This is a genomic window from Shewanella sedimentimangrovi, from assembly GCF_017354965.1.
In the GTDB taxonomy this organism is placed as follows: domain Bacteria; phylum Pseudomonadota; class Gammaproteobacteria; order Enterobacterales; family Shewanellaceae; genus Shewanella; species Shewanella cyperi.
In genome coordinates this window covers 448,015-563,357 of record NZ_CP071502.1, presented here as the reverse complement: position 1 = coordinate 563,357, position 115,343 = coordinate 448,015, and the positions used below count along the sequence as shown (strand labels likewise).

Here is a 115,343-nt window from a genome sequence, read left to right as displayed (position 1 = left end):
GCATCAGGAGGCACCTGCGCAACCCCAAAGCCAATGCGTGGCCGGTGACATTCGCTGCGCCGAGACTGTCACCGCAGCCTTCGGCCCGGATGGCAGATTGTGGCGTGCCTGGGTCAGCGAGCAGCAGCTGTACCTCGACAGTTCCACCAATGTCGGTGTCAACTTCGGTGCCCCACTTAAGGTCAATGCCGAGCCCGAGGCCATCTCCACCCGCGGTGAAAATCGCCCCAAACTGGGCTTTGATGGCCATGGCGGCCTCTACCTGTCCTGGGCCATGGCCCGGGAGCAGAAGTACAGCGCCGATATTCGCCTCAGCTACTCGGCCGATGGCGGCAGCCACTTCAGCAGGCCCCAAACCATCAACGATGACCAACTCGTTGCCGGCCACTCCTTCAATGAAATGCTGGTGAGCCCCGATGGCGAGGTCAGCCTGGTGTGGCTCGACAGCCGCGCCAAGGCATTGGATCCGAGCGCCGCCGCGGGCTCGGCCATCTATTTTGCCAAGGGCAATCCTCGCCGGGATGACAACCAATTTGCCAACCGCGAGCTGGTGCGCGGCACCTGCCAATGCTGCCGCCTGGCCTTCGCCCGGGAGCCCGATGGCACCCAGGCCCTGCTGTGGCGCCATCTGTATCCGGACAATGTGCGCGAGTTTGCCCTGATGCAGCTCAAAAACAACGCCACGCCGCAGCAGGTATCCTTCGATGACTGGCAGCTCGACGGCTGCCCACACCAGGGCGGCGCCCTCGCCATCTCGGACTCGGGCCGCTACCACCTGGCCTGGTTTAACGCCGGGCGCAAGGGCCAGGGAATTTTTTACGCTTATTCCGACGATGGCGGAGTTCAATTGAGTGCGCCGCTCAAGGTCGGCAATAACCAGCAACTGGCATCCCACCCACATCTGGCGGTGCAGGGGCAGAGAGTGGATCTGGTGTGGACAGAATATAACGGCAGCGAACAACAGCTCTGGTGGCAAGGCTCAACCGATGGCGGCGCCCTCTTCGGTCCCGCCCGTCAATTGGCCGCTTCGCAGCTCGGCAGCGACCGGCCCTTTGTGCTGACCCACGACGGCAAGGTCTATGTCTCCTGGCACAGACCCGGACTGGGCCACTTTTTCCGGGAGCTGCCATGATCCGCCGCGGCCTGATGCTTGGACTCTGGCTGTTCGCCGGCTCCCTGACCGCTGCCCCCTTGCTGACGGCCCAAAGCCTGGATGCCAGGGCCGCCCTTATGGCGGGCCAGCGCTGGGTGAGCATTTGCTGGAGCCTGGACTGCCCGGCCTGTATCAGGGAGCTGGGCGAGCTTAAGCTGTTGCTGCCACAGATTAACGGCGAGCAGCTGTTGCTGATCAACACAGATGCCGACGCCGACCGTGAGCAGGAGCAAGAGCAACTGCTGGCGCAACTGGGACTGACTGCCCTGCCACAGCTCAGTTTTGCCGATGGCCAGGAGCAACAGGGGCGCTTCCTGCTCGACCCTTCCTGGTACGGCGAGCTGCCGCGCACCTTTTTTATCGATGAAAGCGGTAACTGGAAAGGCAAGAGCGGCCTGGTAGAAAGGGAATGGCTGCGGCAATGGCTGGCGCAGGATGAAGCGTCAAAGCAGACAGCCCAGCAGGCCCCCCTGATTCATCAGCAGTGAACAACCGGCCCATGGGGTGAGCATCAAGGCCTAAGCCAATAAAAAACGGGTCCCTCAGGACCCGTTTTATCTTGCGTTAACCGCAACTCATGAAGCTTGCATTAAACCAAGCATTGCAGCTCAGTGCAGGCGGCGGCGACGCACCATGGCAGCAGGAGCCAACAGCAGTGCCAGCCAGCCCAGGGCACCACCGCTGGAGGTATCCTTGGCAGGTTCAGCGGCAGGCGGCGCCGGGAAGGTGCAGCTGCCGTCATCCTGATTGGCGTTGGCATCATAGTTGGTGGCGGCGCTGTCGGTACAACCGGGCTCGATACCGTCCGAAGTCACGGTCAGCATAAAGCTCTGGGTCGTGGCATCAGTGGGGTTGACGCTGTCGGCCACTGTTACGCTGACTTGTGTTTCACCATGCCAGTTGGCATCGGGGGTGATGGTCACGGTAGCACCGGCGCTGTTGCCGTGCACCAGGGCACTGATGTGCTCACCGCTGACGGAAATCAGGTTCGGATTGGCATCAACGTCGGCGTAGGCCACTGTCACATCGGCACTGGTGTTCTCGGCGATCGTCATGGCGTTGAACGGTGCCAGGGTGATGTTACCGGCCACCTGGATGGCATTGGCTATCACCTTCTGTCCCATACCGCTGACGTCGCTGACCACGTCCATGTTCAGGGTCTGACCAGCGGCGGTTTCGGCCACACGCACCTGGAAGCTCAGGTCGAACTGGGTCGCTTCCGGACCTGTGTAGTCAAAGCAGATCACCTTGTTGGCCGTGGTCACGTCCTTCAGACCGTTAAAGGCGGCACTGACACCGGCTTCATAGCCATAGGGATAGCCAAAGATATCCAGCGGGCCATAGTTGCCGTGCACACCTATGGAACCGTAGTCATCCTGGTCGGCAAAGTCCATGTCTCCATAGGCCATCACCAACTCGAACTCACCGCCGCCGTAGCGATAAGCCTTGTTCATGATCAGATCAAAGGTATAGCGGTCGTTCTGCTCCACACCCGTTGGATAGGTGCCAAACCAGCTGGCTTGCACGCCTTGGGTACGGGCGTTGACCCACTCTATGATGAAGTCATCACCGGCATACGCCAGGGCAATACCCGAGCCTTTCCAGGGCTCAAACAGGTTTTGTTCCAGCGGCGCACCCAGCACATCGACAGTCGCAAAGATGCCGATGTTTGTGGGGTCCACATAACCACGCCAGAAGGGTGCCACGAATGGGCCATAGGGGCTCATAAAGTAAGGGAACTTTTGGCTGATGTAGTGGCTGGCCGCAGCCCAATCAGGACCGAAGGTCACAAAGCCCTGGGGCGAAACGATGAAGCGGTCATAGCTCATATAATCCTGGTTATGGAACAGGTTCATATGGCCATCGGCGCCCCAATAGTCCGCCATGTGTATCTCGAACGGATTGGTGTAGACCCAGTCTCCGAGGGTGGCATCATAATCCCAGTTGCCGCTGGCATCGGCCATGGTGCCACCTATGACCGGCACGAAACCGTAGTTCTTCGCCAGACCGACGAAGCCGCTGTCATTACGACCATAGTCAGGCACCCGGCACAGGGCGTCGGTTTCATTGGTGGTCACCTTGTAGCTGCGGTCCCAGTTACCGGAATCCTGCTGCACCCCGGCAACGCGCACTGTATTGCCGTCGACGCTCAGGTTTGCTTGCTGCTCAGGGCTGCTGACCTTAACTGAACCCGGTACCAGGGTCAGTCCTGCGGGAATCACAGTGCTGAGGTCGAAGTCGCGATCGGCACCCGTGTTGTTTTCCACCACGTGTACGGTCACATCGACAATATCGCCACCGCGAACCCTCTGGTTGTTGCTGACGGTCACGTCATCCATGCCACGCTTAAGGCGCACAGGGATAAAGCCTATGCTGCCGGGGGCTGCGCTGCTACCGATGTCGACACCGGCATAGGCCACATCGCCTTCGGCCAGGTTATCCAGGTTCCAGTTCAGATCCAGGTCAACCAAGCTGCCATCTGAGGTGGCCGGGCCTTCGACCACCAGACCATTGGCACCGCTTGGCACCAAGGCCGTGGCAACCCTGTAGCTGTCCACCAGATCTTCGGCCTTGAGCCCGTAACCCGGCCCCTGTTCCAGGTCCCAGTCACTCATATTGAAACTGGTGTTGGACAACAAGACCCAGTACTGACCTGCATCCGGATTGGTCAGGCTGCAGCGGTTCAGCTCGATCTGGGTGGTGGAGGAACAGATCCATTCCTCATCGAAATCAGCCTCGCCGTTGCCATTGCTGTCGCGGCCTATGTGAATCGCCAGTGAGCCGCCCAAATCGCCCACGTATTGGAAGAAACCCGGACCCTTGGTGTGCTCAAGCACTTCCACCACAAAGCGGGCCGTACCTTCGGGTACATTGAACAGGGTCACCTGGTTATGTCCCGGGGCATAATCACCGTCCGTGTAGATAGGCCTGTGGTTATTGTCCTGGGGCAGGGTCACTTCCGTGATATCGGCCTTGACCGGACCGTGGCCACGGTAGACCAGGTCATTGCTGGCACCCAGAGGCAGATCGGCAATGCGATAGCTGCCGTTGTCCCTGTGGACCTCAACATTCACCGCTTCCGGCAGACCGCCACGGTCGAAGTTGATAGATACGGGCCAATGTGACTTGGGTATGCTGCTGTCGGAGGCAGTGAGGTTAACACTGGTCCACAGCTCCACCCCTTCAAGGCTATCACCCGAGCCCAACAGCAGCGAATTGTGCTGGGACTGGACGTCGGTAATATCGGCCTTGATCACTATGCTCTGGCTCTCACCGGCCTTGAGACTGAAGCTCGCCGGGAAGAATTCCATCTTGGCATTGTGCATGTCGATCTCACCCTCATAGGTAGAGACCCAACGATCATAGACCCACTGATCGGCACTCAAAGTCCAGCTGCCATCGCGGGTGGCGGTCACGGTACGCACCCAGGAGCAAACGCCGCCGCGGCAGTTGCTGTTCACCAGCTGCGGCAGGTTGAGTTGGCGCACATCACCGCCCATGCGGGGGTTGGCCAGACGGAAGTTTTCCACCGTCTCATTCATGATAAGACCGGCATTGACCGCCGCCTGAGCATCCACGCGACCGGAACCGGCTCTGTGCTGGGTGGCGGGGAAACCGTCGGGATTGTACTGATCCACATCACGGCGCACCGTCTGGGAGGCGGTCATCTCCATCGCCGACTGCACCTCGGCAGCGCTCCAGTCCGGATGGGCCTGACGCACCAGGGCCATGACACCGGCCACGTGTGGGCTGGCCATGGAGGTACCACTGATGATGGCCCAGTCCTGGGATTGAGCTGAGCCAGGCGCCAGTGGATGCTCATCGGCATAGGGCGCGAGAATGTCCACCCCGGGGGCAGCAATGTTTGGCGCCATATGGTGCTTGTAAGTGATGGAAGGACCGAGGGACGAGAAGTCCGCCAGTATGTCACCCGTGGCGGGATCCAGGCTACGGTCCACGGAGCCGCCGGTAATGTTGATGAAGTGGTCGGCGGCGCCGTCATTCATCCAACTAATGATACGGTTACCGGTATAGTTGGACACATGGATGCCCGGCAGCGGATAGGCATCGTCATACAGCCTCTGCTCTTCCTGGGTCATGCCCGAGTACCAGGCCTGATTGTAGAGGATAAAACCACCGGCTCCGCCGGCCTTGACGTTGTGCGCCTTGGCGACCCTGGCATTGGTTCCGCGCTCACAGATCACCACCTGATCGGCACTGAAGGTGCCGGGGGCAAAGGCGTTTAGACACTGAGGATCGCCGTAATCAGCCGCACTCACGGGAATACCCAGGCTGATGCTGTCCACCGAGTAACCGGCGATATCATCGCCCCAACTGGAGTTGGGATCTATGTAGAGATAAGGGGTGGAGTTGCCACCGCTGAAGGAGAGCAGGTTGTTGGTCTTGTGCAACACCCTGTCGTGGGTGCTGGCGGCCACCACCATTTCCCAGGGCGCACTGTGGCCCAGGCTGCCAAAGAAAGTGTTGTAGGCATCACCACCCGAGTTACCGGCGGCCACCGCCACGGAAATACCGGCCTCACGGGCCGAGAGTATGGCCAGCTCGGTACTGTTTTCCCATGGGAATGGCTCGCCACCACCGATGGAGAAGTTAATCACATCCACGTCGTCGGCGATGGCCTGTTCATAGGCCTTGAGGATCGCCTCAGTGGGACAACCCGCTTCCGGGAGACACACCTGGTAGGAAATGATGTTGGCATGTGGCGCCACGCCCGAGGTGGACTCGAAGGTGAAGCCCAGGGGCTCGCCGTCACCATCCCCCAGGGAGGGGGCCTGCAGGGGCACGTTTTCCACGTAGTTACCGGCGGCGGTACCTGCGGTGTGGCTGCCGTGGCCCTGGATGTCCTCACCCGTGGCCGGGGCTTGGCCCTGGTAGGTGTCGGTAATCACAGGCCAGCTGTATATACCAATAAGCTTATCGTTACAGACCAGCTTACCGGTGGCGCAGTCGCCCAGGTAATTGCCGTCGCCCAGGGGGTTGCTGTGATCGTAGCCGTCACCACCAATATCGGCGAACGCCACATGATCCGAGTTGATGCCGGTATCTATGATACCCATCACCATGCCCTCACCCTTCCAGGGCAGGCCGGTGACAGTGTTGCCGCTCCACACCTGATCGGCACCGATAAAGGTCGGGCCGCGGTCGGTCTGGATCTGCTGCATGGTGGAGCGTTCGATGAACTGTACCTGAGGCAGGGCCGCCAGTGCCTTGGCCTGGGCCTGGGTCATCTTGATGGAGAAACCGTTAACCGCGTTGGTGTAATTGGCGCGCACCGGGTTTTGTATGCCCTGGCTGCGGGCCATCTGCAGCACGTCATTTTGCTTGGCGCTCAGGTATTGACGATAGCTTTCCACTCTGGATTGTTGCACCGCCTGCACCTGGGCCTGGTCGACGACAGCCGCCTTTTGCATCCTTTGCTTGCCCTGTTGCATCACAGGCGTTTGGGAAGCCATCTCGTTGCGGATCACCTGCTTGGCGGTGGCGGCATAACCTTTAACCCGACCGTCGTAGGTGGCCAGCGGCAAGTCCCGCAGCCGTACTATGTACACATCCTCGCCATTGCGATTAGGCTCTTCAACGAACTTGGCCTTGGCCGATGCGGGTTGATGCTGCTGGTTCAATCCGCCGGGCATGGGACGGATAGTGTTATTGGATTGGGGCGCTTTATCGGAAACGCGCTTGGGCCGGCTTAGTTCTTCTTTGGTGATGGCTTGCAGTACAACGCCACCCTTGCTGCCAGTGGCAGACACGTTTGTCGACGACGTGGGCATGGCCGATGCCATACCGGCGCCATACAGCGCCGCAAGTGTCGCCACAGTAAGGGACTTCAGTTTCATTCTAGTTCTCCTGGAGGAGTGGATTCGGGTTTTTGGGTTTGCCTCCCCAGGCGATACCCTAAGGCAGAAGTAGCAGCGAAACTGTCCAAAAGTGTACTTTTGGTGACAATTGTTAAACATTTGCTGCCAAATTCATTTACTTGGCGCGACAAAAAATAACCGGACCCGATGGCCCGGTTTGCGGTCTGCCCCAAGGGCGGAAAAGCGAGGAAAAAGGAATGTGTCCCAACGGAAGGCCCGGGAAGAAGACCCGGAAAGAAGGCCCAGGGAATGGGGCTACTGTGTTATCAAGGGAAGTAAAATCAAAACCTTGGCCCCACCAAGGCTGGAGGGCTGCAGTTGCAGCTGGCCCTGGTGTTTCTCTACCACCCGCCGCACTATCGACAGGCCCAGCTTGTGGTGTGCCCGCTGGCCATCACCGCCGTTTCCTTCCGCCGCGTCCCAGCCGGGGCCATCGTCCTCCACCGTCAGCAGCAGGGTATCACCCTGTTGCTGACAGCAGATGAGTACCCGGCTCCTGGCAAAACGCAGCGCATTACCGAGCAGGTTATTCACCAGGCGTTTCATCAAGTTGCTATAAAGCCAGGCGGAAATTGGCTGTGGCAATTGCAGCTCGATGGCGATGTCGTTGTCTGCCGGCACCTGCGCCAGCAGATCCTTGATAAAGGCACCAAGTTCCAGCTCGGTGCGCTCGTTGCCCACCTCGCTGTACTCGTTTTCCGCCAACGACAGGTAATCGTAAATATTGTCTTCGATGTCGGCAATGTTGTTGTTCAGCTGCCGGCGCGAAGCATCCAGGTTGTCCGCCGTCATCAAATGGCTGAGAAACTTTATCCGCGCCAGGGGCGTCTTGATGTCATGGCATACTGTCTCGGCCACCTCGGCCTGGAACTGATTCAACTGCTCGATGTTGGCCGTCATGTTGCGCAGTGACTGGGCCAGCGGCGCCAGGTAGGACTTGGGGCTGAGGGAGAAGGCCGGAAACTTGCCGAACTTGATTTCGGAAATCGCCGAGCGACGCAGTATTTCTATGTCGCGGAACAGATTGCGACTGAGCAGAAAAATCACCAGAAACAGTGCCAAGTAGAATACATAGGCCAGATCCAGCCCGTGCTCCAGCTTATCCGGCGACTTGAGGTTGTTGATGCAAAGAATTTTGTCCGACTCGGAATGACGGCACAGCATCTGCCGCCCCTGTTTGTCGCGCATGGCAAACACCTGGGCCTCGTCCAGCGTGCCGCCCCAGTAACCGGCGGGGTACTCCACAAACAGGGCGTCACCACAGCCAATGCCGTTATCCATCTGGCATTGCAGCGATCTGTGGCTGTGCTGTAATTGCTCCACCGCCTGCAACACGTATTCCGCATCCACCACGGGTGCAGATTCACTGCCGTACCAGCGATACACCTGGCCCAAACTCAGGGCCAACAGCAGTACCGTGGCTATCAGTACGGCGTTGAAACGCAGCAAGGGACTCATCACAACTCCGGTTCACCATAGGACAGGTAATAGCCCTCACCCCAGGAGGTCTGCACGTTCCATTTGTCATCTATGGCCTGTAATTTCTTGCGCAATCTCGAGGCGCGACCATCCATGGTGCGGGCCATGCCGTCATAGCTGCGGCCCAGCAGGCGCTGGAACAGGAACTCCCGACTGACCACAGTGCCAAAGTGGGCCAACAGGGCCTCCAGCAACTGAAATTCCGCCGTGGTCAGCTCCAGCAACTGGCCGTTAAGCTCTGCCCTGCGGGTCAGGGCGTTCAAAGAGAGGTTGAACTGGCTGTAGTGGCTCTGGGGCGTTTCTGTCTGTTGTGGCCGCCCGAGAAACACCTTGATCTTTGCCAGCAGCAACCTGGGATCTATGGGTTTGAGCAGATAGTCCTGGGCCCCCAGCGACAGACCATGGAGCTGATTTTGCAGCGAGGTCTTGGCGGTCATAAACAGGATTGGGCATTGGGTCTGGCTGCGGATCTCGCTGACAAAATCAAAGCCACTGCGGCCCGGCAACATCACATCGCAGATCAGCAGATCCACCTGTTGCTGCTGCAAAATAAACTCGGCGCGATTGGCGTTGGCACAGGTGCTGACCATGTAGCCTTCGTTTTCCAGGCACAGTTTGATCAGTCGGGTCAGTTCGGGATCATCTTCAAGCAGCAGTATATGGGCAGACATCAGAACAGGCTCCAACTGAGGCGTCGCTCCTGCAGCGGCGGCTTCTCCTTGATTAATAAATCGATACGCTGCTTGGCCAGCACCTGATGGGTATCCGGGTCCACCAGACTGAACTCGGCATCCTGACTGAGATCCAGCTCCAGCGGGAAATCATCCAGATTATCAGCGCAATGAATATATTCTTCCGGCCGCGTCGCATCGACCAGGCAGGCCAGCTGTGGTGCCTGCCAACTGACGCTGACATTCATGCGACAGGGGCTGTCGGGGGCGGTAATGCAGACCCTGGGCAAAATCTCAAACGACAGCGGCTCGGCGGCCAAAGGGCCTCCAAACAACAGCGTCAGCGAGATTAGCCAGGTCTTTACCATGTCTTCATCACTCCGATAAACCAGATATCGTGGGTCTTGCTGGCCAGGAAATAGCTGTTGTCGAAAGCCGAGGACAGCCATTCGCGGCGCCAACTGCCAATCAGACGCAGATCCTCATCCAAAGGCCAGGACAGCTCCAGTTTGAGCGACGGCAGCCACTGGGCATCGGGCCTGCTGCTCCATACCCTGCTGGTTTCCAGCCTGGTGATGCCGAAGTGATAGTTGCTGTAGTGGCTGTCGAGCCAGCGTCCACCCACTGTGGTGGCCACGTCCAGAGGCCCGAGTTTGGTCAGGTAGCGCAGCTGGTTGTTCCACTCCAAACCGCCGTGAACATTGCTGACATCGGCGTGCAGCGCCGAACTGAACTGCCAATCACCGTGGCGCCAAAACAGGGTACTGCCGGCGAGGTAGCTGAAATGGCGCTCCTTGAGGTGAAACAGTGCCTTGGGATCCGATTCCCAGGATGGCAGGGCCAACAGCACATTGCCGGCGGTCAGGCCGGCCAGCAGGGAATCATTGAGGGAGTTATCCTGGCGGAACATCAGGGCATCGAAACTTTGCTTGGTGGTCAAATCCCAGGAAAAGGAATCGCTTTCAAGCAAATTAAAGCCAAGATTGAGATCTTCTATATAGAAGCGCTCGCCGTAATAGGACCAACGTGGCAACAGATAAAGGGGCACGTCCTGGCCCTGGTACATCAAAGAGTTGTAGCGCCCCACGCCGAGGGCGAGCGACAGCTTGCCGCTGCTTGCAGCGGCCTCTTGGGCCTGGGTACCAAACAGGGGTAAACACAACAGCAGTGCCGGTACCAGGCGCCGCCAGAAGGAAAAACAGCAATTGAACATCAAATATTCCTAATGAATCTCCGAGCTTTGTATCAATTGTTCACCCACCGCACCAGCGTTTAACCGCCTCCGGGTACACTTTTGTACAAATTCCATCGCATAAGCGGCTTGATTGTTTTCACATTATAGGAGATGCCGTGCAGCTTGCCGTTGGCCAAGCCACTGTCATTGCAATAAAAAAGGCACCACTGGGTGCCTTGTATCTGTTGCCTTGCCCCTTAGCGGGGGAAGCGCTACAGCATGTCGTGCCTGATGTCCTCGAAGCGATACACCTGACCACCAAAACGCTCGACAAAACTGTGGGCGGCTGCTTCGGTGCCAAAGCTGGCCAGTGTGTGGCCCATGGCGCCGTTTCGGGTAGAGCCCAGCACAAACCAGGCGCTGCGGGCATCGATGAAACTGTCATCGGCCGGACTCTCCCAGGGAGACTTGCCCATGTCGTGCACATACACCTCTTTAACCTGATGCAGGTATTCGGGATCGAGCAGGAAGCTGAACAGATCCCGGGTGGAGCAGAATTTCTTCACCCGATCCGAATCCTTGGTATAAAGCTCCCCTTTGGGGCCTGGAAGGGTGTCGATCAACATGCCGCACAGATGGCATTCATCACCTCGTTCCAACGCCACCGGCAAACGCTGGGATTGAGACTGGGGCTCACCACCACAGCCGGCCAGCAGGGCGCCGCTCAACAGCGCGGCCAGCCAGGGGCGCAGACGAAAGAGGTTAGCGGTTGTTTTCATGTTTCTTTCCCTTGAAGTGTCACAACTATAAGCTTTTGCGGTTGAAAATCAGCGCGGCCAGTCCCAGGGGCACCAAGACCCAGGCCAGCATCAGCGCCAGCAGGGACGGCACCGACCAACTGCTGTTGATAGCGACGGCTAGCACCCCATTCACATCACTGGTGTCCAGGGCCGCCATATTGATCAGCCGGAACAGGTCCGCCGGATTGAGCAGCATGATCTGGATCAGCCACTGTTGATCAAGGCCATCCTTCACCCCCACCAGCAGGGCCAGCAGCGCCAGATCGAATACCAATACAAAGGCAAACCAGAGGCTCAGGGCCAATCCGGCGGCCTTGGATTTTTCGCTCACAGACAGGCTGATCACATAGGCCAGGGCAATAAAACACAGCCCCAGCAGGGCCGCGGTCAGAATAAAGAGGCCAAAGGCCGGCAGCAGTCCCTCAACCTGGGTTTGCAGCGCCAGCAGCAGTGCCGAACTGCCAAAACCCAGGGCCGTCGCCAGGCTGATAATGGCCCCCTGACCGATGAATTTGCCCAGCAGCAACTGGTTGTGGCTCAGGGGATAGGTCAGCAGCAACAGCAAGGTGCCGGACTCCTGCTCACCCACAAAACTGTCGTAAGCGAGCAGCAGGGCTATCAGCGGTATGAGGAACACCGCCAGACTCGCCAAGCTGGCGATGGTGGACGACAGCGACAGGGTACCAACAGTGCCCGATGCCGCGGCGCCATAGTAGCTGAGGCCGAGGGACAGCACGGCGAAAATAAGGGTAATGGACAACAGCCAGCGGTTACGCAGCCCATCTTGAAATTCCTTGATGGCGACCGCCAATACCGGACTCTGAGTCATAGTGCCTCCCGGGCAGCCGCGCCCAAATAATGCTGATATAACTGCCCAAGATCCGCAGGCTCCAGTTGCAGATCTTCCAGGGCCTCAAATTCCAGCAGCGCCCGTACCGTTGCCAGCTTCTGCTCTTCGGTCACCAACAACCTGTTGCTGTCGACCATGAAAGGCTGGAAACGACTGTCTTTTCCAAGTGTACCGTTGAGCCCCTTGGTGCGAATTGCCACCGGCAAGCTGGCCTGACGGCGCAGCTCCTCCAGGGTGCCCAGGGCCAGGGCCCGGCCACCGGAGAGGATCATGGCCCTGTCGATATGTTGCTCCACGCCCGGCAGCACATGGGAGCAGAGTATGATACTGGCGCCATCCTGCTTGAGCTTGTCCACCGCCTGATAGAACTCGGCGGTGGCCAAGGGGTCCAGGCCCACGGTAGGTTCATCGAGCAGCAACAGCTTGGGATCGCCGAGAAAGGCCTGAGCCAGCCCCAGCCGTTGCCGCATCCCCTTGGAATAGGTTTTGACCTGGCGGTCCATGGCCTTGTCCAGACCCACCTGCTGCAATAGCCGCAGCACCTCGGGCTTGGCCACCCCCTTGAGGCGGGCAAAATAACTCAGCACCTGTCGGCCGCTGAGCTGATCGTAAAAACTGACGTTTTCCGGCAGATAACCTATCTGCCGCCGCCCCTGCCACGCCTGTTTGGACTGGGGATCGACATCGAATACCCTGACCTCGCCCTCACTGGGTGCCAGTACCCCGAGGATAATCTTCATCATGGTGGTCTTGCCGGCACCATTATGGCCGAACAGACCCAATACCTCACCGGGGGCCAGCTGCAGCCCTATGCCGCTGAGCGCCTGCAGGGGGCCGTAGCGCTTGCCAATGCCTGTGAGTGACACTATCGCTTTGCTCATGGTTTCATTCCTGATGGCCGGCCAAGGTCAGGCCTGCCTCTGTATTGGATGCATTGATTGGGCCCATGGCCGGAAAACTGTCCTTCACTCCGGCGGGCTTAAGCACGGGAAACTGCTTCTGGATCCAGCGCAGCAACAGCAGCGCCGGGCTGTCCAGCAGCACCTTGGCCTGGGGATATTGCCAGACAATCTTGTCGATTCCGTCATTGGGTTCGAAGGGCGTATCACCGTGGCCGTCGTTGTTGAGATCCCAGCCCAGGTAATTGCTCCAGAAGTTACCCTGACCATCCAGGCTCCATTCCTGGGGGGTGTTGGACACGTACTTTACCTGCAACTGGTTATTGATGAAGTCGTTGCCGTACACCTGGGTATTTTCCGACCCTGCGGTCAGGTGAATGCCTATCTCGGCGGTGTCGACCCGGTTGAAACTGATATTGTTGTAACCCGAGTTATAGACAAACAGACCCTTGCCCTCACGGCCAAGGGCCTTGTGCTCCGGTTTGGTCCACACCTGTTTAATGCGGTTGTGACTGATGGTGGATGAGGTGATGAAGTTCATCAGGAAGCCATAGTCCTCACTTTCCTCGGTGAGGTTTCCGCTGACGGTCAACAGCCGGGAACTCATCAGGGCATAACCGGCCCGGGTGTGGTGGGCATAGTTATTCAGCACCTGATTGCTGTGGGAATACATGTAGTGGATACCATAACGTAGGTCGTGCATGGTGTTATTGCGTATCACGTTGTTCTGGCTGGAAATAATGTAGATACCATCGCGGGTCTCGGCCACATCGTTGTCGGCCACCTCCACCTGTTGCACTATCGACAGTTGGATGCCGTTGCCGCGATCGGATGATCTGAGTTCGGTATTGCCACGCACATGGTTGCCCAGCACCTTGATCTGCTGACCCTTTTGCAGCCAGATCCCGAAACCGTCGCCCTTGAGGCGGTTGTTGCGGATGACCAGGTTACTCGCCCCCTGATCCGAATAAATGCCGGCATTCTGGGCGGTCAGATCCCGGCCCCAGTGCTCTATGGCAAGGTCGGCAATTTCAACGTCCGAGTGGGTTAACAGCAGACCATGCCCCTGGCCACCGGCATCGATAATGGCCTGGTGAGGGTGTTCGGCCCTGAGGCTGATGGCGTGTTTTATCACAAAGTTGCCGCGGTATATGCCGTCGGCAAGTATTAAGGTGTCGCCGTCGGCGGCGGAATCCAGGCGAGCCTGAAGCTCGTCGTCCGGGGTAAGGTGCCAGGTCTCGGCCGATGCACCCAAGGTGCAACCGAGCAGGCACAGGAAAATCAGGATCCGGTTCAGCATTGGCGAATGGCGTTGCCTCAGTCTGGAGAAAAAGAAATCGGCGGCGTGGACCAGACACGCCGCCGCTATCGCTTACGCTTCTACCAACATACGACCGCGCATTTCCATGTGCAGTGCGTGGCAGAACCAGTTGCAGTAGTACCACTGCACGCCGGGCTTGTCAGCGATGAAGGTGATGGATGAGGTGGCCTGGGGACCAATTTCCATCTGCACCCCGTGGTTGGTCATACAGAAGCCGTGGGTCACGTCTTCCACCTGATCCAGGTTGGTCACCACCACAGTCACTTCATCACCCAGTTTAACCTTGAACTCGGTCAGACCGAATGTCGGAGCGATGGAGGTCATGTACACCCGCACCTTGTTTCCGTCACGGATCACCTTGTTATCGGCCATCAGGTTAACACCATCCTTCTCGGCCATGGCAACAGTGTCGGCGAAGATGGAATCATCGCGGGTCCACAGCTTCTTCGGCTTCAGTTTGCTGCGGTGCACTATGATGCAGTCGTGTGGCTCGGCATAGGTTGGGCCGTCGTGTACCAGCTTCATCTCATCACCAGAGATATCGATCAGCTGATCGTTCTCTGGGCGCAGCGGTCCCACCGGCAGGAATCTGTCCTTGGAGAACTTACACAGGGACACCAGCCACTTGCCATCGGCATCCCGGGTTTCACCCTGGGAGGTGTGGTTGTGACCGGGTTGATAGTGCACGTCCAGTTTCTGCTTGATGTAGTTAACCTTTTCGCCCTGATAGGCGCGGATAGCCTCTTCCACATTCCACTTTACAATCTGGCTGTCGAGGAACAGCGTGGTGTAAGCATGGCCACGGTTATCAAAGGCGGTGTGCAAGGGACCCAGGCCCAGCTCGGGTTCGGCCACTATGGCATCACGGGGTTGGATCTTGTCGTTGAACAGGTCATCAAGCTTCTTGATGGAGATCACTGACACTGTGGGAGACAGCTTACCGTTGGCCACAAAGTACTCACCATTTGGCGACGTGTTCATCCCGTGTGGAGACTTGGGTACAGGGATATAGCGGGTCAGCTTGGAACCCTTGCGGCCATCGAGCACGGGTACCTTGTTGCCATTGTAGGTCTTGAAATCACCGGCCTTGAGTGCCGCCAGACAGCGTTCCAGGCTGAACACTACCACATGGTCACGCTCGGAGGCGATCATGTCCGACAGTGTCATGCCCATTTCGGAGTTGTAGCAGGTGGACGCAAAGTACTTGCCGTCGTAGTCGGCATCCGTGTTGTCCAGGTTACCATCAACCATCACCTGGAAGGCCACTTCCATGCTCTCGGCATCGATCACGTTGAACAGCGAGCGGTAGGTGCTGACATCTTCCATGGACGACTTGCCGTCGTTATTCATGGGGATCTCAAACTCACCGTTACAGATCACGTACTTGGTGTGTGGCACTTTCTGCACCCGCAGACCGTGAATGGCCTGGACGTTGGGAATAGTGATCATCTTGTCGACTTTCATCACGTCGCAGCGAATACGGGCCACGCGGGAGTTGGCCTTGTCGTTGATAAACACGTATTTGCCGTCATAGCGACCGTCGGTCATGCTCATGTGCGGATGGTGAGAGTCACCGGCCATCAGGTGGGCGCTGTCGCCCTTGATGCGCTTACTCTCATTGGTCAGGCCCCAACCGGTGGCGCTATCCATGTTGAACACAGGAATGCGCATCAGCTCGCGCATTGAGGGCAAGCCCAGGATACGCACTTCGCCCGAGTGACCACCACTCCAGAAACCGTAGTATTCGTCCAGCTCGCCGGGGTGACGAAACGGACTATTGGCGGCTTCGGCAGCATTGGCCTTGGCCATGGAGGCAAACATGGCCGCCGTCATCGGCGCCGTTACCGCACCGGCCCCAAGCAGGGCGGTTTTGCTCATAAAGCTGCGGCGGCCGGCGTTTTCAAGGCCCTGCGTCTGCTGTTCATCATCGCTTCTATGCATCTTGGTGTCTCCGTCTGGTTCGATAATCTGCTATCGATGGCTTTGTTGTCGCTGTCAGGCCTCGGTCACCCGGGTGGGGATCGGATTCTCTTCAAAGCGACGGTTTTTATAAGCTTGCTTTTTCAATGGCGGGCATTTCTCGTCATTGAAGTAGGTGATCTGGCAATCCAGGCAGTAATGGCATTCGCGCATATTGATCACCCCATCGGGGGCAATAGCCTGAATTTCGCATTCCTTGGCACAGGTCTTACAGGGTGAGCCGCACTCGGGACGACGCTTGAGCCAGCTGAACAGACGCACATTGCTGCCCACCGACAGGGCGGCCCCCAGGGGACACAGGTAGCGGCAGAAGGTCTTGCGATTGAACAGGTTCAGCAGAATCAGGAAGCTGGCCCAGAGCACGAAGGGCCATTCGCGATCAAATTTGAGCAGGAAGGTGGTCTTGAAGGGCTCCACCTCGGCAAATTGCTCCGCCATGGCCAGTGAGTCCAATGACAGACCAAACAGACCGAGTAAGATCAAATACTTGATTGCCCATAACCGCTCATGCACAGCGTAGGGCAGCTCGAATTGGGGCAACTTGATGTAGCGGGCGAAGGTATTGACCAGCTCCTGCAGGGCGCCGAAGGGACAAAGCCAGCCGCAATACACGGCGCGCCCCCAGAGCAACATGGTGACTGCGGCGCCACACCAGAGCACAAAGATCACCGGATCCATCAGGAACAGATCCCAGGAGAAATCGCGCATCAGGGCATGGAGGAAGGTGAATACGTTGACCACGGACAGCTGACCACCCCAGGCCCAGCCGATAAACACCACAGTGACCACCAGGAAACCGTGGCGCAGGTTATGGATAAAGGTGGGATGGCGCACCAGCACATCCTGGAAAAAGAGGATCAGCAGCAGCACCAGCATCAGGGCCACCAGGATCCACACCTCGTAGCGTTTGTCGTGCCAAATCTGCTGGGTCAGGGTAAGTTCCGGCTCGGGTTCCGCCAGCTGGGGAATGTCGACATAGCGCTCGGGAATGTCATACCCGGCCTTGAAGCTGCTGAAGATGCTGTCAACCGCGCCCAGCTGCCGCCTGACCAGCAGTTCCAGTTCCCAGCTGCTGCCGGGGTCGAACTCCTGCTGGGCACCGATTTTGAATACCGACATCTCATTGAAGCTTGGCGCCCCGGCAATATAGATATCACTGATGCGGTTATGATCGAGATCCCGGAAGGAAATGGCATTGTCATTCTGATGCAGCTGGATGCGATCAAAGATGCCACCGCGGACATAGCCCGAACCCTTGAAGGAATAGCCGTTACCCAGCAGCACCAGATAGTGTTCACCTGGCGCAAGCATGGACATCAACCATTGATAATCGGCATCACCAAACAGGTTACGACCTATGGAGGGCACATCGGCCAGGGCATAATAAATCTCGGCAAAGCTGTCGGCCTTGTGGGCCCCATCGGCCTCATCCACATGCTCGGCTTCGGTGCCGACAAAGGCCTGGTCGACTGCGCCACGGTCGAGATATAACTTGCGAATGGAACCGTCACCGGTCAGCTGCTGCCAATTGGCGACCTCATACAGATCCTGTTTGATGCTGGCCTTGGGCCGGGACGCAGCCACATCTTTGGTCAGGATCCCGAGGGACTGGGCCACCTTGGTGGCGGCCTTGGTAATGGCCTGGTTCATCACCATCACGGTCACAGTGGCGCCGGAAAGACCATCTATGCTCAGATGTTCATCCCGGGTGGCAGCGCCGATTTTTATCTGATCCTTTACACTCAGCCCCTTGTATTGGCTGATAAAGTCCCACAGTTTGCTTTCGGGAATACCGGCGAGAATGATGGGCTCATGATGCTCCAGCACCCTGGCGTCGAGGAATTTTCCCTGGGGGTCCATGGCCACCAGCATGTTGACCGGCTCGCCGGAATAGGCTGGAATCTTGGCAATATCATTGGTTTCAAAGGCATAGCCCAATACCTGCTGATCCCTGAGTATGGTCCATACCGGCACCTCGCCCTGCTTTTCGGATACCGATGTGGCGGACGGAAAAATCTCGGCGATGAGGGGCTTGGGGTCCTTGGCCTGGCTGACAAACAAGGCATGGCTGGGCACAGCCAAAAGACTGAGCAGGAAAAAAATCAAGCATTGCAGCGTCAGACCAACACGCCTGTAACCTTGGTTCACATTGAAATCCTTTCAAGCTGACCCGGACTCCAATCTGAACTTGAAAAGAGTCATCTTAAATACACTAAAACTTGAAGCCTTATCTGGCAGTGACACAGATCAACTTACTGACAATTCAGAAACAATAAATTAACCGGCGGGTATCACTGATGCCCGCCGGTTGGACTTATTTCAGGCCGGCGTAAAATGCCGCCAAATTGCTGATGTCCTCATCGGACAAAGGACCGGCCATGGGGCCCATCACAGGATCGGTACGACTGCCATCCTTGAAAGCATGCAATTGCTTTTCCAGGTAAGCCGCTTTCTGACCCTTGAGGTTGGGGTATAAAGGCGTGAAAGAAATGCCGTCGGCGCCATGGCAGCCGGCACAAACAGCGGCCTTAGCCTTGCCTGCTTCGGCATCGGCCGCCACTGCGGGCAGGGATAAGAGGGCTGCCAGGATAATCATCGCGGTATTTTTCATGTGTGATCCTCATCGTTTCATGGCCACAGCTCGAATAGCCCTGACCAAATTAACCAACATTTTCAATGCATCTTATGTGATAATTTAAAAGATGTATCTGACATGGATCATAAAAACAAAAAAAGACAATGGAACCATTCGGCCTGTTATTGCAATGACTTAATCGACCGCCCTGTTGTCTGGCTCTGGCTTTTCTCTCCGGCCAGATGCTGCTCCAACATGGGGAACAGCTCTTCAAAACCCTGGCAAATTCGGCTAAACAACCCATTGATATCTTCGCGGCTACCCTGCTTGCTGGCCTGTTCCAACTCGGCCAGCAACCGGTGCAACTGACTGGCGCCTATATCGCCGGACAGGCCCTTGAGCTTGTGGGCTAACTCCCTGATGGCATTGAGTTCCATGGTTTCTACCACCAACCTGAGGTGGTCGATTTTCTCAGGCACAGTGTCGACATACATACGGGTGATCTTGTCCACCAGCGTGTGGTTGTCCAACATGCGCGCCAGGGCAGCCTTTCTGTCCCACACTGGCAAGGTATTTGACGGCAATTGGGGAGCGGCGATGGCTGGGGTTCCGGCGCCGGACGTGACCCATTGCAGTACATGGCTCAGCAACTGATCGTAGGATATGGGCTTGGTAATGTAGTCGGACATCCCCGCCGCCAGGCATTTTTCACGTTCTCCCGACATGGCGTTGGCCGTCATGGCTATGATTGGCACCTGCCGGAATGCCTCTCCGCCCTCCCCCAATCGGATCAGTTTGGTGCACACATAACCGTCCATCTCCGGCATCTGACAATCCATCAGCACGCAGTTAAGCCGGGTCCCCTGCTGGCTGAGGCGCACCATAATGTCCAGCGCCTGCTTGCCGGTGGAGGCAAACCACAGCTCCGCCTGTTGCGGCGCCAAAAAGCCTTTCACCACTTCCTGATTGATATGGTTATCGTCGACCACCAGGATGCCGGCCCCCTCCAGGGCGGCCACAGGGAAATGGTTGCCAAGCTGGGGCTGACTGACATTGACCTCCTGCACCTGTCCGGTAATGGCCGCCAGCAACTCGGCCCGGTTTACCGGCTTGCCAAGTTCATGGTCCACCTTACAGGGCCACTCCTTGATTGCGGATCCAAAACGGAGAATTTTCAGCTCCGCCTCTCGGCTCAGCCACTGGGCGGTGCCACTGCCCACAGGGTAGAGATTGTCCACCAGCAGCACCAACTCCCCCGCTGGCAGCGTCCTTTGCTCGTTGAGTTGCATCACCGTGGCGCCATAGCGGGCCAACATGCGCTCCAAGACCTCCTTGGATCTGGGGTTGGGGCTCAGTACCGCCGCATTGACCCCGGCGAGGGGCTGTTGATGTTGCTCCTTCTTGGCGCCTTCCTGGCCGAAGTAAACATGGAAGTAAAAATGACTGCCCCTGTCTTTTTCCGATTCAAAACCTATATTGCCCTTCATCAACTGGCACAATTGGCGACTGATGGACAACCCCAACCCAGTACCGCCATATTCACTGGATATGCTGCCATGCTCCTGACTGAAGGCCTGGAACAGCTTCTGTTGGTTTTCTTCGGCTATGCCAATGCCGGTATCAAAGACATCCACATCCAGGCGTATCTGGTTATCCGCACTGACCTGGGTTCGGGCACGGATCAGTATTTCGCCTTTATGGGTAAACTTGATGGCATTGCTGAGCAGATTATTGAGTACTTGTTTAAGACGGCTGGCATCCCCCATCAGGCACACATAATCCAACTCGCTGATGTCGAGAATGATTTCCAGATCCTTTTCCATGGCCCGGATAGCAGCGGAGCACACCAGGGTTTCCATCACCCGCACCGGGTTAAAGGGTTGGCTGTCAAACTCCAGTTTGCCGGCTTCAATCTTGGACAGGTCGAGAATGTCGTTAATCAGGCTCGACAGGGCCGCCGCGCTGGACTCCGCCATATCGACATACTTCATCTGTGACGGACTCAGGGGCTCACGCTTAATCAGGTTCAAGGTGCCCATGATGCCATTGAGCGGTGTACGCATCTCATGACTGACGTTGGAAACAAAGGCACTTTTGATCTCGCTGGCCTGCAATGCCTTCTTGTGCGCGTCGGCCAACTCCTCGGTGCGGCTTGCGACCTGACTCTCGAGATCCTGGTTTATCATCCGGATCTTCGATTGGGCCTCATATTGCGCCGTCACATCACGTGCTATCAGCGCAGTCCCGCAGACCTTTTGTCCCTGCAATTGAATGGGAGACAGGGTCAACTCCAGTTGTAGCTCCCTGTCGCCTTCATTGGAGCTGATGGTGGCGGTCAGACTGCCCCCAGCGTGGGCCCGCGCCATCAGCTCGGAAAAACCAAAATCCCGAAACAGCCCCAAAGAGTCAATATCGCTGCCCATTGCGGTTTGGGCACTGTAGCCAAACAATTGCTCGGCTGCGCGGTTCCAACTGGTGACCCGGTTAAACAAGTCCAGACCGATAATGGCATCCGCCGAACCACTGATGATGGCTTCCTGCTCGGCCCGGGTTTCCGCCAATTTGTGGCTGTTGCGGTAATTTCGGTTCAGCAACACCAACAACAGCGAAGCCACCAGCAATATGGTCAGCACGAAACCATAGCTGTCTATCCGCTTGTCCAGCAACATGGAGTCCAACTGGTTCTTTGAGCGGGTCAGCAGCAACTGGAACTGCTCGTCGGGCTGACCGCCATAACGCACAGTGCGCCTGAGGAAAAAGGCTTCAGCGCTGTCGCTTTGCTCCTGCATCAGACCGAAATAGCCGTTAACCTGTTTCACCCTGTAGTCCGCTTGCCAGCTGTGGCCCGAGTCCAGGTCACGGCTGAATTGGAATTCGGGTTTGGGATGGACAATAAAGTTTCCCTGGTTGTCGGCCAATATCAGTTCTTCCCCCGGCCCTGTAGCCTGACGCATCTGTGCCAGCAGGCTGCCGGTATTGAGATTCAAGATAATGAAACCGTATTTTTGCCCCTCTGCGGTAAAGATGGGCAGGGCAAAACGGGTGGTCGGCCGATAGGGAAACTCAATCTGACCATATTCCCGATTAAGATCCAGTGAAGAGATGTACATTTGGCCAGGAGCCAAGGCCATTGCTGCCGTGAAGTAATAGGCCTGGGCCTTGGATTGCAGCTGCTGTGCTGTAATCACCCTGATATCGCCGGATAACCTGTCGACCCGGACTATCTCCTTGCCCCCGGAATCCCCCCGGATAACCCGTAACTGATCTATTTCCGGATTGTTGAGCAGCATGGCACTGAAAATCGTCTCCAGCCGCCGTTGCCATTGGGAAAAATGAGTGCCATCCAAAGGGTCCACACCGCCATGGAGTTCGGCCCGGGCCAGGCCGGCGATGGGTGGAGTCGCATGCAAAAAACGCAGGTTCTTCTGCTGCTGGTCATAAAGCGTCGATAATTTGGTCGTCAGAAAGGCGACACTGCGGGACATGGATTGCTGCAATTCCAGTTCAGCCTGGGACTCAAGCCGTTGCTCCTGGTAACTGACACCGGCAATACACACGGCCACCAGCAACAGGGCCCCCATGGGCAAGATCCCAAAACGCCTGAACGCCTTAACCGCTGCTCCCGGAGCCCATGCCATATGCTGCCTTCCCTGTTATTTTTCAGTGCACCCGCCTATGCCTTTAGAAAAATAGCAGATATTCCACGAATTACTGCCTTTCACAAAGCTTTGTATATTCTTGGCTACCTGAGCAGCATTTGTTCTAGACTAATTAAGTCGGCAAAAAATGTGTTTGATTTGTCAGGAATAGACTCGGCTCACTCCCTGGGCCCGGAACACTTTTCAACTTGGCAAGGAGCTGAGATTGATGAAACTGGAGTTGACGTCACTGCTTAAGGATAAGTGGGTTCTGCTGACCTTGGTGCTGGGTATTGGTTTGAGCCTGTTGGTGACGGAACACATCTCCCGTCGCAACGAAGACAGGATCAGGGATGCGGTACGCGAATCCGCCGACCAAGCCATCCATTCAGCACTAACCCGCATCGAGCTGTATCAATATGGCCTGCGGGGTGCAAGAGGCGCGGTACTCACGGCAGGAGAGGATGGCATCAGCCGGGAGTTATTCCGGCGCTACAGCTACACCCGCAACGTGGATACCGAGTTCCCGGGCGCCCGTGGTTTTGGTTTCATTCGTCGGGTACCGGAAGCCAAAGAGGCGGAATTTATCCACCAGGCCAGGGCCGATGATTGGCCCGATTTCAACACCCGCCAGTTGGCAAGACACCCGGACGAACGTTACATCATCCAATATATTGAACCTGTGGATCGCAACATTCAGGCCGTGGGCCTGGACATAGCCTCGGAGCTCAACAGGCGCACCGCCGCCGATGATGCCATTGACAGCGGCGAAGTCAGGCTCACAGGGCCCATCACCCTGGTGCAGGCCACGGGATTGCCACAACAATCCTTTCTGATCCTCATGCCCATTTATCGCGGCGGCAAGGTGCCGCCAACGCGGGAACAGCGACGCGAGGCCGCCTTCGGCTGGAGTTATGCACCGCTGATCATGTCCGAAGTGCTGGCGGACCAACGTCTGGATCCCAAACGCATGCGCTTGCAGCTATTCGATGTCACCGCCGAACAGGAGGAGGTGTTCTTCGACAGTGGCCAGACCGACACGGACGATCTCTATCCCTATGAGGAAATACATCCGGTATTTGGCCGCACCTGGAAGGCCCGTTACTCGGTAACGCCACTGTTTGTGTCCCAATTACACCTGCCCACCAGCAGCGCCCTCGCCATACTGGGGATCAGCGCCAGTCTGCTGTTGTCGGCCCTGGTGGGGGTCATCAATATCAATCACAGGAATAAAGCCCGGCTGCAACAGGAGCAGGCCAAACTGGCCGCCATAGTGGAGAGTTCTGCCGATGGCATCATAGGCAAGACACTGGCGGGGGTCATCACCAGTTGGAACGGAGGCGCCCGCAAGATATTCGGTTACCACGCGGACGAGGCCCTGGGCCAGACGGTCGAAAAACTGCTGCTGCCGGATGACCTGAAGCATGAAGAGGCACAGATACTGGCACGTCTCGCCCAGGGTGAGTCTATCCCCCACTTCGAGTCCCAAAGGCGCAGAAAGGACGGCAGCATGGTCTACGTCTCGGTAACCGCGTCGCCCATTTACGATGACCACAACAAGGTCATAGGGGCTTCCACTACGGTGAGGGACATCACGGAGCAGAAACGCTCCGAGCTCAAAATTCAACAGCTCAACAGCAATCTGGAACGCCAGGTACAGGAGCGCACCTCCGAACTGGCCAAGGTGAATGTGCTGCTCAGCAACGTGCTGCGGGCGGCCTCCGAAGTGGCCATCATAGCCACAGACATCCATGGCCAGATACGCTTGTTCAACCATGGCGCCGAATGTTTGCTGGGATACAAGAGTAATGAGGTTCAGGGCCACTGCACTCCGGTGCGCTTCCATCTGGAGAGCGAGCTGGATTCCAGGGCCCAGTTGTTAAGTCGCGAGTATGGTTATCAGGTAACAGGTTTTAAAACCCTCACCATACGTTCTGAGTTATTGGGAGCCGAGACCCGCGAATGGACCTATGTTCGCAAGGACGGCAACACCCTACCCGTGTCCCTGAGCGTCACCCCAATGCGGGACGCCGACAACAAGATCATAGGATACCTGCAGATTGCCACGGATATCAGTCAACAGCGTAACCACCAGCAGGAACTGGAAGCGGCTCGGGATGAACTGATTTCGGTCAGGGACCAGTTGCTGATGGCTGCCAAGGTGGCGCAGCTGGGGATCTGGAGCTGGAACCTGAGCAGCAACAGCCTGGAGTGGAACGACAAGATGTATGAGCTGTACGAACAGCCCACGGAGCTGCGGCAAACGGGGCTTAAGCTGAGTCACTGGCAGGAGCGACTGCACCCACAGGACAAGGACAGGATACAAGCCCAGTTACAGGCGACAGTCGAAGGCATCAGCCGTTTTGACCCCATCTTCAGGCTACAACTGCCCAGTGGCCAGGTGCGCTACATTCAGGCGGGTGCCTATGTGGAATATGACGGTCAGGGCAATGCGCTCAAGGTCATGGGCATCAACCGGGATATCACCTCGGAACGGGAGCTGGAATCCTGGTTGCGCCAGGCCAAGGAGCAATCGGACGCCGCCAGCGCTGCCAAGTCCATCTTCCTGGCCAATATGAGCCATGAAATCCGCACCCCCATGAATGCCGCCCTGGGTATGCTGCAACTGCTGCACAAGACAGAGCTGTCAGCCAAGCAACAGGAATATGTGTCCAAGGCCCAGATTGCCGCCACGTCGCTGCTGAATCTGCTTAACGACATTCTGGATTACTCCAAAATCGATGCCGGTAAACTGGAGCTGGAACTGCATCCATTCAGCCTGAATGAGCTGATGCAGGATCTGGCGGTGATCCTGCTTGGTAACCTCAAGGACAAGAATCTGGAGCTGATGTACGACATAGATCTGGCTCTGCCCGATCTGGTTCGCGGTGACAGGCTGAGACTGCAGCAAGTGCTGATCAATCTGGCCAGCAATGCCATCAAGTTTACCGAACATGGGGAGGTCGTTATCGGCGTTCACCTGTTGGAAAGGGATGAAGATCAAACCCTTATTCGCATCAGCGTCAAAGATACGGGAATAGGTATCAACAAGGATCAACAGCAAAAGATTTTTGAAGGCTTTACCCAAGCCGAGGCTTCTATATCCAGACGTTTTGGCGGCACCGGGCTGGGATTGGGAATATCCCGCTGCCTGATAGATCTGATGGGCAGCGAGTTACATCTGGACAGCGAACCCGGTGTCGGCAGCCATTTTTGGTTCGACCTGCGTCTGCCTGCCGAAGACTCACCCATTGCCCTGCCACAGCAGTGCCGGGGACGGGTGCTGGTGGTGGACGACAATGCACTGTCCCTGACCGTCATGTGCCGTACCCTTGCCGAGCTTGGCTTTGAATACCAGGCGGCATCTGGCGGCAGTGAGGCCTTGAGCCTGCTGGCGCAGTCAGATGAGTTCGATACTGTGCTGCTGGACTGTTATATGCCTGATATGACGGGTTTCGAGGTCGCCCGGGAAATTAAAGGCCGGCAGGGGAAAGCACTATGCCCCACCATAGTCATGGTCACGGCTTATTCGCCAATCGAATTGGACCGGGCATTGGATAGTGGCTCATCCCTGTTTGAAGCTTACATCTGCAAACCCTTCACCCCCAGCCAGTTGCTTAATACCCTGGAAAGTGCCAAGACAGGCTCAGTGTCTTTGCCTCCCGTACGGCCGGAACCCAGCCAACGCCTGGAAGGCTTGCGGATATTATTGGTGGAAGACAATGAATTCAATCGCTTGGTGGCACTGGAACTGCTGGAGGGAGAAGGAGCCGAGGTACAAATTGCCGAAGACGGGGAGCAGGGCGTCAAATTGGCCACGGATCCGCGAAACCACTTTGATCTGGTGCTGATGGATATGCAAATGCCGGGCATTGATGGCCTGGAGGCCACCCGTCGTATCCGCAGCCATGGAGAACTCAAACAACTCCCCATCATAGCTATGACCGCCAATGTCAGTGCCGAGGACCAGAGAGCCTGCCTGCTGGCGGGCATGAACGCCCATTTGGGAAAGCCATTGGATTTCAGCGAAGTGGTGCAACTCATACTGTCTTACGTCAGCCCCAAAACCGCCATGGCAGAGGCCTCAATACCAAGGAAAACCGCTCACGAAGAGAGCGTCGAAGCCATACTCAAGCGCTTTGGCAACGACATCAGCCTGTACCGCAAACTGCTGGACAACTATCGGAGTGACCTGCGCCAACTCACAGATAAACTGCAACAACAGCTTGATGCCGGAGATATTTCAGCTATCGGGCAAACCCTGCACACCCTGAAGGGCACCAGCGCCACCATAGGTGTCAGTGCCGTCAGGGACAAGGCCGCCAATCTGGAAATCGCATTGCGCACGGCCAAGGATCCTGAAGCACTGACACTGAAGTTTGCCAGGGAGCTGGTTCCCGCCCTGAATGAGCTGGCGGCCAAAAACCTGGATTTGATCCACGGTGCCTTACCAGAGCTGGTTCGGCAACAAGCTCCCGACGAAGTTTCCATCAGCAATGAGGAACTGATGAAAATGGCCGATGAGCTGGCCGCCCACTTACACACTGGCAACCTCAAGGCATTGGATTTGGTGGGAGAACTGCACCAAGCCCTCATGGGCCTGTCATCCCTGAATTCCGACTCCCATAGGTTGGTGAAACTGACCGAATCGCTGAAATTCAAGGATGCCCTAAACCTGCTCAGTAAATTAAGGGAGCAATTATGATCCTGGAGCGAGTCCGCCATACTCTGTCACTGTCAAACGAGCGGGCCAAGATACTGGTGGTCGATGACCAGACCATCAACATCATGGCACTCAACGAAGTGTTCAAAAGCGACTTCGATGTGTTGATGGCCCTTGATGGTGTCAGTGCCCTGGAGCAGGCTCGCAACCAATCTCCCGACATCATATTGCTGGATGTAGTGATGCCGGGCATGGACGGACACGAGGTGTGCCGACGCCTCAAGAGCGATCCCCTTACCGAGGATATTCCGGTGATCTTTGTGACGTCCAGGACAGATGGCGAAGATGAGGCATCGGGATTTGCTCTCGGGGCAGTGGACTACATCAATAAACCCATTAACCCCGTCACGGTTCAGGCCAGGGTACGCACCCAATTGGCTGTCAAACTGCAATATCAGATTATTAAAAACATGGCCCTTACCGACGGCGTCACCGGCATTGGCAACCGCCGACGCTTTGATGAAGCGCTACAAACCTTGTGGCGCCAGTGCATGCGGGATGAACAACCTCTAACCCTGATGCTGCTGGATGTGGATCACTTTAAGGCATTCAACGATCACTATGGCCATCTGGCGGGGGATGAATGTCTGGCGCAGGTAGCCCAATGCATCAGGCAAGTGCTGAAGCGGCCATCTGATTTATTGTGCCGCTATGGCGGTGACGAGTTGGCGGCCCTGCTTCCCAATACCGATCTGGCAGGAGCCGAGCATTTGGCACGCCTGATACAGGAGCAATTGATACAGCAGGCCATTCCCCACGAACACTCAACCGCGGCCGCAAGTGTCAGTCTCAGCATAGGCCTGGCATCACAAGTCCCCGCCGCCGAATTGGATGCCGACAAACTTCTGGTCCTTGCCGATCAGGCACTGTACCGGGCCAAACATGAAGGCCGCAACTGCTTTCGAAGTTGGGATCTGCAGCCGGCGCAATGCGAAGCAAGCCTGTAGCCGTTTATCAAGCAGCAACAAGCCTAATCAACCAACAAGCGCTCAAATTCATCTGCAGGCAGTGGCCTGGCAAACAGGAAGCCCTGACCGAGATCGCAGCCCAATTCCAGCAAGGTCTGTTTCTGGGGTTCCTGTTCTACCCCCTCCCCCACCAAGGTCAGATTCAGCGACTTGGCCAAATGCACTATGGTCCTGACAATATCCAGACTTTGGCCGTCATCCAGCATATCCCTGACAAAAGACTGGTCAATCTTCAGTACATCCACGGGGAACAACTTGAGATAAGACAGGCTGGAATAGCCGGTGCCGAAATCATCTATCGCGATAGACAAACCCAGGGCAGACAATTTAACCAGGGTACTTTGCGCCTGGTCAAAATCCAGCATCAGGGCACTTTCGGTGACTTCCAGCTCCAGCAAATGACTGCGCAGCTCCGACTCTTCCAGTGCCGCCGCCACCTCATCGATAAAGGCAGGATTGGAAAACTGTTTGGCGGCAATATTGACCGCGACCCTCAGTTCCTTGCCATAACGCTGCCAGCCCTTGGCAGCCAGGCAACTTTTTCTTAATACCTGCCGGCCCAACTGATTGATAAGGCCGGTTTCTTCCGCCAAAGGAATAAAATCTGCCGGCGAAATGAAATTGCCATCCTTGTCCCGCAAGCGCACCAGGGCCTCGGCGCCAATCAAGGACATGTTGCACAATGCAAACTGGGGCTGGAAAAACACCTCGAAACCATCCTGATCTATCGCCTGACGCAGTAACATTTCAATGTCATGGCGGCGCATTAATTCGGCTTCCAGATCCTCGGAGAAGAAGCAGTAGCGGTTCCGCCCCTGCTGCTTGGCACGGTACATGGCCACATCGGCATAGCGCATCATGCTCTCTTCAGACTCAGAATCGGTCGGGTTGACGCTGATGCCGACGCTGACACTCAGCTGGTACTCCTTGCCTTCGAGCCTGAAGGGCTCTTCCATGCAACGGATAATGGCCTGGGCCATGGAATCTATCACCCCGGGGCTGTCTATTTCGGGGATTACCAACACAAACTCATCACCGCCTATCCTGGCCAGGGTGGAGTCTGTGTCAATCAACGACTCCAGCCGCTTGGCCACCTGTTTTATCAGCACATCACCATGATGGTGCCCCAGGGAATCATTGAGGTATTTGAAATGATCTATATCGATTAGGAACAGTGCCACCAGCCGTCCCTTGTTTTTGGCTGTCTTGCAGGCCTGGCTGAGTCTGTCATGGAGCAGAATACGATTGGGCAAGTCCGTCAGTTGATCGTGATTGGCCAGGTAACTCATCTTTACCGCCATGGCAATCGATTCGCTGATGTCATGGAATACCATGATGGCGCCTATAACCTGGCCCAGTTCATCCTTGATGGGGGCGGCCGAATCTTCGACCCGGTACACTGTACCATCGCGGCTGGTCAGCTGACTGTTCAGCGCCATGGCGACGATTCGTTTCTCGTTCAGCGCCAGGATAGCCGGATTCAGGCCACGCATCTGGGTGTCGGCATCCCTCAGATTCATCACGGTTTCTATATGCTCTCCCTCGGCCTCCCGCAGCAACCAGCCGGTCATGCGCTCGGCAATGGGATTCATAAAACTGATGCATCCCTCCAGGTCTGTGGCTATGACGGCATCACCTATGGAACTCAAGGTGACCTTGAGGCGTTCCTTTTCTGCCGATAGTTCGCGTTTGGCCCGCTTGATATCAGTCACGTCCACCAGGGTCAGCAGGTAGCCACAGACATCTTCTTTTTCAAAACGGGGCGAAATATAGGCCTGAAGATCCTCGGCGCCCTGAATGGGTGAGTCCAGATGCACGGAAACCAGGCTGGTGGTTTCGGAATGGACCCCATGCAAGGGCAACTGGCGCCACAACTCAGGCGGCAGGACCTCTATGGCCTCTTTACCCTTCATGCTTTGGGCGCCTTGCTCAAACCACTGGCCGGCAAAGTCATTGCTGTACAGGTTGCGCCAGTCGGGCGACCAATAGGAAATAAATACCGGCAGATGGGTCACCAAATCGTGTAACTCTTCCTTGGCGGTACGCAGCGCATTGGCCTGTTGCACCAGAGTCAGCTGACTCCTGACCCGCAATTGGCACAGTCTGAAATCTATCGGTTTACTGAGAAAGTCGACACCGCCGTAGCTCAATGACTGATATTCAAACTCGGAGGCGGAATGGGAGGTGACAAAAATAACGGCGCTGTTACAGGTATTGGGGCTGCGCTTCAGCCGCTTGCAGACTTCAAAGCCGCCCATGCCCGGCATTTCGATATCCAGCAATATTACTTCGGGCCTGTGTTGCTCAGCCAACAGCAGCGCTTCTTCACCATCCTGGGTGGTGATAATGCTGCCAAGCTCCTTCAGAGCCTCCTCCAGCAACAACAGGTTGGCCAATTCATCATCAACAATGAGTATGGTTGCCGGTGGCGTAGACTGGGATGAAAATAGCATTCGAGGCTTCCTTTCCATTCGCTTCTTCACTGTTACTTATAGTTGCAAGGTCCAAAAATTGCGAACGCACTTTTCATTGAATCTTTTTGTAAATACAGAGAATTTTGTCAACTTTTGCCCTACAAAGGGGCAAAACCAACAAACCGGAAAATCGGCTGCGATCAAAAAATCACAATAAACTTGATGAAACTCAAACTTTTAACACTGGAAATGTGTCAGGAGACCGGGATGGGGGATTTATTGATCAGGATCAGTAATTCGGGAGCGTCATCGAGATAGGTTAATCACGACCGCACAAGAAAGAGGATTTCAATCATGGCGTTTTGGCTCGATTTAATGTTTGGTAACCCTATCGGTTTACTCTCTATGATAGTTATCTTCAGCACGATTGGGATTATTTCCTATTTATCGTGGATGTTCTTTGTGAAGTCTGCCAAACCTTAGGGTTTTTGCTTTCTGTTGTTCTGATCTGTGCAAGTTGCAAGTATTGAGTGATTTATTTTGGGGGCCATTGGCCCCCGTTTTTATTGTTGGCATCTGTAAATCAGGCTCAGGCTGCGCGTTGTGAGCCTGGCTTGCGGGCCTGTACCAAACCGGTGACAAAGCTTGGACGGGTGCGGATGAGCTGCTGCAACTCCTCCTGACTGGGCTCGCCCGCCGGCAGTCGCAGCACATCACGGTTCAGGTAAATCCTGGCTTTCATGGAAATTTTATACTCTGCCGTGGAACCCTGAATTGCATAATGACGCTCATTGCCCAGACATTCGAGGATATTGGTGGCCACCAGACTCTTCACCGCCAGTTCATCCTTCGGCAAGGTTAAAATAGTGGCCCCCTGCAGAAAGAACTCCCTCAGCAGGGCGCGCTCGGCCGGATCCATCAAGCGCACCTTTTTCTCAATAGTTTCCACCGCTCGTCTGTCACCCAAATAACAGATGGCTTCGTCCAACAGAAAGTTCAGCAGTCGACTGACAAAGTAAGCGGCACCGATAATCAGTCCCAATCCCAACAGCTGGGGCTGACTCTCTACCACAGAGTTCAAGTTCAGGGCTTCCAGCAGCGCCTGGGGCCCAAACAGCAAGCCGCCACAGGCGACCACCAACCACAACATGGCCTTGGTCAACCAATGTTTACCATTAAGACCACCCAATGATGTCAGATCCAGTTTGTTCATAGCTCATCCCATGCGTCAGAAAATTGAACAGCAACCAACTAAAGCAAAATGAATGCCAGCATTGGCTTATTGGGTATAGCCTGTTCAATCTGATAGATTTTCTGTGTGATTTGGACAAGGGGGCTATGCTTATACATAATCAAACCCCGGGCCCTTAGGATACCTGTCCCCCTATGCTGACTTTCTCCCGTCAATTGGTGCAAAGCCCCATCGGCAGAAAATTGATGATCTCCATAGTACTGTTCAGCTCGCTGATCACCCTGGTGACCACGGGCTACCAGCTGGTGATGGATTACCGCAGCGACCTGGGCCGTATTGACCGGGCATTTACCACCATAGAGACGGTCAACCTCGACGTGCTGGCCGCCAGCATCTGGGTCATAGACGAGCGACTGATCAACACCCAGCTCAATGGCCTGATCCAACTGCCCGACATCACCTACATATTGATCAATGATGACAGCGGTCAGCACTGGGCCATAGGTGAGCGCCTGGACGATAACGTGCTGGAGCGGGAATTTCCGCTGCAATATAACTCCGGCAGCGAATCCATCGCCGTTGGCAAGCTGCTGGTGCAGGCGGATCTGAATGCCATTTACCAACGCCTCTACGACAGGGCAATCCTGATCTTGCTGTCAAACGCCATCAAGACCTTTCTGGTGGCGGGCATGATCCTGTTTCTGGTGTGGATCAACATCACCCGCCACCTTCACAGCCTCAGCGAATACTGTCAACGCATTGATCTTGAAGGTGAGTTCTCGCCACTGGCCTTTCACCAGAAAGGCAAACAAAACGAGTTTGACCTGGTGGCATTGGCGATTAATGAAATGCAGGAGCAACTGCGGCGCTCCTTCAGTGCCATCAAAAAATCCCGTACCGAGCTGCAGATAGCCCTGGAAGACAGGGAAAGGTTGCTGGAACTGGAACGCTCCTACAAGGATGAACTGGCCAAACAGGTCAAGGAACGGACCCAGGAGTTGGAACACTCACTGCAAATCCTTAAGCGGGCGCAACAGGTGCTGGTGGAACAGGAAAAAATGGCGGCTCTGGGGGGCCTGGTGTCCGGCGTCGCCCACGAGATCAACACCCCCATAGGCATCTGCCTGACCGCGGCCAGCGCCCAACTGGCCCATATCGACGAGCTGGTCAAACTGATCCACAGCCCCGATGCCACCCTGGAGGAAATCAACGCCATACTGGATGAGTATCAGCAAAGCTGTGAACTTATCGTCAGCAACATCACCCGCGCCAGCAACCTGATCCAGAAATTCAAAACCGTGGCCGCTGAGCAAAGCCACGAGGAACACCGTAATATCAACCTTAAGCAGGTGCTGGGTGAAATCTGCGAGTCCACCTCGTTAATCTTCGCCCCCATGAAGGTGGACCTCGACATAGAAGCAGACGAAAACCTCTATATCACCACCAATCAAAGTCTGTTGAGTCAGATAGTCAGCAATATCCTGTCCAATGCCTATACCCATGCCTTCAGCCGGGACAGGGAAAACAAGCTGCAAATCAGTGCCGAAGTGAAGAATCACCATCTGGAAATACTGATTGAGGACAATGGCAAGGGCATTGCGGCCGAGGTGGCCGAGCACATGTTTGAGCCCTTCTTTACCACCAGCCGCAGTCGCGGTGGCACAGGTCTTGGACTGTCCGCGGCATTCAATGCCGCCACCCTGCTCAAGGGCAATGTCCGCTATGTGCCGAAATCCAGCCTGGGCGGTGCCGCCTTCGCCATCCGCTTCCCGGTCAATGCCCACTTCGAAGCGCCCATGTCCCTGACTCAACCCAATAATCTCCATGGCTGAGTGCAGTGCCTCACCCGCCCGTCGGCAGCGGATTTGCCATAACCGTCTTTCCCAAGCCAACAAGATGACGACTTACCCGGGAAAACGTCCTCAAATCAGGGCAAAAAAATCCCCCCAGAGATAGCATTCACTCACCTTGAAGCGCTAGAATGTGCGGTTATTCCGTATTAACCAACTGCAGTCAGTGTTGATAAACGCCAATGAAATCACATATTCAATCTTTGCTGGAACAAACCGTCGAATCCTTCAAGCAACAGGGCATATTGCCGGCCGATTTTGAGGCCCGCATTCAGGTCGACCGCACCAAGGACAAGAGCCATGGTGATCTGGCGACCAACCTGGCCATGATGCTGACCAAGGTAGCCGGCAAGAATCCCCGTGAACTGGCGCAATTGATCATCGACAACCTGCCTGCCTCCAGTCATGTAGCCAAGGTGGAGATCGCCGGCCCCGGCTTTATCAACTTTTTTATTGACGACAATGCCCTGGCGAACCAGCTGCAGGCGGCCCTGGCCGATGAGCATCTGGGTATAGCGCTGCCCAAGCCACAAATCATAGTGGCGGACTACTCGTCCCCCAACCTGGCCAAAGAGATGCACGTGGGCCACCTGCGCTCCACCATCATTGGTGACAGCGTGGTGCGGGCACTGGAATTCCTCGGTCACAAGGTGATCCGTCAGAACCACGTCGGCGACTGGGGCACCCAGTTCGGCATGCTGCTGGCCTACATGGAAGAGCTGCGCGCCAATAACGGCGAGCAGGCCAACCTGGAACTGTCAGATCTGGAAAGCTTTTACCGCGCCGCCAAACTGCGTTTTGACGAGTCGGCCGAGTTTGCCACCCGCGCCCGCCAACTGGTGGTCGAACTGCAATCCGGCGATGCCTACTGCAACAAGCTGTGGCGTGAATTCAACGACATTTCCCTGAGCCACTGTCACGATGTCTATGCCCGTCTCGGTGTCAGCCTGACCCGTGCCGATGTCCACGGCGAGAGCGCCTATAACGACGATCTGGCCCAGGTGGTCAAAGATCTCGACGCCCAGGGACTGCTGTCCGAGAGCGAAGGCGCCAAGGTGGTATTCCAGGAAGAATTCCGCAACAAGGAAGGCGAGCCACTGCCGGTGATCATCCAGAAGGCCGACGGCGGTTTCCTCTATGCCACCACGGATCTGGCGGCCATGCGCTTCCGCTCCAACGTGCTCAAGGCTGACCGCGCTTTATATTTCGTTGACCTGCGCCAGGCGCTGCACTTCCAGCAGGTGTTCAGCCTGGGACGCCTGGCCGGTTTTGTCCGTCCGGAAATGACCCTGGAGCACATGGGCTTTGGTACCATGAACGGCGAAGACGGCCGTCCGTTCAAGACCCGCTCCGGTGGCGTGGTGAAACTGGTGGATCTGTTGGATGAAGCGGTGGAGCGCGCCGAGCAACTGGTGCGCAGCAAGAATCCGGACATGAGCGACGCCGAAGTCAAGGAAATCGCCCGCGTGGTGGGCATTGCCTCGGTGAAGTATGCCGATCTGTCGAAGAACCGCGCCAGCGATTACATCTTCAGCTTCGAGCAGATGCTGAGCTTCGAAGGCAATACCGCCCCTTACCTGCTGTATGCCTACACCCGGGTGGCCGGCATCTTCAAGCGCGCCGAGAACATTGACCTGAGCCAGGCCAAAATCCAGCTTGAGCACGACAAGGAAAAAGAGCTGGGCAACAAGCTGGCCCAGTTTGGCGAGATCCTTAATCGCATGGTCGACAAGGGCCAGCCACATATACTCTGCGGCTACCTCTACGAGTTGGCCGGAGCCTTCTCCAGCTTCTACGAGGCCTGCCCCGTGCTGAACGCCGACAACGACAGCGCCCGCGACAGCCGCCTGTTGCTGGCCCGTCTGACCGCCGGCACCCTTAAACAGGGTCTGTCACTGCTGGGCATTGAGACACTGGAGCGCATGTAAGTCATGAGTCGCGACTACGCCAACCGCAAGCCCCGCGGCCCGGCGTCACGTGGAAGCCGCAAAAAGGCGGCCCCACCGGCGCGCAAGCCCTGGTTGCTGATCGCCATAGTGATGGCCGCCGTGGCGGCCTTCGGTTACTTTCTCTGGTCCATCAAGGGCAGCGCCGAGGCACCTCAGGCCAAGCAAACCGCGCCCAAGACCCAGGCCGCCAGCCCGGCGAAGAAGGATCCCAACGCCCTGCCGCCCAAGCCCAAGGAAGAGTGGACCTATCTGGAAGAGCTGGAGAACAAGCAGGTTGAGGTGGACGTGCCCGACGATGCCATGAAGTCCGCCGGCCCCTACCAGATGCAGTGTGGTTCCTTCCGCAAGCAGGAACAGGCCGAGGAAATGAAGGCCGTGATCGCCTTCCAGGGATTGGAAGCCCAGGTGCGCCGGGTCGAAGGTTCCAGCGGCGTTTGGTTTAAGGTGGTGCTCGGTCCCTTCGAACGCCGACGTGACGGCGAAAAGGCCAAGCACAAACTGCAAAACGCCGGTATGAACGGTTGCCGCATCTGGCTCTGGCAAAACTGAGCCATGGTTCGACGGGGGCTGCCTTAGGGCGGCCCCCGCTGTTTTTGTGACCTTGCTCAAGCCATCAAGCTTGATATCCGCGACAGCGTCCCCATATCAGGAGTCATAGTCCCCCGCAGGCCAATGCCTTCGGCATCACAAAGAGGATCCACTGTGACTACTATCGTATCCGTACGCCGCAACAACCAGGTGGTTATCGCCGGTGATGGCCAGGTTTCCCTTGGCAACACCGTTATGAAGGGCAACGCCAAGAAGGTGCGTCGCCTGTACCACGGCAAGGTGCTGGCCGGTTTCGCCGGCGGTACTGCCGACGCCTTCACCTTGTTCGAACGCTTTGAGGCCAAGCTGGAAATGCATCAGGGCCATCTGATGCGGGCCGCCGTTGAGCTGGCCAAAGACTGGCGTACCGACCGCATGCTGCGCAAGCTGGAAGCCCTGCTGGCTGTAGCCGATGCCGAAAGCTCGCTTATCATTACAGGTAACGGTGATGTGGTGCAGCCGGAAAACGATCTTATCGCCATAGGTTCTGGTGGCAACTTCGCCCAGGCCGCGGCCATAGCCCTGCTGGAAAATACCGAGTTGGATGCACGCACCATAGCCGAGAAGGCCCTCACCATAGCCGGTGACATCTGTGTGTTTACCAACCAGTTTAAGACCATTGAAGAGCTCAACTACTGAGAGCGCGCAAGGAATTCCCATGTCTGAAATGACCCCACGCGAGATAGTCCACGAGCTGGACGCCCACATCATAGGTCAGCAGAAGGCCAAGCGCAGTGTGGCCATCGCCCTGCGCAACCGCTGGCGCCGCATGCAGCTCGACGCCGCCCTGCGCCACGAAGTGACCCCGAAAAATATCCTGATGATAGGCCCCACGGGTGTCGGTAAAACCGAGATCGCCCGTCGCCTGGCCAAGCTGGCCAACGCCCCCTTTATCAAGGTGGAAGCCACCAAGTTCACCGAGGTGGGCTATGTGGGTAAGGAAGTGGAGCAGATTATCCGCGACCTGACCGACGTGGCGATCAAGCTGACCCGTGAGCAGCAGATGAAGAAATGCCGCACCCGCGCCGAGGAAGCCGCCGAGGAGCGCATCCTCGATGCCCTGCTGCCCAAGCCGAAAAGCGACTGGGACTCTTCCAGCGAAGACAGCTCCAACACCCGTCAGGTGTTCCGCAAAAAACTGCGTGAAGGTCAGCTGGATGACAAGGAAATCGACATTGAGATGGCCGCGCCCCAGATAGGCGTGGAAATCATGTCGCCACCGGGCATGGAAGAGATGACCAACCAGCTGCAGAGCCTGTTCCAGAACATGGGCCAGGCGCCGGCCAAGCGCAAAAAGCTCAAGATCAAGGACGCCCTGAAGCAGCTCACCGAAGAGGAAGCTGCCAAGCTGGTGAACCAGGAAGATCTCAAGGAGCAGGCCATTGAACTGGTGGAGCAGCACGGCATAGTCTTCCTCGACGAGATAGACAAGATTTGCAAACGCGGTGAAACCTCGGGCCCCGACGTATCCCGTGAAGGGGTGCAGAGAGATCTGCTGCCACTGGTGGAAGGCTGCACGGTCAACACCAAGCACGGCATGGTAAAGACGGACCACATACTCTTTATCGCCTCCGGTGCCTTCCAAATGTCCAAGCCCTCGGATCTGATCCCCGAGCTGCAGGGGCGTCTGCCCATCCGGGTCGAGCTGGATGCCCTGTCGGCCGATGACTTCAAGCGTATCCTCACCGAACCCCACGCCTCGCTGACCGAGCAATATACGGCACTGATGGCCACCGAAGGGGTGAAGGTTGAATTTACCGCCTCCGGCATTGAGCGTATCGCCCAGGCTGCCTGGCAGGTTAACGAGCGCACCGAGAACATCGGTGCCCGCCGCCTGCACACAGTCATGGAAAAGCTGATGGAAGAGATCTCCTTCGAGGCCTCGGACAAGTCGGGTTTCAGCTTCACCATAGACGCCGACTATGTGAACGCCCATTTGGATAACCTGGTGCAGGACGAAGACCTGAGCCGCTTTATCCTGTAAAGCCATTCCCAATAAAAAACCGGGCCTGGGCCCGGTTTTTTTATGTGCCCACGCAAGGGACAAAAAAGCCGCCTTCCAAGGAAGGCGGCTGTGTCTTTTCACAAAGACTTACTGCTTATTGCGTCCTTTGGTGCTGGTTTCAGGCGTGAAATTAACCACTTCTGAACAGGCATTGTTGCCCTGCTCACACACCTGGTAGCTGAAGTTGCCGGCAACGCTTCTGAAACGGTCGGTATAGCTGCCGTCATTGCGGGTGCTGGCAATCAGCTGGCCATCACGGTAAATATCCACCAGGTTGCTCTTGGAACCGGACCAGGCCAGATCCACAACCACCCGGTCACCGCTTACCACACCTGAGCCTATCAGACTCACAGGGGCTGCCACTGAGACTGTGTGGGTCACGCTTTGGCTGTCACCGCTGTTATCGGTAACGGTCAGGGTGACCTGGTAGCTGCCACCTGTGGCATAGCTGTGGCTTGGGTTGGCCAGGCTGGATATCTCACCATCACCGAAGTCCCAGAGCCAGGTCACAACCGCACCATCAGTGTCTCCGGACTGGTCACTGAAGTTCACATCCAGACCGGCGGCCGTGAAGCTGAACTCAGCGGTCGGCAACTGGTTGACGGGCGCAGGGTTAACGGTCAGAGAAACTACCGCTTCACCGGACGCATTGGCGCTGTCGGACGCGCTGGCGGTTACAGTGTGGCTTCCCACGCTCAGTGCCGTGGTACTGAAGTTGGCACCGTTGCCGATAACGCCGTCAAGGTTGGAAGACCACACCAGGGTGTTGGTGACATCACCATCTTCGGCATCGTTGGCAGAGGCCACGAAGGTCACCAGATCACCTTCGGTAAAGCTGCTGCCACCAACAGGGTCGCTGATGCTGACCACAGGCGCGGCGTTAACCGGGTTGCTGCCGCTGCCGTCATGGGTAAAGCTCAGTTCCCAACGGTTCAGCCAACCGGAGTTGTTGCTCCATTCATCCTTGATGATCAACTGCCAGATGCCTGTGGCAACTTCACCGTTGAATTCAACCGGGAAGAAGGTCTTCACCAGATCACGGTAGTACTCACCGCTTGCTTTGCGATCAAAAATCTCAACCCGGGTACCGTTTGGAGACACCAGATGGATCAGCATGTCGTTGGCAAAACTGTGTTGAATATCAACGAACAAGCTCATGTCGCGGATCTTGACCCCCAAGGGCACTTCGATTTCGGCGATTACTGTAGCCATATCAGGGAGTGGTTGACGCGTAGTGTCCTCGTAGGAAACAACGGTGCCGTCACTAACAACATACAGAAAGAACTCACGGCTGCTGGTCACACCCTGACTGTCAGTGGCAGTCACAGTGATCTGGTGGCTACCCTGGCTCAGATCTGCGCGGGTGAAGCTGCCACCAGTGCCAATCTGACCGTCCAGGCTGGAAATCCACACCAAAGAGGCACGCACATCGCCGTCTTCAGAGTCCTGGGCGTCGGCCACAAAGTGAATGGCATCGCCGGGCAGGTACAGGGCATTTGCCAGGTTCTGGCCCAGGGTCACAGTGGGAGGCAGGTTGGTACCTGGCTGCGAGCCACCGGTCACATCCATACTCCAGCTGTTAAGGGTGCCCACATCCTGACCGGCTGTATCGGCAACCTTGAGGATCCAGTCACCGAAAGCGTCTTCCAGGTCGAAATCCTCCAGCGGGAAGCTGGCCACCAGGTTGTCGGCACTGCCACCGGTATGGTTGTGCAGGGTGACTGTACGGCCACTTGGTGAGGTCAGGGTCACGATCAGATCGGCAATGTAAGAGTGGGTGATATCCACATTCACAACCAGATCCGTCAGGGTCAGGTTCATCGGCACATTGATGATACTACTGATACCGTTGGCATCATTGTCCGGAATGGATACCTGAGTGGTGTTGCTGTAGGTAGTGCTGAAGGTACCGGCAGGATATACCAGCAGGCTGACATCAATACTCTTGGTGATATCACCGTCCACCGCATTGATGGTGATCACGTGGTTGCCCAGCGCAGTGTTTGAGTCTGTGGTTACCGTCATGGTCGTCATACCATCGGCAGGAACCGTGGTATTGGAGAAGCTGACCGCGGCATTAAGGCCAGCCGGCACTTCAGCGCTGAAGGTCGCGTTGCCGTTATAACCACCCACGGCATTCATATCAATATCGAAGAAGGTGGGTGAACCCTGGTTAACGGTACGGCTGGCTGGACTCACCAGCAGGTAGTAACCCGGACCACCGGCACCGGCCATGTTCAGGGCGCTTTCCACGTTCAGGCGTTTACCGGAAACCGTCTTGCCTTCGAGGGCGGCGTTGGGATCCCCTGAGGCCATCAGAATGTTTTTCACATCGGCTGTGGTCAAAGATGGATCGGCTGCCAGTACCAGCGCCGCGGCACCGGCCACGTGTGGTGTTGCCATAGAGGTACCGCTCAGACTGCCGTAGGTACCTTGAGCAGCAGGTACAGTGGACAGAATGCCCGAACCGGGAGCGCCCATGTCAACGGTATTCAGACCCCATTGGGAAAAACTGGACATGGCATCGGTACTGGTGGTTGAGGCCACCGCCAGTACGTTGGGTACATCATAATTCGATGGCCAGTTCTCATTGACATCGTTATCAACGGCGTCGTTACCGGCGGCGGCAACGAACAGCATGCCGGCATTGTCGGCGGCAGCAATGGCATCTTTCAGTGCCTGACTGAAGGCACCGCCACCCCAGGAGTTGTTCAGTACGCGGATGTTCACGCCGCGGTTTTTCATGTCGACCATGTAATCGAGACACTGGATAGCGTCAGCCGTGGTGCCCCCCTGACCGCCCAGGAAAGAACAACCAATCATGGAAGTGTTCCAGTTCACCCCTGCCACACCGGCACCATTGTTTCCGGTGGCACCAATGGTCCCGGCCACGTGGGTACCGTGGTAATGGGTATCCATGGGATTGCCGTTATCATTGATGGCGGAGATACCATGGATATCGTCGATGTAGCCGTTGCCGTCGTCATCGATACCGTTATCCGCAACTTCGTTGGGGTTGGTCCAGATATTGTCACGCAGGTCCGGATGAGTGTAATCAAAGCCGGTGTCAATCACGCCAACCACCACGTCCTTGGTACCCATGTTCATTTCCCAGGCCTTTTCGGCGCTGATCATGGGCATACCCCACAGCTGACCGTACAGCGGGTCGTTGGGCACCACGGAAGGATGGAATCGCAAGTTCAGCTCGGCAAACTCCACATGGGGGTTGTGCTTAAGGCGCTCAATCACCGCCTTGGGATCAACGCCAATAGGCAACTTCAGTTCTGCGAGGCGTCCCTTGGCGATATTGCGGAAGCGATCGTCAACGCCGTCGTCATTCTTGTCCTTGAACGAGGCACCCAGCAGGTTGGCGAGTTGCTTGCGCTCGGCCTTCTTGGCGCTTTCCTTGAATTTGACAATTACGGAGGATGGCTCGAAATCATCTTTGGCTTCGAGCTTTTTGGCCGCGAGTGTTGGTGCAGACACCGCCATCAGCGATGTTGACAGCATCGCCAGCGTTAAGCGGCTTAAGCGGATGTGTGGCTTTCTCATTTGTGTTCTCCTGAGGTTCAGAGCGCACTATATGTAATGTTTGTGTATGCGCTCAGACACAATTTAGTCACACAAAAAACAAAATGCAAACAAAAAGTCACTTTTTGAACAGTGAAACTGCAACAAAAGACTGAATGGGTGGCGTTCAAGAGGACGTGATTGCGGTCAAACCACTGATTTGTATGTTTTCACACACTTTGCGGAAAGGGGGCTATATGTGGTCAGCGGGGCCAAATTAATTTAAAGCGAGCACCACCCAAGGGGCTGTCACTGACTTCGATATGGCCGCGGCCATTTTCGGCCAGCCGGCGGGCGATGGCCAGACCCAGGCCGACGCCGCCGGTGGCTCGGGTACGACTGGGATCGAGGCGGACAAAAGGTTCAAAGATCCTTTCCCGCTCCTCCTCTGGCACCCCGGGGCCATCATCATCAACCACTATGCTGATATGCCCGGGCTCAACGGAGCAGGCTATTTGCACCTGCTCACGACTGTATCTGAGCGCATTGGAAAGCAGGTTATTGATAAGCCACTCAAAGTGCTTCTTGCTGGCCATGATCTGCAGCTCGGGGCCGACATTGCTCAAGCCCACCTGTTTATCCGGAAACAAGGGTTGCAGCCTGGCCACCAGGGTTTCCAGCAAGGGGGCCAACTCAATGGCCTCCGCCGGCGCCCTTCTGGGGCTGCCTTCGGCCTTGATGAGTTTCACTATCTCACGGATAAGCTCATCCAATTCTTCCAGCCCTTTGAGGATCCTGTCTTCAAGCTGAGGCCTTTCGCCGGCATCGGCCTCAAGCAACATATCAAAGGCCAATTGCACCCTGGCCAGGGGGGCCCTGAACTCATGTGCTACCGCCTGCATTAAGTTACGTTGCATCAGGATGGCACGCTGCAGGGCGTGATTCACTCTGGCTTGGCTGTGGCGCCCGTAAAGCAGCAACAAAATAGCTGCCAGGGCCACCAGAGCCACAATCCAGATATTGCGGGTGAAGCGCTGCTGCCGGATCACCTCATCCTGCAGTGCTTTATCCCGCTCCAACTGAGCTATCTGCCGCTGCCGCTTTTCATCTTCGAACGAACTGCGCAGCCAAGCCAGTCGCTCCTGGGACGCGCTGTTGAACAGGGCGTCATTGATGCTTTTAAATTCCTTGTGACTGGCCAGTGCCTGGCGAAAATCCCCTTTGCGTTCATAAATTTGTGCCAGTAACGCATTGGCATCCCTGAGCTGGGTTCGATCGCCGCTGGCCAATGCCTGCTGCAAGGCCTGATTGGCTCGCTCCAGGGCAAGATCCCCAAGCCCCACCGCAAGAAAATAGTCGGCCAGGCGCAAGCGCCCCTCCGCCTGCAGTGCCACCAGACCAAGACGATCGGCTATGGCCAGGCCACGCTCCAGGTAGCGCCTGGCTTTTTGGGGGTCGCCCTGAGCAAGATGTAATTTGCCCAGACTGAGCAAGGCTTCGCCGGTGATATTGCCGTCATTCAGTTCTTCGCCATAGGCGAGCGCCCGCTCCATATTGGTCTTGGCGGCGTCGTATTGCTGTTGTTTTTGATTGACCGTGCCCAAGGCATTCAGTGCCTGGGCCATGCCTGTCTTGTCACCCAGAGCTTCGAATCCCGCCAGGCCGGTTTGCAGTTGTACCTTGGCGGCCTTGAGATCGCCTATATGTTCATAGGTAATGCCGATGTTGTGATGCAGCTCGGCAATGCCGGGTCTGTCATCCAGTTGCTCCCGGATCCTGAGCGCCTGTTGCTGATTTGCCAGTGCCTCGCCAAAATCGCCCAGGGCAGCATAGATACCAGCGATATTATTCAGCGCCGTGGCCAGGGGCCGCTCCTCTCCCAAACCACTGTGAATATCCCTGGCCTTACTGAAACATTCCAGAGCTTGCTGATACTCGGCCTTGTCACTGTATATCAGGCCCATGTTGATGTAGGTGGTCGCTTCGAAAGACGGCTTGCCAAGCTCCTTCGCCAGCGTCAGAGCTCTCTGGTAATAGGTCAGGGCCTTATCCAGTTGACTCTGGCGCCAATAAATCAGCCCGGTCACATTGAGGGGGACCACCAGCAGGGTCTGATCTGTTTGCGTCTCGGCCACAGACAATGCCTGCTCCCCCAGGCGGGCCGCATCGGTAAACTGACCCAGCATCATCTTCGCCCAGGCGAGATTACTGAGCGCCATCACTTCCGCTTCAGCATCCGGCGACTGCGCCAGTAAGGCCAATGCCTGCTCACCGTATTCCAGGGTCTTTTGCGGTTCTTCGTTTCTGGACGAGGCGGCCAACGCCAGCAGGGCTTCAATCTTCTGACTCTGGGGTGTGGGGGGCGCAACCTGGGTCTGGCTTTTGTCCGAGGGCAGTAGCAATAACAGCAAAATCAGCGTGATCCCTATCCCCAGCAGGAGCCATTGGTGGCGGGACATTGCTGATTTCATTGCAATCACTTCACTGTCAAAACGTAGCCTTGGCCACGCATGGTTTTAATGAGCACCGGCTCCCTGGGATCGTCCCCCATTTTACGCCTCAGATGCGATACCCTGAGATCTATGGTGCGGTGAGTACTGTCGTATCCCAACTCCCTGAAGTGATCACAAATCGCATCCCTGTCCAGGGTCCGTCCCGCGTGCTTGGCCAGCAACCACAGCAACTCAAATTCGGCTATGGTCAGTTCCAAAGCGGTTCCGTGCAGACTGGCGCTGCGGGCAAGCTTGTCCAGGCGCAGTCCATTGACCACTAGTTGCACCTCGGTGTTGACTACCGCCGGCTCCTGTTTCAGGTTCTCCAGCAGCTCGTAGCGTCGCAACAGACTGCGGATCCTGGCCAGCAGCACCCGCGAACGCACCGGCTTGGCGATATAGTCATCGGCCCCGGTTTCGAGCCCGGCCACTTCGTCGATATCATCCCCCAGACCGGTGAGCATAAGTATCGGACCCGGATAGCTGGCCCGCACTTTGCGACAAATAGACAGGCCATCAAGCTCGGGCAACATCACATCCAATACCACCAGGCGCGGACGCTCCTCAATGATCCGCCTCGCGGCTGCCGCACCGTTGGTCTCGGTTCTGACCTCAAAGCCATTCTTGCCGAGGAAGTCGCTCAACAGTTCTGTCAATTCCTGATCGTCGTCGACCAGAAGGATAAATTCATTTAAGTCCATGATTTCAAGCTCGCAGCTTCCATAAACTTGATTGTATGTAATTATTTACAAAATTCAAATGGTGTATGTTGCCGGTGACCAATGAGTCACGAATAATCAAGACACCCTGTCCGGAATTCGCAGCAACAGCCAAGCCACATGCCATTGGCCAACATTCAACAACCATCATCTGCCTTCAAGGCTGTATCAGGTAAACGGCTTTTGCCATTGCTTTTATGCCGCCTTTCCCAGCCTATTTGATCAAGGCTTCAGGATTCAGTCGCAGCGGAAGAAGCCATTTAAATTGGTTTATTGTTTGATATGACATGTATAAACAAGCAAAGAAATATAGCAGCCTTTATCCAATATATTTGCTCCCTGAATGTGTTATATAACTGGTAAAGGTCAGCAGGATAATGCCGCGAATCGAAATGAACATCTTGTCCTCAACAGATACAGCGCTATTGCGAAAGTCCACCGAAGATGCGGGAATGCGCCGATTGGCCATCGTCTATCATCTGAAAATCAGTGATACCCCTGCCTATGAATCATGGTTAAGAGAGAGTCAGGGCAAATTTGGCTGTAAAAGGTTATTTCGAGTTAAGGCGGATCCTGTTGCCCGTGAAGGCATGTTGCTGGATGAAATTATCATTGACGAGTTTTCATCGCCCCGGTCGGCTTTAATGTTTTTGTCGGTATATTCAGAAGCCCTGCAAAAGGCTTGCTCTGAACATGCAATACTTGTAGTTAAGCCGGAACCTTGGATCAAGTTTCGTTTGGTCAAATTTATCTCATGGCTTATTCGATTATTCAAAGCAGTCAGTGATAAGGGTATACCTACTGCAACCTGGAAGGCCGAGAATACTTCAATATGGCCTGATGAAGACCAAATGAAGGTTGCAAGGGAGCAAGCACTTGACGAGCCACTCTACGTCTACAACCTCAATAAATATAAACCTGAGGCGGAGTACAAGGATTTTACCGATGGCGACACAAAGATAAGCGGCAAAGCAGCATATGAGCGTTATGCCAAGATTGCCGGTTTTGAATTACTTCGCAGAGGGGCATACCCGGTCTATGGTGGCGAACCCATTTGTCTGTTTGCCAATAGTGAAACCTGCATGCTAACCGACGACTGGGACCATTTTATATTTGTGCAATATCCCCAGCGCAGAAATCTCCTGGCTATGATTGAAAGTGCTCAATTCCAGAATGGCGAGGCCCATCGCGATGCAGGACTGGAACGAGTTGCTGTTTTTATGACAAAAATGTCTGACACGACAAATTAGCCCAATGCCACTCCCTGTGAGCTATATTTCAGCGGCTATTTGCTACTCCATGCTCTTTAGTGATTGCGAAGCATCGAACATTGCAGCAATCCCAAGACGCAGTGGAGGTAAGATAAGCATTCATTAACCAGGGAACAGGCCATGAACAAAGACAAGCAAGAACAGCAATTCGCTGCCAGGGAAAAAGCCATAGGTGTCGGTATTAGCCTGGGTGTGGTGGTGGGTGTCGTCATAGGGCAGTTCGCCGATGATCTCGGGTTGTGGATCGCCATCTGCCTGGCGGTCGGTGCCGGCATCGGCGCCGTGATTGCCGAGCGCCTGGGCGGCAACTGACTGACGAGCCGCTTACATCAGCTGATAGATCTGATAGCCGTCCGCGGCGGAACTCTTGGCCTCATACATGGCCTGATCGGCGGCACGGATAAGTCCGCTGGCATTGTGGCCGTGGTCGGGATACAGGCTTATACCCACGCTGCAACTGACATGGATCTGCCGACCTTCGATGTGGAAAGGCTTCTGCACATTGTCGATGATCTTGCGGGCTATCATGGCCGCGTTTTCTTTGGATCCCACATCTTCGACTATGATGGAAAACTCATCGCCGCCATGGCGCGAGACTATGTCATGGCTGCGGACCGTGGTGGTCAACCGCTCGGCTACGGCGGCCAAAAGTTGATCACCCACATGATGACCATAGCTGTCGTTCACCGGTTTGAACTTGTCCAAATCGATAAAGAAGAAGGCGCAGCGGTTGCCGCTGGCCTTGGCCCTCTCCAGTGCCTTGGTCACCAATTCCGAATAGAAGTGTTTGTTCACCAGACCGGTTAAATGATCGTAACGGGCCAGATCCCAGAGCTTGCGCTCCTGCACCACCCGCTCACTGATGTCGACAAAAATCGCGACGTAGTACAACAAATCACCGGCATCACTGGCCACCGAATTGATGCTGCCGAGCACGGGAACGCTTTGCTCCTGCCGCTTCAGTAACTCAGCATCCCCCTGCCAATAACCCTTTGTCTGCAACAGTTCACTGATGGTGGCACCATTGGCGGTAAACAGGCTATCCAGCCGTCGCCCAAGTAAAGACTCCTTTGCCAAGCCGGTCAGCTCGCAATAGGCCTGGTTCACCCGGATCACTTGCCCGTGACCATCGGTGATCACTATGGCGTCGCGGCTGCCTTCCAGGACGCTGGCCGACAGGCGCAGTTGCTGCTCCACCTCTTTCTTCAGCGTCTGATCCAGCACAAAGGCTATGCCCTGGTCACTGTGACCATCAAACAGGGCGCCGCCCACATAGACCGGCACCCTGTGGCCCTCTTTATGAATAAACTCCTTTTCAAAGGGGGTGCAATAACCCTCCCGTTCAATCTGCATCATGGCGGCCGCATCAGCATCGTGAAATTCCTCCGGCGTGATGTCCCGCCAATTGAGACACCCGGCGTTCATCTCCTCACGGCTATAGCCGAGCATATTGAGAAACACATCATTGGCATCAAGAACACCACCATTGGCATCCCAGTCGAGGATCCCCAGCAGATCCGATTGCAACAGGCTGTTAAGCCGGTTCTGGCTGAAACGCAACTGCACCTCTGTGTCATTGAGCCTTTGGGTGATGCGCCGCGAAATATACAGGGCGATACCTATAAGGAAGACCAGTGAGAAAACAGAAACATACAAGGTGACCTGCTTGACCCAACGGGAACCGTCGCTGAGCACCCCGGAGAAATCTATTTCCAGCCGATTGAGTTTGCTGTTCAGTTCGTTCACCCGCTGCTGTAACAGCTGCAACATGTCGTCATCGCCACGCTGGTGAGCCTGGAAGGCAAATTCTCCCAATTGCTGCAATCTGGCAATTTCTTCATCGGCCTCGGTCCAGATGGCAATGGCCTCGCGCATATAGGAGACATGTTGAAAATAAAGAAAAAAGCTTATCAGACTATCGATATCATCCGGGTGGTTGCCCCCGGCGAGAAACCCCGCCCTGGCGGCGGCAAGGTCCGGTGGCGTTTGCTGCAACGCCAATCGCGCCTGGCGATCCCCCAGATTCACACTCAGGCTCCTGCTGAACTCCCGGTAAATGGCTTCATCATTGGTGTCCACATACCTGTGCAGCAACATGACCGAGTCTTTTTCCGCCTTGGCCCACAGGCCCTCGCCCTGAACGTAGGTGCGCACCCCGTTGATCACTTCGGATTGGAACAGCCCCAGCAGGAATACCAGTATGCTGACACTGGAAAGCAGCAGGATGATAAGTTTCACCTGGCTTTTCATCGAGGCAAGCGTCTGATGCCTCTTTTCCGAATGGAACAAATTCAATAGCGAAGTCCTTGTGTACTTTTATCCCTTGGAGCCGAGCAGCCCCATGAAATTATATTCTATACACACCTTCCTGCACGGCGCGTCAGCAAGCTTGTGCAAAATTGTATCTTCTTGGCCTGCACTGCAATCTGTGGCCCGGCTTGAGCCCCCCATGACTTCGGGTTACATTGCCAACCTTTGTCATCGACTGTTTTTACCCCCTTCTTATGCCTCAAGAGATCTACATACTGCGTCACGGCCAGACCGAATTTAACGCCGATGGCAAGCTGCAGGGGCACTGCAACTCGCCGCTGACCGACCTTGGCCGCGCCCAGGCCAGGGCCTACGGCAAAACACTGGCCAATCCCCCCTGTGACACAGCTGGCTTTCAACTGCTGTCGAGCCCCCTTGGCCGGGCCATGGAAACCGCTGCTTTGGTTGCAGCCGAGCTGGGCTTGGCCAGAGCAGCCATAACTCAGGAGCCACGACTGATGGAAGCCGGACTCGGCGAGTGGGAAATGGCCCGCATTGCCGACATCCACGCCGCCCATCCGATACTTGCCGGCCGCAACGATTGGTATCTGCAGGCGCCGGAGGCGGAAACCCTGACGGCGATTCGGGCGCGGCTGCTGGATTGGCTGCAAGATCCCGCCACACCGAAGCGGGTCATCATAGTAAGCCACGGGATCACCACTGTGGTATTGCGCGGCCTGCTGCTGGGACTGGATGACAGCGCCATGTGGCGCCAGGACAAGCCACAGGATGCCTTTTACCATTTTGCCAACGGCGCGATGGCGCGCATTGGCTGCTGACCGGCCCAATAGCCAGCAAACAGGCCATGGGGTATGCTGGCCGCGGCTGTACTTTTGACGACATACGCTGAATAAAACAAAAAGAGAACAATAAAATGAAAACGAAAACCCTACTGCTCTCCGGGCTGATTTCCGGCCTGTGTGGGCTGACAAGCACAGGCTTACATGCCGCCACCTATATCACGGCCGATGCCATGCTGGACGTGGCCAGTGGCAAGCTGATTGAGCAGCCGGCGCTGCTGGTCGATGGCGACCGCATAGTCCAGGTTGGTACCCGAAGCAGTCTGGCCATGCCTCAGGACGCCGAGCATCTGGATTTGGCGGGTAAAACTCTGCTGCCGGGACTGATGGACATGCACGTGCACCTGTCGAGCGACGCCGAGGACAACTTTCTTGAATCGCTCAACTATTCGGTGCCCAGACAAACCGTAAAAGCGGTCAAAAATGCAGAACGCACCCTGATGGCCGGATTCACCACGGTGCGGGATCTGGGGGATGCCGGTTACAGCGTGATCGCAGTGCGCGATGGCATCAATGCCGGTGAAATTGTCGGCCCGCGCATCTGGAGCGCCGCCAATGCCCTGTCCATTACCGGCGGCCATTGCGATGACAACTTCAGCGCCCCGGAAATGCATTCGGTCTCCGGCGGCGTGGCCGACGGCCCCTGGGCGGTGCGGGCCAAGGTGCGGGAAAACATCAAATACGGCGCCAATACCATCAAGATTTGCGCCACCGGCGGGGTCTTTTCCAAGGGCACCAAGGTGGGCATACAGCAATACAGTGAAGATGAGCTGCGCGCTGCCGCCGAAGAAGCCCACCAGCGCGGGATGATCATCGCCGCCCATGCCCACGGCACCGGCGGTATCAAGGCCGCCATCCGCGCCGGCATCGACAGCATAGAGCATTGCAGCTTTATGGATGACGAGGCGGTCAAACTGGCGCTCAAACACGGCACCTTCCTGTCCTGCGACATCTACAACACCGAATACACCCTGGCCTTCGGCGCCGCCAACGGGGTGCCACAAGAGAACATCAACAAGGAAAAGCAGGTGTCCCAGGCCCAGCGCGACAGCTTCCGCCTCGCCGCCAAGGCCGGGGTCAAGATGGTGTTCGGCAGTGATGCCGCCATCTATCCCCACGGTGACAACGGCAAGCAATTCAGCACCATGGTCACCTTTGGCATGAGCCCTTTGCAGGCAATTCAGGCTGCCACCATCAACAGCGCCAGTCTGCTGCAACAGAAAGAGCTGGGGCAGCTGAAAGCCGGCTTCCTGGCGGATATGATTGCCGTCGATGGCAATCCCCTGGAGCAGATCTCCCTGCTGGAAAAGGTCAGCTTTGTGATGAAGGACGGTAAGGTGTTCAAGGGCTGAACCCGGTTGTGCTCAAGCGCCGGATAAGGATCTGCCCTTGTCCGGCGATTGGGCTTACAATGAGCAGGAACACACAGGAGCGTCCATGAACAGTCCCACAGTCACCTCACTCAAGCTGAAACGTAAGTCCAGGTTGCTGGAAATCGGTTTTGATGACGGCAGCAGTTTTGAACTGAGCTGCGAGTTTCTGCGGGTTCACTCCCCCTCGGCCGAAGTGCACGGCCATGGCCAGCCCGTGCTGGTGACCCATAAGAAAGACGTCAATATCAGTGCAATTGAGCCCGTGGGCAACTATGCGGTCAAGTTGGTATTCGACGATGGCCACAATACCGGCCTGTATTCCTGGCAGGTGTTGCATCACCTGGCCAGCCACCAGCAGCAGCTGTGGCAGGACTATCTGGACAGGTTAAAGGCAGAGAAGGGCTCCAGGGAGCCACTGATCGCCATGAAAATCAGCTACCGCTGACCCAATGGCCGGCCATAGTGCCGGCATGGCCCCTCAAAAGCGCTACCACACCAGAGCTTTGACTCAAAACCAACACCAAAGCAGCATAAAAACCTCAAATAATGCCTAAATTTTAGTGCATTAGTATAATTGCTGCCCCGTCGGCAGCCTCCTAGTATTGATCCCCGCACCCTCTGCGGTGCCTGTGCCGGACAGCCAGCAGTCCTGGTTCGGCACAACCCATCTTAGCCTTTGTATTATTTGGGTAAAAACTTTTATCACCGGCACAGGTTCAACCTGCTGCCACCAAAAGGAATACTCTACAATGCACAAACAAAGACTCACACTGCTGTTTTTGGCCGTTTCGGCCACCCTGGCTACCTCGGCGCATGCCGCCAACCGCGTGGATGTGACTGCCCTCAGGCACGCTTCATCCAACGCCGATATCAACCGTATGCTGCCTCTGGAGGCCGGACAGGAATTCCGCACCAGCCGCCAGGTTTCCCTGGGCAAGGGCCACAACAAGGAAAGACTGCAACAGTATTTCCATGGCGTCCCCGTTTATGGTTTCAGCATAGCGGCCGACCGCTCAGAAATGGGCATCTACAGCAACCTTCAGGGCCAGATGCTGGCCAACATCGATAAGGATGCCGACTTCGTCAAACCCAAACTGCAGGCCAAACAGGCCATAGCCAAGGCCAAGAGCACCAAGGCAGCTCCCGGCGCCGCCGCAGTGAAAAGCCGTAACGACAAGGCGGAACTCTTTGTCTTCCTCGATGACAATGACGAACCCAGGCTGGTGTACCAGGTGTCCTACCTGGTGGACGGCGCCGAGCCCAGCCGCCCCTTTAGCCTGATAGATGCCCACAGCGGTGAAGTACTCAAACGCTGGGAAGGTCTGAACCATGCCCTGATAGGCACGGGCCCAGGTGGCAACCAGAAGACAGGTCAGTATGAGTACGGCACAGACTATGGCTATCTGGATGTGGCCGAGTCGGGTTCTACCTGCACCATGAACAGCCCCAACGTCAAAACCGTCAACCTCAACCACGGCACCTCGGGCACGACGGCCTTCAGCTATACCTGCCCCCGCAATACGGTCAAGAGCATCAACGGTGCCTACTCGCCGCTGAACGATGCCCACTACTTTGGCAACGTGGTCTACAACATGTACAGCCAGTGGTACAACACGGCGCCACTGACTTTTCAGCTGAGCATGAGGGTGCACTACAGCAGCAACTATGAAAACGCCTTCTGGGACGGCCAGGCCATGACCTTCGGTGACGGGGCCACCACCTTCTATCCCCTGGTATCCCTCGACGTGTCGGCCCACGAGGTCAGCCACGGCTTCACCGAACAAAATTCGGGTCTGGTCTACAGCTCCCAATCCGGCGGTATCAATGAAGCCTTCTCCGACATGGCCGGTGAAGCCGCCGAGTACTTTATGCGCGGCAGCAACGACTGGCAGGTGGGGGCCGACATCTTCAAGGGCAATGGAGCCCTGCGCTACATGGACGACCCGACCCGCGATGGCCGCTCAATCGGTCACGCCGATGACTATTACGAAGGTATGGACGTGCATTACAGTTCAGGGGTGTTCAACAAGGCCTTCTATACCCTGGCCAATACCAGTGGCTGGGATACCCGCAAGGCCTTCCATGTGTTTGTGGTGGCCAACCAGTTGTACTGGACGGCCAACAGCACCTATGTCTCCGGCGCCTGTGGCGTGAAGAGCGCCGCTACGGATCTGGGCTACAGCACGGCCGATGTGGATGCGGCCTTTGCGGTGGTGGGCGTGAGTCCCTGTAACGATCCCGGCCCGGGCCCGGATCCCGAGGCTCAGGTACTGACCAATGGTGTGGTCGTCAGCAATCTCAGCGGCAGCAGTGGCAGCAAGCGCTACTTCACCCTGGATGTACCGGCCGGCGCCAGCAACCTGGTGTTCAATATGTCAGGTGGCAGCGGCGATGCGGATCTGTACGTCAAGTTCGGCTCCGCGCCCACCAGCACCAGCTACGACTGCCGCCCCTACTCAGGTGGCAACAACGAAAGCTGCCCCATGAATCCCGCCAACGAAGGCACCTATTGGGTGATGATCAACGGCTACAGCAGCTACAGCGGCACCAGCCTGGTGGGCAGCTTTGACGGTGGCGGAGTGCCAAATCAGGCCCCCAGCGCCGGCTTCGATGCAACCGGCACTGACGGCCAATACAGCTTTGCCAGCACCTCAAGTGACAGCGACGGCCAGATTGTGTCCTGGAGCTGGGACTTCGGTGATGGCAGCAGCGGCAGCGGCGCCAATGTCAGCCACAGCTATAGCGCCAGCGGCAGCTACAGCGTGACCCTGACGGTAACCGACGACTATGGTGCCAGCGCCAGTGCCACCCAGGCAATTGATGTGGTATTGCCTGCCATAGAGATGGACCTGACCGTCACCCGCGCCACCTTGTCGCGCCGCGGTGTCGCCCGGGTCAATCTGGAGTGGACCGGTAACAGCAGCAGCTACGATATCTACCGCAATGGCAACCTGGTGGGCTCCACCACGGTCAACAGCTTCAGCGATCGCTTTGGCGCCTCAAGCGGAGACAGCGTCACTTATCAGATCCATGCTGCGAACGGCGCCCTGTCTGATATGGAAACCGTAAGCTTCTGAGCCCGACCCCAATAAAAAAGGCGCCCCTGTGGCGCCTTTTTGTTGACCGTGATAACCGGCTGATGAGCCTATGGCTGTTCCTGCGGCACCGGCAGATATTGTTCGCTCACCCAGTCGTAACGGTAATAAATACCTTCCCATTCATACAGAGGCTGGCCATCGACTATCCTCACCCTGGCGTTGGCGGGCAGACTATCGCGTCCTTCCACTCGCTCAATGGGTCCCAAAGTGCGTCGTTCCGGGGCAGGATAACTGGGCAGCGGTTCACTGGGCTGCGGATAGGTAAGCACTCTGGGATCTATATAGAGGTCATTTTCCCAATAGGGCCATGATGAACGCCAGGGATCGTAGCGCCAGGGGTAGTTACTCCAATACCAGCCCAGATTGATGCCGTAGCGCCAACCACTCCTGTGATGCCTATGGCCCCGGTGTCTGTGCTCGTCCCGCCAGTGGACCTCATCCCAGACCCGGTTGGTGCCCAGGTGCTTTTCGCCCCTGTGCTCACTGCCGGCCTCCGGAGACTTGGCCGCCAAAGAAGCACCGACCAGCAGGGTCAGCAACAAGCAAATTACTGTCAATATCGGATGTTTCATTTCGGCCTCCCCACCCGCGGGCGTGCCCCGGCCATGGTTTTCGCCGGAAGCCATTAATGATATAGTGCGCGCCACTTGAAGGTTTTGCAAATAGAGGCCATTTCCAAATGAGTTTTAAGGATTTACGCAGCTTCATCGCGCACCTGGAAGCGAACGGTGAGTTGAAGCGCGTCAGCTATCCGGTGGATCCTCATCTCGAAATGACCGAGATTTGCGACCGGGTGCTGCGTGCCGGCGGCCCGGCGCTGCTGTTTGAACAGCCCAAGGGCCACAGTATGCCTGTGTTGGCCAACCTGTTCGGCACCCCCAAACGGGTCGCCATGGCCCTGGGCAAGGAAGATCCGCTGGCGCTAAGGGAAGTGGGTGAGCTGCTGGCCTTTTTGAAAGAGCCCGAGCCGCCACGGGGCTTCAAGGATGCCCTGTCCAAACTGCCGCTGTTCAAGCAGGCACTCAATATGCCGGCCAAAACCGTCAGCAAGGCTCCCTGTCAGGAAGTGATCCTGACTGGCGAAGAGGTGGATCTGACCAAGCTGCCCATCCAGCATTGCTGGCCCGGCGATGTGGCCCCCCTGATGACCTGGGGTCTGACCATCACCAAGGGCCCCCGGCAGAAACGCCAGAATCTGGGGATCTACCGCCAGCAGCTACTGGGCAAGAACAAGCTCATCATGCGCTGGCTGTCACACCGTGGCGGCGCCCTCGACTTCAAGGATTTCCAGGAACAGCACCCAGGTGAAAACTACCCTGTGGTGGTGGCCTTGGGCAGCGATCCGGTCACCATACTCGGCGCCGTCACTCCGGTGCCGGACAGCATGAGCGAATATGCCTTTGCCGGACTGCTGCGGGGCGAGCGCACCGAAGTGGTCAAGGCCCTCTCCTGCGATCTGGAAGTGCCGGCCACCAGCGAGATTATCCTCGAGGGCTACATAGCCCCCGGCGAGATGGCCGAGGAAGGTCCCTACGGCGATCACACCGGCTACTACAACGAGACCGACAGTTTCCCCGTGTTTACCGTGACCCACATCAGTCACAGGAAAGACGCCATTTACCACAGCACCTACACCGGGCGGCCACCGGATGAGCCCGCCATGCTGGGGGTGGCGCTGAACGAGGTATTTGTACCGATACTGCGTAAGCAGTACCCTGAAATCGTTGATTTTTACCTGCCACCCGAGGGTTGTTCCTACCGGATGGCGGTGATCTCCATCCGCAAACAGTACCCGGGCCACGCCAAGCGGGTGATGATGGGCGCCTGGTCCTTCCTGCGCCAGTTTATGTACACCAAGTTTATCGTGGTGGTGGATGATGACGTCAATTGCCGGGACTGGCAGGACGTGATCTGGGCCATCACCACCCGTATGGATCCCATCCGTGACACCCTGATGGTGGACAACACCCCCATAGACTATCTGGACTTCGCCTCGCCGGTTGCGGGCCTGGGCTCCAAGATGGGCCTGGATGCCACCAACAAGTGGCCGGGAGAAACCCAGCGCGAATGGGGTACGCCAATAGTCATGGATCCCCAAGTTAAACAAAAGGTTGACGAGATCTGGGACCAATTGGGCATAGACGACAGCCCTACCCTATAATCAGCCAACAAGCATAAAAACACCCGAAGAGGTATAGAGAAACCAGATGAACAGCATCCGTTGCAGAATCGAGCGCGTCACCCCCTTCAATGACGCCGTCTACCAGGTGATCCTCAGCCCCGAGACTCCGCTGGAGTTCAAGGCAGGCCAATACCTGTGTGTCGTCATGGGAGAGCAGGACAAGCGCCCCTTTTCCATCGCCTCTGCCCCGGGTGCCGAGCAGCTGGAACTGCACATAGGAGCCGCCATCACCGAAAGCTATCCGATGCAGGTGGTGGAGCGGTTGCAGAACTCGACTCACATAGACATTGAAGCGCCGGGCGGCGAAGCCTTCCTGCGGGAAGAGAGCCACAGACCCAGGCTGATGGTGGCCGGCGGTACCGGCTTCTCTTACATCAAGAGCCTGGTGGAGCGCCAAATAAGCCTGGGACAAGAAATTGAAACCATGCTCTATTGGGGTTGCCGCACCCGCGATGCCATGTACTATGAGTCCATCGCCCGCGAGTGGCACAACAACTTCCCCTGGCTGCATCTGGTGCCCGTCATCGAAGAAGCCGCCGAAGATTGGGATGGCAAGACCAACAACCTGCTGGCACAGATCAAGGCCGACTTTATCAGCCTGGTGGGCTATGACATCTATATCGCCGGTCGTTTCAACATGGTCGGCGCCGCCCGGGAGCAATTCCGTGAAATGGGGGTGGAAGAACAACACCTCTACGGTGATGCCTTCGCCTTCATCAAGTGATCTTCCGACCCCGGCCAAGGCCGGGGTCTTGCTTTAAGCCATTACCGGCTCACAAATTCAGAATAAAACCTTTTCCTTGAGTGCCTTAAGCCAGCAGATAGGCTAGTCTTTGTCTGTCTGAAAAAAGGAGCATTCCATGATAGCCGTGATTTTCGAAGTGATACCCACGCCGGAAGGCAAAGCAGAATACCTGCACGTGGCCGAAGAGATGCGCAAGCATCTGGAAGGTCGCAAGGGCCTGATTTCCATTGAGCGTTTTCAAAGTCTGACCGACGAAGGCAAGGTGCTCAGCCTGTCATTCTGGGAAGATCTGGCCTCCATCACCCAGTGGCGCAATCAGATGGCCCACAGCATAGCCGCCGAAGCCGGCATAGTGCCCTGCCTGTTTGAATCCTATCGCATCCGGGTCGCCGAGGTGCTGCAGGATCACAGCGAAACCGTGGCGGTTGCCGAATAGGTTTATTGCCTGAGCATCTGCCTTCCAGGCAGGCTCCAACCATTGAAAAGCCCGCAATGTGCGGGCTTTTTTAGCTTATATGCGCGGCATTCTGGCCTTGCGCTCGGCGGTAAAGTCCCACCAGGGCAAGGCCGGGCCGCCATCCATAAAACTGGTGAGCGACATAAACACATCCAGCACACAGGGATCGTGGCGTACCCCGGTCAAATCACAGAGTTCGATGTAGAGGGTGAAGGGATCTTTGCCACATAGCTGCTCGGGCTTATCTATCCCCAGCAGACGCAGATCGGCGGCGGTGGCCTCGCCGACATTGGGTAAGTCCGTCAGCGTTTGCAGCTTGTTGCGATCGACCTTGGAGGGCTTCATTGGGTTTCCTTGCCTTGAATGCGCTGGCCTATTGTCGATGAGCACCAGTTTGCTGTCCAGTCGGCAGCAATTCAGCAACAAGGGTGAGTTTTTTAGCCAGCGCGCCTCACCATAAACCACTGTGCAAAAAGACGTTACTGGGCGCCAGCCCTTGACTGGTAAGGCTTTGACGCTATACCCAGGTTAGGGTTGGGTGTTTTTTAGGCTATTCTCAAATTGCTGCCAGCATCTCTTTGGGCAGCTATTTGGGCATCTAATTGGAGAGAGCGCCATGAAGTATTCGACTCTGCCTTTGACGACACTGCCTTTGACGACATTGGTGCTCCTTGGGCTCAGCCTCTGGCCACTGACGGCAAACAGTGCCAATCCCCCGCCGAATCAGCGCATCTTCCCACAGCTGTCACTGCCCACAAAAGCCCAGGGCGAACAGGCCATAGCGGCCTTGGGCGCCAAACTGCCCGAGGTGGCGGCCTGGTACGGTATGAGCCCGGATGAGTTTGCCCGCGAGCTGCGCAGCGATGCCACTCTGTGGCTCGATACCAAGGGCCGCGCCTTCTACGTGGATCAGTTCCCCCAGGCGACCGACCCGGCCGATGCCCAATTGTTGCAGGAAGCCCCCTATCCGTTGGAAGACACCTTCCATCTTCACAGCCGCCCAGGCGCCAATCGGGTAATTTACCTGGACTTTGATGGTCATATCACCACGGGCACGGCCTGGAACAACTCCTATGGTGTCGATCCCATAGTCTCGCCGCCCTACAGCCGTGACTCGGACTCCAGCACCTTCAGTACATCAGAGTTGCAGGACATACAAAACATGTGGCGCCAGGTGGCCGAAGACTATGCCCCCTTCAACGTGGATATCACCACCGAAGATCCCGGCCTCAACGCCATCACCCGCAGCAGCACGTCGGATCAGGTCTACGGAACCCGGGTGGTGATGACCAAGGACAACTTCGCCGGTTGCGGCTGCGGCGGCTTTGCCTATCTGACGGTATTTGATGATGTGGGCGACTTTTACAAGCCGGCCTTTGTGTTCAACACCAGTTTAGTGGGTGCCGGGGAAGCCATCTCCCACGAGGCGGGGCATAACCTCAGTCTGAGCCACGATGGTGTTATTGGTGGTGCCAATTACTATACCGGCCACGGCAGTGGCGCCACCGGCTGGGCCCCCATCATGGGGGTGGGTTATTACCAGGCCCTGGTGCAGTGGAGCAAGGGCGAATACCTCAACGCCAACCAAACCCAGGATGATATAGCCCGCATCCAAACCTACGGTGCGCCGCTGGTGGCCGACGATCACGGCGACAGCCTGGCGACCGCCACCACGTTGAATGCCAGCGCAAGCAACGGCGTCCTCAGCCTTGGTGGCAGTGGTCTTATCCACAGCCGCCAGGATGTGGACCTGTACCGCTTTCATGCCGGCGCCGGCAGTTACAGTATCGATGTGCAGCCCGCCCCCTTTGCCCCCAATCTGGATATTCTGGCCCAGCTCTATGATGCCAATGGCAATTTGCTGGCCAACAGCAATCCGGTCGATGCCTTATCCGCAAACCTGAGTGGCACTCTGGCCAGTGCCGGGGACTATTTCGTCAAGGTGGATGGCACAGGTAAGGGCGACCCGCTCGACACAGGCTACACAGACTATGCCAGTCTGGGGCGTTACAGCATCAGCGGAACTGCGGTCGATGGCGGCACTGCCGCCGTCCCCACAGCGGCCATGGCCCTGAGTTACACCCCGGGCCCCGCCCCTTTAAGCGTAAACTTTGACGGCTCGGGCTCGGACGACAGTGATGGCACTATCATGAGCTATGACTGGAACTTCGGCGATGGCACCAATGCCAGTGGCGCTGAGGTCAGTCATGTCTATCAGGCACCCGGTGATTTTACTGTGGTACTGATGGTCACGGATAATGACAACCTCAGTGACCAGGCCAGCCAGGTGGTGAACGTGCAAAACCAGCCGCCGGTCGCCGTGGGTTCTGCCGACACGCTTTCCGGCACAGCGCCGCTCACAGTCAACTTCGACGGCTCGGGCTCCCATGACCAGGACAGCGCCGGCACTATCAGCAACTATCAGTGGAACTTTGGTGATGGCAGCGGTGCTTCCGGCGTCAATGCCAGTCACAGCTATAGCCAGGCCGGCAGTTTCACCCCCACACTGACGGTCACGGATAATCTGGGTGCGATGGGCATGACCACACTGCCGGCCATAGAGGTGGCCCCCGCCCCCTTCCTGCTGCAATATGCCGGCAGCGAAACCACGGCTGCGGGCACTGTGAGCGGCAGTCTGGCCAACTTGCAGACCGATGACGGTGTGCTGGAAATCATTACCGAGAGAGAGTCCGGCGGCAGGAAGAGCAGCAGATACAGCTATCTGGATCACAGCTGGAACTTCAACGTCCAAAGCGGCAATGCCGAGACCCTGGTGCTCCACGGCTGGCAGTCGGTGTCCAGCGATGGTGATCAGCTGCTGCTGTATTTAACCAGCAGCACGGCTACCAATGTGCTGCTGACCCAGATGCCCAGCAGCGATCAGGGTCCGCAATCCATCCCGTTGCCGGCAAACCTCAGCGGCCAGGTGCAAATCAGTGTCCGTGACAGCGACCAGAGCGTCGGTCACCTGTCACTCGACAGCCTGTATCTGGACCTGCTCTATATTCGCACCGACAACCAGAGCGGCGGTGCTGTGCCTGCGTCGCCGACAGCTTTATCAGCCACTTCGGTCTCCGCCAGCCAGATAGATTTGTCCTGGAGCGACAATGCAGGCGATGAGCAGGGCTATAGCATAGAACGCTCTTTGGATGGAGTGAACTGGGCGAGTATCTTCACCACTGGCGTGGATGGCAGCGGCCACAGCGACACAGGGCTGGCAGCTAATACCCAATATTGGTATCGCGTTCGCGCCTTTAACCAGAGTGGCAATTCCGGCTATTCCAACGAAGCCACTGCAACCACGGATCTGGGCTCAGGCTTAAGCCTGACCGCCAGCGGTTACAAGGTGAAGGGCGTGCAGCAGGTGGACCTGTCCTGGAGCGGCAACAGCGGTGATGTGGACATATATCGCAATAATGCCTTGGTAGCGACGGTTTCCGGCAGCGATTACACAGACAACCTCAACCTCAAGGGCGCCGGCAGCTACGACTATCAGATCTGCAACGCCGGCAGCAGCGATTGCTCGGACATAGTGACAGTTATCTTCTAACGTCACCCGTGACCAGCGTCATCCAAGGCCAAGCAGAAAGCTTGGCCTTTTTATTCCTCCACCCCACACATCCAAGACGCTTTGCCATTAAGCCGGCCTTTCTTTATCATGCCCGCTGATTAACCATCCAGTGCCAACCCAGAATAAAGGCCCTTTAATGCGACTGACCTGCCTGACCGAAGCCCTGTACGCCAAGCTGTACCGTGATATCCATGAATTCCGTGCCACCTTCGATCTGCCGGTGGACTCCCCCGCCAGTCTCGACGAGAAGATGGACAAGTTGCACAGTTCGCTGATTATCGAAGAGCTGACCGAACTGGCCGAGGCCAAAGACAAGGTGGAACAGGCGGACGCCATAGTGGACAGCGTCTATGTGCTCATGGGCCGCGCCGTACATTTGGGTGCCAGGGACATGTTGGCGCAACTGGAGATCAGCTATTTCATCGATGTGCTGCTGCATGTGGCCGCCAACCGCGGCATAGACTTCGAGCCCTGCTGGGATGAAGTCCATGCCAGCAACATGAGCAAGGTCTGCCGCAACGAGCAGGAGCTGGCCGATACCATAGCCCATTACGCTGCCCAGGATGTTGAAATCAGCGGCAGTCGCCAGGGCGACTTTTTGATCGCCAAGTGTGCCAAGGACGTGAAACTGGAAGGCAAGACGGTACGTCAGGGCAAGGTGCTCAAATCCGTTTACTACCGTCCCGCCAATCTTGCCCCGTTAATAACTGGCTGATGATGAGAGGCTGGTTCAGCCAGCCTATACCAGATAGTCAAACCCCAGGGCCGCGAACAATACCAGTCCGGCCCAGTTGTTGTTGAGGAAAGCGCGAAAGCAGGGCTCGCGCTCACGGCCGAAGATCAGCTTTTGCTGGTACAGGCCAAAACCGATAAAGCCGAGCACACCCAAGCCGTAAAACCAGCCGCGTCCGGCACTCAGTCCCGCCATGGCAAAACAGCCCAGGGCCGCCAACTGAAACAGGCCGATTATCTGCCGGTCGAAGCGTCCGAACAGTATGGCGGTGGACTTGATCCCCACCTTGATATCGTCGTCCCGGTCCACCATGGCATACATGGTGTCGTAGGCCACGGTCCAGCACCAATTGGCGGCAAACAGCCACCAGGCCTCGGCTGGTACAGTGCCCAGCTGGGCGGCATAGGCCATGGGGATTGACCAGCTCCAGACCACACCGAGAAACATCTGCGGCATATTGGTCCAGCGCTTGGTGAAGGGATAAATGATCGTCAGTAAGATGCCGACCACAGAAAGCTTGACCACCAGGGAGTTGAGCAGCAACACCAGACCAAAGGCAAACAGCCCCAAGAGCACGAACAGGCCCAGCGCTTCTTTTACCGTCACCTCGCCGCTGGCCAGGGGCCGTCTGCGGGTGCGTTCCACATGGCCATCCAACTCCCGATCGGCGTAGTCATTGATGATGCAGCCACAGGCGCGCATCACCACCACACCTATGGTAAAAATCACCAGCACCTTGATATCCGGCAGGCCATTACCGGCCAACATCAGCGCCATCAGGCAGGGCCAAAGCAACAGCAGTGTGCCTATGGGCCGGTCGAGGCGCATCAAGCGGGCATAGCTGTCCCATTTTTGGGTGAGAGTCATGGATTCTTCCTGAAATTGTGTTCTGGCCGCGCGGATTATAGCGCCCGGCGGCCAACGAAAACAGGGCCAGCGAAAACAGGTTAGGCGGTTTCCAGCCTGGCGTAGGCTACCACCAGCCACTTGCTGCCGACATCGTCGAAATTGACCTGCACCCGCGCCTGGGGACCGCTGCCTTCGTAGTTGGTGACGGCGCCCTCGCCGAACTTGGGATGCATGACCCTTTGTCCCAAACGAAAGCCGGAGTCGTCAAAGGCCTGCTGGGCATGGGCGAAGCGGTTGTTCGCCAGCGGGGTCGACACCTGGGCCTTGAGGCGGATTTCCTGCACATATTGCGGCGGAATTTCCTTGATAAATCGTGAGGGTCTGGCGTAATCCTCGCGGCCATAGATGCGGCGCGACTCGGCATAGGTGATATAGAGTTTTTCCATGGCGCGGGTCATGCCCACGTAGCACAGGCGACGCTCCTCATCGAGCCTGTCACCCTCCTCCAGCGCCAGCTTGCTGGGGAATATGCCCTCTTCCACACCGGCCATAAACACCACCGGGAACTCCAGGCCCTTGGCCGAGTGCAGCGTCATCAGCTGCACCGCATCGGTGTGGGCATCGGCTTGACCTTCACCGGCCTCCAGCGCCGCGTGGGACAGGAAGGCATTGAGCTCGCCCATGTCCTCCAGCTCCTCCGGCATTTCGAAGCTGCGGGCGGCGGTGACCAGTTCCTCCAGGTTTTCGACCCTGGCATGGGCCTTTTCGCCCTTCTCTTCCTCGTACATGGCCTTGAGACCCGAGTGCAAAATAACCCAGTCGGCCATGCGGTACAGAGGCTGCTCGGTCGTATCGTTGCCGAGCTGGATTATCAGATCCATAAAGCCCCGCACCGCGTTGGCGGCGCGCCCGGCCAGCACCTTTTCCTCCAGCAGTCGCTGGCAGGTCTGCCACAGGGTCAGCTGCTGCTGCCTTGCCGTGGTGCGCAAAATGTCCAGGGTGCGATCGCCTATGCCCCGCGGCGGGGTATTCACCACCCGCTCGAAGGCGGCATCGTCATCGTGGTTGGCAATCAGCCTCAGGTAGCCCATGGCGTCCTTGATCTCCTGACGCTCGAAGAAGCGCAGGCCACCATAGATGCGGTACGGCAGGCCCTTGTGCAGCAAGGCTTCTTCCAGTACCCGCGACTGGGCGTTGGAGCGGTACAGTATGGCGCACTCGGACAGGGCGCCGCCCTTGTCCTGCCAGTCGCCGATGCTACCAACGATAAAGCGGGCCTCGTCCATTTCGTTGAAGGCGCAGTAGAGGGAGATGGGCTCACCATCCTTGTCCTCGGTCCACAGCTCCTTGCCCATGCGCTCGGGGTTGTTGGCGATCAGCTCGTTGGAAGCCTTGAGGATGTTGCCGCTGGAGCGGTAATTCTGCTCCAGGCGTATGGTGCTGGCGCCGGGGAAATCCTTGAGGAAGCGATGCAGGTTTTCCACCTGGGCGCCACGCCAGCCGTAGATGGACTGATCGTCATCGCCCACTATCATCACGTTGGCGCTGTTGCCAGCCAGCACCCGGATCCAGGCGTATTGGATGGCGTTGGTATCCTGGAATTCGTCCACCAGAATATGGCGGAACCTGTCCTGGTAATGGGCCAACAGGTGTGGCTTGTTTAGCCACAGCTCGTGGGCTCGCAGCAGTATCTCGGCAAAGTCCACCAGCCCGGCGCGGTCGCAGCTGTCCTGATACACACGGTACAGGTTGAGCAGCATCTGCTCCATGGGGAAGGCACCGGCGTCTATGTGCTGGGGCCGCAGGCCCTGATCTTTCTTGCCGTTGATGTAACCGGCCACCAGCCGCGGTGGATACTGTTTCTCGTCCAGGTTCATGCTCTTGAGGATGCGTTTGATCAGTCGCTGCTGATCGTCCGAGTCCATGATCTGGAAATTCTGTGGCAGATTGGCGTCCTGCCAATGGGTGCGCAGCAGCCTGTGTGCCAGGCCGTGGAAGGTACCAATCCACATGCGGCCCATGTGATTGCCGACTATCTTCTCCACCCGCTCACGCATCTCGGCGGCGGCCTTGTTGGTAAAGGTCACGGCCAAAATGGAATAGGGGCTCTGGTTTTCCACCTGCATCAGCCAGGCGATCCTGTGGGTCAGCACCCGGGTCTTGCCACTGCCGGCACCCGCCAGCACCAGCATGCTCGACAATGGCGCCGCCACCGCCTCGCGCTGTTTATCATTCAGGCCATCCAGTAAAGAAGATACGTCCATTCCCGCCTCCGCAACAATCGAGCCGGCATTATATCAGAAGCCTTGGCCCAGGTGGCGGCCAATGGATTGGCGAAGACAACCCTTATTAAACAAACAAAAACGGCTGCCATTGGCAGCCGTTTTTATCAAAGTTCACAGAATATTGTCTTTCAGCAATCCGCCTGTCAGCGCTGCTCCTGCAGTCCCATGGCGTCCATCCACTGCTCGAAATGCACCATGTTGCCGGGCAGGATCACCCTGCTGCCGCTTTGGCCCAGGCCATCGAGCTGCTTGAGGTACTGCTCACCCAGTTGCATCCGCAGCGCGTTTTGGCCACCGGGGGCGGCGATCACCGCCGCCAGGCGCTCGATGGATTCGGCCGTGGCCTTGGCGATGGACAGTATCTCTTCCGCCTTACCTTCGGCCTCGTTGATACGGCGCTGCATTTCGCCCTCGGAGCGGTTGATGGTCTCGGCCTTGATACCCTCTGAGCGGTTGATCTTGGACTGCTTGTCGCCCTCGCTCTTGGCCAGCAGCGCCCGGCGCTCACGCTCGGCATTGACCTGCATTTCCATGGCGTTTTTCACCGTTTCCGGCGGGGTGATGTTTTTGATCTCGTACCTGTGCACCCTGATCCCCCAGATGGCACCGGCCTGATCGAGCACCTCAACCACCTTGGCGCTGATCACATCACGCTCTTCGAAGGTACGGTCCAGATCCAGGGTGCCTATCACAGAGCGGGTAGTGGTCTGGGCCAACTGGATGGCGGCGTAACGGTAGTCCGTCACCCCATAGCTGGCCTTTACCGGGTCGGTCACCGAGATGTAAATAACGCCATCCACTTCCACATTGACCTCGTCACTGGAGAAACACTCCTGCGGCGGCACGTCTATGGTTTCCTCTTTCAGGTCGTGGATATAGACCACCTTGTCGATAAAGGGGATCAGGGCATGAAAGCCCGCATCCAGGGTCGCATGGTATTTACCCAAGCGCTCCACTATGTAGGCGGATTTGGTTGGTACCAAACGGATAGACTGAAACAGCTTGATGATAAAGATGAAGAAAATCAGGCCCCAAATGGCCGTTACCACTAAGTCGAGATTGATTACCATAATGCTGCTCCTTATGCCTTGGGCGCCAGGCCCTGGGTGACCTTGTCCATGCCTTCAAAAAAGCCTTCCATACGGGCCAGCTCCGCCGGCACCACAGACACTTCGGCCTGCTCCAGGATATTGCCCACCTGCTTGATAAACTGCTCCTTGAGCTGCATGTTCATCGCATCGGTGCCGCCCTGTACCGCCAATGCCTGGGCCACCATATTCATGCCCTCGGCCTTGGCCTTGGCTATGATGGCAATTTCGGCCGCCGTGCCCTTGGCCTCGTTGATACGCTTTTGCTTCTGGCCTTCGGAGATGTTGATGGCCTCCTGACGCTCACCTTCGGACATGTTGATCATCGCCGCCTTCTCGGCACTGGCGAGGGTGATCTCGGCGCGCTTGCGGCGCTCGGCCTCCATCTGCTTCTCCAGGGTGTGGATCACATGGCGCGATGGGCTGATATTCTTGATCTCATAGCGCAACACCTTGATCCCCCAAGGATCTGAGGCTTTATCAATCTCACGCACTATGGATTCATTGAGCCGGTCGCGCTCGGAAAAGGTCTCGCTCAGGGTGAGCTTGCCGATTTCCGAGCGCATGGTGGTCTGGGCCAGATTCACCGCCGCCATGCGGTAGTTCTCGATGCCGTAACTGGCCAGCTTGCCATCCATCACCTTGAGATACACCAGGCCATCCACTTCCAGCTGGGTGTTATCTTTGGAAATACAGCTCTGTGGCGGAACATCCAACACCTGTTCACGGGTGTCATGGCGATAGGCTACCCGGTCAAAGAAGGGGATCAAAAAATGGAATCCCGGTTCCAGTACGGTGCGGAACTTCCCCAGACGCTCAATCACATGCACTTCGCGCATGGGAACGATCAGCATCAGCTTATAAAGCACAAAGAGAACCAGCAGAAAAACAATGGTAAAAATCAGCATAGATTCCTTCCTGTTGATAAGTGGGCAGAACTGCCCTGTTGAATACGGTCTTGCTCAGACATCCAAAGGCAGAGGTTCCACCACCAGAGCGATATTTTCCCGGCAGATGATCCTGACGGTTGTGCCCTTGGTGATCAGGCTGCCATCCCCCAGGGCGGGCCACTCACTGCCCTGAAATTCAACCCGGCCCCTTTGCTGGCCCGGGCCTATGTCGGCCTTCACCAAAGCGGTCTGGTTAAACAAATCCAGCTCTTCATCTGTATTGTCCACATGGGCATCGCCACCCACCAGACGCTGGGTCAAGTGACGAAACCCCAACAACAGCGCCATGGAGCTGATAAACCACAGAGTCAAGGCCTGCGGCAGAGTACTGACAAGCCCCAGAGCCAAGGCGCCGGCCACCAGCAAACAGGCGGCGCCCAGCAGTATCACTATGCCACCAGGCACCACCACCTCAGCCAGTATAAGTACCAGGCCCAAACCGGCCCACAGCAGTACAGGATTAGAAAACTCCATATTCCCCCCGAAATGCGAGTATCTCCTGCAACGACTATATCAGCTCGATATTGCCAAGGCGACATATTATGTCATATTTTCGCTTCTTTTTTACCCTATGACAAACGCTAAAGCTACGTAGCATTTTAACAGCTTGCCACCAAAATCCTTTGAATAGCGGCGTCTTTTTCCCTATATTGCACCGCAGTTACCGGGGGCGCCCAGTCACCCCTACTCCCTTGGCTTTTAAGGATGCAAAACAATGAAAAAAACCTGTCTTTGCCTGGCCCTGCTCTTGTCACCACAAGCCTTCGCCGGTGAGTGGGTACAATGGTGGAATGCCGGTATCACCGGTCTGTACGGCAAGAACTATGACCTGGCCCCATCGGACGAGCAAACCACTATAACCCTCGACAGTGCCGGTGGCTGGAAATACGGTGACTGGTATGTGTTCCAGGACTTTATCCGTTTCAATGGCGCCGATGAAGGCACCACCTATGGTGAGCTGTCCACCCGCCTGAGTGCCGGTAAGCTGCTTAACCAAAAGCTGGCCTTGGGCCCCGTGACCGATGTGTCAGTGGCCCTGACCCTGGAAGAAGGTGAAGGTCCGGTGGAGTCTTTCCTCTACGGTATTGGACTGGACTTCAACTTGCCGATTTTCAGCTACTTCCAGCTCAACACCTATCGCCGTCACGCCATCAACGGCGCCAATAACAGCGACGGTTGGCAGATCACTCCCGTGTACCGCGTCGACATTCCCTTTGCCGGCAGCAACCTGGTGATCGATGGTTTCGCCGACTGGGTATTCCGCACCGACGGTAACGGCTACCATGAAAACCTGCACTTCAACCCGCAGGTGAAATTCGATCTGGGCCAGATGGTATTCGGCGATCACCGCAAGGACGCCCTGCTGGTCGGTATCGAATATGATTACTGGCGCAACAAGTACGGTGTCGATGGCATAGATCAGAACACCTATTCACTGATTGCCCAGTACCATTTCTGATCCGGTTTAGTGCCGGTGATAAAAAAGGCGCCCAAGGGCGCCTTTTTTATCCACTGTTTAATTACTGCAGGCAATCAGGCCAGCAGTTTACGGGCCGCGGCAACCACCACAGACACGGCACTGACCTCGGTCTGCTTCATGGTTTTCTCGTCCGGAATTTCCTGTTGGGTACGGTTCACTATCACCCCGGCCACACAGGCGGCACGCCAGCCCTGGCTGGCACACATGGTGAACAGGGTCGCGGACTCCATTTCATAGTTGAGCACGCCCATGTCCTGCCACTCCTGCATGGAACCGGCAAAGCGACGGGTCACTCGACCAGTGACTGTGTCATAACGCTCCTGACCGGGATAGAAGGTGTCGCTGGAAGCGGTCACGCCAATGTGCGGCTCAACACCGGCATCGCGGCAGGCCTGCACCATGGCGGTGGTACATTCGAAGTTGGCTACCGCAGGAAACTCCATGGGGGCAAAATGCAAGCTGGCACCGTCGAGGCGTACCGAGGCCTGGGTCACAATCAGATCGCCCACGTTCACATGGGGCTGAATGGCGCCCGTGGTTCCCACACGCAGGAAGGTCGTCACCCCCAGCTGGGCGAGCTCTTCTACGGCGATGGAGGTGGAAGGGCCACCAATACCGGTGGAGCACACTACCACGGCCTTGCCATCGAGGTAGGCCAGGTAACTGGTGTACTCGCGGTGACTGGCCAGGAAGGTCGCATTATCCATCAACTCGGCAATACGCTTTACCCGCTCAGGATCGCCCGGCACAATCGCCAGGGTGGCGCCATCGAGCATTGCTTTTGTCAAACCCAGGTGAAATACATCAGCCATGGTGAAAACCCCTTTCAATTTTGATTATAAAATTCTAATTGCTTCGACTTTAACCTAGTATCGAAGCGGATAAGGTTAACTTGATCACGAAAAATCAGGCAACGCCTAATTCAATTACCGTAATCTTCTTACTTAATCAGCGGAAATGACTGATTTTTAAGATAGCAGCTGGCCACAGCAGTGCCAGTGTCCTTTGCGGACTGTGAAGCAGATCCAACTTCCCACAACCAAAAATTTATATATCTTTATTTTTCAATTAATTAAAAACAACAGCACTTCCAATGCCGCACTCTGAGGCACGGGTCACATTTTTCTGTTACCGGCTTTCCTAGTCTTTAACCATACAAGGCGAAACCAACCGGGAGTTAAAAAGTAAACCAGCAAGCACCAACACGGGATTCGACTCACAGGGCAAAGAACACAGGTTCAACCAAGTCCATACCACTGGCAGGCCCCAGATGACGAAATAACCGCGAACGGCGCCCCAAAGACCAGGGCAAGGCAGCTGCACCAACCGACCACGACTATTCATAACGCAGCGCTTTGCCGCCATGAATGCAGGCAACAGGAGGACAAAACAGCAGCCAATCGATATTTGGGCAGCGGCTCCAAAGAAAGAGGCATCCGCAGGATAGCCTAAGTTAACGACCACCCGGGTCCGAGCCCACGCCAAGTTCGATTAACAGATTGCAAAAATACAATATCAGGTCAAAGCCTGTTGCTGGATTGAGCCCAGAGGCACCCAATATCAGAGGCCGTTGCAAAACGCCTGAGGTGCAATGACTACCATGGTCAAGCCCAGAGGCCCATTTGTCAGAAGCAGGTAAGCAAAGCGTTCTTAAGACACAAAAGAACAAGGGGCCCAAAGGCCCCTTGCTGCTATGGCGCGGTCCGGGAATTACAGATAGTAATCCTTCAGCGGTGGGAAACCGTTGAAGCACACGGCCGAATAGGTGGTGGTGTAGGCACCGGCAGTCAACCAGTAGAGCCTGTCTCCAATGGCCAGATCGTCTGGCAAACCATAGGCATACTGCTCATACATTATGTCGGCACTGTCGCAGGTTGGACCGGCAATCACGCACTTTTCCAACTCGCCCTGGCGCTCGGTATAGATGGGGAACTTGATGGCCTCATCCATGGTTTCGATAAGACCGGAGAACTTACCCACATCGGTAAACACCCAACGCTCCAGCGCTGTGTAGGACTTGCGGCTGATCAACACCACTTCGGATACCAGTACCCCGGCATTGGAGATCAGTGAACGGCCTGGCTCAAGAATGATCTGTGGCAGGTCGTCACCAAAGTCTTCCTTGAGGAAGTGGGTGATCTGCTCGGCATAGGTGGCCAGTTCATTGGTCTTGTCGATATAGTTAGCGGGGAAGCCACCACCCATATTGATCATCTCCAGCACTATACCGTGCTCATCGCGCAGACGATCGAAAATGTGCTTTACCTTACCAATAGCTGAATCCCAGGCACCAATATCACGCTGTTGTGAACCCACATGGAAAGAGATGCCATAGGGCACCAGTCCCAGCTCCTTGGCCAGCACCAACAGCTCGTAAGCCATTTCGTTCTGACAACCGAACTTGCGTGACAGTGGCCAGTCGGCGGTGTCAGTGCCTTCGGTCAGGATTCGGACGTAGATGCGAGAGCCCGGGGCTTCTTCGGCAATCATGCGCAGATCGGCTTCGGAGTCAGAAGCAAACATACGCACACCGCGGTCGTAGAAGGCCTTGACGTCCTTGCGCTTCTTAATGGTGTTGCCAAAGCTGACGCGATCTGCGGTCACGCCCACGGCCATCACCATATCCAGCTCATAGATGGAGGCAATGTCGAAATTGGAACCCTTGTCCTTGAGCAGGGTCAGGATCTCCTTGGCCGGGTTGGCTTTAACTGCATAATAAACACTGGCATACGGAAAATTGGTGACCATGTCATCGTATTGTTTCGCAATGATGGCAGTATCTATCACTACAAAAGGCGTTGCTTTGTCCTTGGCAAACTCTTCGATGCGGGCGAAGGTTTCTTTGTCATAGTAATCAGCAACATCAATAGATTGAAATTGGCTCATTTGGCCAGGGTCTCCTGTCGGTTCAGTGTATTGACCGGCTCTGCCGGGGCGGTAAAAAAACGTGCGAAGTAGACGCTATTTCCGACCAAGATGCAACGAATTTTTATGCCCGATAATTAATTTTTTATTCGAGCATTAATCCCACATCCCAGCTACTTGAATCTACAGTATAAGTCACAAAAACACAGCGGGTCGGCAAGCCAGCCCCAATGTCATGCCTGAACAAAATTCAGGCTGACAACAGCTGCGGTGACAAATCCCCTGGCCGGCCAGGGAAACGGCGCGGGAGACGGACGCGATAGCGATGAAAATCAGTGACTTCCCTGAGCACGCACCAAAAGGCACAATAGGACAGACTGCCGAAGGAGGATCCCAAATGAATGAAACAGGCCTGGAACAGGAATTGGCGCAACTGCAAAATGTCTACACCCTGCTGACCGAGTTTCTGGTCAATTACAGCTTTCAATTGGTGGGTGCCCTGCTCATCTTCCTGCTTGGCCTGTGGCTGGCTGGAAAGGTGGCCAGGATGGTGGAACACCAGTTTGAAAAGCACCATATAGACCCCACCCTGAGCCATTTCAGCACCAACGTGATCCGGCTGCTGATAGTGATCATGGTCGCCATAGTAGCCCTGGGCAAACTGGGGATCAGTGTCACCCCCATGATTGCCGCTATAGGCGCTGTGTCCCTGGGGGCCGGCTTGGCGGTGCAGGGCATGTTGTCCAACTATGCCGCCGGCCTGACCATAATAGTCACCCGCCCCTTCACAGTCGGCAACACCATCACGGTGCGGGGTGTGACCGGGGTGGTGAAGGATGTGCGTCTGGGAATGACCCTGCTCAGCAACGAGGAAGGGGAGCAAATCAGCATTCCCAACAAACACATAGTCGGCGAGATACTGCATAACTCCTTCGGCAACCGCCTGGTGGAATCCCACTTTAATCTGGCATTCGACGCCAATCCCGAGCATGCCATAGAGGTCATCACTGCAGTGCTGAAGCAGCAGCCGGCCGTGGCCCAGGACCAGGCAGTGCAGGTTGGCATCAACGGTTTCAGCAGTGCCGGAATCGAGCTGGGACTGAGATTCTGGATCCCGAGCGCCAGCTATTATCAGGATAAGTACAAGATTAACTTAGCGGTTTGGCAGGCATTGCAGGCTGCCGGTGTCAGCATACCCGCCCCGGCGCGCAACATTCACATAGTAGAAGACACCCGCCGGCAGTAAGTCGGTCACAGGCCCCGTTGCCACTCCTGTCGCAGTGGCAGCAGGCCATCGCGGGCCTGACGCAATTCGTCAAGCAGGCGCGCCTTGTCCCGCCCCAAGATGCCCTTGAGCGCCAGGTAATTGGAAGCATGATCCGAGCGGAATATGGTCTGTCGCAACTCCAGCTGCTCCAGCATCAGCGTCAGCTCATCCAGCAGTCCCCGGGTTGACGGCAGGCGAAAATCCCCCTCATAGCAGGCATCCAGGCGTTGCTTGCCAAGGGGCAGGCTCACCACCAGGGTGCTCAGGTAATGGGGCTGGGCGGCATTCATCAACGCTGCCGATGCCAAGGCATGCTGACGCGACAGCACCTCTCCTCCGAGCCCGGTGAGGATCATCACCGAAGACTTGATCCCGGCAGTGTGCATTTTCTCAAGGGCCGCCAGCGAGGATGCATAGGTCTCCCCCTTGCCGATGCGCCTGAGCACCTCATCGTCACCGCTCTCACAGCCCACATACAGCAATGACAGCCCCAGCTCACGTAAACGCTGCAATTGCTCCGGAGTTTTGTTACTCAGATTGCGCGGCAGGCAATAGCTGCTGATGCGCTGTACGCCGGGCAAGTAATGGTGAATAAGCTCGCAGATGGCTTCCAGGCGGGCAAAGGGCAAGGTCATGGCATCGCCATCGGCCAGGAATACCCGACTGACAGGCCGGCCGCTGGCCGCCACTTGCTGCAGGTCGGCCTCAATCTTGTCGGCCTTGAAGGCACGAAAACGCTTCTGGGGCTGGGTGTACATGTCGCAGAAGGCACACTGATTCCAGCTGCAGCCATTGGTCACCTGCAGGATCAGTGACTTCCACTCCGACGGAGGCCTGAACACAGGCCCTATGTAATCAAGCATGGGCATAACCTAATTGTGCGCGGATTTTGTCGAAAATTTGCGCTGGCTCATATCCCGGACAAGGGATCCTGACTACACTGAATTATTCAGTCAGCTAAAGACGGCAAAATAATGGATTCTGCAGTCACAGGCAATCAGAACAGACGGACGGTTCCGCTCAGCCACGAACAACATTGGCAGGCCATGACGGCCGAACAAAAACTGACCTTGTATCGGCTACAGCCCTGGGGCTACCGGCTGCTGTTTGTTCGCAATCAAGCATCAGCGCCCCTTGCCATTATTGCCCAGGATCAGACCCTGGCCACCCTGAGTGCCGATGGAATCCTGGATACCGAACCCGAAATTGTTCTGCGGCACTGATCTCAGCTCCACAAGAAAAAGCCCCGGTCATTCCGGGGCTTTTCGTATCCGTTAGCTATCAGACGATGATCTCGTGATAGGTTTCCACATGGAAGGACTCCACCAGCTCGGGCATCACCTTGTGGAAATATTCCTGAATGGCGTCCTTGGCACAGTGGGCCTCAAAGGCCGCCACATCGACAAACTTCTCCACAAAGCTAATGCGCCTGGGTTCATCGCGGCTTTGATTCAGTTCATAGCGAATGCAACCGGGTTCACGGCGGGTATCTGGGATCAGGCTGCCCAAGGCCTCAATCAAGGCCACTTCCTTGCCGGGAAAGGCCAGAAAGCTGGCGACACAAACCAGTTGGCTGCGGTTGATGCTGTATTCGGTCATAGCGAACGTCCTTGTTGATAGTGCATGTCCAGATGGGGGATCCCATCCTCAAGATAAACCTCGGAAATGGCTTCAAATCCAAGGCGAGAATAGAAGCCCCTGAGATAGTCCTGGGCTCCTATGGTAATGCCGTATTCGGGCCAGTTGGCCAGAGTTTGGCTTATGGCACGCTGCATCAGCTCCCCGGCCAAACCGGCCCCCCGGGCGCTGGCGGCCACGGCGACCCTGCCTATGCTGGCATCCCGATAGCTCAGTCCCGGCGGCAGCAACCTGGCATAGGCCAGGGGTTGCCCCCCGTCGTCCAAAGCCAGCAGATGCAGGGTGTCGGGGTGCAGATCCTTGCCATCCAGCTCGGGATAGGGGCAGGTCTGCTCCACCACGAACACATCAACCCGCAGCTTGAGCAGACGGTACAGCGTCAGGGTGTCAAGCTGGTCAAAGCGCAGCGATTGCCAATGGATAGATTGCCTTTGAGTCATCGGGCCTCCTTGAAGAATCTCCCGAGTCTAACATCGCTGCAATCGAAGAAAAACCTCTGTTCCCTGACGCCTTTATCAGTGCATACCCTCTACCGCCACGGCCTGGGCAGGTGCCTTTCGGATCATCAGCACAGCAATAACGGCCAGCAACAACAGGGCTCCCATCAGGAAAAACACATCGTTGTAGGCCTGAATATAGGCCTCCCGCGACATGGTTTGTCCCAACAGACTTTGCGCCATGGCATCGGCGCTGACCCAGTTGTTGCCACCGGCAAACAGGCTCTGGCTCTGGTTATTGAGGTATTCCTGGGCCTGGGCACTGACCGCCGGCAGACTTTCGCGGATATGGGCCAGGTGCATTCTGGCCCGGGTATCGGCCACAGTGGCCACCAGTGCTATGCCGAAGGCGCCCCCCAGGTTGCGGATTACGTTCAGCAGGGTTGACGCGCTGGGGGTATCGACGGGCTTAAGGTGCATGGTGGCTATCATGCCTATGGGCACCAGGATAAAAGGCTGGCCCAAGGCCCGCACCACCTGGGACAACACCATTTGGTCACCGGCAAAGTCGAGACTCATGTGGGAATTGAGGTAATAGCTGATGGCAAACAGCAAAAATCCCCAGGCGGCCAAATAGCGGCCATCAAACCTGGCCATCAATTTGGGTACCAGGGGCAGCACCAACAGCTGCGGAAAGCCCATCCACATGATCACCTCACCGATTTCCAGCGGGGTGTAGTTATGGATCTGCGACAGGTATAAAGGGATAAGGTAGATGGCGCCAAACAGGGCCATACCCAGCAGAAAATAAGCCAGCGAAGACAGGGCAAAGTCGCGCTGCGCCAGCAGCCTCAGATTCACCAGAGGATTACTGCGCCGCAGTTGCAGCCATACAAACAACACAAGATTGACCGCGGCTATGATGCTCAGATTGAAGATCAGATCCGAACCAAACCAATCCTTGCGGTTGCCCTCCTCCAGCACCACTTCCAAACAGCCCATGCCCAGCGCCATGGTGATGATCCCCGGCACATCGGCATCCTTGAGCTTGTCCCAGAGGATTGGACGTTTCGGCAGCCCGTAGGCCAGCATATAGAGCACCAACAGGCCCGGCGGTACGTTGATGTAAAACAGGTAATGCCAACTGAAATGCTCGGTCAGCCATCCCCCCAGAGTCGGACCAATGGACGGAGCAAAGGTGGCCGTGACGCCGAACAGCGCCATGCCCGCGGCACGCTTGTCATCGGGCAGGCATTCGAGGATCAGGCGAAAGGCCAAAGGAATGAGCGCGCCACCAAAAAAGCCCTGCAGGGCACGGAAGGCAATCATGGCTTCCAGATCCCAGGCCAGGGAGCAAAGTATCGACGCGAAGATAAAGGCCGCCGTGGTCCACACCAGATAACGGCGCACCGACAAACCGGTGCTGAGCCAGCCCGACAGGGGAATAGCTATCATCTCAGCCACCAGATAGGCGGTGGAAATCCAGGAGCCCTCCTCCAGGGTTGCCCCCAGGCTACCCTGAATTTCCTTCATCGACGCGTTGGTGATCTGAATATCGAGAATCGCCATAAAGGCGCCGATAAGACCGCCGGCCACGGCTATCCAGGCCCGGCGGCCACCGCGCTCATAGCCCGCCTCTACCTGCGGAACCTGCTCTACCGTGATAGTGCTCATCGCTGCCGCCTCAACGCTTGGCCGTGATAGCGGCATCCGTGGTCGCGATTTCGGTATCCACAGACACCACGGCGCTCAGGCCCGGCACCACACGTCCGGCCAGTTCATTGGCATCAAGCCGAATACGCACCGGAATACGCTGCACTATCTTGGTGAAGTTGCCGCTGGCATTTTCCGCCGGCAACAGGGCAAATTTGGCGCCGGACGCCGGTGACAGACTGTCAATGATTCCATTGAAGGAATGGTCGGGAAACGCATCGAGTGACACCTGCACCGGCTGTCCTGGCTGCATGTGCTGGATCTGGGTCTCCTTAAAGTTCGCCGTGATCCACACTGCGCCATCCGGCACCAAACTGAACAGCGCCTGGCCCGGTTGGACATACTGCCCCACCATGGCACCGCGCTTGCCGACAATCCCGGCAAAGGGCGCCCGGATATCGGTATCGGCCAACTGCAGCCTGGCCAATTCAACACTGGCCTCGGCCTGCTCCACATCGGCAGCCACCTGCTGCAGCTGCGCCTGGTATACCGCCAACTCCCGCTCGCGGGCATTCAGGGCAGCCTTGGCCTCGTCAAGACGGGCACTGGCCGCATTGCTGACCGAAGCCAGCTGATCCACGTCATCCTGGGAGCTGTAATTCTTTTGTCTCAGCTTCTGGGCCCGCTCCAGCTGCTGCTGGGCCCGGTTGAGATCGGAACGGGCCGCAGCCACCCCGGCCTGAGCCTGGGCTATGAGCGCTTGCTGCAACACTACCCTGGCGTCGAGGGTGGTTTTCTGGGCCCGAACGCTGCTCAGACTGGCTTCGCTCTGGGCCAGGCGGGCCTTGAACTGACTGTCCTCCAGCTTGGCCAGCAATTGGCCTGCCTGCACATGCTGGTTGTCGGTAATGCTGGAGGCCACCAGGTATCCGGCCACCTTGGCACTGACATGGGAAATGTCGGCTTCCACATAGGCGTTGTCCGTGGTTTCGGTGAAGCGCAACTGGCTCCAGCCATAGCCACCAGCCGCAGCGAGTGCCAGTACCAGGGGCAGAATGATGAGGGCTTTGGACTTGGGCATGAAATAGACTCCTGTGTTAGTGAGTGCTATTGTACGACTGTATCGCCAATATTATTAGTCAGCTAAAATTCAACCCACTGTTCCACAGGTGTAACAATAAATGGATCTCAATCGGGTACAAATTTTCGCCCAAGTGGTCGAACAGGGCAGCTTCACCGCCGCGGCCAACGCCCTGGGGGTCACCAAGGCCACCGTCAGTCGCAAAGTCGCTGAACTGGAAGCGGATGCCGGGGTACAACTTTTGTATCGCACCACCAGGGCACTTAAGCTGACCGAAGCGGGCAGCGAGTATTACAGCCACATCCACAGAATATTGTCGGATCTGCAGCAGGCCGAAGATCTGCTCAGTGCCAGCCAGCTGGACGTGCGTGGCAGCCTGAAAATTGCCTGCCCCATTGAACTGGGGCAACTGGTGCTGGGAAAGGTACTGGCCCGCTTTCTGGCCAAATACCCGGAAATCAATATTGAAGTGGAGCTGACCAACCGCAAGGTGGATCCACTGGAGGAAGGGGTTGATATCCTGTTCCAGATAGCCGAGCCCAAGGACAACCGGCTGCATACCCTGACACTGCTCAACACCCACAAGACGCTGATGGCGAGCCCCGCCTACCTGGCCAAACATGGTACGCCGAGCACACCGGACGATTTGAACCGGCACAAGGCCATACGGCTGCACTCACCCCACATAGACATTGAATGGAGCCTGTTCGACGGTAAACGCTGGGTCACCCTGGAGCCCCTTGCCCAGTTGACGGTCAACAATGTCACCCTGGCACGGGAAGCCGCCATCGAGGGCCTGGGGATAGCCATGGTGCCGACTATGATCGCCCAGGAAGCCCTGGAGCAGGGACTGCTGGTACCTCTGCTGGAAGATTTTCCGATGCGCCAGACCAACGTGACCCTGAGTTACCCCAAACGGGCCTATCTGCCACGCAAGTACCGGGTATTTATCGAATTTATCTACCAGTACCTATTTGCCAACAACGGCGCCGAGGTATTGCAGGTACCCGACTTTATCCAGCGACCTGACGACACGGCCCGCTAAGCCTGTTCTCTTGCCGTTGCCAATAGCGAATGAATTGCGTTTACGCTATGCTGTCCCGAGGACGCGCCCGCCGCGTACCTTGGGTGCAGGGAAGATCCCCAATAATATAAAAGGGATAAGACGTAACTCTGAATAACACAACTCAAGGAGAGTGGTGCATTATGAAATACACTCAAACTTTAATTGCCCTGTCGATTGCCGGTTTACTGAGCGCCTGTGGCGGCGGCAGCGACAGCAAGGGCCCGGACATGGGCCAATTCAGCCTGGGCGTATCTGACAACCCAGCCGATGCCCAGAACGTGGTCATCGCCTTCAAACAAGTGGTGCTCAAAAACAGCAGCACCGGGGAAACCTTCTCTTTCGACGTGTCCAACAGCGGCGCCGCCAAGCAGGTGGACCTGCTTGAATTCCAGGGCAGCTCGGCAGAATCCCTGGTGACCGGGGTACAGGTTCCTTTCGGCACCTACCAAATGTGCATCTATATGCAGAACAACGAAGTCTTTGACGCCAGCGGTTCCTATGTCAAAGACGGTGATGGTGCCGATCTGGGTCTGGTGACCAACAGCAATGGCAGCTGTGGTGGCACGGGCGCCGATGAAGCCGGTACCGGCCGACTGTTCTTCAATAAATCATTCACCATTGCCGCCGGCGCCAACAACTATGTGGCTGAATTCGATCTCGGTCGCGGTATTGTCGGCCCACACGGCAACAAGGATTACTGGACCCTCAAGCCCACCTCGGTGCAACTGGTTAACACCGCCGAAGTCGGCGCCATCAATGGTCAGCTGAGTGACGACATTATGACTGCCTGTGAAACCGCCGCCGGTGGTTCCGAATTCAGTCATGCCGTGTACCTGTATCCCGATGCGACTGAGCTGGAAAACATGAGCGACGTCCGTCTTGCGGCCACTGCGCCCCAGGTATTGCCAGTGGCTTCCGCCCGGGTCAACGAGATCCTCAACGAGCAACAGCAGGTCACGGGCCACAGCTATGAGTTTGGTTTTGTGGTCGCCGGCAGCTACAGCCTGGGTTATACCTGTGTGGCTCAGAACGACGATCCCGAAGCCGATGATGCCCCGACAGATGTGGAAATGCCTTTCTTCATCCATGCCGATGAGCAGGGTGTCAGCGTGACTCAGGGCACCACCACCACCCGCAATCTGCCGATGGATTTCGTACCCGCTACCTAATCCAGTCGCAGTAACCAGCCCCGATATTATCCGGGGCTTTTTTATTGCTGTTTTTTTAGTCTTATTACGTCTAATACAATCACTAAATATTCTATCGAAACAGGGCTCACACGGCGGCAGCCGCGGCTTACACTGAGGCGTAGCCTACATTTTTGTCAGGCACCACACAGAGGGATATCCAGGCCCCCTGCGCTGTCAGTGAGAACTTATAACGCGACCCTTCGGGACATGGAGCAGACTATGAGTAAAGAGCACAGAAGCAGCAAGAATCAGAAGAAACAACCCTTGATGACGGCCAAGGAAAAACGCGCCGCCAAGCATGCCAAAAAACAGGGCGCAGCCCCAACCAGAGTTGAGAACATCAACAAGTAGCAAAGGCGTTAAGCATACCCCGCAAGAGTCAATCGGTCTCAAATTCTCGGGTGGCACGCCGTCACAAAAAAGGCACTCATATGAGTGCCTTTTTACTTCAGCTTGACTCGCTATTACTCGAATTTGGCATGCAATTGCATACTGTCGGGATCGGTTGTGGTATCGGACGGGATCCACTTGGCCAGACAGGCAGTGTCCAACACGCACCTGTCGGTCAGGGTCGCGAGAAAGGCCAGCAGTTGGTCCACTTGCGCCTCCGTCAGCGCCACATCCTGCAATACCGGCGCCCCCATGGTGCGATCGGCCATTAACTTGTCCAGGGCCGCCTGGGTATTGACCAGCATCTTGTCCCCCTGCACGCCTTGCTGGGCTATGGCATTCGCCTGCTGATAGTTGGCCACCGACTCGGCCGCGTTCAGGTGATGTTTGACCATATCCCTCAGGCTGTCGAAGGCACCACTGTGACCGTAGGGTGCAGTTTCGGTGACGTTCAGCAGGGTTGGGGTACGGAAGGCAAAGCGATCGCGCTCTTCCTTGCTAACCCGGAACCGACCAAAGTCATTGCTGCCATCCGCTCCATCGCCCTTGCCACGGCCCAACTGAGGCAGGGCAATATTGTGATGGCGCTCATCGGTAAAGAAGTCGCCCCTATGACAGGAAGCGCAGTCGGCACCGCCCTGCTCCTGCGAAGCGAAGAACAGCTGCGCTCCCTGCTTGGCCTCAAAAGTGATGGCAGCGTCATCGCCCTTGACGAAATCACGCCAGGGCGTATCGACAAACACCTGGCTGCGTTCATATTCGGCAATGGCACCGAAGAGATTTTCTTCGGTGATCAGGGATTCCGCTGTCCCCTCCGGCTGCCCCAATCCCAAACGGAATGCCTCAAGCCATTGGTTTTCGGTTAAATCTGCATTGTCCCCCCTGAGGCGAGCCACCAGGTAAGCGCGAATAGCAGCATTGTTAAGATCGCCCTTATGGTGTCCCTTCATTTCCTCATTGGAGGTGACGGGGAAGCGTGTCTGGGCCTGTACCAAATTGACGGCGTTGGTATCCGCGCTCAACCTGTCAACAGAATCCGGTGTCACTATGCTGGTGCCTTCTCCGTTGGCGCGCGGCGTTGCCTCCAGACTTTCGATACGACTGTCGTGAAAAATGCTGCGATCCCACAGGGCAATGTTAAAGGTGGTAGGGGCATTGCGCGGCACTGTTGGGCCACCATCAAAAGCGGTCCCTGCCGAGCTGTGCTCCCGCCCCGGTCCCAACAAATCGGGATCAACGGCTTCGACCCCGACAGGCAAACTGAGATCATCACCACCACCGAGCAAGGGGTGGTGGCAAGTCACACAGGCAGTATCCATCTCACCGCTGAGGGCCTTGGTGAAAAACAACTTCATGCCCAGCTCGGCCTTGGGATTATTCTCCATGGCGGGTAAGCTGCGCCCTTCGGAGGGGTCCCCCCTGAGCCCCAATTCACTCACAGTCTGGCGCAGGGTTTGGGTCAGCAGTTGTTCTTCACTCGGCTCCGGCGGAGTATTGTCCTTGTCACTACCGCACGCCCCCAACAGGGTTGCCGCGGCCATACAGATAGCCAATTTTCGCATTTCCATGCTTATATTCCTTGTTTATGCAGCCAAAAACGCTGGTTTTGTAAAATTTTGGTTAACGCTATAGGAAGTCACTGTGGCACACAAGCCTGACCAGGCCACCAGCCTGGGTCGAAATCGCATCACATTCTGATAAATGTACTTATATAACGGCAACTTGCCCCACCCACGCTATTGGGTTAGATTGCCTTTACTACGACAGCTGTCGGCAACATTTTGGCCATTCAGGGCCACACTCACCTCTTCGCAAGGAACGCCCGATGTTAAAAAGCGAGACTCCAAACCCCATTGCCAATCACCTTGGCAAGATCATTCCCGCAGTGCTGCTGTTACTCTTGTTCATTACCTTTTTGGGCAGTTGGTACACTGTCGATCAGGGCGAACGTGGCGTGCTGCTGCGTAACGGCAGGGTCATTGGCACGGCGGAGCCAGGTCTTGGCTTCAAGATCCCCCTGATAGACACTGTGGTGAAGATATCCACCCAAACCCACACCACCAGCTATGGCACACTGCAGGCATACAGTCGCGATCAGCAGCCGGCAACCCTGAAAGCCTCGGTCACCTACAGCGTGCCACCGGACAGGGTTGAAGAAGTGTATGCCAATTTCAAAAGCATTGATGCCATGGTGGCACGCCTGCTCGACAGACAGGTCCCCACCCAGGTGGAGAACATCTTTGGTAAATACACGGCGATTTCCGTGGTACAGGAAAGGATCAAGTTCGGCATAGACGTTACCGACGCCATAGTGCATGCGGTGAAGGGCCCGATTGAGATCACCTCGGTACAGATAGAAAACATCGACTTCAGCAACGCCTACGAGAAATCCGTCGAGGACAGGATGCGCGCCGAGGTCGAAGTACAAACCCAGTTGCAGAATCTGGAAAAAGAAAGGGTCAGTGCCCAAATTGCGGTAACCCAGGCCCAGGCTCAGGCAGACTCACAACTGGCCCGAGCCAAAGCCGAGGCCGAGAGTATCCGCATCAAGGGTGAAGCCGAAGCCTCGGCCATCAAGAGCCGCGCCGAGGCACTGGCACAAAACTCCAACCTGGTGGAACTGACCAAGGCCGAAAAATGGGATGGCAAACTGCCAACCACAGTGCTGCCAAATGGCACCCTGCCCTTTATCGACGCCATGAAAGGCAACTAAGACTGAAATAGATGGCCCGAAATAAAAAATCCCCGCATCAGAAACACTGGGTGGGGATTTTCTTTTTCAATAACGAATTCAGGAACAACAGTCGCCGGCAGCTTTTTTACGCCGCGGCAGTTTTTGCCACAGCGCCCTTCCCATCAGGGCAGCGAGCAGCAGGCCGCTGATGGCCACCAGAGCCGGCGATAACATGGCATGCTCGGCACCGATCTGCGGCGCCACCTCAAAGCCAAATTCATCCACCAGCAGATTGACCAGCATACCGGCCACCAGTGCCACGCCCAGCACACCGCCGAGGTAACCATAGAGGGCGCGCTTGCCAAGCTCCTTGGTCACCACCCCCAGGGTGGCAATATTGGTCGCAGGACCGGCCATCATAAACACCAACACGGCACCGGGAGAGACACCGGCCAGCAACAGCCCTGCGGCAATGGGTGTGGACGCGGTAGCGCAGATATACATGGGAACGGACACAAGCACCATCACCAGCATGGCCAGTATGCCATTGCCCCACTGGGCCAGATAATCGGCAGGTACATAGGTTTGCACCAGAGCGGCAAAGAACAGCCCCACCAGCAGCCAAAGGGCAGTATCGCTTACCAGGTCTGTGGCGGCGTATTGCAACCCACGGACTACCTTTGCCGGAACTGACGTCTCCTCCTTTACCGCCGAGCCTGAATCGCAGCAGGAAGTGCTTGTCGCAGTGCTTTCACCGGCACAGCAAGAGGAGACGGCCACAGCAGCAGAACTGTCGCAACAAGATTCCGCCTTTGGAGCGTTGTCGCAGCAGCTTTCAACCTTGGGGGCGCAGCTGCTTGAAGTTTCAGCCTTCGGCGCACAACAGCTGTCGGTTTGCGCCTTGGCCTGGGGCTTGAACGACGCCGCTGCCAGGGGAGCCAAAGTCGCGGGCGCAGCCATCATGGGGGTGAAACGGCTGGAGGAAGCGGCAGGTACCTTGTCGCCCGCGCAGCCATCGGCAGTGGCCTTTGGAGTTGCTGACTGTACTGCGTCATCATCGCGGCCCACCAGCATACCGGCCACTATGGCACTGGTAACCGCCGCTATGGGCCGCACTATGGCCATAAAGGGACCGAGCAATACGTAGGATACGGTAACCGAGTCGACGCCTGTTTCCGGGGTCGATACCAGGAAAGAGGTGGTGGCAGCCTTGGAGGCGCCACTGCGGCGCAGGCCCACGGCGGCCGGGATCACCCCGCAGGAGCACAGTGGCAGCGGAGCCCCCAACAGCGCCGCCTTCACCGTGGCCTTGAAGCCGTGGCCACCCAGTTGCCTTTGCATCCATTCCATGGGCACAAACACCTTTAGCAAGCCGGCCAGGATCAGGCCCAACAGCAGCCAGGGCGCCGACTCCAGAAACAGGTGAAGAAAATTGGTCAGCAACATGGTTTATTGTCCTTGTCTGCGATGTGTTGGTGAGATTCAGGCCTGACCTGATGATTGGTTTCCAGCGCTTCCAGAATGGAGCAATGCATAGCACTCTCGGGGCCGCCGCAACAGGCATCCGACAAGCGTTGCAATGAATCACGAAACGCCGAGAGTTCGGCAATCCTGGCGCTGACCTGCTCCAACTTGTCGTCCACCATGCCCTTGACGTCGGCGCAGGCCCAGTCGGCCTTATTCAGCTCAATGGACAGCAGCTCGGTGATCTCGCTCAGGGTAAAACCCACGGCCTTGGCCCGCAGAATGAATCTGAGCCTGGCGGCATCCTCACTGCTGTACAGCCGGTAGCCAGAATCGCTGCGCATCGAGGGCGAGAGCAGCCCGTGCTTTTCGTAAAATCTCAAGGTGTCGGCCTTTACCTCACAGAGGTCGGCCAGTTCGCCAATCCGGTACATTTGCCTTACCCGATAATGCATCTGATAGGGTGATTATAAACCTTGGAGTTAAATCCAAGGTCAAGGGTTATTTCCACTTGTGCTGTTCTCGGCTGTGTTCGCAGAGCAATATTGTGAAATCGCGCAGAAAAAAAACCGCAATCGGCAGTTTTACGGTAGAATACGCGCGCCGAAACGGCACCCTGGCATACCAATAAAGTCCGATATAGGGACACCCGAGGGACTTTTGGAAAGCATTCCGGCATCAAAACCTTTGATGCTGTTTTGTTTTCCGAAAGATCCTTGAACCCTAAAAAAGCGGAAAACTGTACCCAAAATGAATAACGCCAGACCCATTCGTCGCGCGCTGCTGAGCGTGTCCGATAAAACAGGTATCCTCGAGTTCGCCCAGGCACTGCATGCCCAGGGCGTGGAACTGCTGTCCACCGGCGGCACAGCCAAGCTGCTGGCCGACAACGGCGTGCCTGTGATCGAAGTTTCTGACTACACAGGTCACCCTGAGATCATGGACGGTCGGGTCAAGACCCTGCACCCCAAGGTGCACGGTGGCATTCTGGCGCGCCGCGGTCTGGACGAAGACGTGATGGCCGCCAACAACATAGGCCCCATAGATCTGGTGGCCGTTAACCTGTATCCCTTTGCCGCTACCGTGGCCAAGCCCGGCTGCACCCTGGAAGACGCCATCGAGAACATCGATATCGGCGGTCCTACCATGGTGCGCGCTGCTGCCAAGAACCACAAAGACGTGGTGATTGTGGTGAACGCCAAGGACTACGACAGGGTGCTGGCCGAAATGAGCGCCAACGGTGGCTCAACTACCCACGCCACCCGTTTCGATCTGGCCATTGCCGCCTTTGAGCACACCGCCGCTTACGATGGCATGATTGCCAACCACTTCGGCACCCTCGTACCACCGCACGCGGTAAATGGGGCTCCTGCCCACAGCGACGACGAGTGTCACGACGACTCCAAGTTCCCCCGCACCTTCAACACCCAGCTGGTGAAGAAGCAGGATCTGCGCTACGGCGAAAACAGCCATCAGAGCGCCGCCTTCTACGTGGATCTGAACACGGACGAGGCCTCAGTGGCCACCGCCACTCAGCTGCAAGGTAAGGCACTGTCCTACAACAACATCGCCGATACCGATGCGGCGCTGGAGTGCGTGAAAGAATTCGACGCCCCGGCCTGCGTTATCGTCAAGCACGCCAACCCCTGTGGTGTGGCCCTGGGCGACAACCTGCTGGACGCCTACAACCGCGCCTACAAGACAGACCCAACCTCCGCCTTCGGTGGCATCATAGCCTTTAACCGCGAGCTGGATGCCGAAACCGCCGCCGCCATCGTTGAGCGTCAGTTTGTGGAAGTGATCATCGCCCCCGTGGTCAGCCAGGCCGCCCGCGACGTGGTTGCCAAGAAAACCAACGTACGCCTGCTGGAATGCGGTCAGTGGACCGGCCAGACCAAGGGCCTGGACTACAAGCGCGTAAACGGTGGCCTGCTGATCCAGGACCGCGACCAGGGCATGGTGAGCGAGGCCGATCTCAAGGTCGTGTCCAAGCGTCAACCCACAGCGGCCGAGCTGAAAGATCTGATGTTCTGCTGGAAGGTAGCCAAGTTCGTTAAGTCCAACGCCATCGTTTACGCCAAAGACGGCATGACAATCGGTGTGGGTGCCGGCCAGATGAGCCGCGTCTACAGCGCCAAAATAGCCGGTATCAAGGCCGCCGACGAAGGTCTGGTGGTTGAAGGCTCTGTGATGGCTTCCGACGCCTTCTTCCCGTTCCGCGACGGTATCGACGCCGCGGCCGCTGCCGGTATCAGCTGCATCATCCAGCCCGGCGGTTCCATCCGCGACGAGGAAGTGATTGCCGCCGCCGACGAGCACGGCATGGCCATGGTGTTCACCAACATGCGCCACTTCCGCCACTGATAAAGTTCAGGCAGCCTACGGGCTGCCTTTCGCATTCAAGTTATAAGGAATAAGCAGATGAAAATCCTCGTGATTGGCAGTGGTGGACGCGAACATGCCCTGGGCTGGAAAGCTGCCCAAAACCCTGCTGTTGAAACCGTATTCGTTGCTCCAGGCAATGCCGGTACCAGCCTGGAGCCCAAGCTGGAAAACGTCGCCATCGAGGCTACCGACATCCCTGCCCTGCTGGCCTTTGCCAAAGAAAGCAAAGTAGACCTGACGATTGTTGGCCCCGAAGCGCCGCTGGTGATTGGTGTGGTGGATGCGTTCCGCGCCGAAGGCCTGACCATTTTCGGTCCCACCCAGGGTGCTGCCCAGCTGGAAGGTTCCAAGGCCTTTACCAAGGACTTTTTGGCTCGCCATAACATCCCTACCGCGGATTATCAGAATTTCACCGAAATCCCACCAGCCAAGGCCTTTGTAGCCACACTTGCCGCAAAAACCGGCTTCCCCGTGGTGATCAAGGCCGATGGTCTGGCCGCCGGTAAGGGCGTGATCATCGCTCAGGACCAGGCCGAGGCGGATGCCGCCATCGACGATATGCTGGCCGGCAACAAGTTCGGCGACGCAGGTTCCCGCGTGGTGGTGGAAGAGTTCCTCAAGGGCGAAGAAGCCAGCTTCATCGTTATGGTCGACGGCAAAAATATTCTGCCGATGGCCACCAGCCAGGATCACAAGGCCCGCGACAATGCCGACCACGGTCCCAACACCGGCGGCATGGGTGCCTACTCCCCTGCCCCCGTGGTGACCCAAAGCGTACACGACTGGGTGATGGCCAACGTCATTCGCCCTACCGTGGATGGCATGGCAGCCGAAGGCAATGTCTACACAGGTTTCCTCTATGCCGGTCTGATGGTCGACCCTCAGGGCGAAGCCAAGGTGCTGGAATACAACTGCCGCTTCGGCGATCCCGAGACTCAGCCCATCATGATGCGCCTGAAATCTGATCTGGTTGAGCTGTGTCTGGCTGCCTGCCGTGGTGAACTGGACCAGGTAACCGCCGAGTACGACAGCCGCGCCGCCGTAGGCGTGGTGCTGGCCGCCGGTGGCTATCCAGACGACTATCGCAAGGGCGATGTGATTGAAGGTCTGTCCCTTGGCAACACAGACGCCAAGGTGTTCCATGCCGGCACCAAGATGGTCGATGGCCGCGTGGTCACCAACGGTGGCCGCGTGCTGTGCGCTACCGCCCTTGGCAACAGCGTGACCGAAGCGCAAAAAGCCGCCTATGCCCTGGTGGATGAAATCCATTGGGACGATGTCTACTTCCGCACCGACATAGGCTACCGCGCCATCGCCCGCGAAAAGCTGTAAGTCATCCGCGAATAGCGGTAACAAGCGCACTCCGAAAAGCCGGCATCTGCCGGCTTTTTTGTACCTGTTTTCCGAGCCTGCTTTCGGTGACTGCTTACTGTGACTATTCTCAGTGACCAAAAATTGACGATCGCCAAATACAACATACTGTAAATGAAAGGTTTTTATCGTTTACCCTAACTGGTTAAACCCCATTGTGGCCGCTACAATGGGCAGCGCTATTAACCAGAGCAGCAATCCCTTGATAGCCACACCCTGATAACTGATACCAAAAAAATAATAAGGACATCCCATGAAACTCAAACTTTTGGCGGCCAGCGTTACAGCGCTGCTGAGCGCCTGCGGAGGCGGTAGCGAAGGCACAGATACCAGCCAACCCGCAGCCACAACGCCAACGACCACCTTCTACACCGCCAGCGCCAGCGCCGGTGTCGGCGGCCGGCTGAGCCCGGCCAGCCTCAGCATAGAGTCAGGCAAACAAGGCACCTTCAGCGTCAGTGCCGACAGCGGTTATGTGCTGGACAGCATCTCGGGTTGTGGCGGCGACCTCAACGGCAACAGCTACACCACGGCCGCCATGGGCGCCGATTGCAGCGTCAGTGCAGGCTTCATTACCAATGCTGAAAACGCCATCCGCCATCAGGATCACAGTCTGGCCTCCGATGCTGAGCTGATAGACTTCGCCAGGGATCAGATAAGCGACGCCGAGACCAAGCGCCTGGCCTTGGTGGACCAGATGTTCCAGGGGATATCCAGCATCAACTGGCACCCCAGCCACGACTCCATCACCTTCAGCAGCTATCTGCCGGGCACTACCTTCACCCTGCTGCCACTCAACGTTGACGGCAGCGGCAACCCCGCCACCGGCGGCCTGGTGATGGTCAGCGACATGGAGCCACAACGTATGGCGGCCATGGCGGCCAACATGTTCTCGGTGGACACCTCAACAGGCACAGACCTGCTGCTGAAACAGCTCATCCACTGGCTGACCCGCGGCCAGGACCAGCAGGACGGGCTGTCGGTGGTGACCGCCCAGGTGCCCAGCAAGGCCGACAGCTGGTACTTCCCCCACAACGAGGCCATCCGCAGCTGGCTGGCGAGCAATTACCCGGACAGCCACAGCATCAACGAGGCCAACGTCTGTGACTATCAGGCCCTTGGCCGCTGTATCGACGAGCGCAAACCGGACCTCATCCTCCTCAGCGACATAGACCGCGAGTCCCTGGGCCACGCCGGCCTAGCCGCAGCGCTGGAAAAGGCCAAGGCCGCCGGTATTCCGCTGCTGCTGGCCAACTATGAGCGCGAAGAGAGCGCCATGCTGGCGCCCCTGTATCGTCAGATGGGCCTGGCCACCCGTGGCAACTACTGGGGCAATCGCCATGCGGCCAACCTCAGCGTCGACGCCATTAAGGCCGCCGATCCCGACCTCATTGCGGTAGATACCCTGCTGGGCAACCTGCGCAGCGGCCACTTCGACACAGCGCTGCTCAGCGACTGTGGCGGCAACTTCCTCTACTGTGACAGCGCCGATTTCGCCGCAGCCTTCAAGACCGGTGCCGACTGGCTGCGCGGCGCCGCCAAGACCCTGGATCACAGCGACGCCAACCCCTTCGACAACGTTAAGCTGCAATTGCTGCAGGCCAATCTGCTGCTGGCAGACAAGTACCGCGCCGCCATTGACTACCCAATAGCCTGGGAAGAACACCAGGCCTGGCAGCAGGCGATGTTTGCCGACTGGCTGGTGAGCTACGCCAGACCCAACAACCCAGCCCAGCCGGATCTGGGTGAGTTTGTCACCGACCGCAGCAACCTGGCCAAGGGCAGCAACGCCGGCTACGCCCTGCCGGTCACAGAGACCGAGCGGCGCCAGATAGCCGTGCCCTACGCGGGCCAGTGGACCACCACCGGCTGGTATGCCCTTCCGGGGCAACGCATCACCCTGACCCGGCATGACAATCACGATGTGTCGGCCGAGATCAAGCTCAACTACCACAGGTCCAACACCAACAGGGCCTTCCAGCAGCACGTCTACCGCGGCCCGCTGGAGCTGGCAACCCAGCGCCTGGTGCTCGCCCCCGGCCAGAGCCTGAGCTTCTCCAGCCCCTATGGTGGCCCCATCTACCTGTACCTGGCCGGCAACGCCGCCGAGGTCAGCGTCGATGTCACCGCCGAAGGCATAGCCCACCACCCCAGCATCCTGGACTTCTCCAGCCAGGCGCAAATCGACAAGTTCAACCAGCAGATCCAGACCACTGAGCTGCCACACGTGGACCTGCGCACAGACGGCGCCGAACAGCACCTGCGCCGGGACCGTTTCCTGGGGGCCATAGGCGGCAATATCCCGGATGTGACCGCGCTGCTCAGGAGCATAGTCGACGACCATATCAACAGCGTCTACACCCTGGCCGGGCTCAAGATCCAGGGCAAGACCCTGGCCGAGTCGCTGCCGGCGGACGTCAGGAGTGCCTGTAGCAATCTGCTCGGCGCCAACTGCCTGGATGCAGGCCTCAACACCCGCAAGATCATCCAGCACGCCAACTACGACCAAAACGCCCACTGCGGCGGCGGCTGTAGCGGTAACCCCTGGGACGCCTCCTGGGAAATCAGTCCCACCGGCTGGGGCGATAACCACGAGCTGGGCCACAACCTGCAGACCAACCGTCTCAATGTGCAATACGCCGCCGCGGCCGATACCGACAACTGGCCCGGCTACGGCAGCCGCGCCGGGGAAAACTCCAACAACATCTTCCCCTACTTCGTGAAGTGGAAGAGCCACTATGTCCGTGACGGCAGCAGTGACCCCATCACAGACGGCCACATGAACCACAAGGATCTGTTCTACGCCTTCATGTCTGACGCGGCCAAGCTGACCGACGGCAGCGGCAACCGGGTGGTGTTGGCCCCCAACTGCCAAGCCATGGACAGCGGCGCCGACAGGTACGAGGCCCCCTGGAAGAGCAACGCCTACGCGGTGCACAACGGCTATCGCATGGCCTTCTATGTGCAGATGGTGCTGCGGGCCCACCGCATGACCCTGGCCGACGGCACTGTGCTCGAAAACGGCTTTAACCTGGTCACCCTGCTGTACCAGCACAGCCGCATCTTCGGCAAGTATGCCAACCAGACCGACTGGGATGCCCACAAGGACAGCCTCGGCTTTGGCCTGTTCCCCTACAGCGGCCACGCCGTCTACGGTGGCCGCACAGTGGCGGGCATTCCGGGCAACGACTTTATGCTGGTGTCCCTGAGCAAGCTCACCGGCATCGACTGGCGCAGCCACTTCGACCTGCTGGGTCTGAGGTACTCCAGCCTGGCGGCGGCCCAGGTAGCGGCCAACGCCGGCAAGGGCGCCCTGCCCATGGGCATGTATGTGCTGGAGACCAACCTGCCACCGGCCAACATGAGCAGCGGCCTGAGCTTCCTGCCCCTGTCCGTGAGCGATGGCAGTACCCTATGGCAGGATGGCAGCTCACCGGTCAGCTGCCCCAAACCCTGAGCCCTTATCCCTGAGCTCTTGTCCCTGAGCTCTTGTCCCTGAGCTCTGCCAATGAGCTAACAGACAGAAAACGCACCCAAGTGGTGCGTTTTTTAACGCCGATCAACAAATGTAATGAAAAAGTTGCAAACATTTGAGTGCCGGTGCCGCGACAGGCATACTTATACCCGCGCCCAAGGCGCCAAAGGAATTACTAACACTCAAGGAGCACACATGAAGCATTTACTGGCGGCCATCATGGCTATTACGGCCCTTTCTGGCTGCGTATCCGCCATCCCCATCAAAGAACAAGTCCCCACCCCGGAATACGTACCGAGCAAATCCGTGATCGTTGCCGTGGTTGACGAAAGACCACAATTGGCGGAAGGCAAACCAGCCAACTTTATCGGCGTTGCCCATGGCGCCTTCGGCATCCCGGTCGATTGGCACGTACATCAGGTTTTGGCCACTGAAAAGACAGACAAAGAGCTGACCCTGGCCCAATGGTTGGAAAATCGCATAGTCAATGGCCTGAGCAGCAAGGGCTGGCAGGTCAAGGCCGTGCCCTTCAAGGCTCTGCCAACGCCGGTTGAAGCCAGTGATGTTCTGAAACAAAATCAGGCATCCGAGCTGATGGTGCTGGTACTGAAAGACTGGTACTTCAGCATTAACCTCAACTGGGTGAGCGCCTTTAACTTCGATACCGACACCCACCTGCACGTATTTGAAGACGGTGCCGGCGAAGTGCTGTACAAGCAGATTAAAGAGCGTGACGTGATTGACGAGAAAGCCTCGGAATCGCCACAGAACAACGTGCTGCGCGCCTACCGCGATCAGCTGCAACAGATCTTTGCCGATCCCGAGCTGCGTGCCATCGCCATCGGCGAACAGGCGCCAAGACTCTGATCCCAAGGAATAAAAAAGCCGGTGCATGCACCGGCTTTTTTATCTCTGCCAAACATCCACTACAACAGGGTCGAGGCCATCTTGCGTCTCAGGTAAGCAATCTGCTGCATGTGCGGCAGATCCTTGGGGCAGTTGTCCTGACAGCCCAGCAAGGTCATGCAACCAAAGACCCCGTCCTGGTTGCCTATCACATGGTAAAAATCATCGGCGCTGCGGCTGTCGCGGCTGTCTAGCTCGAAGCGGGCAATCTTCATCATGCCCACGGCACCGACAAAGGTGTCGCGCATCTGCTTGGTGGCACAGGCGGACACGCAGACGCCACATTCGACACAGCGCTCCAGCTCATAGAGTTTGGCGGCCTCCTGGGGATCCATGGGATCTTCCAGCCGATGGATATCATGGTCACCGGCCTTGGGATGCAGCCACAGCTCCAGTCGCTCCGCCAGCTCACGCATAAACTTGCCTGTGTTAACCGACAGATCGCCAATCAACTCAAAGCCCGGCAGGGGCATCAGCCTGAAGCTGCCCTCGGGATACTTGGCGGTCAGGGTGCGACAGGCCAGGGTCGGCATGCCATTGATCACCATGGCACAACTGCCGCAGATCCCGGCGCGGCAGACAAAATCAAACTGCAGCGAGGGATCCTGCTCCTGACGCAAACGGTTGAGGGCGATAAACACCGTCATGCCCGGGGTTTCTTCCAGTTCATAACGCACCATTTTCGGGCTGTCGCCCTCATCCTGGGGGTCGTAACGGAAAATATCGAAATTTAAGATACGGCCAGTCATGAGTTGTCGTCTCCGGCTAAATTGGGTTCCACTGGGGGCGGCAGCACACAAACGGGCGCCAGTCTGTCGGCCAAACGTTCATTGGCGGGCATCAGCGCTGCCGGCAATTCAAAGGGCATCAGTGCTGCCTGGCGCTGTTCACGGCTGGCATTGGGCCCGAGGCCTTCCAGGATGCTTTCTATCTCGGCCAGCCGCAGCGGCGTGTCTGGATGGTGGATGGCGTTGTCGGCACCATAGCCGCGATAACCCGGCGGCAGCTCCATTTGCATCACATCCAGCTTCTCGTAGCTGAGTACCGGCATCAGGGCCTCGGCATCGGGCCAGGTGGCCAGGGTGCGGCTCAGCCAGTCCCTGTCATTGCGCTGGGGATAATCCTCCCGGGCATGGGCGCCGCGGCTTTCGGTGCGTGCCGCCGCGCCACTGGCAACAGTGATGGCCACCTTGAGCATGCGCCGCACCCGCAGCGCTTCCACCAGCTCTGGATTGGCATGGCGTTTCTTGCAGCTCACCCCCAGATCCCGTGAACGCTTGAGCAATGCCTGCAACTCGATCACCGCCTTGTCCAGCTCGGGGCCGTTACGGAAGATGCCGACATAGTCCATCATGATGCGCTGCATTTCCTGCTTGAGATCCCAGGCCTTTTCCTGGCCGTTCCCCTCCAGCAGCTGATCGATTTCGGCGCGCACCTTGTCGACAAATTGCTGCGCCAATGCGGTATCCAGCACCAGGGGCTCGTCCTCGCAGAAGTCCGCCACATACTTGCCGATAATCATGCCACCGACCACGGTCTCGGCCAGCGAATTGCCACCCAGGCGGTTGAAGCCGTGCATATCCCAACAGGCGGCCTCGCCGACACTGAACAGGCCCTTAAGCTGCGGACTCTGGCCCTGGGCCATGGTGCGGATGCCGCCCATGGAATAGTGCTGGGTCGGCCGCACCGGGATCCAATCCTTGGCCGGATCTATGCCGAGGAAGTTTTCACAAATTTCCTTCACTTCCCGCAGGTTGGTCTCTATGTGCTCACGGCCCAGCAGAGTAATGTCGAGCCACAGATGGGGGCCATAGGGGCTGTCGACGCCCTTGCCCTTGCGCATATGCTCGGTCATGCGCCGGGAGACCACGTCCCGGGATGCCAGCTCCTTCTTCTCCGGCTCATAGTCCGGCATAAAACGGTAGCCGTCCTTGTCCCTGAGCAGGCCGCCGTCACCGCGACAGCCCTCTGTGGTCAGAATGCCCACGGGCACTATGGCCGTGGGGTGAAATTGCACCGCCTCCATGTTGCCAAGGGCGGCAACCCCGGTCTCCAGCGCCAGCGCCTGCCCTATACCCTCACAGATCACCGCATTGGTGGAGACGGAGTAAATCCGGCCGTAGCCACCGGTGGCTATGGTGGTGGCCTTGGCGATATAGGCCCGCAATTCACCGGTGATAAGACAGCGGGCCACCACTCCGTGGCAGCGGCCACCGTCATGGATCAGCGCCAGGGCTTCCACCCGTTCGTGCACCGGGATGTCGAGTGAGATGGCCTTGTTATCCATGGCATACAGCAGCGAATGGCCTGTACCATCGGCGGTGTAGCAGGTGCGCCACTTCTTGGTGCCACCGAAATCCCGGGCATTGATCAGGCCATGGGCTTCCTCGGCCTCTTCCAACGTAATGCGTTCGGCATTGACCACCACCTCCCGCGGCCCCTTGGTGACCCGGGTCCAGGGCACGCCCCAATGGGCCAGCTCACGCACCGCCTTGGGGGCACAGTGGGCAAACATCCGAGCCACCTGCTGATCGCAGCCCCAGTCGGAGCCCTTCACCGTATCCTGAAAATGCACGTCCTCGTTGTCACCCATGCCCTTGACCGTGTTGCCCAGACTCGCCTGCATGCCCCCCTGAGCGGCGGCGGAGTGGGAACGCTTGGCAGGAATGAGCGACAACACCAAGGTGTCCAGCCCCCGCTGTTTGCAGGCGATGGCCACCCTGAGTCCGGCAAGACCGGCACCTATGACCAGCGAGTCGGTATAAATAATTTTCACTGTGACTCCTTAGGCAGCCGCTCAGGCCGGATTATGGGGAATAAAGGCCAGCAGTGCCGCCAGACCTATGATGACAAATGCCAGACTGAACACTGTCTTGAGGGTCTTGAGCCGGCTGCGCCCGGCGCTATCGGACACCAGGCCCCACTTGAGTGCCGCCCGGTACAAACCCACTGCGGCATGCAGCTCCACCGTCAGCAGCAGTGGCAGGTAAAAGAGGTAACCGTATTCGCCCCAGATGCGGCGGGCCGAGCCCACCGGCCCTATGGTTTCCGGCGCCGAGCCGATAAGCCAGAGGTGAATCGGCAACAGCAGCAGGATCACCACACCTGTAATGGCCTGCCAGCGCCACAGGCGGGTGTCACCGTGATTGATTATCTGCATCTGGCTCGCCAGCGCCTTTTGCTGTTTGAGGTTCAAGGGGATCTTCTGAATGGCCACCACCACGTGCAGCAGCGCCAGCAGGGCTATGCCTATGGCTATCAGGCTCACCACCCAGGGGTAACCGTGGCCGTCGGCACTGAGGAAACTCAGCTCCATGGTGCGGGCAACCCAGTCCATGGCTTCGGGACCGATAAGAATGGAGGACACCAGCAGCAGGTGGGTCCAGAGGAACAACGCCAATATCACCCCGGACAGGCTTTGGCCCAAATCCAGGTAGCCGCTCCAGCGGCTTGCCGTCTTGTTGGTCATGACTTGCTTCCTTGAGAGGCCGGTTGGCCGGCGCTTTTTATATAGGATACTGGCCTAATGTCGCTCAGATGCCAGCGACATTCTGTGAAGAAGATCAAGGCAATGGATAATAGTTCACCATACGCTTAAGCAATTTTTTTCCGGCCCAATAGTGGTCTGCCGCCCTGGCGCCCCAATCAGCCTGTGTCAAGCGCGGGCAAACGCGCTACAATGCCGCCCAAATAAGCGTCCATACTTCTTGTTTGCACACTTTTCGTTTTTACACCTTTAGTCTTTAAATAAGCAGGAATCACCATGCCCTGGATCCAATTACGCGTTCACAGCAACAGCGAACACGCCGAAGCCATCAGCGATCTGCTGCTGGAGGAAGGTTCGGTTTCGATCACCTTCGAAGACGGCAAAGACACCCCCATCTTCGAACCCAAGCTGGGTGAAACCCCGCTGTGGGCCGATACCGTGGTGGTCGCCCTGTTTGATGCCGGCACGGATCTGATGCCCACGGTCGAGCTGCTCAAGGCCCAGCCCTTCTGCGGCCAGGACATGCAATTCAAGATAGAACAAATTGAAGACAAGGACTGGGTACGCGAGTGGATGGACAGCTTCCACCCCATTCAGTTTGGCGAGCGGCTGTGGATCTGCCCCAGCTGGCGTGAAATCCCCGACCCCGAGGCGGTGAACGTGATCCTCGATCCCGGTCTGGCCTTTGGCACCGGCACCCACCCCACCACGGCCCTGTGCCTGGAATGGCTCGACAGCCTGAACCTTGCCGGCAAAGAAGTCATAGATTTCGGTTGTGGCTCCGGCATTCTGGCGGTGGCCGCCCTCAAGCTCGGTGCCGCCAAGGCCACCGGCATAGACATAGACTACCAGGCCATAGATGCCTCCCGTGACAATGCCGAGCGCAACGGCGTCGCCGACCGTCTGGCGCTGTACCTGCCGGAAGACCAACCCAAGGGCCTCAAGGCCGAGGTGCTGGTGGCCAATATCCTCGCCGGCCCACTGCGGGAACTGGCGCCGCTGATTCAGGATCTGGTGGATCCGGGTGGCCTGCTGGCACTCTCCGGTCTGCTGGCCGAACAGGCCGACGAAATCAGCGCCTGTTACGCCCAGTGGTTTGACATGGATCCCGTAGCGCACAAAGACGAATGGTGTCGCTTGACAGGACGCCGCAAAACCTTGTAATAGGCCCGCGACCCGCATGGGCACTGAAAACCCGGGTCGCAAAAGTCAAGAAAAAAAGTTTCGCTCAGGTCATTTATTGACCTTTTCAGCGCTGACAAAAAGACGTACTATAGCGCCCCTTTGAAGCGCTGGGTGAAACGACAAAAATGCAAATTGGCCCCTATCAACTGACCAATCAGCTGATCGTGGCACCAATGGCAGGTGTCACGGATCAAGCCTTCCGCAATCTCTGCCTGCGCTATGGTGCCGCCATGGCCGTGTCAGAGATGCTGTCCTGCAACCCGGAACTCTGGGATACGGACAAAAGCCGCCAACGCATGGCACATTCGGGAGAGGAAGGCATACGCTCAGTGCAGATTGCCGGCGCCGATCCCGAACAGATGGCCTGGGCCGCCCACTTCAACGTGGAGCAAGGCGCCCAAATCATCGACATCAACATGGGTTGTCCGGCAAAAAAGGTGAATAAAAAGCAGGCGGGCTCGGCCCTGATGCAATACCCGGAACTGGTGGAGTCCATCCTCAAGGCCGTGGTAAGCGCAGTGGACGTACCGGTCACGCTGAAGATTCGCACGGGGTGGGAACCGGAACACAGGAACGGTGTTCAAATCGCCCGGATAGCAGAAGATTGTGGCATAGCCTCGTTGGCCGTTCACGGCCGTACCCGGCAATGCATGTACAAAGGCGATGCCGAGTACGACACCATCCGCGCCATCAAACAGAGTGTCTCGATTCCTGTTGTCGCCAACGGGGACATCGTCAGTCCGGAAAAGGCACGTCATGTGCTCGATTACACCGGTGCCGATGCCCTGATGATAGGACGGGGTGCCCAGGGAAGGCCTTGGATTTTCAGGGAAATCCAGCATTTCCTGAACACGGGTCACCGGCTCGAACCGGTGGGGATGGATGAAAAGCGTCGGGTGATGCTGGAACATCTCACCAAAATATATGATTTGTATGGCGAATTTAAGGGTGTTCGCTTCGCCAGAAAACATATCGGCTGGTACCTGGACCAGGACGAACAGCGCGAATTCCGCAGTGAATTCAATACATTGGAATCCGCTGCCGAGCAACGTTCCGCCGTGGAACGTTATTTCGATGAATTAGTAAAGTATCAATAAAGAGCAGAATACGAATGTTTGATCAGACAACTCACACTGAAGCTCATCAGCTTACCGTAGGCAAAATCGAAACCGCAAACGGCACCATCAAGCCGCAACTGCTGCGTGACGCAGTAAAGCGCGCCGTCAGCAACTTCTTCGCCCAGTTGGACGGTCAGGAAGCCCAGGAAGTTTACGAAATGGTGCTTTGCGAAGTAGAAGCCCCTCTGCTTGATATCATCATGCAACACACCCGCGGTAACCAAACCCGCGCTGCCAACATGCTCGGCATCAACCGCGGCACCCTGCGCAAGAAGCTGAAAAAATATGGCATGAACTGATAACCATCGGTTCCTCGCTTGATAAAAAGGCCAGTCTCCGGACTGGCCTTTTTGCGTTTTGGCCACCGAGGGCATATCTTCCAATGCCTCGATAACTCGCTGGCTTTCATTTTCATAACCCAGCCCGCAGTCTGGCCCGATCTTTCAGTAGCAGCCGTTATCGCTTTCTATTAGCTGCGGATAATTTTTTATCACAGGCTAGCGTTCATTGCCTCTTACTAAAATAACGCAGCAAGAATAATGCTTTAGCCATCTTTAATAACATAGTAAATTTGGCGACTACAATCACAGCTAAAATGCTTGGGCTCCGAACAACTTGAGCAAAGAGCTAAAAAACACTCTCCCGGCAGACAGAGAGACTGTCTTTTTATCCTGCCGATAACCAAACAAGGGATTGATATGAAACTGCTGATTTCCACTCTATGTGCCATTTTACTGTTCGGCTGCCAGTCGACCTCCCCCTTGCCCAAAGGCTTCCAGGGTGCCACAGCATCACTTGATGACAGCTTCAGTCACCTGTCCCACCACTCCGGCCATTTTTTTATCGCGTCCAAAATTGACGGCAAACCCATGGTAAACAGTGCTGAATTCTCCGAATCTTCAAGTTTCAACCAAGGTCATTTGGTGGTGCGGGGCATATCAAGGCCGCTTGAGGCAGGCAAAAACTATCAGCTAACCCTCATAGGTAGAACTGCACACAGCGCACCTATTGTGGGGGTATTTGCCGATTCTTTTTATGTATCGGGTGACGTGAGCTTTACGCCGAAAGCCAACGAGTTTTACACGGTCGTTGGTACCTTGGGTGAGGATAACAGCCAGATATGGATAGAAGATCTTCACGGCAACCGGGTAACAGATGTGATAGATAAATCCGGTAAATCCACCCGAACGCTAACAGAGCCAGCCGCCCCAGCCCCAGCCAAGGATAAGAAGGCGCTGTTTACCACCATCCGCGGTGGTGAATCGACAGCACAGGTCATCAAAAAACTTGGCGAACCGGCCTCGATTGACGTGAATGAAGCGAATATTTTCTCAAACAGGCAGACCAAGGTGATATACCACTATCCCGAACTTGGCCTGATCCAATTTGAAGCCACAAAAAGCAAAAAAAACTGGTATGCAAACAGCGTTATCAAGGTTGAAGTTGCGCTGCAGGGCAAAGAGGATATTGCCAAGTTGAGCAATGACCTCGATGGCATGGGCGCCGTAGAAATACGAGATATGGCCAGAGCCTTTGCCCAACAATCTGAGGTATCCAACGAACTCCTGGACAGCTTTACCCAAAAAGTATGGGACGAGCGCAACACCGCAGATGCACAGATGATTGACGCCGTAGCTTGGCTTTGTACCGTGGTTGGCAACAGTGGCAATTTGCGTTATGAACAGGCGCTCAATGAAATTGCGACTGACACCCAATCCCCAAAACTTAAGAAATACGCAGTGAAAGCGAAAAGCAAGCTGACTAAGGTCGGCATGGGCTTTGAGTTACAGCGCTAAGAAGTAGAAGGCCAGTCTCCGGACTGGCCTTCTTGTGTTTGGGCTTTCCTCCAATGATGTGATAACCCGCAGCCTTTCTCTGCATATCCTGCCGACTATCAGCGCTTTTGCAGCCACGGCAGCAGCGAATGGCTTCGTTTGGCGCCCTATTGCTCGCGGTGAATTTTTATCGTACGCTCGTGCCAGTTAATTCGCATTGAAATAACACAGTAAAAATAACGCTTTAGCCATAGCTAAACTGCCTATGGTTAAAGCCACAGGGATGAAACGGCGTTGGCCGTGGGCAATGGAAATGCGTTCTCTTCTCTCCTTACCCCAGAATGATTCCCTGATGGCCCAGGCTTCTGCCTGATTGCCGCTTGCCTGCGCGCCTGTTTGCAATAAATGCGATTTCCGGCACAGCTGTCTCTGCAATTTTTATGTTGTTATTTATAGGCTTGGTGAATTTTGGGGAAGGATACGCCCGTAAGTATGGGGCGGTAGCGTGGTTGCATGGGAAGCGACGATTCAGATACGTCGCTTGGTGGGACTCATAAGAGGCAGCCAAGCTGCGCTTGGCAAAGGTCGTGGGTTTCCGACCCACACCCGGGCAAGGGGCTTTGCTCGTCCAAAGCCCCTTGCAGCCCAAAGGACGCCCGCAATGAAGCGGAAAGCCCCTCGGGTTTATGTTGCAAATTTGGCTAACGCGTCAGACGCTCATCCCTGATTCGACTGAAGCTGCTTCGGCATCCATGCCTTGCCACGCCATTTGCACCAACACCCTCGGCCGCTTCAAGCGGGACGAGATGCAGTCGCATTCCAGGCCATTACAAAGGAATAATTCCTAGTTTTTAAATATTTTCATGTGGCATTGTGCAATAAAATAGTTGGGAGTAATCATGGACGTAAAGTGTTTAGGCTTTAGTGTTACAGTGGATAATAGTGCTGTAGGGCTGAATGAACTATTTAGTTTTTTTGAAAATGAAGGTTGCATTATTGACGATGAGCATTTAAATCAAAGAAGATTTTACATAGATTCCGTGCACAATAATAATTACTACACTGGCTTGGTTGTGACAGTGAAGGATCAGAAAAAATTTTGCCGACTTTCAGATAAAAATGGAAACATAACAATTAAAGTTGAAAATCTTAAAGGCTCTGAAAAACTCCTTGAGTTCAACTTTTTTATTGTTGACAAAATAACCGGTCTTGGCCTATACCAACACTACCATCAATCATGTTCATTAAACGTTTTTGGTCAGTATTTAAAAAAGTACCACAAAATATTGAGAAATACTAAGTCAGAATCAGAAATATCAATACTAGAACATAAAAAAGGAAGAAGTTTAAACGAAGCTCAAAGAGCAAAAATTCGCTCAAAATATAGAGCAAAACTGACATTTGCCCCACTGGTAAGACAAGAAAAGCTTGAAGAAATCCTGAATGAATTCAAAAAGATCAAATCTTTTGAATTTGAGTATCAGTACTTGACAAATGATATCAGAAAGGCAACACCCTTATCTAAATATGTTAAAAGAAAGAGGGAAAAGCTTACTTTTGTGTCAGGTTCAGGAGTCAATGTACTTGCGAATGCTATCTCTAGTTTTGTCGATTCTGAAGAAGCTAAAAGTGGGCGTGTATTTGTAGAGGACTATGATGGAGAGACATTTCCCTTAAAAATTTACAATATGCCTGATTGCTTTGGCGTTGAAGACTTTGATGCTCTGGCAACTAAATTGAATGGACTTGAGGTAGATAGATTTCATGAGCACAAATATATCAAAGAGCTAATATCCATTATAGAAAGCGAAGATTACGAGCACATCTTTGGAATGGAAATAGAGGAATGAAAAATAGAGTATACCTTTACATTGCAGTGTCACTTATACTTGTAACAACTGGATATGCTTTTGCTGTATTTAATGTATGCGATCCCTTAGTAAATAAGGAGTTATATTGTAATAAGATCGATAACTTTCAAGGGTTTTATTCTGAAAATATTCGCGGGCATATTTTCGCAGGATTTTTAGCACTTGGGGGGTTTCTATTATCTTTAAAAACGTTCATAGTTGTTAACATGAAGGAAAATTTATATGACAATCCGAAATATCAAGACTTATGGAGAAGGAAAAATAAAATAGACCCTAACTTATTACTATATGCTCCTTTAAAGGAGTTGAGCGACATTTTATTTTACGCAATATCAGCATCTATTTTTTCAGCAATAACACAAATGACCATTGGCCTATATGAAACTTGGTATGCCGCTTTATTCAGCATTTTCACTTGTATTGTGGCAACGCTGTTACTGCTAGAATCATTAAGACTAATAAAAAATAATTTGGATTCATGGTTTGAGCATATTGAGTCGAGATGAGAAATTCTGCCTTTAAAAAATGACACACTGCATGATAGATATTCTAAATACCTATCGATGATAGACAAAATTTTAAAGTGCAGCTTTGTTAAACCGAGTCCTTTAAAGACAGCCCATCTATTTAGATAACTGCTAGATCAAGAACAATTGAGAACCACCACATCTGATTGAGGGTCTATGAGCGTTCATAGTTATGTTAGCTATTATCAATCGTTTGAAAAAGACATTGAAAACTTAGCCAGATATATAGAAATCTGTGAAGACAATTATTGCGTATATTCTGTTGAACTCACAAGGCTTTATCTTTCCATTTGTTCTGAAGTGGATGTCACTCTTAAAGCTTTATGTGGGATCCTGGGAGATAATAAGTCCAACAATATAACAGGCTATGTTAAAACCATTAAACTGCATTGCCCCGAGTTGATTGATAAAGAGGTCAGTCTTACAGGATATCAACTGATCTGTGCTCCTTGGTCAGAACTGCACTGTGGTAAAAACCCGGGTTGGTGGTCTGAGCACAACAAGGTGAAGCATGACAGGATGACAAATTACAAGAAGGCTAATCTTCGCAATGTATTAATGGCTTTTTCGGCTCTTTACACAATAAATGTGTTTATAATTTTTAAAGAAAAGTGCAAGCAAGATCCAATGTTTAAGTTTGAGTTCGCAAATGTTTTAACTGAAACCATGGGATTTTTTAAGTTGGCACGGATTAAAGATGTGCCATTTGCTTATCTCTTCAGCTATTAGATAGTAATATCCCAATAATTTAGCTCTTTGATAGGCACCGCCTATCAATTCACGATATTCAGAAAAGGAAGAAATAATGTCCATGGATCTGGTGGCACGCCTGCTCACCGAAAGTAATTTTTTAATACTGGCTTTGGTGCTAGCGCTCTATCTGGTTTTTAATTTGGAGAAAGTAGTCAGTTTTTATGACTCTAGCAGGAAACTTCGAAGCACTTCTATAGCCACAGCGCTTGCCGATCCCCATCTTACTGAAGAAATGAAAGTACATTTAAGGGACGAAGCTAATCTTGAACATTTCCGGATGGTTCACGGCGTCAGGCTGAGTACACCGCGACTCAATGCTGCCATGGTGTTAAAAGAGCGTATGAATGGGCAGGTGCAGTTTAGACATGTGCTCAACGTCATTAAAACCTCGCCGAATATCAGCAACCTAGCCTCTCATTCCTATCGCGTTCAGCTTGACCGCTCTGACAAATATGCTGCTTGGTACAACCTGTTTTTTGGCGCTCTGATTACCTTGGCTGGTATTCCCCTCACCGTCTTTGCAGTTTACACGCTGACTACCGGCTTCAATGTCAGTTTACTGCTGATAGGACTCTTCTTCTTCGCCACAGGCTTATACATGCTCAGAGATGGAGTTGTGATTGTCTCTGTTCGTTATGTCAATGGCGCCCTCGTTGAGTATGAGCAGGTGCATGCAAACACCAATAACCACAGTTCCGCTGCAACGGATAACAGCTCTCCTGACACGGAGACCGCCACAGGTATGGCTTAAATGCCTGTAGCAACAAGCTCTCACCCCAAAAGGAAATTAACTGTGAATGGATTCGTAAGAGTCATGTTTGTTGCTGCCGTGGTCTATGGTGGCTATGACCAGTACCAAAAGCACTATGCGGTGAAGCCCAAGTCCGAGGTGACTTGGCAAAGCTTTTCCCTGGACAGCGTGGACGTCAATGTGATGTTTCCGAAAAAGCCGAGGATAGAGCGGCATAATGTGGATGGGCTTGATGTTGAATGGCAAGGAGTGCGTTATGGCTCGGCCGATTACAGCCTGGCCGTGATGCATAACCTGGATTTCAGTATCGATGATGCCTATCCCCATGCATTGACCAATAAAGGGGCCAAGCTGATCAGCAAGACCTATGTGATGGTCGACGGTCACTATGGCTATGAATTTAAAATGGACTTTGGCCAGCGTCAGGTCACTCAGAGAATGATCGACTTCTACGATGTCTTGGTCACCCAAACCGCCATTTATCCGGAAGCCGACAGCGATGATGCCGCCAGGTTTCTCGATTCGCTGACGCTTTGAAAGTGCATTTGATTTGCCAAGGAACAGCCAAGAACGGGCGTTTGTGTGGTCAATGTTTCACAACAGTACTTGAATCTGAGATCGGGCTTTCTATATACTGCGCGGCGCAAAGGAGGCCGCGCTGATTGGTGCTGTGGCCAATACAAGGAAAGTTTTTATGGCTCATATGTTACTTCTTGGCATGATCCTGTTCGTTTTCACCGTAGTGCCGGTAAGGATCAGTGCCAGCGTGTTTGGTGCTGAATGCACCGGGCTTGGTGCCTGTGCCATGGCTGTTGCCATGGGCACCCTGGTGTCCCTGGTTCTCGCGTTCACCATTGGAGGCTTGTGGGCCATTATCCTGTCCTACCTCTCCATGTCTTATGTCTACTCCAAGTACCTGGGATTCAGCACTCAGGGCTCATTACTCTTCACCTCGGGTGTAATCATGTTCCAACTGGCAATTTTTCAATTTTCCCAGGATCTGGTGAAATCATTATTTTTTTAATTGAAGACTTTAATGTGAAAGAACTGGTCGTAATGTCAGTCTTAGGCGTCGCCCTTTACCATTTCTATGGTGCTTCTCTCTTCGGAGCATCCGCAGCAACGGAATTCAACAGCTATCAACAGGTGCTGGAAAAGCTCCGGGAAAGGACTGTGACCTTGGAAGAGGCAAAGCATGGTGTCGACTTACTGGCTTTGCACCTGTGCAATGATGAGGGCTATCAAACCAGTGGCGGTTCATCAACTGCCGAATGCAACGACAACTATGTCCGGATTAAAGCTCAATGTCTGTCGTCCGTTTTCGAAGATGCGCCGGCTCAATTCAGCCAAAAAGCAGACGTCGTTGAACTTGCCAGAGCCTACATCGCCTGTGCTGGCCTGGATTAATAGCACAGCGCAAGCAAGCCGCTACCTTGCAGTTAATCCTCACCTGAGCCTTTGGCCCTTTCCTCCCACCTGACCAGGACAAAGGTCAGGTACATCTTGGTGGGCAGTGAAAGTGCCATACCTATGGCGACGCACAGGGCGCTGATGATAATGCCGATGACCCCGAGCTGTTCTATGGCTTCACTGAAGTTGTGCAGATAGATGCCCAGCAGGATAAGCGCTATACCCAGCAGCATTATCGCCTTGAGCAGCCGGATAAGCTTTCTGTCCTCCATGGTCGCCATATTTCATCTCCCTCCCGGCAAAGCCCTCATCAGCGGCGCTACTACGCTGGCTATGCACATCGATTGTTTACACCAACTACTCATGCCAGCCACTTTCGCCAGCGATCGGCATAGGCCACTGGCACCAGCCTAACGAGCCTGAGATCTGCTGCGCTGATCTGGATCAGCATGATTGCTTAAGCGTCCCAGAATCGACGATAGAGCCTCGTTCAAGTAAAAGGAGGTCATGGACAGGAAAGCAGCTATGTGAAGGCCCCATCGCCTTTGCTCTTTCCCTCGGTAAGACCTTAAGGCACACTGAAACGCTATCACTTCAATAAGCTCACTCGCAAGGATGGCTCATGAATTTCAAACCCTTACTGTTCGTTCCCCTATTAATGCTGTCACAGCCGATGTTGTCGCAGATAGCCAACGCTTCTGAGCTGCCGGCAGCGGCCCATCTCGCCGTGACCGGCAAAGGTATGGTGACAGCCAAACCGGATTCGGCTGAGATTAGCCTCAACGTGGAAGTGACCGAGCAGGAGGCACTCAAGGCAAAGGGCCGGGTCGATGCCGTGGTCAATACGCTGATGTCTGGTTTGGCGGACTATGGCATAGAGGGCAAAGACGTGACCGCCTCCCAGCTTAATGTCGAGCCCGAAACCCGTTATGACGACAATAACAATCGGGTTATTCTTGGGCACAGGGCGTCGCGGCGGCTGGAGGCGGTACTGAAAGATCCAAGTAAGCTCAGCGATTTCTTGGACTTTGCCCTGAAGGCTGGCATCACTGAAATTGATGGCATACAGATGCGTTCATCCAAGGCCGAGGCGCTCAAACTGAAAGCTCAGTCCAAGGCCGTCAGGGATGCCAAGACCCAGGCCGAACGACTGGCAGCGGAACTTGGGGTCAAGCTTGGCAGCATCTACAGCATCATACCGGAGAGCAGAAACCTGTCCTCGCGCTACAGTGGTATAGAACGTATAGAAGTGACAGGCAGCCGTCTCAGCAAGCCACAGTACCTGCAGGAAGAGATGGAGTTCAGCGCCACAGTCAGTTTGATCTTTCTATTGGATCTTGGCGACGACCGCTAACTTTAACCAGAAGATGTCTTGGCAGTTTCAAAACCGTCATTGAGAAAATGCAAAGAGGCCACCCGTTTGGGTGGCCTCTTTGATTCTGTTTGATTTCACTTTTCAAAGTGGAAACCAGAATTAGGCGTCTGGCGATGACCAGCTACACTAAAGCTTCGCGCTCATAAGCATATCGCTATGCGATATTCGCCCTACCCTCACATGGGAGCATAAGGCGTTCGATTATCAAGCGTAGCTTGATGAACGGCTGGCTGCGAGCTGGGGACCCCGCTAAGCGGCCGGCGACCGCCATGGATGGCGGAAGTGTCGATATTGAAGGAGCATTTATCGACCGACATCGGGTGTAGGCATGTCATGCCTACATTAAGTTGAAAAGTCACCTGAGATAAGCAATGCAAGACTCAAGATCTGCAAAGGGGAGATATGTGGTTTCCAAACGCAAAAAAGCCACCTTATTCAGGTGGCTTTTCTACTTAAATAAGCGTCTGGCGATGACCTACTCTCACATGGGGAGACCCCACACTACCATCGGCGCGATTGCGTTTCACTTCTGAGTTCGGAATGGGATCAGGTGGGACCACAATGCTATTATCACCAGACAAAATTGGTAATTTGGAAAGCTGTGCAGTGAAATATGGTGGTCGCTACTGGGATCGAACCAGTGACCCCCTCCTTGTAAGGGAGGTGCTCTCCCGGCTGAGCTAAGCGACCGGAAATTCTGTGCTGCTGCTCTTACGAGCCTTGAGTCTCGACTTCAATCAAGTTTGGGTACTTCAAGCAAAACGTAAAACCCATCTGGGTTGTATGGTTAAGCCTCTCGAGTCATTAGTATCAGTTAGCTCAACGCCTCACAACGCTTACACACCTGACCTATCAACGTCCTGGTCTCGAACGGCTCTTATGTGGACTCTAGGTCCAAGGGATGACTCATCTTGGGGCTCGCTTCCCGCTTAGATGCTTTCAGCGGTTATCGATTCCGAACGTAGCTACCGGGCAATGCCATTGGCATGACAACCCGAACACCAGCGGTTCGTTCACTCCGGTCCTCTCGTACTAGGAGCAACTCCCCTCAATCATCCAACGCCCACGGCAGATAGGGACCGAACTGTCTCACGACGTTCTGAACCCAGCTCGCGTACCACTTTAAATGGCGAACAGCCATACCCTTGGGACCGACTTCAGCCCCAGGATGTGATGAGCCGACATCGAGGTGCCAAACACCGCCGTCGATATGAACTCTTGGGCGGTATCAGCCTGTTATCCCCGGAGTACCTTTTATCCGTTGAGCGATGGCCCTTCCATTCAGAACCACCGGATCACTATGACCTACTTTCGTACCTGCTCGACGTGTCTGTCTCGCAGTTAAGCTGGCTTATGCCATTGCACTAACCGTACGATGTCCGACCGTACTTAGCCAACCTTCGTGCTCCTCCGTTACTCTTTGGGAGGAGACCGCCCCAGTCAAACTACCCACCAGGCACTGTCCCTAACCCCGATTAGGGGCCCAGGTTAGAACATCAACACTACAAGGGTGGTATTTCAAGGACGACTCCACGAGAACTGGCGTTCCCGCTTCAAAGTCTCCCACCTATCCTACACATGTAGGGTCAATGTTCAGTGCCAAGCTATAGTAAAGGTTCACGGGGTCTTTCCGTCTAGCCGCGGGTATACGGCATCTTCACCGCAATTTCAACTTCACTGAGTCTCGGCTGGAGACAGCGTGGCCATCATTACGCCATTCGTGCAGGTCGGAACTTACCCGACAAGGAATTTCGCTACCTTAGGACCGTTATAGTTACGGCCGCCGTTTACCGGGGCTTCGATCATGAGCTTCTCTTGCGATAACCCAATCAATTAACCTTCCGGCACCGGGCAGGCGTCACACCGTATACTTCCTCTTGCGAGTTTGCACAGTGCTGTGTTTTTGATAAACAGTTGCAGCCACCTGGTATCTGCGACTGCCGTCAGCTCGGGGAGCAAGTCCCTCCACCAACAGCAGCGTACCTTCTCCCGAAGTTACGGTACCATTTTGCCTAGTTCCTTCAGCCGAGTTCTCTCAAGCGCCTTGGTATTCTCTACCCGACCACCTGTGTCGGTTTGGGGTACGATTCCTGCTAACCTGAAGCTTAGAAGATTTTCCTGGAAGCCTGGCATCAACCACTTCAGTGCCGTAGCACCTCGTCATCAGCTCTCGGTGTATGTGTGCCCGGATTTGCCTAAGCACACCACCTACCACCTTAAACACGGACAACCAACGCCGTGCTGGCCTAGCCTTCTCCGTCTCTCCATCGCAGTTAGCAGAAGTACGGGAATATTAACCCGTTTCCCATCGACTACGCCTTTCGGCCTCGCCTTAGGGGTCGACTCACCCTGCCCCGATTAACGTTGGACAGGAACCCTTGGTCTTTCGGCGAGGGGGTTTTTCACCCCCTTTATCGTTACTCATGTCAGCATTCGCACTTCTGATACCTCCAGTGTGGGTTACCCCTTCACCTTCAACGGCTTACAGAACGCTCCTCTACCGCGTACACGTTATCGTGCACACCCGTAGCTTCGGTGAATTGCTTAGCCCCGTTACATCTTCCGCGCAGGCCGACTCGACTAGTGAGCTATTACGCTTTCTTTAAATGATGGCTGCTTCTAAGCCAACATCCTAGCTGTCTAAGCCTTCCCACATCGTTTCCCACTTAGCAATTACTTTGGGACCTTAGCTGACGGTCTGGGTTGTTTCCCTTTTGACGACGGACGTTAGCACCCGCCGTCTGTCTCCCGGATAGCACTCTTTGGTATTCGGAGTTTGCAAAGGGTTGGTAAGTCGGGATGACCCCCTAGCCTTAACAGTGCTCTACCCCCAAAGGTGTTCGTCCGAGGCGCTACCTAAATAGCTTTCGAGGAGAACCAGATATCTCCCGGTTTGATTGGCCTTTCACCCCCAGCCACAAGTCATCCGCTAATTTTTCAACATTAGTCGGTTCGGTCCTCCAGTTGATGTTACTCAACCTTCAACCTGCCCATGGCTAGATCACCGGGTTTCGGGTCTACACCTAGCAACTAAACGCGCAGTTAACACTCGGTTTCCCTACGGCTCCGCTATTCGCTTAACCTCGCTACTAAATGTAAGTCGCTGACCCATTATACAAAAGGTACGCAGTCACGGTCTCAAGAACCGCTCCCACTGCTTGTACGTATACGGTTTCAGGTTCTATTTCACTCCCCTCACAGGGGTTCTTTTCGCCTTTCCCTCACGGTACTGGTTCACTATCGGTCAGTCAGGAGTATTTAGCCTTGGAGGATGGTCCCCCCATGTTCAGACAACATATCACGTGTGCCGCCTTACTCGTTTTCATCTCTGGTTAGTTGTCGTGTACGGGACTATCACCCTGTACCGTTGTGCTTTCCAACACATTCCACTAACACCCCAAAGACTTAAGGGCTAATCCCCGTTCGCTCGCCGCTACTTAGGGAATCTCGGTTGATTTCTTTTCCTAAGGGTACTTAGATGTTTCAGTTCCCCTCGTTCGCCTCACTACACTATGTATTCATGTAGTGATGACAGCTTATGCTGCCGGGTTCCCCCATTCGGACATCGCTGGCTATAACGGTTGTTACTACCTCACCAACGCTTTTCGCAAGTTACTACGTCCTTCATCGCCTCTGACTGCCAAGGCATCCACCGTATACGCTTAGTCGCTTAACCATACAACCCAAATGAGTTTCACTTGAGCTGTTGCGACCAGCTGGTTTTACTTGGTCTCATTTCCAGGGTAGGAAATGGACCCGCCTTGAAGAATACCCAAAACACTTGATTGAAGTGTTTGAGAACTCAATTTTTGTATTAACTGAATCCATCTCTAAGAGAGGGTCCAGTTTCTACTATCAGCTTTCCAAATTGTTAAAGAGCAACATCATCTTTCGATAATGCAGGTTTTAAGACAAACCTATCTGTGTGAACACTCAACAGTGCGACGCATCGCTTAGGTAAGGAGGTGATCCAGCCCCAGGTTCCCCTAGGGCTACCTTGTTACGACTTCACCCCAGTCATGAACCACAAAGTGGTGAGCGCCCCCCCGAAGGTTAAGCTACCCACTTCTTTTGCAGCCCACTCCCATGGTGTGACGGGCGGTGTGTACAAGGCCCGGGAACGTATTCACCGTGGCATTCTGATCCACGATTACTAGCGATTCCGACTTCATGGAGTCGAGTTGCAGACTCCAATCCGGACTACGACCAGCTTTATGGGATTAGCTCCACCTCGCGGCTTCGCAACCCTCTGTACTGACCATTGTAGCACGTGTGTAGCCCTACTCGTAAGGGCCATGATGACTTGACGTCGTCCCCACCTTCCTCCGGTTTATCACCGGCAGTCTCCCTAAAGTTCCCGGCATGACCCGCTGGCAAGTAAGGATAAGGGTTGCGCTCGTTGCGGGACTTAACCCAACATTTCACAACACGAGCTGACGACAGCCATGCAGCACCTGTCTCAGAGTTCCCGAAGGCACCAAGGCATCTCTGCCAAGTTCTCTGGATGTCAAGAGTAGGTAAGGTTCTTCGCGTTGCATCGAATTAAACCACATGCTCCACCGCTTGTGCGGGCCCCCGTCAATTCATTTGAGTTTTAACCTTGCGGCCGTACTCCCCAGGCGGTCTACTTAATGCGTTAGCTTGAGAGCCCAGTGTTCAAGACACCAAACTCCGAGTAGACATCGTTTACGGCGTGGACTACCAGGGTATCTAATCCTGTTTGCTCCCCACGCTTTCGTGCCTGAGCGTCAGTCTTTGTCCAGGGGGCCGCCTTCGCCACCGGTATTCCTCCAGATCTCTACGCATTTCACCGCTACACCTGGAATTCTACCCCCCTCTACAAGACTCTAGTTTGCCAGTTCGAAATGCAATTCCCAGGTTGAGCCCGGGGCTTTCACATCTCGCTTAACAAACCGCCTGCGCACGCTTTACGCCCAGTAATTCCGATTAACGCTTGCACCCTCCGTATTACCGCGGCTGCTGGCACGGAGTTAGCCGGTGCTTCTTCTGTGGGTAACGTCACAGCTATAGGGTATTAACCTACAACCTTTCCTCCCCACTGAAAGTGCTTTACAACCCGAAGGCCTTCTTCACACACGCGGCATGGCTGGATCAGGCTTGCGCCCATTGTCCAATATTCCCCACTGCTGCCTCCCGTAGGAGTCTGGGCCGTGTCTCAGTCCCAGTGTGGCTGATCATCCTCTCAGAACAGCTAGGGATCGTCGCCTTGGTGAGCCTTTACCTCACCAACTAGCTAATCCCACCTGGGCCTATCCATTCGCGCAAGGACCGAAGTTCCCCTGCTTTCCCCCGTAGGGCGTATGCGGTATTAGCAGTCGTTTCCAACTGTTATCCCCCTCGAATGGGCAAGTTCCCAGGCATTACTCACCCGTCCGCCGCTCGTCACCTCAGGAGCAAGCTCCCTTGTGTTACCGCTCGACTTGCATGTGTTAGGCCTGCCGCCAGCGTTCAATCTGAGCCATGATCAAACTCTTCAATTAAAAGTTTTGGTGTTTGGCTTACGCCAAACTGCTCAATGAATTCTGTCGATTTTGCAACTGTAAACAGTCGCAAACTGCATGTTTGCATGGACATCATTCACTGATGAATATCGTTGTCGATGTCATCAGCTCTGCGAGTGTCCACACAGATTTGCTTGTCTTAATAACTTGTTAAAGAACGGTGCCGCTTGGGCATCCCACCGAGTTCTCAGCGGGTCAGGGCTGCGTATTCTACAGAACCCCGTTTTCGCGTCAAGCTGTTTTTGCAAACTTTTTTCGACGCTGCCGGAGCTTCACTCCGACCACTTTCACCTGCCGCCGCGCCTTGCGCTGCCTGCCGTGTCAGTGGATGCGCATTATAGGCAGCCGCACTTTTTACGCAAGGGCTTTTCGGTAAAAATTCGCGACTTTGAGTGCATATGCTTAAACCCCAAGCTAACACACAAGTTACCTACCGCTTATCCACAGGTGGGTTTACCAGTATAGCAGGGATCACAAAGCACACCTGTGTCTGAACTATTTTTCTTTGGTTGTATGCTGGATATAAAAATCGCCGCATTGGGCACAACAAATATCGTTCCCGTGGTGCCAATAGAAGACATCGATGCCACAAATACTGCCAAAGAACCGTACCTGATAGAGATGTTGATCTGTCATCCCAGGATGACTGAGGACACTGCGGTTATTGTCAGGCAGAGATTCCCCAAGTACCTGTTGGCTCCTGAAATGGACTGACGGTGACTTAAGGCTACCAACTTCACCTCGCAGTCCCAAAGACCAGGGAACTCCCAGATAAGGTCTCCAGGCAATAGAAGCAGTCAGGATTTGCGGCATGGTGGTAAGTTTGCTGAGAGTAATATGGCTGTGGCGCAATAACGGTGTGGGGACTGATTGCAGGAATGCAGAAAAGCAAAAGGCCACCCTTAGGGTGGCCTTGCTAAAATTTGGCGTTTGGAAATGACCTACTCTCACATGGGGAGACCCCACACTACCATCGGCGTGACTGCGTTTCACTTCTGAGTTCGGAATGGGATCAGGTGGGACCACAGCACTATGGTTTCCAAACAAATTTTTATGCTGCTTTCTATTGCAGCTAATATGGTGCTGATACCCAGAATCGAACTGGGGACCTCATCCTTACCAAGGATGCGCTCTACCGACTGAGCCATATCAGCAAATTCTTTCAAATCGCATTGGCAATTTGATTAAATTAGGCGTCTGGCGATGACCTACTCTCACATGGGGAGACCCCACACTACCATCGGCGCGATTGCGTTTCACTTCTGAGTTCGGAATGGGATCAGGTGGGACCACAATGCTATTGTCACCAGACAAAATTGGTAATTTGGAAAGCTGTGCAGTGAAATATGGTGGTCGCTACTGGGATCGAACCAGTGACCCCCTCCTTGTAAGGGAGGTGCTCTCCCGGCTGAGCTAAGCGACCGGAAATTCTGTGCTGCTGCTCTTACGAGCTTTGAGTCTCGACTTCAATCAAGTTTGGGTATTTCAAGCAAAACGTAAAACCCATCTGGGTTGTATGGTTAAGCCTCTCGAGTCATTAGTATCAGTTAGCTCAACGCCTCACAACGCTTACACACCTGACCTATCAACGTCCTGGTCTCGAACGGCTCTTATGTGGACTCTAGGTCCAAGGGATGACTCATCTTGGGGCTCGCTTCCCGCTTAGATGCTTTCAGCGGTTATCGATTCCGAACGTAGCTACCGGGCAATGCCATTGGCATGACAACCCGAACACCAGCGGTTCGTTCACTCCGGTCCTCTCGTACTAGGAGCAACTCCCCTCAATCATCCAACGCCCACGGCAGATAGGGACCGAACTGTCTCACGACGTTCTGAACCCAGCTCGCGTACCACTTTAAATGGCGAACAGCCATACCCTTGGGACCGACTTCAGCCCCAGGATGTGATGAGCCGACATCGAGGTGCCAAACACCGCCGTCGATATGAACTCTTGGGCGGTATCAGCCTGTTATCCCCGGAGTACCTTTTATCCGTTGAGCGATGGCCCTTCCATTCAGAACCACCGGATCACTATGACCTACTTTCGTACCTGCTCGACGTGTCTGTCTCGCAGTTAAGCTGGCTTATGCCATTGCACTAACCGTACGATGTCCGACCGTACTTAGCCAACCTTCGTGCTCCTCCGTTACTCTTTGGGAGGAGACCGCCCCAGTCAAACTACCCACCAGGCACTGTCCCTAACCCCGATTAGGGGCCCAGGTTAGAACATCAACACTACAAGGGTGGTATTTCAAGGACGACTCCACGAGAACTGGCGTTCCCGCTTCAAAGTCTCCCACCTATCCTACACATGTAGGGTCAATGTTCAGTGCCAAGCTATAGTAAAGGTTCACGGGGTCTTTCCGTCTAGCCGCGGGTATACGGCATCTTCACCGCAATTTCAACTTCACTGAGTCTCGGCTGGAGACAGCGTGGCCATCATTACGCCATTCGTGCAGGTCGGAACTTACCCGACAAGGAATTTCGCTACCTTAGGACCGTTATAGTTACGGCCGCCGTTTACCGGGGCTTCGATCATGAGCTTCTCTTGCGATAACCCAATCAATTAACCTTCCGGCACCGGGCAGGCGTCACACCGTATACTTCCTCTTGCGAGTTTGCACAGTGCTGTGTTTTTGATAAACAGTTGCAGCCACCTGGTATCTGCGACTGCCGTCAGCTCGGGGAGCAAGTCCCTCCACCAACAGCAGCGTACCTTCTCCCGAAGTTACGGTACCATTTTGCCTAGTTCCTTCAGCCGAGTTCTCTCAAGCGCCTTGGTATTCTCTACCCGACCACCTGTGTCGGTTTGGGGTACGATTCCTGCTAACCTGAAGCTTAGAAGATTTTCCTGGAAGCCTGGCATCAACCACTTCAGTGCCGTAGCACCTCGTCATCAGCTCTCGGTGTATGTGTGCCCGGATTTGCCTAAGCACACCACCTACCACCTTAAACACGGACAACCAACGCCGTGCTGGCCTAGCCTTCTCCGTCTCTCCATCGCAGTTAGCAGAAGTACGGGAATATTAACCCGTTTCCCATCGACTACGCCTTTCGGCCTCGCCTTAGGGGTCGACTCACCCTGCCCCGATTAACGTTGGACAGGAACCCTTGGTCTTTCGGCGAGGGGGTTTTTCACCCCCTTTATCGTTACTCATGTCAGCATTCGCACTTCTGATACCTCCAGTGTGGGTTACCCCTTCACCTTCAACGGCTTACAGAACGCTCCTCTACCGCGTACACGTTATCGTGCACACCCGTAGCTTCGGTGAATTGCTTAGCCCCGTTACATCTTCCGCGCAGGCCGACTCGACTAGTGAGCTATTACGCTTTCTTTAAATGATGGCTGCTTCTAAGCCAACATCCTAGCTGTCTAAGCCTTCCCACATCGTTTCCCACTTAGCAATTACTTTGGGACCTTAGCTGACGGTCTGGGTTGTTTCCCTTTTGACGACGGACGTTAGCACCCGCCGTCTGTCTCCCGGATAGCACTCTTTGGTATTCGGAGTTTGCAAAGGGTTGGTAAGTCGGGATGACCCCCTAGCCTTAACAGTGCTCTACCCCCAAAGGTGTTCGTCCGAGGCGCTACCTAAATAGCTTTCGAGGAGAACCAGATATCTCCCGGTTTGATTGGCCTTTCACCCCCAGCCACAAGTCATCCGCTAATTTTTCAACATTAGTCGGTT

The 115,343-nt window shown here is 55.7% G+C and carries 86 protein-coding genes, 3 tRNA genes and 6 rRNA genes (2 of these 95 only partly in view); 46 read left to right on the top strand and 49 right to left on the bottom strand.

The features are described from left to right. Both JYB85_RS02310 and JYB85_RS02305 read left to right on the top strand, forming a co-directional pair. Positions 1 to 1,132, top strand: the 3' portion of a protein-coding gene (locus JYB85_RS02310) for an exo-alpha-sialidase (protein ID WP_207380879.1). Its footprint begins 77 nt before the window's first position; only the last 1,132 of its 1,209 coding nucleotides appear in the window; the start codon falls outside the window, past its left edge; the stop codon is at positions 1,130 to 1,132. Then, positions 1,129 to 1,641: a TlpA family protein disulfide reductase gene (locus JYB85_RS02305; RefSeq protein ID WP_207380878.1), complete on the top strand. Its 513-nt coding sequence runs from the start codon at positions 1,129 to 1,131 to the stop codon at positions 1,639 to 1,641. Before JYB85_RS02310 ends, JYB85_RS02305 begins: the two co-directional genes overlap by 4 nt. Before the next feature lie 120 nt (positions 1,642 to 1,761). On the opposite strand, the gene JYB85_RS19045 is transcribed toward JYB85_RS02305, so the two are convergent. From JYB85_RS19045 to JYB85_RS02240, 13 genes are all read right to left on the bottom strand, one after another. Beyond that, positions 1,762 to 7,011, bottom strand: coding sequence for a S8 family serine peptidase (locus tag JYB85_RS19045; protein WP_207380877.1), 5,250 nt, complete (start codon positions 7,009 to 7,011; stop codon positions 1,762 to 1,764). Positions 7,012 to 7,287: 276 nt separating this feature from the next. Beyond that, positions 7,288 to 8,490 (bottom strand): sensor histidine kinase, encoded by a 1,203-nt coding sequence (locus tag JYB85_RS02295; RefSeq protein ID WP_207380876.1) that lies wholly within the window; start codon positions 8,488 to 8,490, stop codon positions 7,288 to 7,290. Further along, positions 8,490 to 9,182 carry a response regulator transcription factor gene (locus tag JYB85_RS02290; RefSeq protein WP_207380875.1) on the bottom strand — a complete coding sequence of 231 codons (693 nt, stop codon included), beginning with the start codon at positions 9,180 to 9,182 and terminating at the stop codon, positions 8,490 to 8,492. The genes JYB85_RS02295 and JYB85_RS02290 overlap by 1 nt, the downstream gene beginning before the upstream one ends. Further along, positions 9,182 to 9,550, bottom strand: a complete 369-nt coding sequence (locus JYB85_RS02285) for a DUF3019 domain-containing protein (RefSeq protein ID WP_207380874.1) — start codon at positions 9,548 to 9,550, stop codon at positions 9,182 to 9,184. Before JYB85_RS02285 ends, JYB85_RS02290 begins: the two co-directional genes overlap by 1 nt. Further along, positions 9,544 to 10,395, bottom strand: a complete 852-nt coding sequence (locus JYB85_RS02280) for a MipA/OmpV family protein (RefSeq protein WP_207380873.1) — start codon at positions 10,393 to 10,395, stop codon at positions 9,544 to 9,546. The genes JYB85_RS02285 and JYB85_RS02280 overlap by 7 nt, the downstream gene beginning before the upstream one ends. Before the next feature lie 233 nt (positions 10,396 to 10,628). Then, on the bottom strand, positions 10,629 to 11,135 hold the full coding sequence (locus tag JYB85_RS02275; protein WP_207380872.1) for a nitrous oxide reductase accessory protein NosL: 507 nt from the start codon (positions 11,133 to 11,135) through the stop codon (positions 10,629 to 10,631). 25 nt (positions 11,136 to 11,160) lie between these two features. Further along, positions 11,161 to 11,985, bottom strand: a complete 825-nt coding sequence (locus JYB85_RS02270; RefSeq protein ID WP_207380871.1) for an ABC transporter permease — start codon at positions 11,983 to 11,985, stop codon at positions 11,161 to 11,163. Further along, the gene (locus tag JYB85_RS02265) at positions 11,982 to 12,887 is read right to left on the bottom strand and encodes an ABC transporter ATP-binding protein (protein WP_207380870.1); all 906 of its coding nucleotides are present in this window, start codon (positions 12,885 to 12,887) and stop codon (positions 11,982 to 11,984) included. The genes JYB85_RS02270 and JYB85_RS02265 overlap by 4 nt, the downstream gene beginning before the upstream one ends. 4 nt (positions 12,888 to 12,891) lie before the next feature. Further along, positions 12,892 to 14,205: a nitrous oxide reductase family maturation protein NosD gene (locus JYB85_RS02260; protein ID WP_207380869.1), complete on the bottom strand. Its 1,314-nt coding sequence runs from the start codon at positions 14,203 to 14,205 to the stop codon at positions 12,892 to 12,894. A 72-nt stretch (positions 14,206 to 14,277) separates the two neighbouring features. Then, the gene (gene nosZ, locus JYB85_RS02255) at positions 14,278 to 16,167 is read right to left on the bottom strand and encodes a TAT-dependent nitrous-oxide reductase (RefSeq protein WP_207380868.1); all 1,890 of its coding nucleotides are present in this window, start codon (positions 16,165 to 16,167) and stop codon (positions 14,278 to 14,280) included. Between the two features lie 54 nt (positions 16,168 to 16,221). Next, on the bottom strand, positions 16,222 to 18,354 hold the full coding sequence (gene nosR / locus JYB85_RS02250; protein ID WP_207380867.1) for a transcriptional regulator NosR: 2,133 nt from the start codon (positions 18,352 to 18,354) through the stop codon (positions 16,222 to 16,224). A 166-nt stretch (positions 18,355 to 18,520) separates the two neighbouring features. Next, a complete protein-coding gene (locus JYB85_RS02245) occupies positions 18,521 to 18,817 on the bottom strand; it encodes a c-type cytochrome (RefSeq protein ID WP_207380866.1) in 297 nt (98 codons plus the stop codon). Positions 18,818 to 18,963: 146 nt separating this feature from the next. Further along, positions 18,964 to 22,419, bottom strand: a complete 3,456-nt coding sequence (locus JYB85_RS02240; RefSeq protein WP_207380865.1) for an ATP-binding protein — start codon at positions 22,417 to 22,419, stop codon at positions 18,964 to 18,966. On the opposite strand from JYB85_RS02240, the gene JYB85_RS02235 reads away from it, so the two are divergent. Genes JYB85_RS02235 through JYB85_RS02225 form a run of 3 tightly spaced genes read left to right on the top strand, consistent with a single transcriptional unit; the run spans position 22,420 to position 28,089 of the window. Then, a complete protein-coding gene (locus JYB85_RS02235) occupies positions 22,420 to 22,677 on the top strand; it encodes a hypothetical protein (RefSeq protein ID WP_207380864.1) in 258 nt (85 codons plus the stop codon). Next, positions 22,649 to 27,124 carry a CHASE domain-containing protein gene (locus JYB85_RS02230; protein WP_207380863.1) on the top strand — a complete coding sequence of 1,492 codons (4,476 nt, stop codon included), beginning with the start codon at positions 22,649 to 22,651 and terminating at the stop codon, positions 27,122 to 27,124. The genes JYB85_RS02235 and JYB85_RS02230 overlap by 29 nt, the downstream gene beginning before the upstream one ends. Next, positions 27,121 to 28,089, top strand: coding sequence for a diguanylate cyclase domain-containing protein (locus JYB85_RS02225; protein WP_207380862.1), 969 nt, complete (start codon positions 27,121 to 27,123; stop codon positions 28,087 to 28,089). The genes JYB85_RS02230 and JYB85_RS02225 overlap by 4 nt, the downstream gene beginning before the upstream one ends. 23 nt (positions 28,090 to 28,112) lie before the next feature. On the opposite strand, the gene JYB85_RS02220 is transcribed toward JYB85_RS02225, so the two are convergent. Beyond that, on the bottom strand, positions 28,113 to 30,563 hold the full coding sequence (locus tag JYB85_RS02220) for a two-component system response regulator (protein ID WP_207380861.1): 2,451 nt from the start codon (positions 30,561 to 30,563) through the stop codon (positions 28,113 to 28,115). A 315-nt stretch (positions 30,564 to 30,878) separates the two neighbouring features. Here JYB85_RS02220 and JYB85_RS02215 point away from each other — a divergent pair, with 315 nt between their 5' ends. Beyond that, positions 30,879 to 31,007, top strand: coding sequence for a DUF3149 domain-containing protein (locus JYB85_RS02215; protein ID WP_207321795.1), 129 nt, complete (start codon positions 30,879 to 30,881; stop codon positions 31,005 to 31,007). A 106-nt stretch (positions 31,008 to 31,113) separates the two neighbouring features. On the opposite strand, the gene JYB85_RS02210 is transcribed toward JYB85_RS02215, so the two are convergent. After that, the gene (locus tag JYB85_RS02210) at positions 31,114 to 31,737 is read right to left on the bottom strand and encodes a superinfection exclusion B family protein (RefSeq protein ID WP_207380860.1); all 624 of its coding nucleotides are present in this window, start codon (positions 31,735 to 31,737) and stop codon (positions 31,114 to 31,116) included. A gap of 173 nt (positions 31,738 to 31,910) precedes the next feature. Between JYB85_RS02210 and JYB85_RS02205 the strand changes: the two genes are divergently transcribed. The 5 genes from JYB85_RS02205 (at position 31,911) to hslU (ending at position 38,087) form a co-directional block, all read left to right on the top strand. Beyond that, a complete protein-coding gene (locus JYB85_RS02205) occupies positions 31,911 to 33,548 on the top strand; it encodes a sensor histidine kinase (protein WP_207380859.1) in 1,638 nt (545 codons plus the stop codon). A gap of 200 nt (positions 33,549 to 33,748) precedes the next feature. Next, complete coding sequence (argS, locus tag JYB85_RS02200) at positions 33,749 to 35,494, top strand: arginine--tRNA ligase (RefSeq protein WP_207380858.1); 1,746 nt, start codon at positions 33,749 to 33,751, stop codon at positions 35,492 to 35,494. 3 nt (positions 35,495 to 35,497) lie between these two features. Then, complete coding sequence (locus tag JYB85_RS02195) at positions 35,498 to 36,064, top strand: SPOR domain-containing protein (RefSeq protein ID WP_207380857.1); 567 nt, start codon at positions 35,498 to 35,500, stop codon at positions 36,062 to 36,064. 153 nt (positions 36,065 to 36,217) lie between these two features. Beyond that, positions 36,218 to 36,742, top strand: a complete 525-nt coding sequence (gene hslV / locus JYB85_RS02190) for an ATP-dependent protease subunit HslV (RefSeq protein ID WP_207380856.1) — start codon at positions 36,218 to 36,220, stop codon at positions 36,740 to 36,742. A gap of 19 nt (positions 36,743 to 36,761) precedes the next feature. Continuing rightward, positions 36,762 to 38,087 carry an HslU--HslV peptidase ATPase subunit gene (gene hslU / locus JYB85_RS02185; protein WP_207380855.1) on the top strand — a complete coding sequence of 442 codons (1,326 nt, stop codon included), beginning with the start codon at positions 36,762 to 36,764 and terminating at the stop codon, positions 38,085 to 38,087. A gap of 108 nt (positions 38,088 to 38,195) precedes the next feature. Here the strand turns inward: hslU and JYB85_RS02180 are convergent, their stop codons facing one another. From JYB85_RS02180 to JYB85_RS02170, 3 genes are all read right to left on the bottom strand, one after another. Beyond that, positions 38,196 to 41,660, bottom strand: coding sequence for a S8 family serine peptidase (locus JYB85_RS02180; protein WP_207380854.1), 3,465 nt, complete (start codon positions 41,658 to 41,660; stop codon positions 38,196 to 38,198). Between the two features lie 221 nt (positions 41,661 to 41,881). Further along, positions 41,882 to 44,089 (bottom strand): tetratricopeptide repeat protein, encoded by a 2,208-nt coding sequence (locus JYB85_RS02175; protein ID WP_207380853.1) that lies wholly within the window; start codon positions 44,087 to 44,089, stop codon positions 41,882 to 41,884. Between the two features lie 5 nt (positions 44,090 to 44,094). Continuing rightward, a complete protein-coding gene (locus JYB85_RS02170) occupies positions 44,095 to 44,811 on the bottom strand; it encodes a response regulator transcription factor (protein ID WP_207325301.1) in 717 nt (238 codons plus the stop codon). A gap of 395 nt (positions 44,812 to 45,206) precedes the next feature. Between JYB85_RS02170 and JYB85_RS02165 the strand changes: the two genes are divergently transcribed. Together JYB85_RS02165 and JYB85_RS02160 are read left to right on the top strand one after the other, a co-directional pair. Then, a complete protein-coding gene (locus tag JYB85_RS02165) occupies positions 45,207 to 46,079 on the top strand; it encodes a hypothetical protein (protein ID WP_207380852.1) in 873 nt (290 codons plus the stop codon). A gap of 141 nt (positions 46,080 to 46,220) precedes the next feature. Next, entirely contained in the window at positions 46,221 to 46,412 is a 192-nt protein-coding gene (locus tag JYB85_RS02160; RefSeq protein WP_207321784.1) for a hypothetical protein, read from the top strand. Between the two features lie 12 nt (positions 46,413 to 46,424). On the opposite strand, the gene JYB85_RS02155 is transcribed toward JYB85_RS02160, so the two are convergent. Next, a complete protein-coding gene (locus tag JYB85_RS02155) occupies positions 46,425 to 48,338 on the bottom strand; it encodes a diguanylate cyclase domain-containing protein (protein ID WP_207380851.1) in 1,914 nt (637 codons plus the stop codon). Positions 48,339 to 48,604: 266 nt separating this feature from the next. Here JYB85_RS02155 and JYB85_RS02150 point away from each other — a divergent pair, with 266 nt between their 5' ends. The 4 genes from JYB85_RS02150 (at position 48,605) to JYB85_RS02135 (ending at position 53,660) form a co-directional block, all read left to right on the top strand. Next, positions 48,605 to 49,189, top strand: a complete 585-nt coding sequence (locus JYB85_RS02150) for a histidine phosphatase family protein (protein WP_207380850.1) — start codon at positions 48,605 to 48,607, stop codon at positions 49,187 to 49,189. 95 nt (positions 49,190 to 49,284) lie between these two features. Then, positions 49,285 to 50,562 (top strand): Xaa-Pro dipeptidase, encoded by a 1,278-nt coding sequence (locus JYB85_RS02145; RefSeq protein WP_207380849.1) that lies wholly within the window; start codon positions 49,285 to 49,287, stop codon positions 50,560 to 50,562. Positions 50,563 to 50,647: 85 nt separating this feature from the next. Then, a complete protein-coding gene (locus tag JYB85_RS02140) occupies positions 50,648 to 51,028 on the top strand; it encodes a gamma-butyrobetaine hydroxylase-like domain-containing protein (RefSeq protein ID WP_207321780.1) in 381 nt (126 codons plus the stop codon). A gap of 304 nt (positions 51,029 to 51,332) precedes the next feature. Next, on the top strand, positions 51,333 to 53,660 hold the full coding sequence (locus JYB85_RS02135; RefSeq protein ID WP_207380848.1) for a M4 family metallopeptidase: 2,328 nt from the start codon (positions 51,333 to 51,335) through the stop codon (positions 53,658 to 53,660). A gap of 68 nt (positions 53,661 to 53,728) precedes the next feature. Here JYB85_RS02135 and JYB85_RS02130 read toward each other — a convergent pair whose 3' ends face one another. After that, a complete protein-coding gene (locus JYB85_RS02130) occupies positions 53,729 to 54,253 on the bottom strand; it encodes a hypothetical protein (RefSeq protein ID WP_207380847.1) in 525 nt (174 codons plus the stop codon). A gap of 107 nt (positions 54,254 to 54,360) precedes the next feature. On the opposite strand from JYB85_RS02130, the gene ubiD reads away from it, so the two are divergent. The 3 genes from ubiD to JYB85_RS02115 all read left to right on the top strand — a co-directional run bounded on the left by ubiD (position 54,361) and on the right by JYB85_RS02115 (position 57,044). Continuing rightward, the gene (gene ubiD / locus JYB85_RS02125) at positions 54,361 to 55,842 is read left to right on the top strand and encodes a 4-hydroxy-3-polyprenylbenzoate decarboxylase (RefSeq protein ID WP_207380846.1); all 1,482 of its coding nucleotides are present in this window, start codon (positions 54,361 to 54,363) and stop codon (positions 55,840 to 55,842) included. Positions 55,843 to 55,888: 46 nt separating this feature from the next. Then, positions 55,889 to 56,587 (top strand): NAD(P)H-flavin reductase, encoded by a 699-nt coding sequence (fre, locus tag JYB85_RS02120; protein ID WP_207321776.1) that lies wholly within the window; start codon positions 55,889 to 55,891, stop codon positions 56,585 to 56,587. Between the two features lie 136 nt (positions 56,588 to 56,723). Continuing rightward, positions 56,724 to 57,044: an antibiotic biosynthesis monooxygenase family protein gene (locus JYB85_RS02115; RefSeq protein WP_207325291.1), complete on the top strand. Its 321-nt coding sequence runs from the start codon at positions 56,724 to 56,726 to the stop codon at positions 57,042 to 57,044. 75 nt (positions 57,045 to 57,119) lie between these two features. Here JYB85_RS02115 and JYB85_RS02110 read toward each other — a convergent pair whose 3' ends face one another. Continuing rightward, positions 57,120 to 57,410, bottom strand: a complete 291-nt coding sequence (locus JYB85_RS02110; RefSeq protein WP_207380845.1) for a helix-hairpin-helix domain-containing protein — start codon at positions 57,408 to 57,410, stop codon at positions 57,120 to 57,122. Between the two features lie 271 nt (positions 57,411 to 57,681). On the opposite strand from JYB85_RS02110, the gene JYB85_RS02105 reads away from it, so the two are divergent. Beyond that, the gene (locus tag JYB85_RS02105) at positions 57,682 to 60,615 is read left to right on the top strand and encodes a PKD domain-containing protein (RefSeq protein ID WP_207380844.1); all 2,934 of its coding nucleotides are present in this window, start codon (positions 57,682 to 57,684) and stop codon (positions 60,613 to 60,615) included. A 157-nt stretch (positions 60,616 to 60,772) separates the two neighbouring features. Next, on the top strand, positions 60,773 to 61,351 hold the full coding sequence (locus JYB85_RS02100) for a nucleoside triphosphate pyrophosphohydrolase family protein (RefSeq protein ID WP_207380843.1): 579 nt from the start codon (positions 60,773 to 60,775) through the stop codon (positions 61,349 to 61,351). 24 nt (positions 61,352 to 61,375) lie between these two features. Here the strand turns inward: JYB85_RS02100 and ubiA are convergent, their stop codons facing one another. From ubiA to JYB85_RS02075, 5 genes are all read right to left on the bottom strand, one after another. Then, positions 61,376 to 62,236, bottom strand: a complete 861-nt coding sequence (gene ubiA / locus JYB85_RS02095; RefSeq protein WP_207380842.1) for a 4-hydroxybenzoate octaprenyltransferase — start codon at positions 62,234 to 62,236, stop codon at positions 61,376 to 61,378. 80 nt (positions 62,237 to 62,316) lie between these two features. Further along, on the bottom strand, positions 62,317 to 64,482 hold the full coding sequence (gene uvrD / locus JYB85_RS02090) for a DNA helicase II (protein WP_207380841.1): 2,166 nt from the start codon (positions 64,480 to 64,482) through the stop codon (positions 62,317 to 62,319). 164 nt (positions 64,483 to 64,646) lie between these two features. After that, positions 64,647 to 65,573, bottom strand: coding sequence for an SPFH domain-containing protein (locus JYB85_RS02085; RefSeq protein ID WP_207380840.1), 927 nt, complete (start codon positions 65,571 to 65,573; stop codon positions 64,647 to 64,649). A gap of 11 nt (positions 65,574 to 65,584) precedes the next feature. Beyond that, on the bottom strand, positions 65,585 to 66,499 hold the full coding sequence (locus tag JYB85_RS02080; protein WP_207380839.1) for an SPFH domain-containing protein: 915 nt from the start codon (positions 66,497 to 66,499) through the stop codon (positions 65,585 to 65,587). 54 nt (positions 66,500 to 66,553) lie between these two features. After that, positions 66,554 to 67,015, bottom strand: coding sequence for an NfeD family protein (locus tag JYB85_RS02075; protein WP_207380838.1), 462 nt, complete (start codon positions 67,013 to 67,015; stop codon positions 66,554 to 66,556). 241 nt (positions 67,016 to 67,256) lie between these two features. Here JYB85_RS02075 and JYB85_RS02070 point away from each other — a divergent pair, with 241 nt between their 5' ends. Further along, the gene (locus JYB85_RS02070; protein WP_207380837.1) at positions 67,257 to 68,000 is read left to right on the top strand and encodes an outer membrane protein OmpK; all 744 of its coding nucleotides are present in this window, start codon (positions 67,257 to 67,259) and stop codon (positions 67,998 to 68,000) included. 74 nt (positions 68,001 to 68,074) lie between these two features. Here JYB85_RS02070 and udp read toward each other — a convergent pair whose 3' ends face one another. Then, positions 68,075 to 68,833 (bottom strand): uridine phosphorylase, encoded by a 759-nt coding sequence (udp, locus tag JYB85_RS02065; protein WP_207380836.1) that lies wholly within the window; start codon positions 68,831 to 68,833, stop codon positions 68,075 to 68,077. 898 nt (positions 68,834 to 69,731) lie between these two features. Then, positions 69,732 to 70,907, bottom strand: coding sequence for a type III PLP-dependent enzyme (locus JYB85_RS02060; RefSeq protein ID WP_207380835.1), 1,176 nt, complete (start codon positions 70,905 to 70,907; stop codon positions 69,732 to 69,734). Between the two features lie 376 nt (positions 70,908 to 71,283). On the opposite strand from JYB85_RS02060, the gene JYB85_RS02055 reads away from it, so the two are divergent. After that, a complete protein-coding gene (locus tag JYB85_RS02055; protein WP_207380834.1) occupies positions 71,284 to 72,132 on the top strand; it encodes a mechanosensitive ion channel family protein in 849 nt (282 codons plus the stop codon). Between the two features lie 5 nt (positions 72,133 to 72,137). On the opposite strand, the gene JYB85_RS02050 is transcribed toward JYB85_RS02055, so the two are convergent. Continuing rightward, positions 72,138 to 73,016 carry a radical SAM protein gene (locus tag JYB85_RS02050; protein WP_207380833.1) on the bottom strand — a complete coding sequence of 293 codons (879 nt, stop codon included), beginning with the start codon at positions 73,014 to 73,016 and terminating at the stop codon, positions 72,138 to 72,140. 111 nt (positions 73,017 to 73,127) lie between these two features. Between JYB85_RS02050 and JYB85_RS02045 the strand changes: the two genes are divergently transcribed. Continuing rightward, positions 73,128 to 73,376 (top strand): hypothetical protein, encoded by a 249-nt coding sequence (locus tag JYB85_RS02045; RefSeq protein WP_207325280.1) that lies wholly within the window; start codon positions 73,128 to 73,130, stop codon positions 73,374 to 73,376. A gap of 58 nt (positions 73,377 to 73,434) precedes the next feature. On the opposite strand, the gene JYB85_RS02040 is transcribed toward JYB85_RS02045, so the two are convergent. From JYB85_RS02040 to JYB85_RS02025, 4 genes are all read right to left on the bottom strand, one after another. Then, on the bottom strand, positions 73,435 to 73,752 hold the full coding sequence (locus JYB85_RS02040; RefSeq protein ID WP_207380832.1) for a putative quinol monooxygenase: 318 nt from the start codon (positions 73,750 to 73,752) through the stop codon (positions 73,435 to 73,437). Then, entirely contained in the window at positions 73,749 to 74,213 is a 465-nt protein-coding gene (locus JYB85_RS02035) for a GNAT family N-acetyltransferase (protein WP_207381947.1), read from the bottom strand. The genes JYB85_RS02040 and JYB85_RS02035 overlap by 4 nt, the downstream gene beginning before the upstream one ends. Positions 74,214 to 74,306: 93 nt before the next feature. Further along, a complete protein-coding gene (locus JYB85_RS02030; RefSeq protein ID WP_207380831.1) occupies positions 74,307 to 75,902 on the bottom strand; it encodes a DHA2 family efflux MFS transporter permease subunit in 1,596 nt (531 codons plus the stop codon). A 10-nt stretch (positions 75,903 to 75,912) separates the two neighbouring features. Continuing rightward, positions 75,913 to 76,962, bottom strand: coding sequence for an HlyD family secretion protein (locus JYB85_RS02025; protein ID WP_207380830.1), 1,050 nt, complete (start codon positions 76,960 to 76,962; stop codon positions 75,913 to 75,915). A gap of 100 nt (positions 76,963 to 77,062) precedes the next feature. On the opposite strand from JYB85_RS02025, the gene JYB85_RS02020 reads away from it, so the two are divergent. The 3 genes from JYB85_RS02020 (at position 77,063) to JYB85_RS19020 (ending at position 79,569) form a co-directional block, all read left to right on the top strand. Continuing rightward, positions 77,063 to 78,007 carry a LysR family transcriptional regulator gene (locus tag JYB85_RS02020; protein ID WP_207380829.1) on the top strand — a complete coding sequence of 315 codons (945 nt, stop codon included), beginning with the start codon at positions 77,063 to 77,065 and terminating at the stop codon, positions 78,005 to 78,007. Between the two features lie 161 nt (positions 78,008 to 78,168). Next, positions 78,169 to 79,197, top strand: coding sequence for a DUF4382 domain-containing protein (locus JYB85_RS02015; RefSeq protein ID WP_207380828.1), 1,029 nt, complete (start codon positions 78,169 to 78,171; stop codon positions 79,195 to 79,197). Positions 79,198 to 79,437: 240 nt separating this feature from the next. Next, positions 79,438 to 79,569, top strand: a complete 132-nt coding sequence (locus JYB85_RS19020) for a hypothetical protein (protein WP_266097106.1) — start codon at positions 79,438 to 79,440, stop codon at positions 79,567 to 79,569. Between the two features lie 113 nt (positions 79,570 to 79,682). On the opposite strand, the gene JYB85_RS02010 is transcribed toward JYB85_RS19020, so the two are convergent. Continuing rightward, positions 79,683 to 81,176, bottom strand: a complete 1,494-nt coding sequence (locus tag JYB85_RS02010) for a cytochrome-c peroxidase (RefSeq protein WP_207380827.1) — start codon at positions 81,174 to 81,176, stop codon at positions 79,683 to 79,685. A gap of 257 nt (positions 81,177 to 81,433) precedes the next feature. On the opposite strand from JYB85_RS02010, the gene JYB85_RS02005 reads away from it, so the two are divergent. Continuing rightward, complete coding sequence (locus JYB85_RS02005; protein ID WP_207380826.1) at positions 81,434 to 82,321, top strand: prohibitin family protein; 888 nt, start codon at positions 81,434 to 81,436, stop codon at positions 82,319 to 82,321. A gap of 78 nt (positions 82,322 to 82,399) precedes the next feature. Here the strand turns inward: JYB85_RS02005 and JYB85_RS02000 are convergent, their stop codons facing one another. Together JYB85_RS02000 and zntR are read right to left on the bottom strand one after the other, a co-directional pair. After that, a complete protein-coding gene (locus tag JYB85_RS02000; protein ID WP_207380825.1) occupies positions 82,400 to 83,728 on the bottom strand; it encodes an SO_0444 family Cu/Zn efflux transporter in 1,329 nt (442 codons plus the stop codon). Next, positions 83,719 to 84,180: a Zn(2+)-responsive transcriptional regulator gene (gene zntR, locus JYB85_RS01995; RefSeq protein WP_207380824.1), complete on the bottom strand. Its 462-nt coding sequence runs from the start codon at positions 84,178 to 84,180 to the stop codon at positions 83,719 to 83,721. Before zntR ends, JYB85_RS02000 begins: the two co-directional genes overlap by 10 nt. A 316-nt stretch (positions 84,181 to 84,496) precedes the next feature. Between zntR and purH the strand changes: the two genes are divergently transcribed. The 4 genes from purH to JYB85_RS01975 all read left to right on the top strand — a co-directional run bounded on the left by purH (position 84,497) and on the right by JYB85_RS01975 (position 91,844). Then, entirely contained in the window at positions 84,497 to 86,110 is a 1,614-nt protein-coding gene (gene purH / locus JYB85_RS01990) for a bifunctional phosphoribosylaminoimidazolecarboxamide formyltransferase/IMP cyclohydrolase (RefSeq protein ID WP_207380823.1), read from the top strand. A gap of 57 nt (positions 86,111 to 86,167) precedes the next feature. Beyond that, on the top strand, positions 86,168 to 87,463 hold the full coding sequence (purD, locus tag JYB85_RS01985; protein ID WP_207380822.1) for a phosphoribosylamine--glycine ligase: 1,296 nt from the start codon (positions 86,168 to 86,170) through the stop codon (positions 87,461 to 87,463). Between the two features lie 292 nt (positions 87,464 to 87,755). Further along, on the top strand, positions 87,756 to 90,959 hold the full coding sequence (locus JYB85_RS01980) for an ImpA family metalloprotease (protein WP_207380821.1): 3,204 nt from the start codon (positions 87,756 to 87,758) through the stop codon (positions 90,957 to 90,959). Positions 90,960 to 91,172: 213 nt separating this feature from the next. Beyond that, the gene (locus JYB85_RS01975) at positions 91,173 to 91,844 is read left to right on the top strand and encodes a hypothetical protein (RefSeq protein ID WP_207321746.1); all 672 of its coding nucleotides are present in this window, start codon (positions 91,173 to 91,175) and stop codon (positions 91,842 to 91,844) included. Between the two features lie 59 nt (positions 91,845 to 91,903). Here JYB85_RS01975 and JYB85_RS01970 read toward each other — a convergent pair whose 3' ends face one another. From JYB85_RS01970 to JYB85_RS01960, 3 genes are read right to left on the bottom strand one after another with little or no spacing between them, the layout of a single operon-like run. Further along, entirely contained in the window at positions 91,904 to 92,632 is a 729-nt protein-coding gene (locus JYB85_RS01970; protein WP_207325268.1) for a fumarate reductase iron-sulfur subunit, read from the bottom strand. Beyond that, positions 92,629 to 94,659, bottom strand: a complete 2,031-nt coding sequence (locus JYB85_RS01965; protein ID WP_207380820.1) for a fumarate reductase flavoprotein subunit — start codon at positions 94,657 to 94,659, stop codon at positions 92,629 to 92,631. The genes JYB85_RS01970 and JYB85_RS01965 overlap by 4 nt, the downstream gene beginning before the upstream one ends. A 21-nt stretch (positions 94,660 to 94,680) precedes the next feature. Then, the gene (locus JYB85_RS01960; RefSeq protein WP_207380819.1) at positions 94,681 to 95,352 is read right to left on the bottom strand and encodes a fumarate reductase cytochrome b subunit; all 672 of its coding nucleotides are present in this window, start codon (positions 95,350 to 95,352) and stop codon (positions 94,681 to 94,683) included. A gap of 294 nt (positions 95,353 to 95,646) precedes the next feature. Here JYB85_RS01960 and prmA point away from each other — a divergent pair, with 294 nt between their 5' ends. The 11 genes from prmA to JYB85_RS01905 all read left to right on the top strand — a co-directional run bounded on the left by prmA (position 95,647) and on the right by JYB85_RS01905 (position 104,757). Beyond that, positions 95,647 to 96,534 carry a 50S ribosomal protein L11 methyltransferase gene (gene prmA, locus JYB85_RS01955; RefSeq protein ID WP_207380818.1) on the top strand — a complete coding sequence of 296 codons (888 nt, stop codon included), beginning with the start codon at positions 95,647 to 95,649 and terminating at the stop codon, positions 96,532 to 96,534. Between the two features lie 146 nt (positions 96,535 to 96,680). After that, a complete protein-coding gene (dusB, locus tag JYB85_RS01950) occupies positions 96,681 to 97,652 on the top strand; it encodes a tRNA dihydrouridine synthase DusB (RefSeq protein WP_207380817.1) in 972 nt (323 codons plus the stop codon). 14 nt (positions 97,653 to 97,666) lie between these two features. Then, the gene (gene fis, locus JYB85_RS01945) at positions 97,667 to 97,972 is read left to right on the top strand and encodes a DNA-binding transcriptional regulator Fis (protein ID WP_025011339.1); all 306 of its coding nucleotides are present in this window, start codon (positions 97,667 to 97,669) and stop codon (positions 97,970 to 97,972) included. A 399-nt stretch (positions 97,973 to 98,371) separates the two neighbouring features. After that, positions 98,372 to 99,469 carry a hypothetical protein gene (locus tag JYB85_RS01940; protein ID WP_207380816.1) on the top strand — a complete coding sequence of 366 codons (1,098 nt, stop codon included), beginning with the start codon at positions 98,372 to 98,374 and terminating at the stop codon, positions 99,467 to 99,469. Between the two features lie 878 nt (positions 99,470 to 100,347). Beyond that, positions 100,348 to 101,298, top strand: coding sequence for a P-loop NTPase family protein (locus tag JYB85_RS01935; protein ID WP_207380815.1), 951 nt, complete (start codon positions 100,348 to 100,350; stop codon positions 101,296 to 101,298). Next, positions 101,295 to 101,825, top strand: a complete 531-nt coding sequence (locus JYB85_RS01930; RefSeq protein ID WP_207380814.1) for a hypothetical protein — start codon at positions 101,295 to 101,297, stop codon at positions 101,823 to 101,825. Before JYB85_RS01935 ends, JYB85_RS01930 begins: the two co-directional genes overlap by 4 nt. A gap of 177 nt (positions 101,826 to 102,002) precedes the next feature. Then, positions 102,003 to 102,575 carry a hypothetical protein gene (locus JYB85_RS01925; RefSeq protein ID WP_207380813.1) on the top strand — a complete coding sequence of 191 codons (573 nt, stop codon included), beginning with the start codon at positions 102,003 to 102,005 and terminating at the stop codon, positions 102,573 to 102,575. Positions 102,576 to 102,651: 76 nt separating this feature from the next. Continuing rightward, complete coding sequence (locus JYB85_RS01920) at positions 102,652 to 103,350, top strand: hypothetical protein (RefSeq protein ID WP_207380812.1); 699 nt, start codon at positions 102,652 to 102,654, stop codon at positions 103,348 to 103,350. 42 nt (positions 103,351 to 103,392) lie between these two features. Continuing rightward, a complete protein-coding gene (locus tag JYB85_RS01915; protein ID WP_207380811.1) occupies positions 103,393 to 103,887 on the top strand; it encodes a hypothetical protein in 495 nt (164 codons plus the stop codon). Positions 103,888 to 104,044: 157 nt separating this feature from the next. After that, on the top strand, positions 104,045 to 104,374 hold the full coding sequence (locus JYB85_RS01910) for a hypothetical protein (RefSeq protein WP_207380810.1): 330 nt from the start codon (positions 104,045 to 104,047) through the stop codon (positions 104,372 to 104,374). A 14-nt stretch (positions 104,375 to 104,388) separates the two neighbouring features. After that, the gene (locus tag JYB85_RS01905) at positions 104,389 to 104,757 is read left to right on the top strand and encodes a hypothetical protein (RefSeq protein ID WP_207380809.1); all 369 of its coding nucleotides are present in this window, start codon (positions 104,389 to 104,391) and stop codon (positions 104,755 to 104,757) included. Between the two features lie 32 nt (positions 104,758 to 104,789). Here JYB85_RS01905 and JYB85_RS01900 read toward each other — a convergent pair whose 3' ends face one another. Then, positions 104,790 to 105,032: a hypothetical protein gene (locus tag JYB85_RS01900; protein ID WP_207381946.1), complete on the bottom strand. Its 243-nt coding sequence runs from the start codon at positions 105,030 to 105,032 to the stop codon at positions 104,790 to 104,792. A gap of 350 nt (positions 105,033 to 105,382) precedes the next feature. Between JYB85_RS01900 and JYB85_RS01895 the strand changes: the two genes are divergently transcribed. Next, a complete protein-coding gene (locus JYB85_RS01895) occupies positions 105,383 to 106,114 on the top strand; it encodes an SIMPL domain-containing protein (RefSeq protein ID WP_207380808.1) in 732 nt (243 codons plus the stop codon). Between the two features lie 483 nt (positions 106,115 to 106,597). Here the strand turns inward: JYB85_RS01895 and rrf (JYB85_RS01890) are convergent. From rrf (JYB85_RS01890) to JYB85_RS01875, 4 genes are all read right to left on the bottom strand, one after another. Then, positions 106,598 to 106,713: ribosomal RNA gene (gene rrf, locus JYB85_RS01890) — 5S ribosomal RNA — on the bottom strand. 36 nt (positions 106,714 to 106,749) lie between these two features. After that, positions 106,750 to 106,825, bottom strand: a tRNA-Val gene (locus JYB85_RS01885). A gap of 93 nt (positions 106,826 to 106,918) precedes the next feature. Beyond that, a 23S ribosomal RNA gene (locus tag JYB85_RS01880) occupies positions 106,919 to 109,811 on the bottom strand. Positions 109,812 to 110,093: 282 nt separating this feature from the next. Next, positions 110,094 to 111,636 (bottom strand): 16S ribosomal RNA (locus JYB85_RS01875). 507 nt (positions 111,637 to 112,143) lie between these two features. On the opposite strand from JYB85_RS01875, the gene JYB85_RS01870 reads away from it, so the two are divergent. Further along, the gene (locus JYB85_RS01870; RefSeq protein WP_207380807.1) at positions 112,144 to 112,371 is read left to right on the top strand and encodes a hypothetical protein; all 228 of its coding nucleotides are present in this window, start codon (positions 112,144 to 112,146) and stop codon (positions 112,369 to 112,371) included. A gap of 214 nt (positions 112,372 to 112,585) precedes the next feature. Here JYB85_RS01870 and rrf (JYB85_RS01865) read toward each other — a convergent pair. From rrf (JYB85_RS01865) to JYB85_RS01845, 5 genes are all read right to left on the bottom strand, one after another. Continuing rightward, positions 112,586 to 112,701: ribosomal RNA gene (gene rrf / locus JYB85_RS01865) — 5S ribosomal RNA — on the bottom strand. A 34-nt stretch (positions 112,702 to 112,735) separates the two neighbouring features. Further along, positions 112,736 to 112,811 (bottom strand) — tRNA-Thr (locus JYB85_RS01860). Between the two features lie 41 nt (positions 112,812 to 112,852). Continuing rightward, a 5S ribosomal RNA gene (gene rrf / locus JYB85_RS01855) occupies positions 112,853 to 112,968 on the bottom strand. A 36-nt stretch (positions 112,969 to 113,004) separates the two neighbouring features. Beyond that, positions 113,005 to 113,080 (bottom strand) — tRNA-Val (locus JYB85_RS01850). Between the two features lie 93 nt (positions 113,081 to 113,173). Then, positions 113,174 to 115,343 (bottom strand): 23S ribosomal RNA (locus tag JYB85_RS01845); it runs 723 nt beyond the window's last position. The 16S, 23S and 5S rRNA genes sit together here with 3 tRNA genes alongside, the layout of an rRNA operon.

What these genes read in the sequence shown, in the direction of transcription:
- JYB85_RS02140 (WP_207321780.1), top strand. Translation starts at nt 50,648, where the DNA reads ATGAACAGTCCCACAGTCACCTCACTCAAGCTGAAACGTAAGTCCAGG.
- JYB85_RS02225 (WP_207380862.1), top strand. Translation starts at nt 27,121, where the DNA reads ATGATCCTGGAGCGAGTCCGCCATACTCTGTCACTGTCAAACGAGCGG.
- JYB85_RS02180 (WP_207380854.1), bottom strand. Translation starts at nt 41,660, where the DNA reads ATGAGAAAGCCACACATCCGCTTAAGCCGCTTAACGCTGGCGATGCTG.
- JYB85_RS02045 (WP_207325280.1), top strand. Translation starts at nt 73,128, where the DNA reads ATGGATTCTGCAGTCACAGGCAATCAGAACAGACGGACGGTTCCGCTC.
- ubiD (WP_207380846.1), top strand. Translation starts at nt 54,361, where the DNA reads ATGAGTTTTAAGGATTTACGCAGCTTCATCGCGCACCTGGAAGCGAAC.
- JYB85_RS02025 (WP_207380830.1), bottom strand. Translation starts at nt 76,962, where the DNA reads ATGCCCAAGTCCAAAGCCCTCATCATTCTGCCCCTGGTACTGGCACTC.
- JYB85_RS02020 (WP_207380829.1), top strand. Translation starts at nt 77,063, where the DNA reads ATGGATCTCAATCGGGTACAAATTTTCGCCCAAGTGGTCGAACAGGGC.
- JYB85_RS02040 (WP_207380832.1), bottom strand. Translation starts at nt 73,752, where the DNA reads ATGACCGAATACAGCATCAACCGCAGCCAACTGGTTTGTGTCGCCAGC.
- JYB85_RS02080 (WP_207380839.1), bottom strand. Translation starts at nt 66,499, where the DNA reads ATGCTGATTTTTACCATTGTTTTTCTGCTGGTTCTCTTTGTGCTTTAT.
- JYB85_RS01975 (WP_207321746.1), top strand. Translation starts at nt 91,173, where the DNA reads ATGAAGCATTTACTGGCGGCCATCATGGCTATTACGGCCCTTTCTGGC.
- zntR (WP_207380824.1), bottom strand. Translation starts at nt 84,180, where the DNA reads ATGTACCGGATTGGCGAACTGGCCGACCTCTGTGAGGTAAAGGCCGAC.
- JYB85_RS02205 (WP_207380859.1), top strand. Translation starts at nt 31,911, where the DNA reads ATGCTGACTTTCTCCCGTCAATTGGTGCAAAGCCCCATCGGCAGAAAA.
- JYB85_RS02195 (WP_207380857.1), top strand. Translation starts at nt 35,498, where the DNA reads ATGAGTCGCGACTACGCCAACCGCAAGCCCCGCGGCCCGGCGTCACGT.
- uvrD (WP_207380841.1), bottom strand. Translation starts at nt 64,482, where the DNA reads ATGGACGTATCTTCTTTACTGGATGGCCTGAATGATAAACAGCGCGAG.
- udp (WP_207380836.1), bottom strand. Translation starts at nt 68,833, where the DNA reads ATGGCTGATGTATTTCACCTGGGTTTGACAAAAGCAATGCTCGATGGC.
- JYB85_RS01895 (WP_207380808.1), top strand. Translation starts at nt 105,383, where the DNA reads ATGAATTTCAAACCCTTACTGTTCGTTCCCCTATTAATGCTGTCACAG.
- JYB85_RS19045 (WP_207380877.1), bottom strand. Translation starts at nt 7,011, where the DNA reads ATGAAACTGAAGTCCCTTACTGTGGCGACACTTGCGGCGCTGTATGGC.
- JYB85_RS02070 (WP_207380837.1), top strand. Translation starts at nt 67,257, where the DNA reads ATGAAAAAAACCTGTCTTTGCCTGGCCCTGCTCTTGTCACCACAAGCC.
- JYB85_RS02145 (WP_207380849.1), top strand. Translation starts at nt 49,285, where the DNA reads ATGAAAACGAAAACCCTACTGCTCTCCGGGCTGATTTCCGGCCTGTGT.
- purH (WP_207380823.1), top strand. Translation starts at nt 84,497, where the DNA reads ATGAATAACGCCAGACCCATTCGTCGCGCGCTGCTGAGCGTGTCCGAT.
- JYB85_RS02010 (WP_207380827.1), bottom strand. Translation starts at nt 81,176, where the DNA reads ATGGAAATGCGAAAATTGGCTATCTGTATGGCCGCGGCAACCCTGTTG.
- prmA (WP_207380818.1), top strand. Translation starts at nt 95,647, where the DNA reads ATGCCCTGGATCCAATTACGCGTTCACAGCAACAGCGAACACGCCGAA.
- JYB85_RS02245 (WP_207380866.1), bottom strand. Translation starts at nt 18,817, where the DNA reads ATGAAAAATACCGCGATGATTATCCTGGCAGCCCTCTTATCCCTGCCC.
- JYB85_RS02130 (WP_207380847.1), bottom strand. Translation starts at nt 54,253, where the DNA reads ATGAAACATCCGATATTGACAGTAATTTGCTTGTTGCTGACCCTGCTG.
- JYB85_RS02175 (WP_207380853.1), bottom strand. Translation starts at nt 44,089, where the DNA reads ATGAAATCAGCAATGTCCCGCCACCAATGGCTCCTGCTGGGGATAGGG.
- JYB85_RS02220 (WP_207380861.1), bottom strand. Translation starts at nt 30,563, where the DNA reads ATGCTATTTTCATCCCAGTCTACGCCACCGGCAACCATACTCATTGTT.
- JYB85_RS02270 (WP_207380871.1), bottom strand. Translation starts at nt 11,985, where the DNA reads ATGACTCAGAGTCCGGTATTGGCGGTCGCCATCAAGGAATTTCAAGAT.
- JYB85_RS02235 (WP_207380864.1), top strand. Translation starts at nt 22,420, where the DNA reads ATGCTGCCTTCCCTGTTATTTTTCAGTGCACCCGCCTATGCCTTTAGA.
- JYB85_RS02170 (WP_207325301.1), bottom strand. Translation starts at nt 44,811, where the DNA reads ATGGACTTAAATGAATTTATCCTTCTGGTCGACGACGATCAGGAATTG.
- JYB85_RS02085 (WP_207380840.1), bottom strand. Translation starts at nt 65,573, where the DNA reads ATGGTAATCAATCTCGACTTAGTGGTAACGGCCATTTGGGGCCTGATT.
- ubiA (WP_207380842.1), bottom strand. Translation starts at nt 62,236, where the DNA reads ATGACTCTCACCCAAAAATGGGACAGCTATGCCCGCTTGATGCGCCTC.
- JYB85_RS02240 (WP_207380865.1), bottom strand. Translation starts at nt 22,419, where the DNA reads ATGGCATGGGCTCCGGGAGCAGCGGTTAAGGCGTTCAGGCGTTTTGGG.
- JYB85_RS02000 (WP_207380825.1), bottom strand. Translation starts at nt 83,728, where the DNA reads ATGTTGCTGACCAATTTTCTTCACCTGTTTCTGGAGTCGGCGCCCTGG.
- argS (WP_207380858.1), top strand. Translation starts at nt 33,749, where the DNA reads ATGAAATCACATATTCAATCTTTGCTGGAACAAACCGTCGAATCCTTC.
- purD (WP_207380822.1), top strand. Translation starts at nt 86,168, where the DNA reads ATGAAAATCCTCGTGATTGGCAGTGGTGGACGCGAACATGCCCTGGGC.
- JYB85_RS02075 (WP_207380838.1), bottom strand. Translation starts at nt 67,015, where the DNA reads ATGGAGTTTTCTAATCCTGTACTGCTGTGGGCCGGTTTGGGCCTGGTA.
- fre (WP_207321776.1), top strand. Translation starts at nt 55,889, where the DNA reads ATGAACAGCATCCGTTGCAGAATCGAGCGCGTCACCCCCTTCAATGAC.
- JYB85_RS02275 (WP_207380872.1), bottom strand. Translation starts at nt 11,135, where the DNA reads ATGAAAACAACCGCTAACCTCTTTCGTCTGCGCCCCTGGCTGGCCGCG.
- JYB85_RS01930 (WP_207380814.1), top strand. Translation starts at nt 101,295, where the DNA reads ATGAAAAATAGAGTATACCTTTACATTGCAGTGTCACTTATACTTGTA.
- JYB85_RS02210 (WP_207380860.1), bottom strand. Translation starts at nt 31,737, where the DNA reads ATGAACAAACTGGATCTGACATCATTGGGTGGTCTTAATGGTAAACAT.
- JYB85_RS01960 (WP_207380819.1), bottom strand. Translation starts at nt 95,352, where the DNA reads ATGACCAACAAGACGGCAAGCCGCTGGAGCGGCTACCTGGATTTGGGC.
- JYB85_RS02280 (WP_207380873.1), bottom strand. Translation starts at nt 10,395, where the DNA reads ATGTTCAATTGCTGTTTTTCCTTCTGGCGGCGCCTGGTACCGGCACTG.
- JYB85_RS02265 (WP_207380870.1), bottom strand. Translation starts at nt 12,887, where the DNA reads ATGAGCAAAGCGATAGTGTCACTCACAGGCATTGGCAAGCGCTACGGC.
- JYB85_RS01925 (WP_207380813.1), top strand. Translation starts at nt 102,003, where the DNA reads ATGAGCGTTCATAGTTATGTTAGCTATTATCAATCGTTTGAAAAAGAC.
- dusB (WP_207380817.1), top strand. Translation starts at nt 96,681, where the DNA reads ATGCAAATTGGCCCCTATCAACTGACCAATCAGCTGATCGTGGCACCA.
- JYB85_RS02005 (WP_207380826.1), top strand. Translation starts at nt 81,434, where the DNA reads ATGTTAAAAAGCGAGACTCCAAACCCCATTGCCAATCACCTTGGCAAG.
- JYB85_RS19020 (WP_266097106.1), top strand. Translation starts at nt 79,438, where the DNA reads ATGAGTAAAGAGCACAGAAGCAGCAAGAATCAGAAGAAACAACCCTTG.
- JYB85_RS01940 (WP_207380816.1), top strand. Translation starts at nt 98,372, where the DNA reads ATGAAACTGCTGATTTCCACTCTATGTGCCATTTTACTGTTCGGCTGC.
- JYB85_RS02135 (WP_207380848.1), top strand. Translation starts at nt 51,333, where the DNA reads ATGCACAAACAAAGACTCACACTGCTGTTTTTGGCCGTTTCGGCCACC.
- JYB85_RS02015 (WP_207380828.1), top strand. Translation starts at nt 78,169, where the DNA reads ATGAAATACACTCAAACTTTAATTGCCCTGTCGATTGCCGGTTTACTG.
- JYB85_RS02100 (WP_207380843.1), top strand. Translation starts at nt 60,773, where the DNA reads ATGCGACTGACCTGCCTGACCGAAGCCCTGTACGCCAAGCTGTACCGT.
- nosZ (WP_207380868.1), bottom strand. Translation starts at nt 16,167, where the DNA reads ATGCATAGAAGCGATGATGAACAGCAGACGCAGGGCCTTGAAAACGCC.
- JYB85_RS02260 (WP_207380869.1), bottom strand. Translation starts at nt 14,205, where the DNA reads ATGCTGAACCGGATCCTGATTTTCCTGTGCCTGCTCGGTTGCACCTTG.
- JYB85_RS02290 (WP_207380875.1), bottom strand. Translation starts at nt 9,182, where the DNA reads ATGTCTGCCCATATACTGCTGCTTGAAGATGATCCCGAACTGACCCGA.
- fis (WP_025011339.1), top strand. Translation starts at nt 97,667, where the DNA reads ATGTTTGATCAGACAACTCACACTGAAGCTCATCAGCTTACCGTAGGC.
- JYB85_RS01910 (WP_207380810.1), top strand. Translation starts at nt 104,045, where the DNA reads ATGGCTCATATGTTACTTCTTGGCATGATCCTGTTCGTTTTCACCGTA.
- JYB85_RS02150 (WP_207380850.1), top strand. Translation starts at nt 48,605, where the DNA reads ATGCCTCAAGAGATCTACATACTGCGTCACGGCCAGACCGAATTTAAC.
- JYB85_RS02105 (WP_207380844.1), top strand. Translation starts at nt 57,682, where the DNA reads ATGAAGTATTCGACTCTGCCTTTGACGACACTGCCTTTGACGACATTG.
- JYB85_RS01980 (WP_207380821.1), top strand. Translation starts at nt 87,756, where the DNA reads ATGAAACTCAAACTTTTGGCGGCCAGCGTTACAGCGCTGCTGAGCGCC.
- JYB85_RS02305 (WP_207380878.1), top strand. Translation starts at nt 1,129, where the DNA reads ATGATCCGCCGCGGCCTGATGCTTGGACTCTGGCTGTTCGCCGGCTCC.
- JYB85_RS02055 (WP_207380834.1), top strand. Translation starts at nt 71,284, where the DNA reads ATGAATGAAACAGGCCTGGAACAGGAATTGGCGCAACTGCAAAATGTC.
- JYB85_RS01970 (WP_207325268.1), bottom strand. Translation starts at nt 92,632, where the DNA reads ATGACTGGCCGTATCTTAAATTTCGATATTTTCCGTTACGACCCCCAG.
- JYB85_RS01920 (WP_207380812.1), top strand. Translation starts at nt 102,652, where the DNA reads ATGTCCATGGATCTGGTGGCACGCCTGCTCACCGAAAGTAATTTTTTA.
- JYB85_RS02285 (WP_207380874.1), bottom strand. Translation starts at nt 9,550, where the DNA reads ATGGTAAAGACCTGGCTAATCTCGCTGACGCTGTTGTTTGGAGGCCCT.
- JYB85_RS02215 (WP_207321795.1), top strand. Translation starts at nt 30,879, where the DNA reads ATGGCGTTTTGGCTCGATTTAATGTTTGGTAACCCTATCGGTTTACTC.
- JYB85_RS02060 (WP_207380835.1), bottom strand. Translation starts at nt 70,907, where the DNA reads ATGAGCCAATTTCAATCTATTGATGTTGCTGATTACTATGACAAAGAA.
- JYB85_RS01900 (WP_207381946.1), bottom strand. Translation starts at nt 105,032, where the DNA reads ATGGAGGACAGAAAGCTTATCCGGCTGCTCAAGGCGATAATGCTGCTG.
- JYB85_RS02050 (WP_207380833.1), bottom strand. Translation starts at nt 73,016, where the DNA reads ATGCTTGATTACATAGGGCCTGTGTTCAGGCCTCCGTCGGAGTGGAAG.
- hslU (WP_207380855.1), top strand. Translation starts at nt 36,762, where the DNA reads ATGTCTGAAATGACCCCACGCGAGATAGTCCACGAGCTGGACGCCCAC.
- JYB85_RS02115 (WP_207325291.1), top strand. Translation starts at nt 56,724, where the DNA reads ATGATAGCCGTGATTTTCGAAGTGATACCCACGCCGGAAGGCAAAGCA.
- JYB85_RS02165 (WP_207380852.1), top strand. Translation starts at nt 45,207, where the DNA reads ATGCCGCGAATCGAAATGAACATCTTGTCCTCAACAGATACAGCGCTA.
- JYB85_RS02160 (WP_207321784.1), top strand. Translation starts at nt 46,221, where the DNA reads ATGAACAAAGACAAGCAAGAACAGCAATTCGCTGCCAGGGAAAAAGCC.
- JYB85_RS02110 (WP_207380845.1), bottom strand. Translation starts at nt 57,410, where the DNA reads ATGAAGCCCTCCAAGGTCGATCGCAACAAGCTGCAAACGCTGACGGAC.
- JYB85_RS02230 (WP_207380863.1), top strand. Translation starts at nt 22,649, where the DNA reads ATGAAACTGGAGTTGACGTCACTGCTTAAGGATAAGTGGGTTCTGCTG.
- JYB85_RS01935 (WP_207380815.1), top strand. Translation starts at nt 100,348, where the DNA reads ATGGACGTAAAGTGTTTAGGCTTTAGTGTTACAGTGGATAATAGTGCT.
- JYB85_RS02030 (WP_207380831.1), bottom strand. Translation starts at nt 75,902, where the DNA reads ATGAGCACTATCACGGTAGAGCAGGTTCCGCAGGTAGAGGCGGGCTAT.
- JYB85_RS02295 (WP_207380876.1), bottom strand. Translation starts at nt 8,490, where the DNA reads ATGAGTCCCTTGCTGCGTTTCAACGCCGTACTGATAGCCACGGTACTG.